Genomic DNA, 115343 nt, shown 5'->3' with positions numbered 1-115343 from the left:
CTTAATCCACACAAGTCTTCAATATCACTAAGAACTTTATAGCCTGACTTTCTTTGTAATTTTTCTTTAAATGAACCTTCATCTTTTAGTCTTGATTCTATTGAAAATATTTCAATGTCAGTGTTTCTCAGTAAGGATGTTATGGTATGTCTTGCCTGTATTAATAGACTTTCATATAAATGCTTGCTATTTTTGTAATCTTCTGTTAAGTCGCTCATGTGGTTAACTCGGCTATTTATTTCCCCATATTTTAACTGAAATTAATTTAATTTAAAGATAATTATTTTTCCAGGTGTTTAAGTTGAATGTTTGTGTTTTTTATAAAATAATAATTTTTAACTACCAAAGTACCACACAAAATACCAACTAGAAGTCTAAACCTCTAAATGTTTAGTACTATTATGAAGCTCCGATAAACTGAGTTATTTAAGGATGTACACTCGATAACGGCAGGAAATTTGAGAAAAATAGTATAGCGCTGCTATTTATGAATCTGGAAAACGGAAAACATAATCTCAGTCAGCACCAGAAAACAGGGCAACAAATTTTTCAGTACTCCACTCCTTAATATCGGATACCTGTCCATCGCCGATTTCTATCAGACGTAATTCTCCGGCTATATTTTCCGTGATATCCACAGAAAAGAAAGGCGTGGTAATGATATCTGCAATTTCCAGGACAACAGGCGGGATATTATCGTCAGCAGAGAAAACCTGACCATTCAGCACAAAATAACGGCGTTCGCTGTCAGTGTTATAATATTCACAGTGCCTGAGGCTGATACCTCCTTCAATTTGTCCCCGGTAACGAAGAATCAGCCGGATAATTTCGCGGATCTCATCAGCATTTGCAGCAAGTGACCCGCGTGATGTGGTCAGCGATTTAACATAGTCTTTGACAAAATACCCCGGCCACTTTAATTGTGCAGTCAGGGCATCGAAATCAGCATCCTCAGAGGTGAAGATTGTTTCTGCTGTATAATAACGGCAAGTATCATACCAGCCGGTAATATGATGATTTCGCAAATATTCTTCCGGAGATGTCAGCATATTACCGCCACGGGTCGTAACGGCATGATGTAATTGCCGGTATTCTTCTCCGGTCTGCATCCAGCCGCGCCAGATTACCGGGCTTTCAACTGACATGTTACCGGAAAAACGGTATTTACCATCAGACAGTGCTTCCTGGTCAAGTAACAGACAGGAAATTCCCTGTTGCTGTGCACAGCGATATTCCTCTGCAAAGGTATCATCCGGCTGATAGTTGCCGGTGTAGTATCCCGGATAAATAATTTGCATATCATTCCTCTGAATATAAAACTCAGTAACAGGACAGAATTTTTCATTACGTCAGCAATTCTTTTCCCCTGAAACAGATAAAAATGCACCGGATAATCGATATCCGGTGCATTTTTCACGACATTATTCACTGCTTATTATTTTGTACTGACAACCGCAATATACCGCAGTCTGTCGCGGTTCTGCCGGAAATGGCGGAACATCTGTAAAAACTGCGGGCGGTTCTCTTTTTTCAGGGCGTTACGGATAATTTTCAGGGTGCCGGAAAGACCCTCATCGTGCAGCATGCCTTTGGGGGTCATCAGTGTCATCGCGCCTTCAGAACGGATCACATCACGGAAACCGGCATTGAGGAACAGCGCCAGCCAGTCATCACTCAGCATCGGTTGTGCTTTGACATGAATGGCAGCCTGCATATCCTGTGTGACACACTCATCCTCCCGGCGTTCTGTCAGCGCAATATCGTGGGTCAGCAGTCGTCCGCCGGGTTTCAGCACCCGCAGATATTCCTGTAACAGACGGGCTTTGGCTTTATCCGCATACATGGTCAGCATGGCTTCATTGATCACCACATCAAAATGATTATCCGGGAACGGCAGCTTTGAGGCATCCGCTTCCTGTACTGTAACGAGATGGGATAAACCGTTAGCGAGGATATTTTTCCGCGCATTGGCAAGTGCCTGTTTATCCATATCAATACCGGTAATATGACACTGAAAACGCTGTGCGATTTCAATCGCGGTGGTACCCATATTACAGGCGATCTCCAGGACACGGCTGTCCGCCTGCAATCCGCTGTGTGTCAGCAGCCATTCGGTGGCAGTACGGCCTCCCGGACGCAGACGTTTTTTACCCAGACGTGCCAGAAATTTGTGTCCGGCTTCATGGCCGGTATGTGTGCTTTCCATCATTCAGTCCTGTTTATTTTCCGGTTCACGTAACATCACCAGCAGCATTTTTGCCCGCTCCGGCGCATCCACGGCATGAGGGATATTGGCCGGCATGCGGACAATATCTCCGGGTTTTGCTGTTACCGGTTTTCCGGCAATGGTCAGGATCAGTGAGCCTTCCGCAATCATCACAATGGCATCAAACGGGGCGCTGTGTTCAGAGAGCGCCTGACCTTTATCAAAGGCAAACAGAGTGATATTGCCGCCGCCGTTTTTGGCGAGAACCCGGCTGGAAATACCCTGTTCGGTGTAGTTCACCAGGTCTGCGATCACTAATGCTTCTGCCGGGGTAATCGTGTTATTGCTCATAATGTGTATCCTTATGGTTAATCAGGTAATAAATAGGTTCAGCGGAACAGGGGGATAACCCCGCAGGTCTGCCGCTGCCGGTGGTTAACCGGCACAACGGAAACCGGAAGCTGATACAGCGTTCCCAGATTCTCTTCAGTCAGCAGTGCGGATGTCCGGCCAAACTGTGCTTGTGTACCGTCAAACAGTAACAATGAATAATCCGCAATATGCAGGGCATGCTGCGGGTAATGACTGGTAAATAAGATAGTTTTACCGCGCTCTGCGGCCAGCATTTTCAGAACGGAGAGAACGGTGTCCTGGTTAGCCAGATCCAGTGCGGAAGTCGGTTCATCCAGAATCAGAATTTCCGGTTCACCGGCCAGGGCGCGAGCAATCATCACCATCTGCTTTTCACCACCGCTGAGCAGGTTAAATGAGGTGTCCGCAAACCGGGTTAATCCGAGGTCGGCCATCGCCTGCTCTGTGATGTCATGGTCACGCCGGGAGGGGGACGCATACCAGGGGAGATGGCGGATGCGGCCGAGGCTGACCATCGTACGGACAGAATAATTAAACAGTGCACCGCTGAGCTGCGGGACATAAGCGGCCGGAGCATTGAGCTGTACATCACCCTTTGCCCCTTTCTGAAGATTGAGCAGCAGACGCAGCAGCGTTGTTTTCCCGCGGCCGTTCGGGCCGAGAACCGCGGCGATGCTTCCCGGTGGCTGACGGAACGTGAGTCCGTCAAATAACGGGCGTTTGCCGGTGTGGTAACTGAGCTGATTAACATGGATCACAGGTCGGCCACCTTTTTATTCATGGAGTGAATGAGCAGGGCGAAAACAGGGGCCCCGATCAGTGCGGTGATAACACTCAGCGGAATTTCCGCACTGGTCATACTGCGCGCCAGGGTATCGACCGCGATCAGATAAATCGCGCCGGTCAGGGCACTGGCGGGCAAAAGGACGCGATGGTCATGTCCGCTGATTAACCGCGCGATATGCGGGATAATCAGCCCGACCCAGCCGATGGTGCCGGAAACAGCAACGGTGGCACTGGTGATAAGCGTCACACAGATAAGTATAGTCCAGCGGGTTGCGGTGACCGGCAGTCCCAGCGCCTGAGCATTTTCTTCGCCGAGCGACAGCACATTGATGCGGAAGCGCAGAGCAAAAATAATCCCGCCTGCAATGATGACCACCGGCAGCAATACACTGACTTTCAGATAGGTCGCGGTGGCAAAACTTCCCATCAGCCAGAAGACGATGGTTTGCAGGGTATTATTCGGATCAGCAAAATAGGTGATCAGCGAGATCAGTGCGGCAAAAAAAGCATTAATAATAACGCCCGCGAGGATCAGCATCAGCAGACTGCTGCCGTGCCGGTTCAGTCCCAGCAGAAAGACCAGCACAATGGCCAGCAGGCCGCCGAGAAAGGCAAAACTGATGGTGATAAACAGGGAGGAAAAAAGCAGCAGAGCCAGCGCGCCGCCCAGTGCCGCACCGGATGAAACGCCGATAATCTGCGGCCCGACCAGCGGGTTGCGGAAGATGCCCTGTAAGGCGGCACCGGCAACGGCGAGCCCGGCACCGGCCAGTCCGGCAATCAGAATGCGCGGTAAACGGACATACAGCACCACGTTTTCAGCCGTGCGGCTGTACTCCGCAGACGGACTGCGTCCGGACAGGGTATCCGCCAGGATCTGCAAAACGGCTGTAACAGAAACCGCATAGCGTCCGGCACACAGAGCAAGCAGTATGGTCAGCAATAACAGGGCAGACAGCAGGCACCACTGCAAACGAACGTTTCGCATCACGGACGTCCCATCAGTGTCAGGTAATCACGGCCATCCCGGTTCAGGTCGAGTTGCAGAATACGGTCTGTTTCTGCGTCAGTGAGGGAGTAACCGTAGAGTTGCAGATAGCGTTTGCGGATCTCTTCCCGCAGCGGAAACGATGCTGTTTCCGGATGGAAAATCTGAGACAGCCACTGCCAGTACAGCGGTGTTTCCTGATTCGGCGCATCCCAGATAAAACCGCCGATCGGCAGTTTATAGACACGTTTGTTTTTTACCGCAGTCACATCACTGAGCATCGGGTTATTATAAATATCAGCGGGAGCCAGTCCGGCCTCAAAATTTCCCAGCAGGATAATGTCCGGGTCCCACACCAGAATCTGTTCGATATTCAGGGTGCGCGGCCCGGTCAGATCACGGTTGAGACTGACACCACCGGCGAGTGCAAAATCGGCATTGTTATGAGAGGTGGCACCGAAAGTCTGAATGCTTTGTTTAAAATGGGACAGATAGAGCACTCGCGGCTGTTTGTCTTCCGGAATGGCAGCAACGCTGTTTTCCAGCTGATTGATCACCTGTTTGCGCCAGGCGATCAGTCCGTCTGTTTTGGTTTCTTTGCCGAGGGTTTTCCCCATCAGGGTTAACCATTCCTGTGTATAGGCTTCTTTGCCGTAATCCAGCGTGGCGACCGTCAGACCGGCGTTGCGCATCGGCGTGATAATGTCATCGCCCCTGTGTCCCCACTGCCAGACCAGATCCGGATTAACGGAGAGCAGCGCTTCAATATTCGGGGCAAAATCATTTCCCACCATATCACTGCGTACGGAGAGTACATCCGGAAACATCACACTGAGCATGCCGTCGCGGGCTGCGACACCGGCAAACGGATGCATACCGGCGAGCCGTTTACTGCTTTCGTCAACACTGACCAGCATGGATGCAGCCGGAATGGGGATCACCACAATCCGTTCTGCCGGGGCGGGCAGTTCAATTTTCTGCTGTGACATATCGGTGAAATGTACGGCACCTTTTGTGGCATAAGCTGCTGTTGTGCAGGTAAAAATCAGCGCCGGGAGTAATGCAAATCTATTACTAATCATAAGGTTATTCGCCTTTTATTTTATGATTAAATTGATAATGCGATTGGTTATCATTTATAATTGCATTTATTCTGGCTGCACTGAGAGGAAAACCCTATGACATTTGTCAAAAAGACCCTTGCCCCCGCACAGCAAATGGCGATCCTCCGGTCATGCCCGTTATTTCAGGCGGCAGAGGAGGATGCTCTGGCGCTGGTTCTGGCAGACAGTACGTATCGTCAGTTTGCGGCGGGGGAGCTGATCAGCCGTGAGGGTGAAACGGTAAAAGCCTGTCCGCTGATCATCAGCGGGCAGATTGATGTTTTCCGCCATACCTGGTCGGGTGAGGAAAAAGTGTTCGGTATGTTTACGACGGGTGAGCTGGTGGCGATTGCCGCGGTCTTTATGCCGCATAACCGCTTCCCGATGAGCCTGCGTGCAAGAGCTGACAGCAGCGCGCTGATGCTGGATAAACAGGCGATTTTACGTCTGTGTCATGCCTGTCCGGCCATTATGGCGCAGTTATTGTCACGGTTCAGCCTGAAGCTGTATGAAAATATCAACCATATCGACTGGCTGACCTCCAGCTCAGCGGAGCAGCGGCTGGCCGCCTATCTGCTGGATCTGAAACGGTGTCAGCAATCGGATTGTGTGGTGCTGCCGTTATCGCGCGGGCAGCTGGCCGCAAAATTAGGCGTCCGCTATGAAACACTCAGCCGTCTGTTTTCCGGCTGGCGGCAGAAAGCGTTTATCGGGATTGATAAAGACGCGGTGCGGATCACCAATGAATCCTATCTGGCGGAACTGGCGATCCCGGCGCAGCGCCCGTTCTGAGAAATAAAAAAATCCCCGTCCGGATTTCCGGGCGGGGATTTTTTATATTATGTGATCAGAAATTATACGTAATACCGCCGTTGACACTGAATCCCATCCCCGGGAACAGCGTACTGTCTTTGGCTGTAACCGAACGGTTCGCCACTGACGTGGTGGCGTAGTGCTCGTTGGTCAGGTTATCCACCGACATATAGAGTGACCAGTTATCCGCAGGCTGGTAAGTGCCCCGCAGACCGAGCACGGCATAGTGTTTGCGTTTCTGAATATCGAGGTGGTTTTCGTGATCGACAGCCATATCGGTTGGTGCCCAGTGAATATTCGGGCCGAAACGCCAGTCGCCGATTCGGTACAGTACTTCCGCCGAGACAATATTACGCGGAATGCCGGCGATATAATTGCCGTTATACTCACCGCCCATAAAGCGGAAATCATTCCAGGTCCAGGCCAGTTTATATTCCACATCACCCGGACCTGCCGGGATCACGCCGTTAATACCGGCTTCCAGCCCCTGATGGCGGGTTTTGGCGGCATAGTTAAAGACCCCGGTAATATTACCTTCTGAATCATAGGTTGTGATGTATTCATCCTTAATGAAACTGCGGTAGAGCGCCACATTCCATTTCAGTTGTTCAGTAAAATCACCATCGCCGCCGATTTCGAAAGTGACGCCTTTCTGCGGGTCCAGTTTTGTCAGGCGACCGTCTGAGGAGTTAATAATTTCATGGAACGTCGCAGGTTCCTGACTGGCGCTGACGTTGGCAAACCAGCGCTGATTATCCGCCGGACGCCAGATAACACCGGCTTTCGGTGTCCAGAATGTCCAGCTCTGATCCAGTGAAACGGAACTGTTCCGTTTTTCCGTATCACGCCGGGCATGTGTGGCTTTGAGATCCAGATTCAGTGTCAGATCCGGTGTCAGATGAATACCGGCACCGGCAGAGGCATAGATATTGTCTGCTTTGCCGTCAAATTTCCCGATTGGCGTTTTGTCCATCGGTGTGCCGCGCCGGTTCTGCATCAGATCAGTTTCCAGACTCATATGATCGGCTGCCAGTGCTGTCCGCCAGGAAACCGGTTCGGTTTCCATCTGCCAGCTCAGTTGCATCCCTTCGCTGTGGCTCTGACTGAAACGGTAATAGGCAGGGGTAGTGAAATTATCATGGGTGCGGATATACCAGACACCGGCACTGATGCGCTGATTATCAATCTGCCAGTCAGAACGGTTGGCCGCACGGAACTGCTCCACATTACGGTGCGGGTCGCGCAGCCAGACCATCGGGTAAACTTCAGTCGGATCACTGTCGAGCACCGCTTCGGAAACCGGGCCTGCGACATCAAAACGCAGATCTGTCCAGTTCAGAGAAGTGCGGTTTTCAAAGTTATCGCCGGTATAACCAAAGTTACCGCGTACCGTTTTGCGTTGTGATGAGGAATGTTTACGATAACCGTCGAAATGGTCGTAAGTGAAATTGATACGCCCGTCAAAACGGCCGTCATCCGATACGCCGCCGAATGCGGTTTGCAGGCCCTCACGGCCATGCGACCCGTATTCATAGCGTAAACGTCCGCCTTCGTCGCGGCCGGTATAGGAGATCAGATCCAGCTCACCGCCCAGGCTGTTACTCTGCGGATTAAGGCTGTTTGCACCACGCCGGACGCTGATCATCCGTGCATCCCGCATTTCCAGAGTGCTGATATGGAAACTGCCGTCAGCATCGGTGACCGGCAATCCGTCCTGCATCAGTAAAATACCGCGTGCCAGCGGCGCGCTTTGTACCCCGGAGCCGCGGATATTCAGACGCGGCTGGTCGATACCACCGAAGAAATTCTGTACCAGTACACCGGGCTGATAATCCAGCGCATCATGCAGTGTGGCCAGGCGGGTATCTTTTTCGACCATAATCAGGTTGGTGCCGCCCGCGACATTTTCCAGTTTCTCTCGTTCCTGAGCGGCATCCGGTGCGAGACGGCTTTGTTTTCCGGCGGTGACAACAATGGTGTCCGGTGCGGGTGCCGCAGCCGCAGCGGTGACACCGGCAGTGAGTGAGAGCGCGAGGCAGTGTGTCAGCCTGCGGCGGGTGAGTCTGTTCTGCATTATCCCTGACCTCTTAAATAGAATGGTTATCATTTTCATTTGAGGGCATAACATAGTGCAGAAAATGCGGCTGACCCTATGACATTTGTCAAAAAGTCCCGTCCGTGGATTATTTCAGCCCCAGACGTTTTGCCAGCCGGTGCAGATTTCCGGCATCAATCCCGAGACTGCGGGCTGCCGCTGCCCAGCTGCCGTCACTGCGGGCAAGGGCTGTGCGGATGAGTCCCGCCTGAAAGGTATCGGTGGCACTGCGCAGATCCTGATCGGCTTCTTCAGCGGGAAGCTGATGGCTGGCAGCCGGTTCTGCGGTTTCCTCCGGTGAAAAATGATGAGGCTGCAACAGCAGCTCATCACTGCTGCCGGTGGCCCGTGCCAGAACAATGGCGCGGTGCACGGCATGTTCCAGCTCCCGCACATTGCCCGGCCAGTGGTAGTGCAGCAGCGCCAGGCGTAACGCGGGGCTTATTACCACCTGCGGCAGACCGAATGTCTGACGGTAGCGTTCGCAGAAATAGCCGGTCAGCAGCAGAATGTCTTCATGACGTTCCCGCAGCGGCGGTACCTGTAACGGGAAGATACTGAGCCGGTGAAAGAGGTCAGCCCGGAAATGACCGGCCGCGACTTCAGCCCGCAAATCCCGGTTAGTCGCCGCCAGCACGCGGACATTCACCCGCAGCGGCCGGTCATCGCCAACCCGCTGGATATCACCGTACTGTAATACCCGCAGCAGTTTGGCTTGTAAGGCTGGTGATAACTCACCGATTTCATCCAGAAACAGCGTACCGTTATCCGCCATTTCAAATTTCCCGCTGCGGTTGCTGATAGCCCCGGTAAATGCGCCTTTGACATGACCGAACAGCTCACTTTCCGCGACGGTTTCCGGCAGGGCCGCACAGTTAAGATAAACCAAAGGGTGATCACGGCGGGCGGATAATTCGTGAATGGACTGCACCACCAGCTCTTTACCGGTGCCGGTTTCACCGCTGACCAGCACATTCATATCAGCACCGGCCACAATAGCTATCTCTTTCTTTAACTGCATCATGCAGGGCGACAGGCCGATAATATCGGTTTGCCCGCCGGTTTTACCGGCCGCCAGCCCGGCGGAGGAACTGAAAGCCAGTTGCTGAGCCTCAAGCTGACCTATCAGCAGGGCATTATTGAGCGCCCCGGCGGTCAGGGCGGCAATCAGCCGCAATTCCTCATCACTGAACGTATCAAACTGATCCGGTGCGAGGCTGTCGAGTGTCAGGGCGCCGATAAGATTTTGTCCGGCAAACAGCGGCAGACCGGCGCAGGCATGAACTTTCAGATGGACATGATCCGGGATCAGCCCGTCATAAGGGTCGGGCAGGTGGCTGTCAGCCGGAAAACGGACAATATCCCCGGCGCGGGCAATTGCTTCCAGCCGGGGATGCGCTTCCAGCCGGAAACGACGGCCGAGAACATCCGGCGACAGCCCGTCAATCGCCAGCGGAATAAACTGATGTGATTCATAGCGCAGCAGTGCGGCCGCATCACAATTCAGCACCCGGCGCAGTGTGGACACCAGGCGCTGAAAGCGATCCTGATGGCCGATATCCCGCTGTAAGGCAATAGCAATGCCGGTGAGTACGTCGACTGAAAATCCCATGCTGTCCTCCGCTGTCGTGATGGCAATGCAATGTCATTAAGACAGTACAATGTCATATTGACAGTCAATTGCATAGTCATTTTGACATGTATTTTTTGCGCTGAAATTTAAAATCCTTATAAAACAACGAAGTAAAAGTTGGCACGCAAATTGATTATCTCTCTGTAACGAAGCATAAAAACAGAAGGTAAATATCAAATGGCTATTCATGTAAAAAATAATGTGCATTGGGTCGGACAACGTGACTGGGAAGTACGCGACTTCCACGGAACAGAATATAAAACCCTGCTCGGCAGCAGTTATAACAGCTATCTGATCCGCGAAGGAAAAAATGTCCTGATTGATACGGTTGACCACAAATTCAGCCGTGAGTTTGTGCAGCATTTACAGACACAAATCGACCTGAACGATATTGATTACATTGTGATTAACCATGCGGAGGAAGATCACGCCGGGGCATTAACCGAGCTGATGGCGGCGATTCCGGATACGCCGATCTACTGTACTGAAAATGCCATTGATTCCATTAACGGTCATCATCATCATCCTGAATGGAATTTTAATGTGGTAAAAACGGGGGATACGCTGGATATCGGCAACGGCAAGCAACTGATCTTTGTTGAAACCCCGATGCTGCACTGGCCGGACAGCATGATGACTTACCTGACCGGTGATGCCATCCTGTTCAGTAATGATGCGTTTGGTCAGCACTATTGTGATGAACGCCTGTTTAATGACGAAGTGGATCAGACCGAGCTGTTTGAACAGTGCCAGCGTTACTATGCCAACATTCTGACGCCGTTCAGCCGTCTGGTGACACCGAAAATTACTGAAATCCTCGGCTTCGGGCTGCCGGTGGATATGATTGCGACGTCACACGGCGTGGTCTGGCGTGATAATCCGACCCAAATCGTGGAGTGGTATCTGAAATGGGCGGCAGATTATCAGGAAGATCGTATTACCATTTTCTACGACACCATGTCCAACAACACCCGCATGATGGCGGATGCGATTGCTCAGGGTATTAATGAAGCGGACCCGGATGTGGCGGTGAAAATCTTTAACGTTGCCCGCAGCGACAAGAATGACATTATCACCAGTGTTTTCCGTTCAAAAGGAGCGCTGGTGGGCTCATCCACGATGAATAATGTCATGATGCCGAAAATTGCAGCCATGCTGGAAGAATTAACCGGTCTGCGGTTCCGCAATAAAAAAGCAGCCGCTTTCGGCAGTTACGGCTGGAATGGCGGTGCGGTTGACCGTGTGCAGACCCGGCTGATGGATGCCGGTTTTGAAACCACCATGTCGATGAAAGCAAAATGGCGCCCTGATCTGAATACACTGGAAGAGTGCCGTCAGTACGGACGCGACCTGGCGCGCCAGTGGGCCACCGGGATATTACCGGCTGTCAGCAGACCGGCGGCACCGGCACCACAAGCGGTCACACCGCCACCGGCAGCAATTGCAGCTGAAACAGAAGAAGTAAAACCATGTGACAGTGTCACTAATGTAACTTCGCAGGATTTGGGACCGTGCATGCAGTGCAGCGTATGCCAGTGGATTTATGATCCGGAAAAAGGTGAGCCGATGCAGGATGTGGCACCGGGTACGCCGTGGTCTTGCGTGCCGGATAATTTCCTGTGTCCGGAATGCTCTCTCGGCAAAGACGTGTTTGATATCCTGGCAACGGAGGCGGTATGAGTGCAGGTATTGTGATTATCGGCGGGGGCTTTGCTGCCCGCCAGCTGGTAAAAAATATCCGTAAAACCGATACAGAGGTACCGCTGACAGTGATTGCGGCAGATAGTATCGATGAGTACAACAAACCGGATTTAAGCCATGTGATCAGTCAGAATCAATGTGCGGCTGATCTGACAAAGCAAACAGCGCAGGCATTCGCACAGCAATATAATGTGGCGCTGTTCCCGCATACCCGGGTCAGCAGTATTGATACACAACAGCATCTTATCGGCAGTGATCAGCAGCAATGGCACTATGACAAGCTGGTGCTGGCAACCGGGGCAACGCCGTGCCGCCCGCCGGTGCCCGGTAATGAACTGATGGTGACACTGAACAGCCGCGAAGATTTTCAGCAGCACGAAACACAACTGCGCAGCGCACAGCGGGTACTGATCCTCGGCAGCGGTCTTATCGGTACTGAACTGGCGATGGATTTCTGCCGGGCCGGTAAAACCGTCATTCTGGCCGATATGGCCGCCAGCATTTTATCATCACTGATGCCGGCAGAGCTCAGCAGTCGTCTGCGCCATACCCTGTCTGCCTCCGGGGTACGGGTACTGACAGGAACACAATTGCAGTCACTGATAAAAACGGAAGACGGCACCGAAGCCCGCTTTGATCATGACTGTATAACCCGTGCGGATGTGGTGATTGCCGCCACCGGCCTGAAACCGGATACCTCACTGGCAGAGATGGCCGGGCTGACTGTCCGGCGCGGTATTGTGACTGACAGTGCATTACAGACATCCGACCCGGACATTTATGCCCTCGGCGACTGTGCGGAAATTGACGGTAAAGTCATGCAGTATCTGCAGCCGATTATGCTCAGTGCTGTTTGCCTGGCGAAAAATCTGACCGGCGGGCAGGGAAAACTGGCACTGCCGCCGATGCTTATCCGGGTGAAAACGCCGGATCTGCCGGTACAGCTTGCCGGGGATTTCCATCATCCGGATCTGCAGTGGAGCATTGATATCAGCCGCAGCGGGATGACCGCCAAAGGCCATGACAGCGCCGGAAATCTGCATGCGTTTGCGGTAACGGAAGAGAAACTCAGTGACGCTTTTTCGCTGTTACGCCAACTGCCGCAGCACTGATCATCACGTTTTCTGACTGAATTCTGAGGTAATAAAAATGACATTACGTGAAAAAACCCTGGGTGAACTGGCTTTGTCTGTGAACGGGGCATCAGCACTGTTCCGCCGTTATGATCTGGATTTCTGTTGCGGGGGCAAGCGCACCCTGGAAAAAGCGGCAGAGAAAAAATCCCTGAATATTGATGAAATTGAACAGGCGTTACTCGCCCTGAAAGATGAAGCACCGGCGCAGGACTGGCGGAAAGCCCCGCTGAACGACATTATCGCCTTTATTATTACCCGTTATCACGATCGCCACCGGGCTCAGTTACCGGAACTGATTTTACAGGCTGAAAAAGTGGAGCGGGTACATGCGGCCAAAGCCAGCGTACCGAAAGGGCTGGCCCGGCAACTGACCGCACTGCATGATGAACTGACTTCCCATATGATGAAAGAGGAGCAGGTCCTGTTTCCGATGATCTGCAACGGTATGGGGCCGCAGGCGGCAGGGCCGGTACAGGTGATGGAAGCAGAACACGATGATGCGGGGGATATTGTGGAGGTGATTAAGTTTATCACCGGCAATGTCACACCGCCGGAAGAGGCCTGTACGACCTGGCGGGTACTGTACAACGGTATCAATACCTTTATTGATGATTTAATGGAACACATCAGCCTGGAAAATAACTTATTGTTCCCGCGCGCTCTGGCCGGGGAATAAATCAGTCGCTGATATCATGACGGAACAACGGGATATATTGTCCGCCTTGTTGTTCCGTCCGTTGTTTTTCCTCTTCACTCCAGCCGTAATTAATCGCATGACTGACGGCACCGGACTCACAGTCAGTAATAATCAGTGAGGCTGCGGGTGCTGCGGTATACGCAGTGAGTACACGGATAAGCATATTCAGTTCATCACGGGTAAAAGTGACTTGCGTCTCAGTGGCGGCGGATTGCCCGGTGGTTTTCAGATGCTGCAATAAAGCGGTCAGATGACTATCCATCAGTGAGGTTATCTCCTTTACCGGTATCATTAAAATTCCTTGATTTAAATGATACGTTATCATGCAACTGAGATTCGCACTACCGGCTGAATCTGATTGTTTTGCGGATGACGGCGGAATGAATAACGAGGGTTGTTATAAATGAAAAAATCAAACACCCGGAGGTGTTTGATTTTAATTTTCATCAATCGTTATTATTTTTTGTTTTACGGGTTGATATAATTATCAGCAATCCCGTTATTTTTATATTTGCTGTGTTGTATATCTTTGCCGAATCAGCGATAGCTTACAGTAACGATATGTTTTCCTGAATCAGACGGAACAGGGGTAACATTAACCTCACCGATATTATCCGGAATTAAGTCATTGCTGAGCGTATTTCCCGCCTGAAGACGGCTGCTGAACTTACTGATTTCACCGGAACGGTAACATTCAGCATTTACGTTATTGTCTGATATCTGATAGGTGCACGGTGCTTCAGTCAGCAGACCGTTGAATGTGATTGTACCGCCTTGCTGGCCTTGTAATGACTCGCTGTGTGCAACAAAAGATAATGCAATACCTGCTACTAAAATTAAACGACTTAATATAGACATAATTTTACTCTCTGTATTCGATACCGGCAGAAAATATCCCGTATTAATAATGTGTGGGATACATCAGCTGATAACATCACGAATGATAGTTAATAGTTAATTAAAGTATATGATCGCTGCGGCTTACTTTATATTTAAAATATTACATCAATATAATTAAACGAAACTGTAACAAATAGCCACTCATCATAAATAAGGTATCTGTTCGTTACGTTCGTTTTATTTAGGATTTGTTTATCAAGTATGTTTTATAATGCAGGCATTAAAATAATAATACATTATTCAATATCTATATCCTGTCCGCCCCGTTCCGGGGCTTTTTTTTATCCCGGCTATATTCCTTCCTGAATCTGACCAGATATGAAAGGTGTGTCAGTTACTGTGATTGTTGAGAAAATCTCATCAAACAACGGAGGAGGATGTTAGCATCAAAAATTGAGAGGATCAAAATTAAGAATAAACTTAATGACTTCATATAAGTTTATGTTTTTTGGTTTTTTTGTAAAAAAATTGCCGGAATTCAGGATAAAATTCCGGCAATTAAATTGTAATATCCTGTGTGTATTGCGCTAATTTTGTAACACGACGTTACAGCATGTTTCACCGTTATAGAGGCTGGTGATATTTTCCAGCGTGGTTTCGCTGATGCTCAGCAGCGCTTCTTCCGTCAGAAATGCCTGATGACCGGTAAAAAGGACATTATGGCAGGAGGAGAGGCGGCGGAAGATATCATCCTGAATGACATCATTCGATTTGTCTTCAAAGAACAAATCCCGTTCATTTTCATAAACATCCATACCCAGCGCACCAATTTTCTGCTGTTTGAGGGCATTAATGGCGGCAGCGGAATCAATTAACGCACCGCGGCTGGTATTGATGATCATCACACCATCTTTCATTTTGGCGAATGCGGTTTCATTCAGCAGATGATGGTTTTCCGGTGTCAGCGGACAATGAAGCGAAATCACATCAGACTGTGCAAACAGCGTGTTCAGATCGACATACTCCGCGCCCAGATCCAGTGCAGCCTGGTTAGGATAAGGATCAGACACCAGCAGGCGCATACCGAACCCTTTTAAAATCCGCAGCACGGCCAGCCCGATTTTTCCTGTGCCGACCACACCGGCGGTACGGTTATGCATATTAAAGCCGGTCAGGCCTTCGAGAGAAAAGTTGGCATCACGGGTACGCTGATACGCACGGTGAATACGGCGGTTCAGACTCAGCATCATCCCGACGGCGTGCTCTGCCACGGCTTCCGGAGAATAGGCGGGTACGCGGACAACCTGTATCCCAAGCTCCTGAGCGGCCGCCAAATCCACGTTATTAAAGCCGGCACAGCGCAGTGCGAGGATTCTGATATTGAGATCTGCCAGTTCCTGTAATACTTCCCGGTTCGCATCATCATTGACAAAAATACAGACCGCATCAGCGCCCACGGCGTTTTTTGCTGTCTGTTGTGTCAGCGGGAAATCGAAATATTCGATATCATACTGAAAGCGCGGATCCTGATTAATCAAATCCATATGTTTGCTGTCGTAATGCTTGGTACTGTAACTGACGATTTTCATCGGAGTTCCTCTGCTAAAATAAATCGCTACACTAAACCGGATAGCCCTGACAAAATAGGGTGAACCTGTGTTCAGAAAGGGTTGAAATTTACTGACTACAGTATAACGCTTAGTTGATGTCACTGTAACCGGAGAACTGCACCTCTGAGGTCTATGAAAAAATTACTGAAAGTGCTGGTGGTACTGCTTGTTCTGCTGATCATTATCCTCTCTGCCGCCTGGCTGACTATTCCGCGCTGGCTGCCCGCCGTGGTGAAGTCCTCGTTACCGGAAGGCGTGACGCTGTCACTTTCTCAGCCAAAAATCCTTGCAGGCGGTCTCTATATAGAAGAAGCAGCTATCGGCAGTAATACGTGCAGGCTGGCGGGCGGAGAAAACCTGTCGCTTCATTATCAGCGCGGCGGCCGCTGGCTGATTGATGCCGGTTCAGTGACCAGTGATGCGGACTGCATTCAGAAATTACCTTCTGTGCCGGAAGAAGCAAACAGCACACCGGTTGATATTGGTGCTCTGCTGTCGCAATTACCGCCGGTGACACTGACCGCCGGTAAAGTCATTCCTGCTCCCTGGCAGGCGTATCAGGGGAAACTGAGCCTGACAACCACACCCGGACGCGGGCAGCATCTGAGTTATCAGGGAGAGAACATTCAGGCAGAACTGACGATTGATCCTGAGCTGAATGTAACCCTGTCGCAATTAAATGCGGTGATCGGTGATGAAAAATTTGCACTCAGCGGCGCGCTGACGCTGCCGCTGAATACCGCCTCTCTGCCGGAGAAAGGGTCGTTACAGGCTGCCGTTGATACGACCGCCCGGCCGCAGCCGCTGGCAGTGACTTTTGACTGGCAGGGGCGGCAGGGTACGCTGACGCTGCGTGAGGCCGGGTCACAGGACGTGCTGCTGAATATTCCCTGGGAAGCGGCCGCAGACAGCCTTCTGATTAAAAACGGAGAGTGGCGCTGGGATGAATGGGAACAACCGCTGCGGGGGACGCTCAGCGCGGAGCTGAAAAACTGGCTGGCGCCACCGGCAGATATGCGGCTGAGTGCCCGGATTGCGGTCACCACGCAGGGGGCACGCGGCAAAGGCACGATGGTACTGCAATTACCGGAAACACCACTGCCGCTGGCTGAGTTTACGGTTCCTTTCGAACTGGCCGGGCGGGTCAATCATAATGATATGTGGGCGGCCGGGCGTGTTCCTGCGGTACTGACCGGTACGATTGCCGATCCGGTGGTCAGGTTACGTTCCGGGGCTCTGGTACGGGCCCGCGGGCAGCTCAGCCCGGATTTTCTGGTGGAAGAGCTGCGCCTGCCGCTGGCGGGAACCTCGTTGTCACAGAAAGGGATCTCCGGGCCGCTGGATGCCATTGTGACGGTAAATAATCCGGAGCTGGGACGCTACCGTTTTCAGATGAAAGGCCAGGCACGGGAATTCTTACCGGATAACGGGCGCTGGTACTGGCAAATCTGGGGAAAAGGCCGGATGAAACCGCTGAATGCAGACTGGACATTCTCCGGTGCGGGTTCCTGGCTGGACGAGGAAATCCGTATCAGAAAGCTGAATACGGGATTCAGCGGTATCCGCTACGGTATGATGTCGATGGATACCCCGGCGCTGACACTGTTATCTCCGCTGGTCTGGATCCGGACAGAGGGGAAACAGAAACTGTCGGGTAAAGTACAGCTGACCACGCGTAAAATCCGTGTGGACAGCAGTTATCTGCCGTCTGCCACTTTCGATATGGCGCTGGATGGCCGTGATCCCCGCGATTTTTCAGTTAAAGGAACACTGTCAGCCGGAAAAAATATCGGGCCGATACACTATTGGAGCCGCTGGGATGGTGTTCGTCTGCGTGGCGAGGCACGCTGGCCGGAGCAGGATATGCGGGCATTTCAGACGCTGATCCCGGCTGATCTGGGGATCACTCTGCGTAACGGCGTTTTCTATGCCCAGGCAGCGTATTCCGCCGCACCGGGCCAGGGTTTTGTGGCCGGCGGGCACTGGGTGGTCAAACAGGCGGGGATGTGGCTGAAAGACGGCGAAGTGGATGGTGTTGATTTTGTACTGCCGTGGCGTCTGGCGGACAGCCGCTGGCAGCTCGGCAGCAAAACCCCGGTGATGCTGCGTATTGCGCGGGTGAATAACCTGTTTGAAGTGACCGGTATTAAAGCGGATCTTCAGGGTTATTATCCGTACGATGATGCCTATCCGCTGGAACTGTCCGGTGTCAGTCTGGATGTGCTGGGCGGGCAGGTCACTATGCCGTCGCTGACTATTCCGCAGAAAACCGCAGCGGTGATAAAGCTGGATAAACTGAATACCGGGCCGCTGATCAATACCCTGAAGGTGACACAGTTTTCCCTTGAGGGCAGTATCAGCGGGGAATTGCCGTTTTATATTGATAATCCGCAGTGGATTGTGCATAACGGTTGGGTGGAAAACGACGAACCGCTGACCCTCAATCTGGATAATCAGTTTGTTGCATCGGTCAGTGAAAACAATATTTCAGCAGGCACCGCCATTAACTGGCTGGATTATCTGGTGATGAAACGGGTGCGGACGGATGTTAATCTGACCAACCTGGGGGTACTGACAATGTCATCGGTGGTTTCCGGGTATAATCCGGTACTGGATGCGCGGCGGGCGGTAAACCTGAATTACCGGCATGAGGAAAATGTGTTTCAGCTATGGCGCAGTCTGCGTTTCGGCAGCAATCTGGAAGCCTGGCTGGAAAAGAGTATTTCACAGAATCAGGAGTCATATCCGACGGAGTCAGAATGAAAAAATGGATAGCAGGTGCGGTATTACCGCTGATGATTATCGCACTTAACGGGTGTCTCCGGGTGGAGGTTGCGACACCGGATAAACCCATCGATATCAATATGAACGTCAAAATTGAACATGAAATTAATGTCAAAATTGACCGTCAGGTTGAAGATTTGCTGAAAAATAACTCAGCGATATTTTGAGGTGAATAATGCGTAAATTCATTAACGGCGGGCTGGCCGCACTGACATTACTGATCAGCACCTCAGCGTTTGCGCTGACACTGGATGAAGCCAAACAGCAGGGGCTGGTGGGGGAAACATTCAGCGGTTATATCGCAGCAGTGGAGCAGGCGTCGTCACGGCAGGATGTCAGTGGTCTGGTGAAAGAGATTAATACGGCACGGACACAAAAATACACAGAGCTGGCACAAACTAACCGGATGAAGGCCGGAGAAGTGGCAAAAATCGCCGGTCAGAAACTGGTGGCCCGTGCGCCGCAGGGAGAATATGTGCTCGGTATCAACGGTAAATGGCTGAAGAAAGAGTAACGGATGCAAAAAAAAGCGCCGGATGACCCGGCGCGGAACAAGGATGATTAATGATGATACAGCTTGTTTTTATGTTGTTATCCGGTTATGCGGAAAGTGCTTCAACACACTGACGGGCATTCTGCTGTGCTTTTTCGGCAAAATCCTCACCCATCGAGACACCCTCGGCATAAATAAACTCAATATCACTGATACCGATAAAACCCAGGAACTGTTTCATAAACGGCACAATCAGATCAGAAGTCAGATCACGGTGGAAGCCGCCGCGGGCAGTCAGGACAATCGCCCGCTTACCTTTCACCAGACCTTCGGCACCGTTTTCGGTATAACGGAACGTTTTACCGGCAGAGGCGATGAAATCCAGATAAGTTTTCATTTGTGTCGGTACGGTGAAGTTATACATTGGTGCGGTGAATACGATAACGTCGTGTGCAAAAAGCTCATCAATCAGTTCAGTCTGTAACGCATTTGCAGACAGCTGACGCTGTGTTAAGGTGCCGCCTGCCGGTGCATGCATGCCGGAAACAATTTCATTATCCAGAACCGGTACCGGCTCAGCACTCAGGTCACGGACAGTGATCGCATCATCTGCATGATTTTTCCGCCATTGTCCGATAAAATAATCCGCCATTTTGTTGGTGTGAGAGTAGTCCGCAAGAATACTGGATTTCAGAACGAGAACTTTTTGCATAGTAAACCTTGTTATTGTGATTCAGCTTATTTATTACGTGATTTATTACGTGAATAGTGTAAGAAAACCGCTGTATAAAGAACAGCGGATAAATTCGGCGCATAGCATCAAAAAATCTGACAATGTCCGGATGCGGCAAGTTTAATAAAGACGGGCGGTGTGTGTTACTCCGAAAACGGGATAACAATGATAAAGGGGAAACCCGCCGCACAAAAAGTCAAACCGTACCGACGGCAATCTATTACCTATCAGAAGGACAGCAAGGTGAATTCCCTTCTTAATGAATTAAAACAATTAATCCCCCATTTATCGCTGCGGGAGCAGCACCAGTTCCGTAAACGGCTGGCGGGTGTGGCGAAGATCCGCAACCCGGAATCTCAGCAGAAGGTACTGGCGGGATTACAGGATGAGATGCTGCGTGGTATCAGCCGGACTGAGCTGCGTATTGCTAACCGGCCGGAGATTACGTATCCGGACAATCTGCCGGTTTCACAGAAGCGTGAGGCCATTTATAACGCGATCCGCGACCATCAGGTAGTGATCATCGCAGGGGAAACCGGTTCCGGGAAAACCACGCAGATCCCGAAAATCTGTCTGGAGCTCGGGCGCGGTATTACCGGATTTATCGGTCACACCCAGCCGCGCCGCCTGGCAGCAAGAACGGTGGCTTCCCGTATCGCGGATGAACTGAAAGTTCCCCTTGGCGGTGCCGTGGGCTATAAAGTCCGTTTCAGTGATCAGGTCGGTGATAATTCACTGATTAAGCTGATGACAGACGGTATTCTGCTGGCTGAATTACAGCAGGATAAGCTGCTGCTGCAATATGACACCATCATCATCGATGAAGCGCATGAACGCAGCCTGAATATCGATTTTATCCTGGGGTATCTGCGTCAGCTGCTGCCGAAACGTCCGGATCTGAAAGTGATCATTACGTCAGCAACCATTGATCCGGAACGATTCTCCCGTCATTTCGGCAATGCGCCGATTATTGAAGTCTCCGGCCGTACCTATCCGGTGGAAGTCCGTTATCGTCCGGTCATGGGGGAAGAGAACGATACTGATCGCGATCTGACACAGGGCATTCTGGATGCGGTACATGAGCTGGGGCGTGAAAGCGCCGGGGATATCCTTATCTTTATGAGCGGGGAGCGGGAGATCCGTGAAACCGCCGATGCTCTGAATAAAGCCGATTTACGCCATACCGAAGTACTGCCGCTGTTCGCCCGTCTATCCAACAGTGAACAGAACCGGATTTTTCAGCCGCACACCGGGCGGCGTATCGTGCTGGCCACCAACGTGGCGGAAACCTCACTGACAGTTCCCGGTATCAAATATGTGATTGATACCGGTTTTGCCCGTATCAGCCGCTACAGCTACCGGACAAAAGTTCAGCGTCTGCCGATAGAGCCGATTTCTCAGGCATCGGCAAATCAGCGGAAAGGGCGCTGCGGACGTGTTTCTGACGGGATCTGCATCCGCCTCTATTCTGAGGATGATTTTCTGTCACGGCCGGAATTTACCGACCCGGAAATTCTGCGTACCAACCTGGCTTCCGTTATTCTGCAAATGACGGCGATCGGGCTGGGCGATATCGCCGCTTTCCCGTTTGTGGAAGCGCCGGATAAACGCAATATCCAGGATGGTGTAAAACTGCTGGAAGAACTGGGTGCTATCGACGGTAAAACCTCCGCCGAAGGGCATTATCATCTGACACAAACCGGGCGTCAGCTGGCAAAACTGCCGATTGACCCGCGTCTGGCACGGATGGTACTGGAAGCCCGTAATCATGGAGCGGTGCGTGAAACCATGGTGATCGCCGCGGCGCTCTCTATCCAGGATCCGCGTGAGCGCCCGATGGAGAAACAACAGGCTTCTGATGAGAAACACCGCCGCTTTGCGGATAAAGAATCCGACTTTATTGCTTTTGTGAATTTGTGGAACTACCTGAAAGAGCAGCAGAAGGTGCTGTCTAACTCTCAGCTGCGTAAACAGTGTCGTCAGGAATTCCTTAACTATCTGCGTATCCGTGAATGGCAGGATGTGTATACCCAGCTGCGTCAGGTGGTAAAAGAGCAGGGAATACCGGTTAACAGCGAACCGGCGGATTACCGCAGCGTGCATCTGTCACTTTTGAGTGGTCTGCTATCTCATATCGGGCAGAAAGACACGGAAAAACAGGAGTTCACAGGGGCGCGTAATGCACGTTTCTCTGTCTTTCCGGGCTCCGGATTATTTAAGAAACCGCCGAAATGGGTGATGGTGGCGGAACTGGTCGAAACCAGCCGGTTATGGGGGCGTATTGCCGCCAAAATTGAACCGGAATGGATAGAGCCGCTGGCGCCGCATCTGGTGAAATACCACTACAGCGAACCGCACTGGGAGAAATCACAGGGCGCGGTGATGGCGACAGAAAAAGTCACGCTGTACGGGCTGCCGGTGGTGGCAGGACGTCCGGTCAATTACGGCAATATCGACCCGGTGTTGTGCCGCGAACTCTTTATCCGTCATGCACTGGTGGAAGGTGACTGGCAGACCCGCCATGCTTTCTTCCGGGAAAACCAGACACTGCGCAACGAAGTGGAGGAGCTGGAACACAAATCCCGGCGCCGCGATATCCTCGTGGATGACGAAACATTGTTCAGTTTCTACGATACCCGTCTGCCGCCGGATATTATCTCGTCACAGCATTTTGATAACTGGTGGAAGCGGGAACGGTTACAGAAACCGGATTTTCTCAATTATGAGAAAAATATGCTGATCCGCTCTGATGCGAACCAGGTGACCGCGCAGGATTATCCGAACTACTGGTATCAGGGGGATCTGAAATTCCGTCTGAGTTATCAGTTTGAGCCGGGAACGGAAGCGGATGGCGTGACTGTACACATCCCGCTGCCGGTACTTAACCAGGTCAGTCCGGAAGGATTTGACTGGCAAATTCCGGGACTGCGTGAAGAATTGGTTATCGCACTCATCAAATCTCTGCCTAAACCGGTACGCCGTAATTTTGTGCCTGCGCCGAACTATGCGGGAGCATTTATGGAGCGGGTACCTGAGCCGCAGGGCGCATTACTGGATGCACTGGAACGGGAGCTGCGCCGTATGACCGGTGTGACCGTTGATCGCGAATCCTGGCAGCCGGAGCAAATTCCGTCACATCTGAAAATGACTTTCCGTATCACAGGAGATAAACAGAAAAAACTGGCGGAAGGTTATGATCTTGAGGCACTGAAACTGAGCCTGAAAGAGCAGGTACAGCAGACGTTATCTGATGTGGTGGATGATGGTATCGAACAAAGCGGTGCACATATCTGGCGTTTCGGTGATATCCCCGGCTGTTACGAACAAAAGCGCGGTGGTTATGCGGTAAAAGCCTACCCGGCGCTGGTGGATGAAAAACAGAGTGTCGGCATTAAGGTCTTTGAAACGGAATTTGAACAGCAACTGGCGATGCAGGCGGGAACACGGCGTTTACTGCTGCTGAACATTCCGTCACCGATCAAATATCTGCATGAAAAATTGCCGAACAAAGCCAAACTGGGGCTGTATTTTAACCCGTACGGTAAAGTGCTGGATCTGATCGATGACTGTATCGCCTGTGGTATCGATAAACTGATAGCGCAATACGGTGGTGTGGTCTGGCAGGAGGATAAATTCGCACAGTTACAGGAATTTGTCCGGGCAGAGCTGAATGAAACGGTTGTCGGTATTGCGAAGCTGGTGGAGCAGATTCTGACTACTACATTTGCTATCAGTAAACGCCTGAAAGGGCGGATAGATATGCAGATGGCATTTGCACTCTCTGATATCAAGGCACAGATGAGCGGGCTGGTCTTTCCGGGATTTGTTACCGCTCATGGCTGGCAGCGGCTGCCGGATATCCTGCGCTACTTACAGGGGATAGAGCGGCGTATCGAAAAACTGGTGTCTGATGTTAACCGCGACAGGGCGAACATGAGTAAGATTGAGCATGTTCAGAATCTGTGGAAACAGTGGCAGGGCAAGCTGTCGCCGGTGGAGAAACGCAGGCCGGAAGCAGAGGCCGTGCGCTGGATGATCGAAGAGCTCCGCATCAGTCTGTTTGCCCAGCAACTGGGTACGCCGTATCCGGTTTCAGATAAGCGGATTATTCAGGCAATGGAACAAATCAGCGGGTAAAGTGCCGTTTTTACGGTATACTGTTTATTTATCCAGTATTGATGATTATAGTAACAAACGGGCATATCATCGCCCGTTTTCTTTTTATTTATCGTATATCCACCCTATTTAGTTACAACATACAATGTGTTTTATTACAGATACCCGCAGGAAGCATCAGCGTTGTCTTTGTTCAGCAGAAAGAATTAGCGGGATACGGGGGAGGAGACAAAAAGCCGGTCAGTGACCGGCTCGTATTTTCGGAGCTTCAGCGCACCAAATACCAGAGCGCAGGAACGGCGGCTATCAGCAGGGCAGCAATAATGCTCCACTCGATAAAATGCAGTGTGGTTTTTATCTCACGGTTTTTCAGTGCATACAGAAAGACCAGAATACCCGGCGCATAGAGCACAACAGACAGCATGAGATTGATAATGCCGGATGCATAAATCAGCCACAATCCATACAGGGCTGCGATCATACCTACGCCGAGCAGTGCCGGTTTCTTCATTTTCAGGGCGGTTTTTACCAGAAATGCACCGACCAGGAAATAAGGCACCAAAATCATTTCAGAAGCAATGGTCAGCAGCGTATTGTAATTACTGCCGCTGAGCCAGATCAGCACCAGTGCAAGCTGTACAGCACCGTTGGTCATCCACAAAGATGAAGAGGGGGCATTATTCGCATTCTGTTTTTTGAACGGTGACGGGAAAGAGCCATGCAGTGCCGCGATAAACGGGACTTCCGCGGCCATAATCGTCCAGCTCAGGTAAGCACCGCAGACAGAAATAATCAGACCTGCTGCAATAATAATCTCACCGCTGCCGCCAATCAGGCTCACCATCAGTGTCGCCATCGATGGATTGCGCATTTCTGCCAGTTCCGGGCGGGCAACAACCCCCATTGACAGCAGGGTAACCAGGATATAAATCGTCAGTGCGGAAATCACCGCCATCATCGTGGCCAGACCGACATCTTTACGGCGGCGGGCACGGGCGGAAACCACAACAGCGCCCTCAATCCCGATAAATACCCACAGCGTGATCAGCATGGTATCTTTCACCTGCTGCCACACCGGAACACCAAGATCCACACCGGTGAAATCAAGATGGAATGTATCCCAGCGGAACGCGATCACTGCCAGCACGATAAACAGTCCGAGCGGAACCAGTTTGGCGAATGTCGCCAGCTTATTGATACCGGCAGCAGTTTGTACACCGCGCAGAACCAGACAATGGACAAACCACAGCAGAATGGATTCCCCAATCAGCGCCTGCCAGGTATTTCCGTCACCGAAAATAATGCTGTCAGGGGTATCGGTAAAAAAGCTGAACGCTGCAAATACAATGACCAGATAAGAGACGTTAGCGATCACCGCACACAGCCAGTAGCCCCAGGCTGAGCAGAAACCGATCAGTTCACCGAAACCATCTTTGGCATAGGTAAAAATACCGCCGTCCAGATCCGGACGCAGCCGGGAAAGCAGCAGCAGAGCAAAAGCAAGAAAGAGGATACCGACACCGGTAATTGACCAGCCGATAATAAGTGCAGCCGGACTGGCCACTTCGGCCATATTCTGCGGAAGACTAAACACACCGGCGCCGACCATAGAACTGAGCACTAAAGCGGTGAGCGCGGTTAAACTGAGTTTTTTATCCAAAAGACCTTCCCGGTAAATCTGATGCGTTAAGCAGGTTATTCATGCAGTCAATCTGACTGAATACGCAAAAATTGGCGCTGATTGTACGGAGAGTCGGCGGGATATGCAATGTTTAATCATGCATTAATTGCATTATATTATGCATATTTGCTGTATATCAGAACGACGGCAGACGAATGTAGTGAAAGTGTTAATACCACAGGCTGAAGCTATAAAAAAAGCGTATCAGAGATACGCTTTTTCCGGTGAACCGTCAGGCCGTGATTATTTGTATAAGTCGGCGCTGATAGTTACGTTACCGCCGCTGGACTGCCACTGGCGGGTGATGTGGTAATATTTTGCCCCTTTGGCGGCTGCACGCTTGGCAACCTGGTAGGAGACTTCCGGTGACGTGGTGTAGTAACCGGTGAAGGTGACACTGTCAAACGGTGCCATTACCGCGGCTGATGCTTTGTTCAGTTCCTGAACCTGAGTGCCGTCCGGCAGAGTGACGGTATAACGGCCGCTGCGGGAAGACTGGGTTTCAAAGAAACGACCGACATTATTACCGGCGGTATCAGTGGAAGAGGCCACGCCCGGGATTTCAACCTGTTTGGCTGCTTCGCCGCCGGCAGCCAGTGCTGCACGACCGGCATCAGAATCCGCAGGGATCAGCGCTTCTTCTGTCTGCAATACACGTTTTGGTGCATCGGCTTTATAGACATATGCTGTGACCAGCTGGTTTCCGCCATCGTTGGTGAAAATATTACGGACGATAAAGAAAGAAGCGGCACCTTTTTTTACTGCTTCTTTGGCGATAGCATCGTTCAGGTCAGGACTGTTGGCAAAAAAGCCGCTGACAGTCACGGTATCAAATGGCTGAAGACCAACCGCGTCTTTTTCAGGTAATTCATTAACACCACGGAACTGACGGTAGCCTTTTTTCTCGGCCGGCGGTGCATCGCGGTGGTAAACATCTGCAACAACACGCATATTACCGTTGTTGTTCAGATCATCGAGGCTCTGGATATAGAAAGCATCGGCACCCATTTTGTCTGCTTTACGCGAAACGGCAGCTGCGGCTTCATAAATAGCATTAAAACGCCCTGTAACTGCAATCCGCTCGAAAGGCTGGTACTGAGCGGCCTGTTCCGGTGTTAATTCCTGTGCCGCCTGAGCGGGGAGCAGACTGGTAAATGAAAAAAACATCGCAGATGCGATGACCGTTGTTTTCAGCTTCATACAAAATCCTTCCGCCTTGCGCAATTAATATTCATAACGTGCTGAACCTGTAAATTTTATATCCTGGCCGCACAATTATGACATGTATTTGTGCTTGTTGTCGCTTTAATTTATCGTGCAATCTAACGACTGTTAATCATACAGCTATTTTTACCATAAATTTATGCAATCATAGTCATTTATCGGCAAAAAATTTTTCCGGTCGGATAAATGCCGTTTTAATTTCATCCGGCAAACAAATTAGATGGATCGATATCACATTTTTCAGTAGCTTATTAGGACATATCGGATAAAAGGGTGCTTTTGATCTGAATTTGTGCAAATGGTTGTTTTTTTACGCACATGTCTGACCAATCATCCGTAAAACACTTGAGCTTATATAAGGGAACATTATGCGTATTGGTGTACCAAAAGAGCGACAGTCTGGTGAAACCCGGGTCGCCGCCACGCCGGCAACAGTAATACAACTGAAAAAACTCGGATTTGATGTGGCTGTTGAAACAGGAGCCGGTCATCTTGCCAGTTTTGATGACAACGCTTACCGCGAAGCCGGTGCTGATATTGTCAGCACACAGGAAGCCTGGCAATCAGACCTTATTTTTAAAGTGAACGCCCCTCAGGATGATGAAATTCCGCTGATGAAGGCGGGCAGTTCTCTGGTCAGCTTTATCTGGCCTGCCCAGAACCCGCAGCTGACGGAAAAACTGGCCGCGCAGGGGATTAACGTCTTTGCGATGGATTCGGTGCCGCGTATCTCCCGCGCACAGTCGCTGGACGCACTCAGCTCTATGGCCAACATCGCCGGTTACCGTGCGATTGTGGAAGCTGCCAATGCTTTCGGCCGTTTCTTTACCGGACAGATCACTGCCGCCGGTAAAGTACCGCCGGCCAAAGTACTGGTCATCGGTGCCGGTGTTGCCGGTCTGGCCGCAATCGGTGCGGCAGGCAGCCTGGGGGCAGTTGTCCGTGCCTTTGATACCCGCCCTGAAGTTAAAGAGCAGGTGAAAAGTATGGGTGCCGAATTCCTCGAACTCGATTTCGAAGAAAATGCCGGCAGCGGTGACGGCTATGCGAAAGTCATGTCTGAGGCCTTTATTAAGGCAGAGATGGCGCTGTTCGCGGATCAGGCCAGAGAGGTGGATATCATTGTCACCACCGCACTGATCCCGGGCAGACCGGCACCAAAACTCATCACCAGAGAAATGGTTGAGTCGATGAAATCAGGCAGCGTGATTGTTGACCTGGCGGCTCAGAACGGCGGTAACTGTGAACTGACCGTACCGGGAGAAATCCACACCACCGAAAACGGCGTCAAAATCATCGGTTATACTGACCTGGCGGCACGTCTTGCCACACAATCATCCCAGCTTTACGGCACCAACCTGGTGAACCTGATGAAGCTGATGTGTAAAGAGAAAGACGGTCAGATTAATATCGATTTTGATGATGTGGTGATCCGTGGTCTGACAGTCGTCAAAGCCGGTGAAATCACCTGGCCTGCACCGCCGATTCAGGTATCGGCACAGCCGCAGGCAAAACCGGCCGCTGTCAAAGCAGAGAAAAAACCGGAAAAACCGATGTCACCATGGCTGAAATACGGCCTGATGGCACTGGCGTTTATCCTGTTCTCCTGGCTGGCGAATGTGGCTCCGCCGGAGTTCCTGTCCCACTTTACCGTGTTTGCACTCTCCTGTGTGGTCGGCTATTACGTGGTCTGGAATGTCAGCCATGCGCTGCATACCCCGCTGATGGCGGTGACCAACGCAATTTCGGGGATCATCGTTGTCGGCGCACTGCTGCAAATCGGCAGCGGCGGCTGGGTGACATTCTTCTCCTTTATTGCGGTACTGATCGCCAGTATCAATATTTTCGGCGGATTCACCGTCACACAGCGTATGCTTAAAATGTTTCGTAAGGGGTAATGAATATGTCAGGCGGAGTCGTTACAGCGGCATATATTGTTGCCGCAATCTTATTTATTTTCAGTCTGGCCGGGTTATCCCGCCATGAAACCTCACAACGGGGTAACCTGCTGGGTATTACCGGTATGGCTATCGCGCTGGTTGCCACTATCTTCGGGCCGTATTCTGCCAATATCGGCTGGATTATTGTTGCCATGGTGATTGGTGCGGTGATTGGTATTCGTCTGGCACGTAAAGTCGAAATGACCGAAATGCCGGAACTGGTTGCTATCCTGCACAGCTTTGTGGGCCTGGCGGCGGTACTGGTCGGTTTCAACAGCTATATGGATCACAACCAGGCGCTGACCTCTGCGGTGATGAATAACATTCACCTGACAGAAGTGTTCCTCGGCATCTTTATCGGTGCGGTGACCTTCACCGGTTCTATTGTTGCTTACGGCAAATTATGCGGAAAATTATCCTCAAAACCGCTGATGCTGCCTAACCGCCACAAACTGAACCTGGCGGCACTGGTTGTTTCTTTCCTGCTGTTATGGACCTTTGTCAAAACGGACAGTACCGGTTTACAGGTCTTCACGCTGATCCTGATGACGGTGATTGCACTGGCCTTCGGCTGGCACCTTGTGGCGTCTATCGGCGGTGCGGATATGCCGGTTGTGGTTTCTATGCTGAACTCGTATTCCGGCTGGGCAGCAGCGGCGGCGGGCTTTATGCTCAGCAACGACCTGCTGATTGTTACCGGTGCGCTGGTCGGTTCTTCCGGTGCGATCCTGTCTTACATTATGTGTAAGGCGATGAACCGCTCCTTTGTCAGCGTCATTGCCGGTGGTTTCGGTACTGACGGTACTGTTTCATCCGGTGATGAAGAGCAGGGCGAGCACCGTGAAATCAGCGCGGAAGATGTGGCGGAAATGCTGAAAGGCGCAAGTTCTGTCATCATCACCCCGGGGTATGGTATGGCGGTAGCCCAGGCTCAGTATCCGGTTCACGACATCACCCAGAAACTGCGTGATAAAGGTATTGAAGTGCGTTTTGGTATCCATCCGGTTGCCGGCCGTCTGCCGGGGCACATGAACGTCCTGCTGGCTGAAGCAAAAGTCCCTTACGATATAGTGCTGGAAATGGACGAAATCAACGATGATTTCAAAGACACTGACGTGGTACTGGTGATTGGCGCGAACGACACCGTTAACCCGGCAGCGCTGGAAGATCCGAACAGCCCGATTGCCGGGATGCCGGTTCTGGAAGTGTGGAAAGCGCAGAACGTGATTGTCTTCAAACGTTCAATGAATACCGGTTATGCCGGGGTTCAGAACCCGCTGTTCTTCAAAGAAAACACCCAGATGCTGTTTGGCGATGCCAAAGCCAGCTGTGACGCTATTCTGCGCGCACTGTAATCCGGGATAAAATGAAAAAGGCGGGAATTATTTCCCGCCTTTTTTATGCATAATTTAATCTGTTATTAATCATCATCACTGGTATCGATCGGACAAACAAAACCGTCTGGTTTTATGGCCAGCAAATCACACTTCAGATGGTCAATCACATGTTCAGCCGTATTACCGAGGAATGCAGCCGAAATACCGGTCCGGCCGATAATTCCCAATACCACCACCCCGGCATTCAGCTCACCGCACACTTCCGGGATCACTTTTTCCGGTAATCCCTCATAAACATGAGTGTATTCTTCGCCGACGGAGAATTGCTGGCGCAGCTCTTTCATCGCGATAAGATGCTGACCGCGCAGCGCGTTGTTGTAAGTATTCGGGTCAAAATCCGGTAATTCGATAGCGATATTAATCGGTGCCACCGGATAAGCACTGACCAGATGAATTGCTGGGTCTTTTACAATCCGTTTCGCGAGATCCTGTGTCAGCGAGACCAGTTTGAGATTCAGTGCATCATGGTACGATTCTTCATTGGACAGATTGACACCGACCACAACAGAACCCTGTTCCGGCCAGACTTTATCTTTAACCATCCAGACAGGACACGGACACTTACGCAGAAGCTGCCAGTCCAGCGGGGTGAAAATCAGCGATTCAAACTTATCGTTCTGGTGTGCCATTTTCAGCAGCAAATCATGACCACCGCTGACAACTTCCCTGATAATCGCCTCATAAGGCCGGTTATGCCATACCACTTTCACTTCGATATCGATACCGGCTTCCAGATAGTAACGCGCCTGCTGTTTGATCCACGCGCAACGCTGGGCAATTACCCCTTTACGCATTGCATCCCGCTCTTCGGGGGACAACAGGGTAGTCATATCGTATGACAGATCATAGATAGGTAAGAAAGCTTTGATGCGTCCGCCATTGCGTTGCACGATATATACCGCACGCCGTAATGCCGGCTGATCATCCTGATTGGGGTCTATTGCAACTAAGAGGTTCTGATATTCAGACATTCATCTCTCCTCGCGGGGCTGGATACGTATCTATAAAGATAAACCAAACAGGAGCAGGAATGTAGGAAATATTCGCACCAGACCGAAATAAACCGGTCTGATGCGTTTTACGGCAGCCAAAAATGTTGCCGGGAGAGAGATTACTAATCCTGCGGCAGTGCAGGCACTTTACCGGCCAGTGCAGCCAGCTGTTCCATATCTTCGATGGTGATATATTTACCTTTTACTGCCAGCATTCCGCTCTTCTGGAAACGACCCAGCAGACGGCTGATGGTTTCAACGGTCAGACCCAGATAGTTACCGATATCACCACGGGTCATCGTCAGGCGGAATTCACGCGGGGAGAAACCGCGCTGAGCAAAACGGCGTGACAGGTTATAAATAAAGGCCGCCAGACGCTCTTCCGCATTCTTTTTGGACAGCAGCAGGATCATTTCCTGGTCGCCTTTGATCTCGCCGCTCATCAGACGCATCATCTGCTGACGCAGGTTCGGCATTTTACCGGACAGGTCATCCAGAGTTTCATACGGAATCTCGCAGACCATGGATGTTTCCAGTGCCTGAGCAAAACTCGGATGCTCGGTATTGATAATGGCATCAAAACCGACCAGGTCGCCGGCAAGATGGAAGCCGGTGATCTGCTCATCACCTTCTTCGGTGATAGTATAGCTTTTGATGGTCCCGGAGCGGATTGCATACAGTGATTTCAGCTCATCTCCGGCTTTAAACAGTGCCTGACCTTTCTGGATCGGCTTTTTGCGCTCGATAATATTGTCGAGCTGATCCAGCTCATGCTCATTCAGCGTGAACGGGATGCAAAGCTGGCTGATGCTGCAATCCTGGCAGTGGATCGCGCAGCCACCTGATTGAATTCTACGTACTACACGTTTTTCCGGGATCATAGGCTTGCTCTTGAAATAATATTGATTTGAATCAATTTTATCACAGACTACCAAAAGTGGTAAGTGGTCTGAGTTTAAATATCGTCATACCGGGCTAAAAACAGGGGCATAATATTGACATATTATGCTTTTTTCGTGATGTCATAATGTGAATTATTTGATTAAACTCTCAATAATCCGGCTTAAAATAACAGAGAGCCTGAACGCAGGTCAATTTTCTGCCATCTGCATGTTAACAGGCAGGTGAAATATGAATAAAGCGTTCTTCCTGCGTTATAAAATAGTGTGATACATTAAAAACAATCACAAATAAATAACGAAAAAACCATTATTCCGCACGGATAAAAAATATAAAAAAGAGAGTGCCGGACATAATACACCGTCATAATCGTGCAGTGCTATCTTTGATATGCTGCATTATGCTGAAACTGTAATGAACCTGATTCGTCATAAAACGACAGGTATTACAAAACCGGGACTGTTTAAGGAAAAGTAATGATGTCATATGCATTACCTGAATCGATGATGGCAATTGATATTACCCGGCCCGGCGGCCCGGAAGTATTACAGGCAATTGAGATGCCGTTGCCGAAGGTACAGGGAGAATACCTGCTGGTTAAAGTGGCCGCCGCCGGTGTCAACCGGCCTGATGTATTCCAGCGTCAGGGCAGTTATCCGCCGCCGCCGGATGCATCCCCGGTTCCGGGACTGGAAATCGCAGGTGAGGTCGTGGCGGTCGGGGACGAATGCAAACGCCGCCAGGTCGGCGATAAAGTCTGTGCGCTGGTTGCGGGCGGAGGATATGCGGAATATTGTCTGGTCCATGACAGCATCGCACTGCCGCTGGAAAACCTGAGTTACACCGAAGCCGCGGCCATTCCGGAAAACTTCTTCACTGTATGGGCGAATGTCTTCCAGACCGGCAAACTGCAAAGTGAAGAAAGTGTGCTTATCCATGGCGGTACCTCCGGTATCGGCAGTGTGGCGATTATGCTGGCGAAAGCCTTTGGCGCTACGGTATACACTACTGTCGGCACAGCTGAAAAAGCGGAGCTTGCCCGGCAACTGGGGGCGGATCACGTTATTAATTACCGCGAAGACGATTTTGCGCAGTTGATTCCGGAACTGACCGGCGGGCAGGGCGTGAACATGGTTGTTGACCTTATCGGTGGTGATTATGTCAGCAAAAACTATGAGGTTGCGGCCAAAGGCGGGCGGATTATCCAGATCGGCCTGATGCGCGGTAACCCGCAAAACCTGAATCTGATGCCGCTGATGGTAAAACGCCTGCTGCATACCGGCTCAACACTGCGGGCGCGGACACCGGAAGAGAAAGCCGTCATTGCCCGTGATCTTGCCCATAAAGTCTGGCCGCTGCTGCGGTCGGGAAAAGTCAAACCACTGGTAAACTATACGTTTAACCTTGCAGATGCGGCAAAAGCCCACCAGCTGATGGAATCCGGTGATTTAACCGGAAAAATTGTTCTGATTAATCCGGACTTCTGATTTTTTTCTTTTATATCTGCACTGTCAGTCTGTTTCGCACCATTTGCTGATAGTGCAGGTCACTTCCTGTTATACTCTGATAGTGATAATCATTCCCGTTAAAATACAAATCGTGCTATTTTAGATATATCTAATTTGATCTTTCCATAGCGGAGGACTATAGTAGTTCCTGAAGGCAAAACAGATATATCTAAAAACTGATTTTGCTGATTATCACTCTATATCACAAAAGGAATTTACTATGTTTCTTCATGCATTACGCCATCGTGCCTGTGACTCACAGGAAGGGCGTCAGCGTCACGGAGGCCATGGCGGCCGCCACGGGGAACACCACGGGCAGGACGGACACCGTTGCTGCGGCGAGCATCATGGTCACGACGAACGTCGTGCTCACGGTGAACATCGCGGTCATTGCTGTCATGGTGACCACCATGGACACGGCGAACATCACGAACACGGCTGTCACGGTGATCATCATGAGCATCACGGACACGGTTGCCACGAAGAGCGCGAACACGGTCGTCACCGCGGCCGCGGGAAGGGCCTGCGTCGTCTGCTTGATCACGGTGATCTGCGCATCATGATGCTGGCGAATCTTAACCAGAAACCAAGCCACGGTTATGAATTAATCAAATCCATCGGCCAGTTGACTTCCGGCCTCTATACACCCAGTCCGGGTGTGATTTATCCGACACTGACACTGCTCGAAGACCAGCAGCTGATTGTGGCGGAAAACACCGGGAACGGCCGTAAAAGCTACAGCCTGACACCGGAAGGTAAAATGCATCTGGAAGAGAACACTGATGTTCTGGAACAGATTGCACAACGCTTACAGGAAACCAAATCCTTCCGCCGTGGTTCGCTGTTATCCGATGAAATCGAGCAGGCGCTGGGGAATTTACGGGCACTGCTGCGCCATAAACTGGTCACCAGTGAACTGGATGAAACCAAGCTTGGTCAGATCGCCGATATTCTTAATGATGCAGTACGGAAAATAGAAGCGGTCAACGACGCACTCAGCAAAGAAGGGGAATAACATGGCGGAAAACACCACCTCCGGAAAGATCCCGCCGGAAAAACCGGTTCAGGATGAAAAACAGGAAGCGGTGAACACCGGCAGACCCGCAGATAAACCGTGTCCCAGCTTACCGTTTTCCTATTTACGCCGCGCCTTGCGCAATAAGGTCGGCAAACACGAATAACCGGGGCGCAGAGAATGCGCCCGGGTCGTGCAAAAAATCAGCGTGATTTCAGCGCGCGAATTAATTTATCCATGCCTGCGGTGAGTTTATCACGCGGGCATCCGGCATTCAGACGCAAAAATCCGCGTCCTTCTTCCCCGTAGGTATATCCCGGCATGATCGCTACCTTTTCCCGCGTAATCAGGGTATGTTGCAGAGTATCATCATCAATATTCAGCGGGTTCAGATCTATCCACGCCAGATAGGTCGATTCCGGCACCTGCCAGTTCAGTTCCGGCAGTTCCGCATCCAGCCGCTGCTTTATATAGTCCAGATTAGCAAAGAGATAATCACGCAGCTCATCAAGCCACGGTGCGCCGTCACGGTATGCCGCTATATGAGCGATAACCGCCAGAACCGCAGGGGAAGATAGCCCGTCACAGGCTTTCAGCTGATGAAAATAGGCTTCACGGGAGGCGGTATCTGAAATCAGTCCGTAAGCACCGGTCAGTGCCGGAATATTAAAGCATTTGGATGCGGAGGTGAATAATGCCCATTCCCCGCGCCCGGTTTCAGACCACGGCGTGTGCTGATGCGGCGCACGGCACAGATCCATATGAATTTCATCACTGATCACCCGCACATTATGCCGTTCACATAATTCAGCCATGGTGGTCAGCTCATCGCGCGTCCAGACTTTTCCGGTCGGGTTATGCGGGCTGCATAACAGCAGAATCCGCGTTTCCGGCTTCGCAAGCAGGGATTCCAGCACATTCATATCACACCACCAGCCCTCCGCCGTTTTTTGCAGCGGGCAGGGAACCACAGTACGCTGATTACCGGTAATCGTCTTATAAAACGCATCATAGGCGGGCGTATGCACTACCACACCGTCACCGGGTTGTGACCACAGGCGGATCATCTGACTGACCATGTAGATGACTGACGGTCCGTACACCAGTGTTTGCGTATCAATCTGCGCCTGAAAACGGGATGAAAACCAGTGTGCAACGGCGCTGAGAAAATCCCGGTGCTGCCAGCGGCTGTAGCCGAACACGCCATGTGCGGTGCGTTCTGAAATTGCTTTCAGGATCACCGGCGCGGTGATGAAATCCATATCTGAGATGGTAAAAGGCAGTAAATCCGCCTGACCGAAACGATCCTGCACAAAATCCCATTGTGTGCAGTAAGTACCGTGACGATCAACCGGAACAGAAAAGTGAGAGGACATAGTTTCTCCGGAAAGAAAAACCGCACTGTCAGACAGTGCGGTGTAAGTTATCAGGCGTTTTGCGGTTCCGGCTGAGCGGAATCAGGCGCGGATTTCATCAGCTTTTCCAGTTCATCTTTGACAGACTGAACCTGTGGGCCGATAACAACCTGCAAATTATGCTCATTAAGATGGACAACGCCGATTGCCCGCAATGCTTTGAGCTGCGCGTCATCCACTTTGCTCATATCCTGCACGGACATCCGCAGACGGGTGATACAGTTATCCAGTGAAATAATATTCTCTTTCCCGCCCAGCGCTGCCAGAATCGCAGGCACATCGTAGCCGGATTTCCCTGCTGAACTGCCGGTTGCCGGTACACTTTCTTTGGTATCCGTATCGCGGCCCGGTGTTTTGATGTTAAAGCGGGTAATGGCGAAACGGAAAATCGCATAATAAGAAGCAAACCAGATAAAGGCCACCACCGGCACCATATACCATTTGGTCTGGATGCCGTGGAGGATACCGAAGACCACAAAGTCAATCAGGTTACCATCGGTATTACCAATGGTGACGCCGGTAACAGCCATCACGGTAAAACCCAGACCGGTCAGAATCGCGTGGATCAGATACAGGAACGGTGCAACAAACAGGAACAGGAATTCCAGCGGTTCCGTTGTGCCGCCGATAACACAGGCAACCACACCGGAAATCAGTAATCCCTTAATTTTATGACGATTTTCAGGATGAGCACAGTGATACATGGCTAATGCAGCGCCCGGCAGACCACCGAGGAAGGCAGGCATTTTACCCTGAGACAGGAACTGAGTGGCGCTGGCCGCAAAGCCCTGCGTATCCGGACAGGAAAGCTGCGCCTGGAAGATCGTCAGCGCGCCGTTAACGGTATTACCGCACACTTCCATGGTGCCGCCCGCTTCAGTAAAGCGGATCAGAGCCACCAGAATATGGTGCAGACCAAAAGGCAGTAACAACCGTTCACCGGAGCCGAAAATCATCGGCCCGAAAGCGCCGGCACTCTGAATCAGTTTACCTAATCCGTTGATACCCATCGCAAACCACGGCCAGATCAGCGGAACCAGCAGGCCGCACAGACCAAGCACCAGGGTGGTGATAATCGGCACAAAACGTGTCCCGCCGAAGAACGCCAGTGCATCCGGCAGGCGGATGGTATTAAAACGCTCATGCAGCATATAAACAATAATACCGACGATAACCGCACCGAGAATACCGCTGTCGATAGACTGAATACCCAGCACATCACGGATGTTATGAGCCTTCAGAATCGCCGGGTCCGTGGTCGGTAAAATATCGGCGGCAGTGAGATAGAAGTTAGTCGCGAGGTTAAAAACGGCAAAACCGACAAATCCGGCGAAAGCGGCCACACCTTTGTTTTCACGCGCCAGTCCCAGCGGAATGGCGATGGCAAACATCACCGGCAGAAAACTGAAGGCAAATGAACCGATTTTGCTCATCCAGGTGAATAATAACTGGAATACGGTGTGATCGAGAAACGGCAGCAGTGTCAGCACATCGCGGCTGCTGAGTGAACTGCCGATGCCGAGGATGATCCCGCAGAACGAGAGCAGCGCGACAGGCAGCATAAAGGTTTTGCCCAGTCCCTGGAAAAACTCCCAGAGCGTGACTTTTTGTTTTGGTTGGCTACTCATACGGTATCCTGTAAATGTCAGTGTGGTGTTGTGAAGGTAAAATAAGATAAAACGTTTTACCAAATTATAATAGTTGCCCGATCACAAAAAATAAACATGACACAGCAACCATATTTCAGAAATAGATAAAACGTTTTATCGGATTTTGTGTAAAATTCGGTGCAGTATCCTGAGCGTAAGGAAGTATCCGGCGTTATGAATCTCAGAAAAGTCACGATAGTTGATGTGGCGCAGCAGGCAGGTGTCTCCGTCACCACGGTGTCACTGGTACTCAGCGGAAAAGGGCGGATCTCGCGGAAAACCGCGGATAAAGTCAATGCGGCAATTGAAGAGCTGGGGTATGTCCGCAACCAGCAGGCCGCCACATTGCGGGATAACATCTCCAATGTGATTGGTTTGATTGTCAAAGATATTACGGAGCCGTTTTATGCGGAGGTCGCCGCCGGGGTCAGCGAATATGCGGAAACGCAGGGCAAACAGGTTTTTCTGACCCAGAGCGGCAATTCCGCTGCCGGATTTGCCCGTTCGCTGGACAGTCTGATCCGCTACGGCGTGGATGGTGTTGTTGCCGGCGGCGGTAAATTTCTCACCAATGAGGTGGTTGATCGGGTAAATCATTATCAGATCCCGATGGTATGCGCCGCCCGGGCCAGTGAATTCTCCGGTATCGATGTTGTCCGCCCGGATAACGCCTCTGCCGCCAGGATGGCGACCGAGTATCTGATCAAAAACGGTCACCGGCAGATTGCCTATTTTGGCGGTGAAAGCGATTCACTCACCCGCGCCGAGCGGGTCGGCGGCTACTGCTCAACACTCGTGCAGTACGGGTTGCCGTTTCGCCCGGAATGGATTGTGGAAACAGACAACAAACAGCAGAATATCATCCGCAGTGTTTCCGGATTTATGTATCAGTACCCCAAAGTCAGTGCGATAGTCTGTCACAACACCGGTACGGCGCTCGGTGCATATTTTGCTGCACTGAGTACCGGTAACACCGTCAGACAGGGAGATAACGAAAGTTATTTTACGCAGGAAATCGCCCTGGTAGGGTTTGATGATATCGGCAGTGAAGCCCTGTATGACATCCCCGTTGCCTTTATCACCCAGCCGTCACGGGATGTCGGACGCAGTGCCGCAGCCCGTCTTCTGCGGCGGATCGGCGGGGATAACTCACCGCCTGCAAACATGACACTGTCACCCGGATTTACTCAGCTTAACGGATAATGACCATGCACAAGACGCTTTCCGGACTGCTGTTCCTGACGCTGCCTGCATTTTCTGCACCGGCGGACGATTTACAGTTGCTGCCGGTTCAGGATCGCAGCCAATTATTTGCGGATGCGGGTGAGCGTACCGGCATTGCCCGTAAAACCCGCGAAGTGCTTGCCCGGCCTGCGGTCCCCGGTGAAATTGTCGTGACCATTATCCGCGGTGAAGGTGAAGAAACCCGTTCAAAACCGGCTGAAGCCGGGGATTGGGTGGTGCAGAATATCTGCGAAGCCACCGGTAATGAAGAAATTCTGGTGAAAAAAACGGCATTTTCCCGCCGTTACGGCAGTGCGCTGACATCACCTGACAGTGCGAACCGGCAGCGCTTCCGTCCGCAGGGTGAGCCGATGGATTATCTGGTCATAACACAGGAAAAACCGTTTGTGATTATTGCGCCGTGGGGCGAAAAACAGCGGGTGATGAAAGGTGATGTGCTGCTCCGCTCCCGGCACGATCCGCAGGACAGTTACCGCATCCAGAAAGCTGCATTCAGCTGCACCTATCAGGTGATCACCCCCGCCGGGGATTAACATATAACCCCGGTAAAACGTAGTGCGTTTTATGCGCTGCGGCAGGTAAAATGTAAAAACGCGATCAGCAATACAAATCCGGCACTGTTGCTCGCGTAACCCGTTGTTCCTGTTATGATGCAAAAATCACTTTCCTGCCGGATCTCTGCTGATGTTCGCAATTCTGATGACATTATGGCCGTTGTTTGCGCTGATTCTGCTCGGCTGTATTCTGAAGCGGAGGCCGGTTTTTGATGCCGGGTTCTGGAACGGCGCGGAAAAGCTGAATTACTATATTTTATTTCCGGCGCTGCTGATCAACAGCCTCGCGGTTGCGCCGCTGGATAACCCGCAACTTCCGAAACTGGCTGCCGCACTGGTCATTATGCTCGGTCTGGCCACTGCCGCCTTTGCTGTCGTCAGGCGTTTTCGCGGAATACCAACGGCAGAATTCGGTGTACTGCTTCAGGGCGCGATCCGCTTTAATACCTATCTCGGGTTATCCATCGTTAACGATTTCTATGGTCCGTCAGGAATGGCTGTGGCGGCGGTGATCCTCGCGGTGCTGGTTCCGCTGTGTAATATCATCTCAGTGGTTGCGTTATCTGAATTTAAGCAGTTATCACTGCGCCGGCTGTTGTTGCCGGTTCTGACAAACCCGCTGATTATTTCCTGCATTATCGGGATGCTGCTGAACGTCAGCGGTATTGGTCTGCCGTATAACACAGGGCAGTTTGCCAGACTGCTGGCCGGTGCCAGCCTGCCGCTGGGACTGTTGTGCGTCGGGGCGGCATTGCAGGTTGCCACTATCCGCTATTCCGCGCTGAAAATCAGTCTGAACAGCGTAGTCCGCCTGTGCATTATGCCGTTACTGGCAATTGCTGTGGCCGCAGTGACCGGATTAACCCAACTTGAATATCAGCTGTTTGTGATCTTTTTTGCCATTCCGACAGCACCGACCGCTTATATTTTATCGCGCCAGCTCGGCGGTGACAGTCAGCTGATGGCGGGAATTATCACGTTTCAGACCATGGTTGCCGTACTGACGCTTCCGGTGGTTCTGACTATGATCACCTGAATAACCTGAGAAACATTATGCCTTCTGTTATCAAACATTTTACCGCCTCCGGCCTGGTGAGTGACAGCCGCGGACGTTTTTTACTCCATTTTCACCCGAAACTGGGGATCTGGCTGCCGCCCGGCGGGCATATTGAAGAAAATGAAGAACCGCAGGACGCCGTATTGCGTGAAATTCGTGAAGAAACCGGGCTGGAATGCCGGATTATCAGCCGGGATACTCAGGCGCAGCAATTTATCACACCACTGCAGGAAACCGGTGTGCTGCCACTGCCGATGGCGATCCTAAAAGAATTTATCCCGGATAAAAAAACCGGGGAGCACTGGCATATTGATATGGTGTACTGGTGCCGCCCGCTGGATGAAGCTGCAACGCCGCATCCTGAATTTCAGTGGATGACACCGGACGAGATCCTGAAAACGGACAATGTCCCTCAGGATATCTGCGGCCTGATTGCGATGGTACAGGCACGCCGCTGATCACGGTATTTATACGGAGATTTTTTTTGCGGATTCAGGGCAAATGCCCTGGAGACACCCGGAACCTCCGGTTACTGTGGCTTATCCCGTTATAAAAGACGTATGCAGGAGTTGCCATGGTCACCAGTATTTATAAAGATCTCTCATCCGCACCGCAGGGTGAGCAAAAAATTGCCTGGGTTCGCGCTCATATGCCGCTGTTACGCGCACTGGAACAGCGTTTTACCAAAGAACAGCCGTTTGCCGGAAAACGCATCGCGCTCTCTATCCACCTGGAAGCGAAAACCGCCTATCTGGCACGCGTTCTCGCCGCAGGCGGCGCTGAGGTATCTGTCACCGGCAGCAACCCGATGTCGACCAAAGATGATATTGTCGCGGCACTGGTTGTCAGCGGAATCCATACATTTGCCATCCACGGCGCGGATGCGGAAGCGTACCGCAACTTTGTGAAGCAGACTCTGGCCTGCGAACCGCACATTGTTATTGATGACGGTGGTGATCTGGTACATGAACTGCACAGCCTGTATCCGGAATATGCAAAACATACTATTGGTGCCTGTGAAGAGACCACCTCCGGTGTTCTGCGTGCGGTTGCCCGCGAAAAAAGCGGTGCACTGAACTTCCCGGTTTTATCGATTAACGGCGCACAATCCAAACACCTGTTTGATAACCGCTACGGTACCGGACAATCCACGTTTGACGGTATTATGCGCACCACCAACCTGGTTATTGCCGGGAAAACCGTGGTCGTCGCCGGCTACGGCTGGTGCGGCAAAGGCTGTGCTATGCGGGCGAAAGGGCTGGGCGCGGAAGTGATTGTCACAGAAGTGGATCCGATAAAAGCTCTCGAAGCAAAAATGGATGGTTTCGCGGTCATGACCATGACCACGGCAGCGCCACTGGGTGATATCTTTATCACCGCAACCGGCTGCTGTGACGTGCTGACATCAGAACATTTCAGCCTGATGAAAGAGGGTGCCATCATCAGTAATACCGGGCACTTTGAGGACGAAATCAAGCTGACCGATCTTCAGCAGTTAAGTGACAATGTCACAATTGCCCGCGAGAATATCGAAGGTTATACCCTGAAAAATGGCCGCACACTCTATCTGTTAGGCCGTGGTGCGCTGGTCAATATCGCTTGTGCAGACGGGCATCCGGCAGAAATTATGGATATGAGTTTTGCCCTCCAGGCACTCAGCGCCGAGTATCTGCTCAGCCATGACCTGGAAGCGAAAGTCTACGATGTCAGTGATGAAATTGACCGTGAGGTTGCCGCACTGAAATTACAGGACATGGGCGTTTCACTCGATAATCTGACCACAAAACAGCAGCAATATCTGAACGGTTACGAACTGAAGTAACCCGGCTTACGGGCTGCCGGTCACCCGCAGCCCGTAAAATCAGTGCTTAAACTATCTGTTCAAACCTGTTGTTAACCATGCTAACGTTTACCCACTGATTATTCCGTTCTGACAAATATCCGTACATGCAAAATACTACCCCGTTTCGTGAATTATGGCTGAAATTCAGCGAAGAAGAGCTTCTGCCGGAGGCAGACGGCCTGTTCCGTGATGCTCCGGAGGTTGTCAGAAACAGTGTAACCACACTGCATATTTATAACGGACAAAATCTGATTTGCCAGGGTGATCCGGCTCAGGCGGTCTATATCATTCTTGACGGCGAGTTTATTGTTAATAAGCAGGCGGAAAATGGTAAACAGGTCGGGCTGACATTCTGTTACCGTGGCGAATTTCTCGGGGAAATGGAAGCGATTTGTCAGCAGGCATACCGTTATGACGTGATAGCGTTATCAGACTGCCGTGTATTACGGATGCCGGCAACCGTATTTCTGACCTGGCTGTCGCAGGATCACCGGTTATCCCTGCTGCTTAACCGCCAGCTGGCAAAACGCTGTCTTATCAATGGTGAGCAACGGCTGATGAATGCCGTTGATTCCATCGAAAACAATCTGCTCTACATGCTGACACAAATCAGCGGTCATCAGATCCATCTTCCCCGCGACATGCTGGCCAGCATTCTCGGCACCTCCCGGCGTCATACGGATAAAGTTTTGCTGCGTCTGAAAACACAGGGGAAAATTACTATCAGTGAAGGTGTGATCGGGCTGGTAAATCCGGATTGATCTGCGGTTCGTGCCATTGTGCGCCGGTAAGTATCAGCATAGTATTACTGCACACTATCGGAGGAGCATATGTACCGTTTTCAGAATGATTATAATGAAGTTGCACATCCGGCTGTTTTAAAAGCCATTACTGACACAGCAGGCCACCGCCATAATGGTTACGGCACAGATGACTTATGTACTGCCGCCGCCACGCTGATTAAGCAGCGGATTGGTCAGCCACAGGCAGATATCCATTTCTTTAACGGCGGGACTATTACCAACCTGACGGCCATTTCTCACTTTCTGCGTCCGCATCAGGCAGTGATTTCAGTCAGTACCGGTCATATTGCCACGCATGAAACCGGTGCAATCGAAGCTACCGGCCATAAAGTCATCACCGTATTTTCTCCGGACGGAAAACTGACACCCGATCATCTTAAACCGGTCATTGCCGAACATAATGATGAACACTGGGTTCAGCCGAAGCTGGTTTATATCACCAATTCCACCGAAATCGGTACGGTATACCGTAAAGCAGAGATACAGGCATTGCGTCGTTTCTGTGATAAACATGGCTTATGGCTCTATCTCGATGGTGCACGTCTGGCATCAGGACTGATGTCCGCACAAAGTGACCTGACGATTGAAGATATCGCGGCACTGACAGACGCGTTCTATATCGGCGGTACCAAAATCGGCGCAATTGCGGCAGAAGCTCTGGTGATCAGTAATCCGGCACTGAAAGCGGATTTCCGTTTCAGTATAAAACAAAAGGGCGGTTTACAGGCAAAAGGCTGGCTGCTGGGTGCACAGTTTCAGGCGCTGTTTACGGATGACCTCTATTTCGCACTGGGTAAACATCTTAACAGTATGGCGGGCCAACTGACCGAATTCTTTACGGAGCAGGGCTTTACGTTCCTCGCCCCGCCGGAATCTAACCAGGTCTTTGTTATTCTGCCGTCAGTGCTGGCAGAAAAGCTGAAAAAACAGTTTGTTTTCCATGAAACGTTATTGCAGGAGCCGGGAAAATCCTGTCTGCGCCTGTGTACCTCATGGGCAACCACACAGCACGATATTGATGATTTCAAACAGACATTTTTAACATTGATCTGAATAACCGGATAATTTCGGTACTGATAAAACCACGCGGTGAAAACACAGCGTGGTTTTTTTATATCTCATATAATGGATATTATTTATTTCATAATTATTTTCGCTTTTTTTCGTGATATTGATTCAGAAAAATAACACGAATTAAAAAAAGTGTTTTTTAATCACTATTTTTATTCTAGGGTTTAAAGGCAATCTGAGTGCACAGTACATTTTTATATAACCCGTTATTTATAAGGAAAGAAAATAATGAAAAAATTAGATAAAAACAAATTATTGAAAATAAAATCACCATTATCAGGATGGTCATTCAGTAAATAAAAACAAAATTAACCAATTGATAAACCATGCCTGTCAGTCCGAGTGTGGTTTATCCATCTGACGGAAGCTGTTATATGATCAACCTGACTTTTCCTGACTATTCTCATCAGGATGCCTATCAATATTTTTCTGATGAAATATATAAGTCACTTAATTATTTATTATCGTATTATAATTTGCCTGAGATAAATAAAGATGTCCCGTTGTCGTGGCAAAACTGTGCTATTCATTATATTGCCGGTAAATATGCCGTGAATGATGAACATGCGAATGCTGTCAATTATCTTAACCAGTTGCTGAGAACGAAAACACCATTGCCGCTGATTATTTCGCCACTGACATCTGCCGGTAATTCACCGGCAAAACAGATGATACTGAAAATTATCCGTGACGATAAACAGCTTGGCTTCGGGTACTGCGATGACCCGGTACTGGCAACAGCGGAAACAGCAAAAATAACACAGGCATTGTCCGTTATTCGGCGTTGTGCACCGGAAACCGCAAATGAAATTAACCGGTTTATTCACCAGATATACCTGACACAGGAAAGTACGGACAACACCCGCTTTATGCGCTCCGGTACTAATTTTTATATGTGGGGGATGATGTTTGCCTATGTCCACCCGTCACATTCGGTTGCCTATTATATTGATATTCTGGCTCATGAGTGCGGCCATACTGCACTGAATATCCTCAATGCGGATGATCCTCTGGTACTTAACCGGGTTGATGAGGTATTTGCGGCGCCACTGCGTGATGACGACCGTCCGATGATCGGTATTTTTCATGCACTATTCGTTTTATCCCGTATCTGCTATGTATTTTCTGAAATTATCCGCAACAGCGACGATACCCCGGAACCGGAATATTATGACAGACTGAGCAGTAACCTGGAAAAACTCCGGGATACAGCAGACATTGTCAGACAACATGCCATACTGACTGAAACCGGAAAACAGATTTTTACTGCCATCTGTCAGCGCTGGAATCTCCGCTGATGCTTATTTACCGGGCGATTTTTGAACGAAAAAGCAGGGCAATTAATATCTGCTTTTTCTTTAATGCGTTGGGTTCCGGGCTGCTGATGCCGCTGGCGTTACTCTATTTTGCAGGGAAAACGCTCAGTGAAAAAGAGATTCTGTATCTCGGCACGATAAAATTCTGGTCATTCTCATTAGCGTATTTTTTTATTATTCCGCTGATAAGCCGGTTTGACAGCAAAAAAACTATTATCTTTTCACTGTTTTTTAAACTGCTTTCGCTGTTATTTCTCTTTACCGGACAAACATTTTACATCTGTGGTTTGGTGATGCTGGTAAATGGTATCGCCACCTCCGTATTTTCTGTGGCGGCAAAGTACTATATTAAAGCCACCTCTCAAAATATCAGTGAGAGTTTTTCGGTGCGAATGACACTGAATAATACCGGTGCTGCCATTGCCCCGGTTCTGATTACGCTGTTTGTCTTTTTCTCACTGCCTTTTGCTTATGCATTACTCATCCTGACGGGGATTTTTACGTGCGGCATTGTATTTTCTGCCGGGTTGCGCTCTTGTCCCGGTAAACCGGAAAGCCATTTTTATTTTTTTCATTTTACTGATCTCACCGGCAGAGATACCGTTCTGATTTCTGTGACCAGCATTATTTTTGCTATGTTGTATTACAGTTTTGAGGTGATTGTGCCACTGGAATTGATCCAATCCGGGAATGAGCATCTGATAGGGCCGGCTTTTCTGTTTAACACACTGGTTATTATCGCCGGACAGCTTCCGGTATACCGTTACTTCACTGAAAACCGGGGCATTATTACCTCCCTGATGATTGCGACAGGGCTATGTATTATTCTGTTTATTCCGTGGTTTTCCGGTATCGCAGAACTTCCCGGTCTGTTATTGATTGTGCTTGGCGTAACACTGCTGGAAATGTTTTACGGGGCGGGCACCGACACACTGATCACATCGGCGGATTCACCCCGTAAAATTGCCGTACTCGACGGTATTTCAGGTATTTCTCTGGCAATTGGAGCAGCAATCACAGCGGCAGTTTACAGTGATTCAGTGCTGTTTTTACCGCTGGTTATTACTCAGTATCTGCTTGTTGCCGGTATACTTGGATCACAAAAAAGAAAAGGTTACCTGTAAGTTCTTAGCGGAATACCTATTTCTGCCCGAAAAATGTTTTCAGAGATGGCTTCTGATGTAAAAGCACCGATACCAATAGTCCTGGCTTCTTCTGCTTCTTTGTAAGAAGGAAGAATACTTTCAGAAGAATTAGCAGAAATATCGCGTATACATTCGCCCCGCAAACAGTGGAGAACGTGTACTAATTCATGATACAAAACAGTAGCATGGAATTGTTTTTCACTACAGCCGTCGCCCTTTCTATGCTCTGCCTGATTAAAATTACAATGCAAATCAGCGCCTGTGCCCCTGCCATTCTCTGCTTCATTAACCTGGTGAGGTACAGTGCCGAGTTCCGGTGATGTCAGATGTACCACCAATTTTTCTGATTTTGACTGCAACAGTGTTTCAATCTCATTGAGAAGTGTGCGTCCGGATTCGGTACTGTTAACTAAACCTATCGCACCATCAAAACGTAAAAAATGAGTGAAGTTACAGTCCTTAAATACGAGATTTTCACAGTATCGAATCAGGCTGACATCTGAAGTTTTTCTGCATTCCGCTAAATTCTCCGGTGAAAACGAAACATCCGGTGCAGGGGATGCTGTAACAGAACCAAGTTTCATAAAACCTCCGTGTAATATGAATAGTCAGCGGGATATCGTTATACTCTGTCAGCTCTCAGGATAACGCAGACAAAATACATAACTTTCAATAAATACACTGTTCTGCTGTTAATTTTCAGAAAATAGTCCGTTCGTTGCGATTACCGGGAAAACCGTTTTGAACCGGCAACACAGGCGATCACACCACACGTGGATGCAATCATCACTGAACTGACCGTTTCATCCAGTAACCACGCGGAAAGTACCAGACCAAAAAACGGTTGTAACAGCTGTAACTGACTGACACCGGTAATTCCGCCTTCTGCCAGACCCCGGTACCAGAAGAAAAAACCAATCAGCATACTGAACAGGGAAACGTAGATTAATCCGCCCCAGGCTTGTGCCGGTATACCGCTGAATGTCACCGGCAGAAAAACAATACTCAGGATCAGCATCAGCGGCAGAGAAAGCACCAGTGCCCAGCAGATCACCTGCCAGCTGCCGAGTGGCCGGGAAAGGCGGGCACCTTCCGCGTAACCCAATCCACACAGCAACACAGCCGCAACCATATACAAGTCCCCGGTCAGGGTGCTTTCACCGCCCTGAAATAAAGCAAATCCCATGACAAACAAACTGCCAAGGACAGAAAAAAACCAGAACGCCGGGCGCGGACGCTCATTGCTGCGCAGTACACCAAACAGTGCCGTTGCCAGCGGTAGTAATCCCAGATACACAATAGAGTGAGCCGAACTGACATACTGAAGAGCAAGAGCCGTCAGTAACGGAAAACCGATAACAACCCCCGCGGCCACAACGATCAGCGACATCAGGTATTTCGTAGCAGGTAAACGCTGGCGCAGTACAGCTAAAATGATCACAGCGGCGATACCGGCAAGCGCTGCGCGGGCGGTAGTCAGAAAATCCGGTGTGAAACCGCTTATACCCGCTTTGGTGGCGGGCAGGGAGCCGCTGAAAATCAGCACACCGATAAATCCGTTAAGCCAGCCGCGAGCTGAACGGGAAACGGTTGTCATTGTATTATCCATCCTGTACTCCGTTAATTACGTCTTGTTATCACGGAGAGTAATGCGGATAATCATGACAATCAAAAAATTGTCATGGATACATTCGGTATGGCAACACTGCGTTATAAACAATACGTCGATACCTTTGCAGCCCGCATCCGCAGCGGTGAACTGGCAGCCGGAACACAACTGCCGACTCATCGTGCTTTTGCTGCTCAGGAAGGGATATCATTAGTGACAGCGTCACGTGTATATCAGGAGCTGATCAATCAGGGATTGGTCAGCGGCGAAACCGGGCGCGGAACATTTGTCAGAGATATCAGTTTATTACCGGTTACCGGTATCGAGTGTGATGTCACACCGGCAATGTATGACCTTAACTTTATCTATCCGGAGATCACGGAACAAACTGCATTACTGCGCCGCACCTTGCGCCAGCTATCCATGAGCGGTGACCTCGAAAGTCTGTTGCATTATCTTCCGCATGCCGGGCGGCGGCAGGAGAGAAAAGTTGTTGCGGATCATCTGAAATTACGCGGTTTTTCTGCCGTTGACCCGGATGCTGTTGTTATGGTCAGCGGTGCCCAGCACGGTCTGGCCTCTGTTGTACTGAGTATGTTCAGTCCCGGTGATGTGATTGCAACAGATGCACTGACTTATCCGGGCTTTAAAGCACTGGCACAAACCTGTCATATCGAATTGGTTCCGGTGCCGGTTACCCCGGAGGGCCCCGATCTGGCTGCACTGGCGCACTTGTGCCGTCAGCGGAAAATCCGTGGCTATTTCACCATGCCGACACTGCATAACCCGCTTGGCTGGGTAATGGATCTGATATCCCGCAAAAAGCTGATAAGCCTTGCCCGGGAAAACCGGTTCTTTCTGATCGAAGACGGCTCTTATGCTTTTCTGCAAAAACCGGCACCGGCGCCGCTGGCAGAACTGGCTCCGGATATCACATTTTATGTCACCGGTTTTTCCAAAAATATCGCCACCGGTCTGCGGGTCGGCTTGGTTATTGCGCCTCCGGCTCATGTCGCTGCACTGGAAAAAATCATCCGCATCACCACCTGGAACACACCGGCACTGATGACCGGTATTGTCCGTGAGTGGCTGGAGCAGGGAGAGGTTGAAAAACTGGAGCAGAAAAAGCGTCGCGATGCCAAAGCCCGGCAAAAAATTGTCAGCCGGATTTTTGCGGATTTACCGCATCTTGCACATCCGGCCGGTTATTTTTTGTGGCTCCCGTTACCGGAAAATGTGCGCTGTGATGCGGTTATCGGCCGCCTGAGAGCCGCTGATATTGCCGTCAGTCCGGCTGAATCCTATGCCATAACCCGCGATATCCCGCAGGCCATCCGTGTGGCCGTCAGCACACTCCCGTATGATGATCTGGAATATGCTCTGATAACAATCAGAGACACCATTACTTATCTGATGGATTTATAATGTTATGAAAAGCATTCACGAGTGGCATGACCGGCACTATACCGTAACAACGGATATCACCAGACTGGATATCGACAAAATCCATCTTTATCTGACGCATTCCCCCTGGGCGGAAGGGATCAGCCGGGAATTGGTCAGTGCAAGCATATTGAACAGCCTGTGTTTCGGAGTATTTGCCGGCAGAGAACAAATTGGTTTTGCACGGGTTGTTACCGATGGGGTCACATTCGGGTATCTGTGTGATGTTTATATTATCGATGAATACCAGAAACAAGGACTCGGCTTTTGGCTGATGGAGTGCTGTCAGTCACATCCGGTGATGAACCGGCTGAGACGCATTATGCTGGTCACATCATCAGCCCCGTGGTTATATGAAAAATCAGGTTACAGCCCGGTCAACAAAGAAAATTATATCTGGCAGATTGTCAGACCGGATATTTATAAAAAATGAAATGGAATGCTATTTCATAACAGATAATCTGTTAAATCAGTACGTTGTTTAATTAAATAATACTATTCTGTATATTGTTTTCTCCTCAGAGAAAACGATTTACTTTGTGATTTCACCGGAATATACTTTGGATGATTATTTCTTGCGGAGAGCACATCATTGGACAGTCATAGATTATTTATCAAAATATATTGATCCTGCCGGTACATCTGTTTTCCTCTGACTGCCGGCAGTAATACTGCGGCAGTACCTCTCTCTGTAAATGGTACTTCCTGATTTAATTTAGCTTATCTTTTAATAAGATAAGCCCGAAAGGACGGATTTATCATGAATCTCTATATGCTGGCGTTATTCCCTCCTGACTGATTGTTATATCGGTTAATTCAATTTAAATTGCCGTGCTTGTGCACCGTGTTTTGCTATTCCGTTTATTCAGAACGGAAGGAACATGGTTTTTTATTAAAAAATCCACGGTACGTATTCATTTATGAATAAGCGTACAGACTATCTTTTGCTGATAAGGAATATATGGACACACCACCCGGGCCCGGAATACATCATTTTCCGGACTGTCAGTTATCATGACAGTTTATTTAAATTAACTGTTAAGTCAGACAGTCCGGCGAGAATAAATTACTCAGTTTGTCTGAGGTAATAAAGGAATCGTACCATGACTGTCAAAGTTAACCGTACTGTCACACCAGCTGTGCGCGATAAGAATATTTTCCCGGCGGCAATATTCGCCGCAAAAACACCCGATGAAACGTTAACAGAACTACATTCTGATATGTTGGGGCTGGATGAATTTGATGCCCTTGACCGCCTGATAGAACATCAGGAAAATGTGGTGGCTCATGACAAAGCACCTCCCGCGTTTATTCAGTTCATTTCCGCGTTTCATAATCCGTTTATTTATGTGTTATTGGCATTGGCCGCGATCAGTTTTATGACCGATTATCTGGTCCCCCTGCAACAGGGTGAAGAAACCGACCTTACGGGCGTTGTGATTATCGGAACGATGGTTTTCCTGAGCGTGATACTGCGTTTCTGGCAGGAATACCGGACTAATAAAGCCGCAGAAGCCCTTAAATCTCTGGTGAAAACCACCGCAACGGTACTCCGGCGTAAAAAAGGGCGATCTGTCCGGATTGAGCTGCCGGTGAAATGTCTGGTTCCGGGGGATATTGTGGTATTGAGTGCCGGAGACATGATCCCGGCGGATTTACGGCTGCTCCGTTCCCGTGATCTTTTTATCAGCCAGGCTATTCTGACCGGAGAATCAGTTCCGGTGGAAAAATATGATACTCAGGGTGATATCCATGAAAAAAATGCAGCAACGATAGCGGAAAATGACCAGCTGCTGACGGAATCAGGCAATATCTGCCTGATGGGCACCAATGTGGCCAGCGGCACGGCGCTGGGTATTGTGGTCGCCACCGGTGACAAAACCTATTTTGGCTCACTGGCGAAATCCATTGCCGGCACACGCTCACAAACGTCATTCGACCGTGGTGTGAACAGTGTCAGTATCCTGCTGATCCGCTTTATGTTAGTGATGGTGCCGGTTGTCCTGCTGATTAACGGATTTACCAAAGGTGACTGGTTTGATGCCACACTCTTTGCGCTTGCTGTTGCTGTCGGATTAACGCCGGAAATGCTGCCGATGATTGTCAGTTCCAACCTGGCAAAAGGTGCAATTGCGATGTCACGACGGAAAGTTATCGTCAAACGACTGAATGCAATACAAAATTTTGGAGCGATGGATATCCTGTGCACGGATAAAACGGGGACATTGACACAGGATAATATTATCCTCGAACATCACCTCGATACGGAGGGGCGTTCCGATGAAGCCATACTGGGACTGGCATGGCTGAACAGTTTTCATCAGAGCGGCACACGTAACCTGATGGATCAGGCGATCATTCGTTTCGGACGCGGTAAAGCCGAAACAGAATCTCTGCACAGTTATCAGAAAATTGATGAACTGCCGTTTGATTTTGTCCGCAGACGTCTGTCTGTTTCGGTGAGAAAACCGGATGGTACGGCGTTGCTTATCTGTAAAGGCGCGGCGGAAGAGATGCTGGCATGCTGCTCTCTGATCCGGACAGGTAATCATATTTCACCGGCAGATGATGAGAAAAAACAGGCCATTATGGCGCTGGTCAATCATTATAATGAGACCGGATTCAGAGTTCTGCTGCTTGCCGAGCGGGTTTTGGACAGTAAAGAGCAGGAGTTGCCGCTCTCTGCAGACAATGAACAGAATATGATTTTATGCGGAATTCTGACCTTCCTTGACCCGCCAAAAGACAGCGCGGCAAAAGCCCTGAAAGCACTGAAACATAACGGAGTAACAGTAAAAGTGCTGACCGGGGATAATGCGGTTGTCACAGCGAAAATCTGCCGCGAAGTCGGATTAGATGCATCGATGAGTATCAGTGGTGATCAGCTGGCACATCTCAGTGATGAAGAGCTGAAACAGGTGGCACAAACACACACTATTTTCTGTAAACTGACACCGCTGCAAAAATCAGCACTGGTCCGTGTTTTACAATCTGCCGGTCATACTGTTGGTTTTCTCGGGGACGGAATCAATGATGCACCGGCACTGCGGGACGCGGATGTCGGTATTTCCGTAGACAGCGGAACGGATATTGCCAAAGAATCCGCGGATATTATTTTGCTGGAAAAAGATCTGATGGTTCTGGAGGAGGGCGTCATTAAAGGACGCGAGACATTCGGTAATATTATTAAATATCTGAATATGACCGCCAGCTCAAACTTCGGTAATGTATTTTCTGTTCTTATAGCCAGTGCTTTTATTCCGTTCCTGCCGATGCTGGCCATTCAGCTGCTGATTCAGAATCTGCTTTATGATATGTCCCAGCTGGCATTACCGTGGGATAAAATGGATAAAGAATTCCTGCGCAAACCCCGCAAATGGGATGCAGGTAATATCCGGCGCTTTATGATTTGGATTGGCCCGACATCATCCGTATTTGATATCACCACCTTTGCATTATTATGGTTTGTTTTCGGGGCAAACAGTCCTGACAGCCAGGTCTTATTCCATTCAGGCTGGTTTGTTGAGGGATTATTATCACAAACGCTGGTCGTTCATATGCTGAGAACACAACGGATTCCGTTTATTCAGAGCACGGCAACACTGCCGGTATTATTAGTTACCGGGCTTGTCATGGCCATCGGGATCTGGCTGCCGTTTTCACCCATCGGAAGTTATATCGGACTCGAGCCGTTACCGTGGGAATATTTCCCGTGGCTCGCCGCTACACTGGTCAGTTACTGCGGTCTGGCACAAATCATGAAGGGCATTTATATCCGCCGTTTCGGGATGTGGCTGTAAGTTAAGATACTTTATACCTGTTATTCAGCTGATTTTTGCTGAATAACAGGTACAATCAGAGCATCAAAATAAAAGGAATACTATGCACTTAGAATTTAAACGGCTCGCTCAGATTAAACCAGCCGATATTACCGCACTGAATAATCACCCGAAAGTTTTACAGCAAATGCCGCTGGGTACCCCGGATTTTGATGATGAAAAAAGTCTCAGCTGGGCAAAAGAAAAAGATGCTCAGTGGGACATAAACGGATACGGCCCCCGGGCATTTGTGATCGACGGTGTATTCGCAGGCTGGGGAGGGCTTCAGAAAGAAGGTGATGACGCTGACCTGGCGCTGGTTCTTCATCCTGATTTCTGGGGAACGGGAAAGGTCATCTGTGATGAAATTATCCGCCATGTGTTTACTGAAATGCACTTAAACAGCATCACCATCTTATTACCGTTATCCCGGAAAATTTCCCGGTTTATAACTCGTTACGGATTTCAGCCGGATGGCTCTGTGATCTATGATGGTGTGGATTTCCGGCGATTCCGGTTATTTTCAAATCATTCAGGCTGACATGATTCAATGGCGATAAAGTTTATTTGTATTTTATAATCTGATATACAAAATATCCTGCTGCCAGCAGAATGATAAACGGAATAATAAGCATCAGATACAATGCGCCAATCCCCCGGGGGCTGCTGCCATTAATAACATCCTCAAATGTTGATTCTGAAAAATAATGGCGAAGGACATCATCACTGCATTTTTTAGCAAACGGAAATAAAGGTAAGCAAATGCAGGCATAGATTATCCATAAAAAATGAATGGTTACATTATCATTTAATGAATAAATAAACATGCCAAAAACCAAAAGGCCAAGGAAGGATTTACCCCAAAAATCCCAACTTCTGATAAAAAGACGAATAGGGTGTTGTCTTTTTTTATTTGCTATATGGCGCTGTCTTATCTTTTCTTTTGTATAGTATCTGCCACTCTTACTCATTGAACTATCTCATAAAAAAGGAAATATTTGGGGATGGGCAATCCGGCTAATCTATCATGGCTGAGCGTAGTGAACGAGAGGTTTTTGGCGTGTTAAGATAAAACACCCGTCAGCGGATGTTTTATCTTGTCAGGCAGATGTGATTTATTCTTCGAAATACCAATATCCCTGATTGATAAATTCGGTTAATTCCGCAACAAAACCCGGGTTCGTCAGTGCTTCACCGAGTTCATCCACGCCGACTTCTGTTAACCGGCACAATGTATCTGCACCTTTAATTTCTGTGGTCATCCAGCCTTCGGTATTAACAAAGAAACGCTCACCGATGCGCATAACACGCAGCCCGCTCAGTCGTATCAGTTTTTCACCGGCATTCAGAGCGTTCAACACGTCTTCCGGCTGATACGGCGGTTCCGGAGGTGCAATATCCAGCTCATGGCGCGGAGTAGTTGCAAAACGGCCTAACCACTGTTCAAAATCACCGGGCTTGTTGATCATTTCAATCATCATGGCACGCAGGCGCTCAACCTCATAAGATTCCATTGAGCCTGAGTTTTCACGTACTGTCAGGTCAGGATCGCCATAATTGACGCCACCCAGATCCTGTTCCAGAGCGTAGTCTGCAAAGCTGCTCAGCAGATCACGACCGGTCGGTCCGCGAAAGCCGACAGAATAGTTCATGGTATCTTCGAAAGTGAAACCATCGTGAGGGAATCCAGGCGGAATATACAGAATATCGCCCGGTGCCATTTCCACATCAATAATCGGCTCAAACGGGTCGACATGCAGTAATGCCGGGTGAGCACAGAACTGACGCATGGGAAGGGCGTCACCCACACGCCAGCGGCGGCGGCCCATACCCTGGATAATGAAAACATCATAGTTATCAATATGCGGCCCGACACCACCGCCGGGCACTGAATAGGAAATCATCAGATCATCAAGACGCCACTCAGGCAGTACCCGGAACGGTTTCACCAGTTCAGCGGCAGGCATATGCCAATGGTTGACAGCCTGTACCAGCAGTGACCATCCTTTTTCGCCTAATTCGCTGTAGTCCTCAAACGGGCCGTGACTCGCTTCCCATTTGTTATCAATAAAGCTGACCAGACGGCTGTCAACTTCCGGCTCCATGGCCAGACCGGCCAGTTCATCCGGCGTGATAGGGTCGGCAAAATCAGGAAATGCATTTTTCAATACAACGGGTTTTTTCTGCCAGTATTTTTCTAAAAATTCAGGCCAGTTAAGATTCAGTTTGTTAACCATGTGACCACATCTATATGAGTGAATAAGCGGATAATTATAGAAGTAATGCGCTGTCATATTTTTGTTTGGGGTCAATAAAAAAGGAACGTGGGCGGATAAAGAAAGCCCGCGGTGATCAGTTGTTGGATGAGCCGAGACAAAAAGCCGTTATCAGGGATAAAGGAACCGACGATTAGCCAGCCGGAGAGCCGGATTTCGTTAATTCATACCTTGGTTCGTATAATGTGTGACGCTATGTTGCAAGTGTTCTGAGCGATTGCGGTAGAGTGGAATTGAGGTTTACTGCAATCGGGAAGGTCCTTCTTTACACATAGAGTGCATTGTGCGAATCAGTAAATTAAACCAGTTTTAGGTTATCTATCATTTTACCTTTTATTACACCATGCTCAGTTATATATTCTTCAGATATCAACCATTTTTGAAGTTCCGTTAGATCAGATATTAGATTTAATATATTTTCTTTATTCTGGAAAAAATGTATTTCTCTTTCTGTATACATGCAAACAAAAGCATCCCAATCATCAGTGGGCATTTCTGTTATCCCATGATATTCATATGATCCATCATCAGATTTAGTTATACGGGAATTACTATTAAAATGATTTCTTATGAAGATATTAATTGCATCAATGACATCAAAATCAGTGGGGTAGGGCATTTTATCAATGTAAAATGATTGAATCATAGAATATACTTGATTAATATTAAATTCATTATTTTTCATAAAACCACCATTGTTATTTGCTGTTGTTTCCACCAATTAAAGCGATATCAAACATATACATTCTTTATTTGGTTTGGTTGTAGGAGCGTCCCGAGGCAAAGGGGGATTCGCTTATCAGGATTCTATGTTAAAAAGGGTTCTGAGCGATTGCGGTAGAATGGTCTTGGGGTTTACCGCAATCGAGAAGGTTCGTCTTTAGACATAGAGCGCATTATGCGAGCCTATTAAAAACGTTCATACGCTCCGTCACAATACTCACATGTTTCTAAATGGTCGAAATATACTAAACAATTTTTGCATATAAAACCGTCATGATATTCCGTAATGCTCTCAAAGCTATTACATTCAGCACAGCTTGCGGGTGTTTGTCTGTCTATATTTGGGGGTCGGTAAGGAAAGGCAAAATCAAAACCCCCGTGCTGTACTACGGGGGTACTACGGGGGTAGTCTCAGGATAACTACGGGCTTCCAGTCAAAATGACTAAAAGGTGGAAGCATTATCAGCTTTTGTCTCCCACAGATCCCTAAATTTTCAAATAACTATATATTGTTACTCGCATGCGTGATTAGCATAAAAAACAGTCACAATACATAAGTTATCATAATATAATATTAAATGCATTACGATATTTTGAAGGTCTCTATGCTTGTTATTTTCTCGACTGAAAACCAGGATTGCTTCTTTATTTGGTTTGGTTGTAGGAGCGCCCTGGGGCAAAGGGGGATTTGCTTATCAGGATTCTACAATTTTATACAGTGACGAAGGAAGCTCTGATCGTATGGGAATGTTGTATTGGGGAGGTAATAAAGAGACTTTTTATGTCCAGATTTCAGGGGGCGGTAATAAAGAGACTTTTTATGTCCAGATTTTAGGAATAGGATGTGCGCATGTCTTCAGTGTAACGATGAAGGATGAATCCTTGCATGAATGGGAGCTTGTTGATTTTTTTAAGACAAAAGAAGAAATTTGTTTTATCTGACGACGGCGTTTGAAACGGATGACTTGGCTTATGAACTCAAAGCCGTGGAACATGCAAAACGTGTATTGATAGAGCTTTACGATGAAGCCGGAACAACGGTTGTTATTGCACCGGATAGTTAATTTAAGCCAATGACAGCCATCACAGGCGCACTTTCCGCCCAATTACACTTAGGTTCGCATAATGTATATTATGTTAAATGATATAGGGCTTTGATAAATCTGAGCTTATCAGACTAAACCCTGTATCACCTGTTATCTTTGGCTTGGGATCACCCCATCCGGCGATAACCTGCAACTACTGAGTTGCTGCATAAATCCTTTATCAAAAGGATCACCTTCAGATACTGATGCCGTACCATATTTCTTTGTGAAGTCCTCCTGTATAGTTCCATCTTTATAACGAAGTTCCACTTCTGAATGCAGTACGCGGCCGTCATCGGTAACCGGTGGCTCAGTGACCGACATTTTGTGAGAAACGTAATCACCTGATTTCATGCCATGAATTGTCATAATTCCGTCTTTAACGGTAATCGTAGTTTTCACCATGACAGATGGAAAAACGTGTTTATTTTTCTGCTCAATTGCGATTTGATTAAATGACTTGCTTATACTGCATACATAAACCCCATCAAACAGGCGGATTTTTTGAGACTGCTCTGACAACGTATCCGGTTTGCATCCTGCGATAAACAGACATGAAAGTACAAAAATAAAACCATTTTTCATTACAATATTCCCTGTTCTGTTCCTATCCATCTGCCCCGCTCTCTTTTCTGCCTCACAGATGATCACTGTCTGTAAACGTCTGCCGGGAAGTAAAATTGTCATACCCCGGAGTTTACGGTATTCTTCCCGGATCAGGCAAATAACAGGATATTTATTTATGACAGCCCACACTTCCAAAGACCCGCTGCATGGCGTTACCCTCGAAATGCAGGTTAATGCATTGGTGGAAAAATATGGCTGGGTAAAGCTGAGTCAGTTAATCCGGATTAACTGTTTTAAAAATGATCCCAGTGTGAAATCAAGCCTGAAATTTCTCCGCCGTACTCCCTGGGCCCGGACTGAGGTTGAGAATTTATATCTCGATTCTCTGGATGATGCTGATAACAAAACAGACAGTATCTGGCCGGATAGTCCATGGTAAATAACTGATAATACCGGCTTCCGTTATTTCTCCGGAAACCGGTTTTCCGGTTAAATCAGCTTTTACAGGATTGTCCCGGTTTTTTGATGATTTCACCATAATCATTCAGTGCCGCCGGTTTTTGGCTCTGAATATCATTCAGTACCGGTAATGCCGGGTCCATCTGCCAGGCATTCCAGCCGCCGTCATAAATCCGGCTGTTTTCCCAGCCCGCCAGTTGTGTCATGAACCAGGAAACACTTGCCCGCCAGCCGGTGCCGCAGTAAAACGCAACCTGATCGGTCGGTTCAATACCCTGTGTTTTCCATAAGGCAAAAATTTCTTCAGGGTTACGTAATGTGCCGTCCGGGTCATAATAGTCGGACATATCATTCGCGTTTTTACCGCCAAACCCCCATATTGCACCCGCCGGTTCACCTTTGCGCGGAATATAGTCATAACCGGAGATTTTGCCGGTATATTCATCCCATGTCCGGTTGCTGATAAGTTTAAGACCGGATTTCTGAGCCTGTATGGCTTCCGACGGCATGGCAATAGTGACCTGCGGATTAACCGGAATTTCCGCACCAAAATCCGCAACCGGTACCGGAATATTCAGCGTGGTTTCGGTTGGTAATTCCGCATCCATCCAGACATTTAAACCACCGTTAAGGAAACGGACATCCTCAACACCTGCCCACTTCAGCGCCCATAATACCCGCAATGCTGCCATCTGATTTTCAGAATATACAACCACCGGGGTATCTTTGCGGATACCGTTTTTCAGCAGATTATTTTTGATAACGTCCGGTTCGGATAAATTCCAGACCGGTCCGTTTTCTATCCAGTCGGTATTAAAATGGAATGCCCCTTTAATATGGGTCGAATACGATTTTGACTGTTCCGCGTCACCCCATGACACTTCAAATATTACCGGCTTCTGATCATGAGTATAACTTTCCGGTTTTTCGCCGTTAAGAGCGGCCTGAAGCCAGGCGGGCGAAACACTCAGAAAATAGTTCGGGTATTTATCCATCGGCAGATCAGAATTGCTGTATTGGATAAACGATTTAAATGCCCTGACCTGAAAACCTTTGGCGGCAAATTCAGCGGTAATTCTTTCCAGTGAATCCGGATCACTGTCGTAAAATACCAGGGTTTTTTCTTTCGAAATCCCCTTTTCTGCCAGAAAATTATCGAATTTATCTTCGTCAATAAAATCCAGCCAGCCGGTGGTAAACTGCATCGCACCTTTAATATGACCGCCGCGGGCAGCACCTTTATCTTTGAAGCCAAAATATAAACTGTCAGGCCGGGTATCAATAATAAGGTATTTCGGGTTGTTCAGGTTCTCTGACAATTCCTCAATGCCGATCTCTTTTACTACGGTCTGATCACAACCGGACAGTAGTAACGGTAACAGAAAAAAGAGTGATTTTATTTTCATATATGATCCTACAAACGACATTGCCCTGAACGGAAGAAATAACTGGTGATCCAGACACCGGCCATAATGGTGAAGGTGGAAATCCATCCCTGCCAGGAAAAATAAGCAGTCGCCACAAGAGAGTTCGTGACAGTACACCCGCCGGCCAGTGTGGCGCCCGCCCCCATAATAATACCGCCGAGAAGCCGTTTGACGACGGTAATACCGTCCGGCGGAAGTGTTAATCTGAATTCTTTGCGGATAATCGCGCTTATCATCGATCCGGTGAAAATACCGATTACAAACAGTGTTCCCCAGTTAAAATAACGCTGTTGTCCGGTCACCAGATATTGAACAACATTGCCGGAGGGAACAGCGACACCATAGCCGAAATTACGGCCGGCTTCGGCACTGAAAACCCAGGCAATAACCCCGAGAATACCGATTAAAATACCGGTAATGTTCAGCGGCAGATAATTAAACCGGTTCTGTGACGGTGGTGTATAACGGGGATGATAATGCTGATAAATCAGTAATTCGGCGGTGAGAATAATTAAAAAAGCCACCAGGAACCACGGGGAAATATTCAGGGTTTTATAAATTGTATCCGGTTGCGCGGGATGTTGTAATAACGGTTCAAACCAATGTTTCAGGCTGCCTTTCTGAGCGGCGGCCATGGTGACAACAAACGAAAATAAGGCAATCCAGGTCCCTGTTAATCCTTCACCGGAACGGAACCATGCACCGCTGCCGCAACAACCGGCCAGAACCATCCCTGCACCAAATATAAAACCACCGGCAAGTGTGGCGGTGATTGGCAAATTTCCTTCCGGTATGTGTAATAACCCGGCGGATTCCAGGGCAAAGAAACCAACGGACTGAATAGTGACGGCAATCAGCAATGCAGTGAGGAACCGGGTATTTCGCTGGTAAAGAATGTTCCGGAACCCGGAAACAAAACAGAACTGACCTGACTGAAGCAACCCGCCGAACAGGATGCCTATAAATAAACCACTGACCATGAAGAAACCCCGGGGAATAAACAACTGCGTGTATCTGTAATTTTATCCGCCCCATTATTCTCCGTTATGGCGCAAAATCAAGTTAAGGTGTGTTATCACAAAATTTTGGTATTCCCGGAGCCGGAACAGAACCTTATCAGATATATCTGCTGTCCCGGCGGTGAACACTCTCTTACTCTGTTCTGACTTTAAACAGCAGGGAACATCATGAAAAAGCTGACATTGTTATTGATATTATTTTCTGCGGTTGTGTCTGCCCGCAGCGGAGGACACGGCGGTTATCGTTATGAACCTGAGACTATTTTTATCTGCCGGTTATCTCCCTTTTCTGATATGCATATTGAGGCCGGCGTAACAGAAGCACTGGCACGGAAAAGTGTGTCACACCGCTGTCAGCTGGTACAGGGTGACGACAGTATTTTCTGCCGGGAGACAGATGCAAAATGCTCGGCAAGTAAATTAATTACCACAGAGAAAGAGTTACGCAAAACCGTAATTATCTATGCGGAAAACTGGCAGCGGGGAAACTATCTTGAGATCAGCGAAGATATTCCTGATTTATATCACTCCGATTTTGACGGCACCCTCTCTTCGGTGATTATTCCGTCCGGCTGGCAGGTACGTTTCTATGAAGGTAAAAATTTCACCGGTGAATATCACACGGAAACGAGCGGGAAAAAGAATGTGCTCAATTACGGTAAAAAAATCAACTCCGTTAAGATTATAACCCGGCGCTGATTAACTTCCCTGACGGCAATATTCTGCCACCAGCCCATCAAAGAACGGTGATAACGCACCGTTCATTTCATTCATATACGATTTATGGTTGATGGTGAATATCACATTTTGCTCAAAATATTCCGGTACATGCTGACTGAACCCGGTTGTTATTTCACGGAATAATGCCTCATTGTGCGTGAACGGGCCGGAGAAAATAATGACATCCGGAAACAGAATAAAATAGATATTTGCCAGTACCCGGCTCCAGATATCCGCTGCATTTTTCAGACACGGTACTGCCATAATATCGGCATGCTGTAATGTTTTTGCGGCTGCCCGTTCATTACTTAAGTCGCCGGTCAGCGTCTGACTCAGCACACCACGCAGTGCCGACAGGGAAAACATCTGTTCAATGGTATGTGAATCCCCGAATGTCAGTTGTCCGAGCTCACCGAACAGCCCCTGCGGATTAGCATTAATCTGCTGTTTTGAATAACTCGCAGCACCAATCCCTTCCCCCCAGTGCACATACAGCACACGTTTGGCCGACAGTTCGTCATTTTCGAGGATAAAGGCATTCAGTTCCGCCTGTAAGTTTTTCACCAGACTGACCGGAATAGAAAATTCTGTTGTCAGTTGTGATAAATCCATATGACGTGCTTTCGGCCAGCGGTTGGTGTAGAGCCAGTGGCCATGCTCCGCGTCCATGACGCCGGGCAGTGAAATAATAATCCCCTGCACACGGGTATCCGCCCGGCAGTTTTGCAGCAGACGGTTTATCAGTGTCCGGAAACAGTTCAGGAGTGTTTCGCTGTCAGCATTGTCATCATGAACCGGCTGATGCGCACCCGCGAGTACCACGCCCCGGATATCCACCAGCGATGCCGTGATATTCCTGGCGTCGATACAGATAAAAATAGCGGTCAGCAACCGGAAATCCGGAATAATGCCGACCTCCGGGCGTCCGGGACCGGATTGGTGATTTACAGTATCTTCAGAAATAATACCGGATTGAATCATTTCGCCGACCAGCTGTGTCACGGTAGCCGGACGCAATGCATTGGTGATCGCGAGCCCTTTACGGGTGATCAGCGTCTGCGCTTTATATGCGTCCAGGATTTGCCGGAACAGATGCTGTTTGCGTTCTGACGAAAGAGACGGTTTCACCATAATAAGCTGTTTTCCGGTTCAGTGAGTGAGGAACAGACTGATTTTCAGCTGTTTACCTGATAAGTCAAGAGCAGGTGATGTGATTATCCTATATGTATCACACATTATCTGCCGGATAAATTGCCGTTGATGCGCCCTGCGTGAATTGTTGAATTGTGAGTCAGATCGTATTAATAACATACAGTGAAATTAAATATATTTACAGTGCGCGTTATTAATGTACAGTCAGGATAAGCAGTACCCTGCTGCCGATGATTTATTTATACCTGTACCCGCAATCCCCGTTTTTACTGTAGATGTTGATGACAAAATAATTATAAGGAATCAATAAGATGCAAACGCCGGACTGGATAACACTCTCACTTTTCTTCATTATCATGATTGGTATCGGCTTAAATGCCTACCGTCGTGTCAAAGGCACCAAAGATTTTTATGTCGCGGGCGGTGGTCTGCCCTGGTGGCTGGCCGGGATTTCTCATCATGTGTCGGGGTATTCCGGCGTGGTGTTTACCGGTTATGCCGCCCTTGCCTATGCGACCGGGTTTAACCTGTATGTCTGGTGGGCGCTGAACGTGACTATCGCCTGTCTGCTGGGTGCGTGGCTGATTGTTCCCCGCTGGGCCCGGTTACGTGATGCGTTACAGATTCAGTCACCGACGGAATATCTCAAAGTCCGCTACGATATCAAAACCCAGCAGTTGATCGCCTGGCTTGGCGTACTGCTGAAACTGCTGGATACCGCAGGGAAATATGCGGCGATCGGCGTGCTGTTCTATGGTTTTACCGGTATTTCGATCATTTATGGTGTGCTGATTTCCGGTGTGGTGGCGATGATCTACGTCACCGTCGGCGGGTTATGGGCTGATACCATGAATGACTTTTTCCAGTTTCTGGTCGGAGTTGCCGCCGGGATCGTCATGTTTTTCGTTGTGCAGTCACAGCTGGGTGATATCGGCACCAACTATCTGGATATGTGGGACAGACTCCCGGCCGGTCACAGTGACTGGTTTAATGGTCAGTACAGCCCGCTGTTTTTTGCCAGTTTCGCGTTTGTCTGTTTCCTCAGTTATAACGGCGGCACCTGGAACCTCGCGTCCCGCTTTATTGCCTCGCCGGACGGTAAACAGGCACGCCGCGCAATGATCCTGTCCGCGTCGCTTTATCTTGTCTGGCCGCTGATCCTGTTTGCACCGATGTGGGCCGCCCCGCTGCTGATCCCGGATGTTCCGCACGGTGAGCAGACACAAATCTATTCCATGCTGACACTGAAATATCTGCCTGCCGGGTTTGTCGGAGTGATCCTTGCCTCTATGTTTGCCGCGACATTGTCGATGGTAGCTTCTGATGCCAATGCGATCAGTTCTGTCTTATCGCGGGATATCCTGCCGCTGATCTCGAAAAAAGTGAAAAAAGCCAACGGTGAAACGCCGCTGTGGATGGCGCGTACCGTCACATTCACCTTTACCCTCTGCACGATTATCCTGGCGCTGAATCAGGAGCACTTCGGCGGCATTATCGGGCTGATCGTGGTGTGGTTCGGCGGGTTAATCGGTCCGGCCTCCATTCCGATGGTTCTGGGTCTGCTGCCGTTCTATAAGCATTGCGGGCCGAAAATCGCCATCACATCCATGCTGATTGGTCTGGCCGTCTTTGCCGGTACCAAACTGTTTGTGACTGATCCGTCTATGGCATTGTCTGTCGGTGGTCCGGTCTTCTGTTCACTGGTGTTCTTTACTCTTGCAGCCATTGTGGCGCGCAAAAATCCGGTAAAACCGGAAGTGGATGCCCTGATGCATAAACTGAGCCGCGACGGAGGTCACTGATATGGGATTAACCACGCAACAGAAAGCACAATGCCGCGCTTTATGGCAGCAGGAGCTGGAACAGAACATTTTACCGTTCTGGCTGCGGGCGGTTGATACGGATTCCGGCGGCGTGTTTACCTGCTTCAGTAATGACGGCGGCACACTGCTGAGTGAGAACAAGTTTACCTGGTCACAGGGACGTTTTCTGTGGAATGAAAGCCGTCAGGCGTCGCTGATCCGCAGTGGGTTATGTCAGGGGGATGCCGCCCCCCTGCTGGCGCATGCAAAACAAACAGCAGATTTTCTGCTGAACCACGCTTTTCTCGATAACGGCCATTGCGCCTTTTTGCTGGATCGCCGTGGTAACAAGCTGGAAATGAAACCTGGCGAGGGATATGACACGTCGTTTTATGCCGATTGTTTTGTCGTGATCGGGCTGTGTGAATATGCCTTTGTTTCCGGTGAAAACCGGTATTTTGAGCATGCGCTGGTGCTGTATGACAATGTCAGCCGGCGGCTGGCATCAGACCGGGTGCGGAGTGAGCCGTATCCCGCGCCGCCGGGTTTTGAACCGTATGCCTATGAAATGATTATGCTGGGAACGGTGACGGAGTTGCTGCGTTATGCTCTCCGTTATCAGCACCCGGCGCTTTCGCGGCTGACAACCCTGACACGGCGCAGCCTTGATCGGATTTTTACGGAGTTTCACGACCCGGAAACACTGATCCCACTGGAAATGAAGGTTGTTCCTGAGCACCGCGATACCCTGCTCGCCCGTCATAAAACACCGGGCCACACACTGGAAAATATGTGGTTCTGCTTCCATGCCGCGCAACTGCTTGGTGAGACAGAGACGTATTTGCCCGCCATTGCGAAAATTACCCCGCTGATGTGGCATATGGGCTGGGATGAGAAATACGGCGGGCTGTTCCGCTACACCCTGGCGGACGGCTCTCCGCCTGCCGGGCGTCTGCTTGGCGGCGATCCGTATGAAACCCTGATAGCAGAAACCTGGAGCAGTAAAATCTGGTGGGTACATTCGGAGGCGCTGTACACCCTGCTGCTGATGGCTGATCAGAGTAACGATCCGCAATTTTTCAGTCTCTATCAGCAGACGGCAGACTATGTGCTGAATACCTTCCCGAACCGGGAACAGGGAGAATGGACACAAATCCGCGATCGCAAAGGTGCACCGCTGAACAAGGTGGTAGCGTTGCCGGTAAAAGATCCGTTCCATATCATGCGCAATCTGCAACTGATTGTGTCACTGTGCGGGTCATCATCATGATACTCGGCGTCAGTAAAACGGATATCACACCGTCACTGCCGGTGAAATTAGGCGGATTTGCGTTCCGGCATCAGCCCTGTATGCAGATTGGCATGCCGCTGTATGCCCGCTGTTTTATCCTGAACCGGCAACATGCTGTTGTCAGTCTCGAACTGCTGTTTGCCGGTGATAATCTCAACCGGCAGATCCGTACGGCACTGGCAGACATACCGGAACTGGCCGGACTGGATCTGATCCTGACAGCCACTCACAGCCACAGTGCACCGCAGACTGCTGATACTCATTCCCCGCAGCTGGGCGAATGTGACCCGCAATACAATGCCTTTATCACACAGCAGGTTATTACCGGTCTGCGGACAGCACTTGCGGCCGGACAGCCGGTGACAGCACACATTACCGAATCCCCCTGTCCTCTGGCCGTGCACCGGCGGCTGATGGTCAGTGGTGAGATCACCATGGCACCAAATCCGGATGAACCCGCCGATACCTCCGCCACGCTGGTGAGATTTACTAATGCGGATCAAAAGGTCTGTGCAGTGCTGGTGCATAACCAGTGTCACCCGACCATCACCGGCGACAATATACTTTCCGGTGAATATCCGGGCGTGGTCTGTGATGAGATTGAAACCGCCTTCCCGGGCGCTGTATGTATGTTGCTGCAAGGGTTCTGCGGGGATCTGCGTCCGGCCCTGGTCCGTGACGGGCAGTTTTACCGCGGGGATTACGCGCAGATGGAAACCTGCGGAAAACAGCTGGCGGCGCTCTTCCTGGATGCACTGCAACAGCCGGATTTACCGCACTTTCCGCTGACATCACCGCCATCTTTCCGCCACCGCCGGGTGTCGCTGCCATTACAGCCTGTCATGAACACAGAACAACTGATTCAGTTCCGTGATACTCATGTGCCGGACAGTATTGAACATGAATGGGCGGTGACCAAACTGAAACAAACAGAACGCGGAATCCCCCTGCGTGCGGAACAAACCATCACCCTGTCCTGCCTGCATATTTCACCACAGCTGAAATTGCTGACGGTCAGTGCGGAAGTCGTTAATCACTACCAGCAATTATTACGCACCAAAGGGAAATATTTCCTGGGGATCGGCTACAGCAACGGTATGGCCGGTTACCTGCCGTCAGCCCGCCAGATTGCCGAAGGCGGCTACGAGCCACACAGTTCAGCATACTACTTTTATCTTGATGCCCCGTTTGCACCGCAGGCGGAGCACCTTTTCACAGAGGCGTTATTCCGCCTGTCGGAGGAAAATAATGATGACTGATTCTCTTGTTACTGCCGGTCAGAAAGACCTGCTGCACTATGCTGTTTATGCAAACCGTGATGCCATGGGACGTGCGGCGGCAGAAAAAGCCCGCGATATTATTGTTCAGTGTCAGGCATCACAGCCGGAAGTCCGTATTATTTTTGCCTCTGCGCCCTCTCAGAACGAATTTTTGCAGCACCTGCAATCATTCCCGGAAATTGACTGGTCAAAAGTGACGGCATTTCATATGGATGAGTATATCGGTCTGCCACCGGGAGCACCGCAGGCATTCAGTCACTATATTCAGGATCACCTGTTTGATGCGGTAAAACCAGCTGCAACACACTTTATCCGGGCGCATGCCACGGACAGTGACGCGGAATGCCGCCGCTATGCGGAACTGCTTTCTGCCGCACCGGTGGATCTGGTGTGTCTGGGTGTCGGCGAAAACGGTCATATTGCCTTTAATGATCCGTGGGTGGCGGATTTCAGTGACAGCGCGGTTGTCAAACGTGTGCAACTGGATGAGCAATGCCGTCAGCAGCAGGTTAACGACGGCTGCTTTGCGCGGACAGATGATGTCCCGATGTATGCCCTGACCCTGACAATTCCTGCACTGGTCAGTGCCCGCCATATGGTATGTGTGGTACCGGCCGCAACCAAGCGGCAGGCCGTTACGCGGATGATCCATGATCCTGTCAGCGAAGAGCTGCCGGCAACCATTCTGCGCCGTCATAACAGTGCTTTCCTTTATCTGGATAAAGATTCAGGAGCAGACTTATGCTGATCCGCGCTAAAACCCTGAACGGCAAGCCGGTTACGGTCACGGCAGATAACGGTGTTATCACCGGTATTGAACCACTGCATACTGACGCCCCTGAAAATCTGCCGTATGTCGCTGCCGGACTGACGGATTTGCAGGTCAACGGTTACGCGGGAACGGATTACAACACCCTGCCGCTGCACCGGGATGATGTCCGCCACAGTTACGAAAAATTGTATCAGAAAGGGGTGACCAGCCTGTGCCCGACCATTATCACCAACAGTGATAGTGCGATTTCACAGCTGATGTCTGATTTTGCTGCCTTTTGTGCCGCTGATCCCCGGATTCGTGCCTCCACAGCAGGTATTCATCTGGAAGGCCCGTTCATCTCACCGGTCAGCGGTCCGCGTGGTGCGCACGATAAAGCCTGTGTGCAGCACTGCGATACTGAAAAAGTCCGGCAGTGGCATGATTTATCACAGGGATTGTTGCGGATACTGACACTCTCTCCTGAACAGGACGACGGGCTGGCAGACACCATCCGTTTTTGTACGAAGAACAATATTCGTGTCTCCATCGGCCATACCGCAGCAACACCGGAGCAAATCCGCCGCGCCGCAGAACTGGGCGCAACCATGTCCACTCACCTCGGCAATGGCTGTGAATTGCAGATGCACCGTCACCATAACCCCATCTGGGCACAGCTGGCGGAAGACAACCTGTGGAGCGGCATTATTACCGATGGTTTTCATCTGCCGCCGTCACTGATCAAAGTGATCCTGCGCGCCAAACAGGGAAAAATTCTGCTGACCAGCGATACCACCGCATTCGGCGGTATGGCACCGGGCCGTTATCACACCCATATCGGCGGTGATGTGGTGCTGACAGAACAAGGCCGTTTACATCTTGCTGCTAATGAAGAACTGCTGGCAGGCTCGGCGCAATCCGCTCTGGATTGTGTCAGTTTTCTGCTCCGCAGCGGATTGAGTGACGCAGAACACGCCTGGCGTTATGCCGCTGAAAACCCGGCCGCGTTCCTCGGACTGGCAGACAGAGGCACACTCACGGCCGGAAAACGGGCGGATTTAGTGGTACTTGATATCCGGGGCAGCACATTGCAGGTGCTGGAAACGTATCTTCAGGGGGAGGCGGTTTACCGCGCATAACGATGATAAATATAACAACTGATCCGCTGGCATTATCCGCGGAATATCTCAGCAAAATTACCGCACATCTGCATACCGTGCTGGACAGTAACCGTGATACGTTGCCGTGGGCTGCCGCCCTGCTGGCAGAGCAGATAACACGGGATAATCTGATCCACGTTGCGGCATCCGGCGGACATTCCAACCTCGGCCCCCAGGAAGTTTTTTTCCGCGCAGGGGGGTTGATGCATATTAATCCGATCCTTGATGAAGGTACGCTGCTGACAAACGGCGCACTGCGCTCAATGGCGGTCGAACGGCTGCCGGGCTTCGGCAGGATTGTGATGAATAACAACCCGGTGCAGCCCAGTGAAGTAATGGTGCTTATCAATGCGTATGGTATTAATGCCTCTGTCATTGATATTGCCCTTGAAGCGAAAAAGCGCGGGGTGACGGTGATAGCAGTAACGTCGGTTGCCCACGCCGGGGAAACACCGGCAGATCACCCCGCGCGCCACCCTTCGGGACAGAACCTGTGTGATATCGCTGACCTGGTGCTGGATTCACAGGTTCAGGTCGGTGATGCGGTTATGCAGATCCCGGGGATAACTCAGCAGGTAGCGGCGATGTCCACCTTTGCCAATGCTTTTCTTCTGAATGCCCTGATAACCGAAACGGTAAATCTGCTGGCACAGCAAGGCATCGAACCGCCAATCTGGAAAAGCGGCAATGCCACCGGCGGCGATGACTGGAATCAGCAGTTTATTGATCGCTTCCGGCACCGCATCCGCTTATTGTAGCCCTATCCGGCGGTATCGTTCCGGTGCCGCCGGGTTTTTAACAATGCAGCATATTTTCAACATCTGCTCACCTTTCTTATTATCTCCACGCGTGATTGTAACGGTTTGTTTTCAATTATCTTGACCACTTTCCCGTTTCAGACGATTAGTCATATTTTTTAGTGACTTAGCCTGCCCTGTTTTCTTAAGATGAAAACGGATCTCATTAACACTTGATGTTATTTGTGTCAGAAAAATTATTTCAGGGAATACACCGGATATAACCGGTGTCTTGGTCAGGCATTATATAAAAATGAGTTTTAAAAAATGAAAATAAACAGCAGGAAACTGGCGCTGGTTTCACTGATCCTGTCATATTCACAATTATCCGCCGGAGCGGAAAATACCGTAAAACAGGATACAGAAAGCGGTGATACGTTAATTGTCACCGCGTCAGGCCGTGAAGAACAACAGCGAAAATCCACCGTCACCACGCAGGTTATTGACAGTGATCAGATTGAACGCTCACGGGCGGAAAGTTTGACCGAATTACTGGCACAAAACAGTGTCGGTTTCTTCAGTGAGTGGAGTCCCGGGCAGACATCCATTAATATCCGCGGCGCCGCAACGGATGGTCAGGGAAAAGATTTTGCCGGTCAGGTGCTGGTCCTGGTTAACGGCCGTCGTGCGGGAACCGCGAACTTATCCAAATTATCACCGAAAGATGTCAGCCGGATTGAAGTTATCCGGGGCCCTTCTTCGGTTATTTACGGCTCTCAGGCAATGGGCGGCGTGATTAATATTTTCCTGAAAAACGGATTAACCGACGAAGGCGGAAAAATTTCAGCGGAAACCGGCTCATGGGGACTGGCACAGACTTACGGCGGCTATGGTTTTCAGAATGATGACGGCGATATTTACGGCTATGTCGGGTTTGAAGCCGGTCGCCGTGATGACTACCATTCCGGGAAAGGCGGCAGCAAACAGGAAAATACCAACTGGGAACGTTTTGGTTTAAGCGGTAATTTAGGCTGGCAGATTAACGAAAGTAACCTGCTCGATGTTTCTTTGCGGACAGACGGTATTTATGACGGCGGTTTCCGTGGTTCAACCGGGAATATTTACGCCAAAGATACCCGTTATAACCGCTCGGCGGATGTGGTCTGGAAAAACGGCACCGACGACAGTATTTTCAGAATGAACAGCCATGCCTATTTTGTGCAGGATGTGGATAATTTCCGCTGGGCATCACCGCTGACAGCGAAAACCCGCAGTGATCATAACCGTCGTCAGCTGGATATTTACGGCGTAAAATTCCAGCCGGTAATAAAACTCCATGAACAGAATGATCTGTTATTAGGCGTTGATTATGAATACAGCCGTTTGCGTTCAGAACGTAATCAGGTCAGTGTCAGCGGTAACCCGCTGAAACAATCGGCGCCATATGATAATAACCAGACTGAAAATCAGTATGCCGTTTATTTCGATGACCGGCAGAGTTTATTTGATGACAGCTGGATAATCCGCGGCGGGATGCGTTATACCTACGGTAAAACCAATTTTGATAAAACCCCTAACCTGGATAATCAGTTCACCGGCAGTGCCTCCTATAATCAGTTAACCTGGAGTCTCGGCACCAACTATCAGGTCAATGACTGGCTGAACCTGAAATCCTCTGTCGCCACCGGTTACCGTGCACCGACCGCCACACAGCTGGGCGCGGATTATATTACGCTATCCGGCACGCAATATCTGGGAAACAGTTCCCTGAAAGCGGAAAGTAACCGTCAGTTTGAAGTGGGCGCGACACTCGGTGATTCTCTGAATTCCGTGGATATTGCCCTGTTTCAGAATACCATTCAGAACAGAATACAGACCAACGTTCTGGCGCCGAATGTTTATCAGTATGCCAACAGCGACGATGATATTGTGGTACGCGGACTGGAAATTAACAGCCGTGCCACGGTTAACCGTGTATTTGACTGGCAGACAGACTGGGATTGGGTCATGCGTTTAAACGGCAGCTGGAATTTCGATATGGAAGATAAAGGCGCCAAAATAACCGCAACCAATAACAGTAATAAAGTTCAGCGCATGTATCAGTACCAGGCTGCATTTATTAACGAGCTCTATTTTACCAATGCCCGTTATCCGTGGAGCCTTCAGTTGCAGGGTATTTTGCGCGGGCCGATGTGGTATAAAACCGAAGAAGGCATTATTCCGGAGGTTCGCCCTTATTCCTCATATGTCATGCGCAAAGCGCCGTTTATGGTCTGGAATCTTCAGGCGGATGTGGATATCAGCCAGTCGCTGACGCTGTACGGACGGATAGACAATATTCTGGATAAAAACGAGCATCCGGTCTTTTTTGCCCTGGATGAGGATCCGTATATTATGCTGCCGTCAAAATCCAACGGCAGTCTGGGAACCTCTATGCCCGGCCGGTCATTTATTGCCGGTATGACATACCGTTTTTAACCGGCAACAATGAAAGTCCTGATTATTATTATCACTCTGAGCATGGCCCTGTGCCATGCTCTGCCTGCTTTCAGTATGATGGCGCAATTATCTGCGCCGGTCACACTGAACGAAAAACCGCAGCGTATTGTGACTATCTTTTCATCAAATACCGAAATTGTGGCCATCCTCGGATTAGCTGACAATATCGCCGGTATTGATGCCTATACTTATTTCCCGGATGAAATCAAAAATAAACCATTAATCGGCGGCCGTCTCGGTTTTTCCCTTGAACGGATCATTGAACAGAAACCGGATCTGGTCATTATGACCCCTGCCCGCCAGGCGACACATCAATTATTAATACCGCTGCGTAAATTCGGTATTCCTGTACTGGTGCTGGAGGGAAACAGTATTGAGGAGATTATCCGTAATATCCGTTTGGTGGCGCAGGTCACCAAAACAACGGAAAAAGGTGAACAGGTGGCGGCAGAAATGGAGCAGCGGCTGCACACTGTTCAGCAAAAACCGCCCGGTTACCGGGCACCAAGGGTTATTATGATCACCGGTCAGGTCAGTAACGGGTTATTACTGGTTGCCCGGCCGCAGGCATATAAGAAAACCCCCGGATATACCGCAGATTCTGTTTTAAAAGCGGGCGGAACGCTGGCGCTGGAGGAATATAAACAGGCCGGACCGGCGCTGAAACAGGTATCACCGGAAGCCATCATCGCAGCCGACCCGGATATTATTCTGTACACCATCACCGGAGATAAAATCCGTAATTTACTGGCACTTCCCGGCTGGTCACAAATGAAAGCGGTAAAAAACAACGATATTTATCCGGTAAAAAGTGCCTATGTGCTTATTCCCGGCCCCCGGATTATTGACGGTATTGAATATATGTCTGACATATTTGAAAAATGGAGTCTGAAACAGTGAAAATTGTCAGCCTGTTATTCATCCTCTTCGCTGCATTTATTTTTTCAGCCTGTGCGGGGCACACCTGGGAAAGTCCGCTGAAAGTGCTCAGCGCCTTGTTTTACAGTGATGACCTGACATCCCGCTTATTAACGGAATGGCGTTTACCGCGTGTGATTACCGCCGGATTTACCGGCGCATTACTGGGATTAAGCGGCGCCATTTTTCAGGGGATATTCCGTAATCCGCTGGCAGAACCCTGGTTATTAGGATCTTCCGGCGGTGCGGCGATCGGCGGAACCATTGCATTACTGGTCCCGCTCGGATTACCGCTGGCGGTATCACTGCCGTTATTTGCGTTCAGCGGCGCACTGGCGGCGATATTTATTGTGTTATCCGTCTCGCGGATTGCCGGGTCACTGGATACCGCCACGCTGTTATTAACCGGGGTGGCTGTCAGTGCGGTGTTAAATGCCGCCCGTTCCTTTATGATGATGGCATTATCCGATGAAAGTACCAGCCTCCAGGTGGTATTAAGCTGGATTTTGGGCGGAATACAAACGCCGTCCGGTGACGGTTTGATTATCAGCCTGATATTAACCCTCGCGTCAGTTTTGTTATCCGTTTATCTGCTATCTGACGGGCTGGATTTAATGGGACTGGACAGAACAATGGCAATGAGTTTCGGCTTATCGGTTGAACGGTTTACCGTGCTGGCCTTAATTGCCGGATCAGCCATTGTGGCGATTGCCGTGTCACTCGGCGGTGTTGTCGGCTTTATCGGACTGATTGCCCCGCATATTGCCCGCTGGCAGACCGGTGCCCGCCATAAATATGTTCTGCCCGCCTCTGCGGTAATTGGTGCGGCACTGGTGATGTTTTCCGATGCATTATCGCGCAGCCTGTTACCGCCGGGGGAAATACCGCTCGGGTTGATCACCGCCTTTATCGGCGGCCCTTTCTTTATTTATCTGCTGGCGAAACGGGTAAGAAAATCATGATCACAGTGAATAACCTCAATGTCCGTAAACAGGATAAAACAATACTGACGGTTGATTCCCTGCATTTACCCGCCAGAGGCAGCATTGCGCTTATCGGCCCGAACGGCTCCGGTAAATCCACGCTGATAAAAGCATTATCCGGGCTGACCCCGGAGGTATTCAGTGCCGTGACACTGGACGGGAAAAATATCAGCCGTTATAAAGGCGCTGCGCGGATGCGGAAAATCGGTCTTATCCCGCAGAGTTTTAATCCCTGCTGGGATCAGCGGACAGATGAATTAATTTCGCTGGCCGCAGAGCGGGCATCTGATCCGAAAACAGCAAAAGCATCCGCCTGCCGGAAATATGAATTACAGCCGTTACTGGATAAACACTGGCATATATTATCGGGCGGGGAAAAAAGCCGTGTTCTTACCGCAATGGCGCTGATGTGTGACCCGCCGGTGATATTTGCCGATGAACCGGGGGCGGCGCTGGATATAAAACACCGCATGCAGCTGATTGAGGATTTAACGGCTCAGGGAAAAGAGAAACTGGTGGTAGTGTGTCTGCACGAACTGGATATGGTATTCCGCTATTTTGAATCGGTTATTGTGTTATCACAGGGACAATTACGCTATTTCGGTTCATCCGCCGCACTGCTGGAATCCTCATTATTAAATGAAGTCTTCGATGTGGAATTCCGCAAAATAGAGATGGACGGCTACAGTACAGTGTATGCACATACAATTATCCGGCCGTAAAAAATAACCCGGCGCGGTTTGCTGCCGGGTTATTGTCTGTTATGCCATAAACGGATAATCGGTATAGCCTTCGGCACCACCGCCGTAGAAGGATTCCGGACGCTGCGGGTTCAGCGGTACTTTTTTCGCCAGACGTGCCGCCAGATCCGGATTGGCGATATAATCACGGCCAAATGCCACTGCATCAATCAGCCCTTTTTCAATCAGATCTTCGGCTTTTTCCGGAGTATAGGCACCGGCACCGATGATCACGCCACGGAACAGAGAACGCACCTTGCGGCGGAAATCTTCGCTGTACGGCTGGCCGCCTGCCCAGTCCGGCTCAGACATATGCAGATACGCGATATTACGTTTATTCAGTTCTTCAATCAGATACAGAGCATCGGCTTCTTCATCCGGGCCGTTGCTCATATTCTGGAATGAGCCGATCGGTGACACACGGATACCGATATGCTCCGGCCCCCATTCCGCACACACCGCATCCACGACTTCCAGCACCAGACGGGCGCGGTTTTCACGGCTGCCGCCGTACTGATCGGTACGATGGTTGGCATCCGGCGATAAGAACTGATGCAGCAGATAACCGTGAGCGGAATGCAGCTCTGCCATGTCAAAACCGGCCTCGCGCGCATTGGCAACCGCCTGACGGAAATCATTCACAATCCCCGGGATCTCACTGGTTTCCAGTGCGCGCGGCATGGAAGTATCGACACGGATAGCGTGGCCATTCTCATCACGCAGTGACGTCCGGGTTCCGGCGCTGATAGCAGATGGTGCTACCGGTGCCTGTTGTCCCGGCTGGATACTGTTATGGGAAATCCGCCCGGTATGCCATAACTGGACAGCAATGTGGCCGCCTGCGTCATGCACACCGGCTGTGATTTTTTTCCAGGCCGCAATCTGTTCCGGGCTGTGCAGCCCCGGTGCACCGGCATAGCCTTTGGCTTGTGCGGAAATCTGGGTGGCTTCCGAGATAATCAGCCCGGCACCGGCACGCTGGCGGTAATACTCGCCCATCAGCGGAGTCGGAATATCACCGGGTTCGATACTGCGCAGCCGGGTCAGCGGTGCCATAAATACACGGTTAGGTGCGGTAAACGCCCCCACTTTCAGCGGGGTAAACAGCTTTTTCTGTGACGATGGATGTTGTGACATAATATCTCCGGATTAGACCAGTCGACTAGTGTTCAGATAAATAAAAACGCCTGTCGTGACGTATATAAAATAGTTACTCAGGCGCGGTAATCAGTGTTTCAACATGGGCCAGCGCACTTTCCAGCGGCGCGGTACTGCGGGAAATTTTTGCCTGCAGATTTGCCCCCAGCCACAGTGAATAAAGTACCTGTGCGGTGTGCTGTACATCCCGCTCAAATGTTAGTGATTTCTCTTTCTTTCCGTTTTCCAGGCTCTGCGCCAGCAGCGCGATCACTTTACTGACGCCCTTATCCATTGCAGCATTCATATCTTCCGATAAATCACACACTTCAGCAGATAATTTAACCGTCAGACAGCCCTGAATATGGCTGTGCTGACAGGCATTTTTCAGAATATCACCATAATACGCGAGAAACCGATCACGGTAATTCCCTGCCCCGTGCTCAAAATGCCCGGTCAGGCGCTCCAGGTAATCTTCATAATAGCGTTCCAGCATGACAACGCCGAATAACTCCTTGGAGCGGAAATAATGATAAAACGATCCCTTTGGCACCCCGGCTGTTTTCAGCAGTTCGCTGAGTCCCATGCCGGTAAAGCCGTGCTGAAGACACAGGCGTTCGCCGGTGGCCAGAAGATGTTCGCGGGTATCGTGTTCAGTATGTTTGTTCATGGCGATACTCTAATAGACCGACCGGTCTGTTGCAAGTTTATTTAAAACAAATTTCGCCCCAGCGTGCCAGACCGGCGGTTACCGAGCCGAAGTCATTCCCTCTGACGACCGGAATTCCCGGCAGCTGAGCTTCAATGGCACGGCATAATACCGGTGAACGCCCTGAGCCGCCGGTGATAAAAATAGCATCCGGTGTTGCGCCGCCCTGCTGCACTGCATCATTCACCAGGGAAATCATTTTATCTTTCGGGGACGCGATGGATTCTTCCATCTCCGCCGCGCTGATCTCCGTTTCCAGTGTTTCACTGAGCAGGCGGATAGCCGCACGGTATTGCGGTGAGGCGGAAAGCGCGATTTTTGCCTCTTCTGCCCGGCGGACAATACTGTAACCCAGGCTCTGGTTATATACGTCCAGCAAACGCTGCAGTTTTTCCGGTTCTGCCGCATCCCGTTTCAGCTGCTGTAACAGCGTGAGATTCTGACGCGAATAGAACTCTTTTTGTGCTTCGACGTTATTAATGGCGATCGGGTTCCAGAATTGCATCAGCGGCATTTCGATACCGGAGGCCGCGCGGCTCTTCATACCGAACAGCGGCATCAGTTGTTTAAAGGCCAGATAAATATCCAGATCGTTTCCGCCGACCCGCTGTCCGCTGTGTGCCAGCAGGCTGCCGGTGCGATCTGCCTGTCCCCGGTAACCCGGCCCCATGCGGATAAGCGAGCAGTCCGTGGTACCGCCGCCGATATCGACCACCAGCACCGTCTGATCATGATTCAGCACGGATTCATATTCCAGCCCGGCAGCCACCGGTTCAAACTGAAAGGTCACGTCCTGAAAACCGGCCCGTTTTGCGGCCCGCAGAAGAATGGCTTCCGCCTGCTTATTCGCGTTTTCACCCCCCAGTCCGTGGAAGTTAACCGGTCTGCCGATCACGGTTTCTGTGATCATTTGCTGTGTGGACAGCTCAGCCTGAGACTTAATATTTGCCATCATGGCGCAGACCAGATCCTCAAAGAAACTGATTTGCACATCATGTAATCCGGAGGCACCGAGAAAGGATTTCGGGGATTTGACGTAATAGACATCACGCGGATCACTGAGATAGAGTTCCAGCGCCGACTGGCCGAACAGAATATCTTCCGGCACCAGTTCAATCCCTTCCTCACGGTTAAAGGCAACAGAACGGCGTAATAGTTGTTCGCCGGTATTATCTGACGGCGCAATATTACGGTGACGGAACAGGTGTTCGGATACGGATTCGCGTGTCGGTGCACACAGGGTGGACGGAATATAGACATTATTCCCCTCCAGCGGTAATAACACCGGAGTGCCCTCTTTCATTACTGCCACTGAGCAGTTGGATGTTCCGTAATCAAAACCAATAAACATAATGCCTCCGCTGTTTGCCATGCCGGAAAAAAGCCGGAAACTTTACCGCAGACAACGGGGAAATACCAATAAAAAACGCGGGAATATCAGGCGAGAAAACAGATCCGGGAGTGATCCCCCGGATCAGGTCAGTTATTCAACATCATCCAGCATGGCCGGAGACGGAATAAAGAACAGTGTGCCGGTCACGGCAGTACTGAATTTCAGTAATTCATCGGTCGCACCGGTTTCTTTCCCGGCGAACATATTTTCCAGCATCCGCCGGGTGGTGGCGAAATAGCGGGCATAGCCGATAAAATAAGTACCGTGCTCATTTTTGGCCGGATTGGAGAACGGCATATTGGCGCGGACAATTTTCAGGTCATTACCCTCTTCGTCCTGAATATTGGTCACCACATTATGAGACCCCGGAATTTTCTGCTCATCCGTCAGTTCGACATCGTTGAATTTATGACGGCCGATGACTTTTTCCTGGTCTTCGGTGCTCAGGTTCTGCCATGCATCCATATCGTGAATATATTTCTGAACAAAAGCATAACTGCCGCCGGCAAATCCCGGATCTTCGTCGCCGATAACCGCATATTCTTTGCGTTCATCCTCAAATTCCGGGTTTTCTGTCCCGTCGACAAAGCCGATAATCGCGCGTCCGTCCATATAACGGAAGCCGTGAACTTCATCCTCACAGGTCACTGCACCGCTCAGAGCACGGCTGATAATTGATCCCAGCTCGTAACAGGCGGATACATTCAGGGCGCGGATATGAAAGAAGATATCACCGGGGGTGGATACGGCGGTAAAACGCGGTCCTTTAATCGCTTCAAAGGTATTCAGTTCGCGGGGTTTGCCCGCATCCGGAAACAGTTTTTGCCAGGCATCCGCCCCGAAGCCCATCACACAACTGACTTCCAGTTTCGGAAAGCGGTTACGGATGCTGCGCAGAATACCGGACAGGTTATTACACAGAGTAACCACCTTTTCCCGGGTTTGCGGGGTATCTGTCAGATTAAAAACGAGGAAATAGGAATTTTCACCGGGCGTGTCGGTCACATTTTGGTATTTCATACTTTCTCCGTACATTTCTTATTCTGATTTCATATTCTGAATAATATCTGATGTTATGGTACACCAATTAACAGGTTCCGGACGGTAACCGGGTAAAAATATTCTCCGCATATTGATTCCGTCTGTATAATTGCATTTGCAATCATGTCTTTTAACAGGAAACCCCTTATGACCCCGAATCTGCCCGATCCCTGGTTTGCGTTTGTCCGTGCTCACCGGCTGCTGATCCGCAACATTGAAACTGCATTGTCACAGGCCGGGCTGCCGGTTTATGCCTGGTATGATGTGCTGTGGGGGCTGGAAAGCGGTGAAAACGGCACGCGGCGGATGAATGAACTGGCAGATGTACTGGCTATTGAGCGCTATAACCTGACCCGGCTGATTGACCGGCTGGAGAAAGAAGACCTGGTCACCCGCTCCCGCTCTGACAGTGACCGGCGTGCCGCTTTTGCCACTATTACAGAAAAAGGCAGAGCGCTGAGAAAAGAAATGTGGGTGGTGTATCAGGCGGTGATCAAAGCGGATTTCCTCAGTCAGTTCAGTGAAGATGATATTACCCGTATGACGGCGTTGTTTACTGCGGTGGCCGGAAAAGCACAGTCAGCGGAATGACAGTGGCTTGTGTTATCGGATAAACAGGATTATAGTTGCAAATACAACGATTGCATTTGCAACTATATATTTATCTGAAACGGAGTCACCATGACTGTACCAAAAAAACCGGATATCACGTTTTACACCGCTGATACCCCGAACGGCTTGAAAGTCGCCCTGTTCCTGCACGAAGCAGGTATTCCGTTTGAGCGGCGTTTTGTTGATTTATCTGCCGGTGAACAGCACCAGCCGGCATTTCTGGCGATTAATCCGAACGGAAAAATCCCCGCCATTGTTGATCACGCGGCGGGTATCACGCTGTTTGAATCAGGTGCTATTCTTACCCGGCTCTCTGATAAATATCCGCTGTTTAAGCCTGATTCCCTGAAAGGACAATGTCAGGTTCAGCAGTGGCTGCATTTCCAGATTGGCGGTATCGGCCCGATGATGGGTCAGCTGTGGTGGTTCCTGCACGGGTCAAAAACCCGTAATGAAGAAGCGCTGGCTCGTTACCGTAAAGAAACACTGCGTCTGCTCGGTGTTGTGGAGAAACAATTGCAGATATCGCCTTATCTGGCGGGAGAGACTTACACAATTGCCGATATGGCGGCATTCTCCTGGTTACGCACCTGGCATGAGCTGGATTTGGATCTCTCTGCTTTCCCTGCCGTGATGGCGTGGCTGACGGTATTATCTGCCCGTCCGGCGGTAAAAGAAGCGATTAGTGTGAATACAATTCGTGACAGTGTCACACTTGTTGCACCGGCAGGAAATCAGTAATGGCGTGGGTGTATCTGCTTGCCGCATCACTGTTTGAGATTGTGATGGGCATTTCGCTGAAGCTGAACGATGGCTGGACAAAACTGACGGCCAGTGTGCTGGCGGTTGCCTCTGCCCTGATCAGTATTTTCCTGCTGGCACAGGCACTGAAAACGCTGCCGCTTGGTACGACCTATATTCTCTGGACAGCCATCGGGGCTATTGGTTTGTGTGTGACCGGTGTGCTCTGGTTTAAAGAGCCGTTTTCTCTGCAGCGGCTGTTTTTTATCACTCTGACAGTGACCGGGGTTATCGGCCTGAAACTGGTTAAATAAGCTGACTGCCTGCGGCGCCGGATTTACCGGGCCGCAGACTTTGTACTCAGCGCTTACGCCGGAACAGCTGTAACAGCCCTTTTACGGTCACATCCAGCTGGCTGCCTTCCTCGTAGTTTGCGGGTACCACATAGTTTGCCCGCTCTTCCGCAATCAGCTTGCCGACTTTCTGTTGTGTCTCCGGATTGCCCCATTTTTTCTGGTCAAACACCGCCAGCGAGAAACCGCCCTGGTAACGCACCATCTTCATGGCCGGAATATCCGTATCACCATCACCGAAATAGATCATATGACGGAACTGCACTTCCCGCTCTTCCTGCTCGATAAACTGATTCACCGCAACGTTATCCCAGGAGTTATGTATTCCTTTGTTTATCCGGAATAAAAACTGGGTTTTGGTGGTGTAATTGATGGCCTGTGCAGGCCATAACGCTGTTTTTCCGTCAGCGGAATAGTGATATTTACATGCAAAAATATCCCGGAATTCATGGCCGATTGCGGTGCCGCGGATCATACCGTCCAGCCCGCTGGATAAAATGTAGTGTTCCGGGTCAAGTCCCTGCTCATGCGCCCAGGCATTGATACGGTTAAACCATTCGGTGACGCCGGGAAACAGCGGAATGGTTTTTCCGTGCTTCTTCAGATTCTCAGCACTCAATTCAGATGACTGCCGGATATTGGCTTTCGCAGCCAGTAACCCCATATAGGACAGAATTTCGTCACCGTCATCGGCGCGGGCAAACCGCTTCACTTCCCGCCAGAATGCCTGAGTATCACTGATACCCAGTGCAGGCATCAGACCGTGCTCCGGACAATCACCTTCTGCCAGAGTGCCGTCAAAGTCATAAATCAGCGCACATTTAAGTTTTTTTGTCATTTCACCTCTTCCCCTGAAGCGCGCACAGTTTCACGGACTTTCTCCGCAAAACGCTGTGCATCCTGAATAATTTCATTTTCATCGATGGTCAGTAACTGCCAGTCTTCCATCAGGATCACGCCGTCCACAATGGTATGGCGGACATTGGCACCGTTTGCGCCGTAGACCAGGGCGGCATACGGGCTGTATACCGGTACCATATTCGGGGCTTTGGTATCGACCACGATGATATCCGCCAGTTTGCCGGTTTCCAGTGATCCGATTTTATCATCCATATGGAGAGCCCTTGCTGATCCCACGGTCGCCATTTCAACCACAGTCAGCGGCGGCATGGCTGCCCGGTTTTGCGTTTCCAGTTTATGAATTTTACCGACCAGGTTGAGTTCATTCATGGTCGTCAGTGTATTAGAGGACATCGGTCCGTCAGTGCCGAGACCGGTACGGATACCTTTTTCCAGCATCTGCGTGACCGGTGCCACGCCTTTGGCCGATTTGGTATTTGCACTGATATTGTGAGCCACCCCGACATCATATTTTTTCAGCAGATTCAGGTCATTATCATCGGCCATAATCACATGTGCCGCCAGCAGGCGCTTATTCAGCACGCCGATATCTGCCATATACTGCACCGGGCTTTTTCCGCCGGTGCGTTTGGCGATCTCTTCTTTTTCGCGATCGGTTTCCGCCAGATGGATCATCACCGGCACATTCAGCTCTTCAGACAGCGCTGCGATTTTCTGTAAGTTTTCAGTGGTGTTGGTATACGGGGCATGCGGGGCAAACGCCGGTGTGATACGCGGATGATCTTTATATTCTTTGATAAAGCGCACTGCATAGGCAATCCCTTCTTCCGGTGTCTGTGCGTCCGCGACAGGGAAATTAATAATTGTTTCACCCAGTACGGCGCGTAAACCCGCTTTATCCACGGTTTTGGCCACTTCATCCTCGAAATAATACATATCGGCGTAGGTAGTCACACCGCCTTTAATCATTTCGATATTGGCCAGATTGGCACCGGTGCGCACCATCTCACGGGACACCAGCTTGTTTTCCAGCGGGAAAATATAGCGGTGCAGGCGATCCGGTACATCATCCCCGAGGGAACGGAAAACCGTCATGGAACCGTGAGTATGGGTATTTATCAGCCCCGGCATGACGATATCGCCGTTCACATCCAGCACTTTTTTTGCCTGATACTTCGTTGTCAGTTCCGGTCCGCCGACAGCCACAATTTTGCCGTCACTGACCACCACGGTGCCGTGCTCATAAACCGTATTGTCCGGATTCATGGTCAGCACAGTGCCGTCCGTTATCATCAGATCGGCCGGGCCGGCGGCATAAGCAGAACAGGCAGCAGCAAGCAGTGTGGCGGTAAACGTGCGGGACAGTGACATAGTAACCTCATAGCTGAACGGAAAGATCTACTATATCACCGGCATTAATCCACTACCAACCAGCGGATTTCATTGAAATGCGGGCGGATAATCACTAGTATTGCAGGGTTTATAATTCCCTCCATGGATACCCCCTGTTTATGCTGAATAACTATGTTCTGCGCAGTGTCCGCTATATGCTGGATCTGAGTGATGCAAAAATGGCCGAAATCACCGGACTTGCCGGATTAACTGTCACCAAAGAGCAGATGAGCGACTGGCTGAAAAAAGAAGACGATGCGGATTATCAGATTTGTGATGATAACGTGACCGGCCATTTTCTTAACGGACTGATTATTTTCCGCCGCGGCAAAGATGAAAGCCGCCCGGCACCGGCGGTGGATGCCCGCCTGACCAATAATATTATCCTGAAAAAAATGCGCGTCGCATTTGAACTGAAGGATACGGATATGGAAGATATTTTCCGGCGTGCCGACTTCCGGGTCTCAAAACCGGAAATCAGCGCCCTGTTCCGTAATCCGGATCATAAAAATTACCGTGACTGTGGTGATCAGCTGCTGCGTTATTTCCTGAAAGGATTAACATCCCGCCTGCGCGGCTGATGACCCGTGAATAAATGCGGAGTTTCTCCGCATTTATGTCCGTGCGGCTGTCTGTTTCCGTTTACGGTATTGCAGCCAGCCGAATAAAACACCTGCCACCGCGCCACTCAGATGGGATTCAACAGAGACAAACTGCTGTCCCGGAAACAGTCCGCTGATCATGCCGCCGTAATAAATCAGCACCACAATGCCGATAATAATATCCAGCGGTTTACGGCGGAAAATTCCCTGATAAATCAGAAGCGCCCACAGCCCGAAGATCCAGCCGCTCGCCCCGACATGCACCGCCGTCCGGCCGAATAACCAGACCAGCAACCCGCCGACGATAATAATAAACAGAGATGCCTTAATATAATGTTTCACCGACGGGATCATCAGTAACACACTGAGGATAACCAGCGGCGGCAGATTGCTGAACAAATGCCCCCAGCTGCTGTGAATAAAGGGTGCGAAGAAAATACCGAACAGCCCGTTGACGGTACGCGGTTCAATGCCCAGCGCGGTTAAGCCGCCACCGGTCAGGGTAGTCAGCAACTGTACGGCGATTAAAAACAGCACGAAATACAGCCCGTTTCTCAGATAGATTTTGATACCGCGTTGTGCCGGCTGGCCGGTGTTATTCAATGTATTGTTTGTCATTTCCCGATCCGTTGGGTGATGGAATCCGCCCCACTATAGCGAAATTTCCCGCCGCTTCCATCCTGAATTTTTAAATGCAAATGAAAATAATTACCATCATTATTGACTGGGGGTCGGTCGATGTATATGCTTCAGCTGTTCCGATCAACTGAGAAAATCTCTATGCGCCGATTACTGAGTTCTTACCCTGTTGTTATTCAATCTGTTATTACGTCTGTTTTCTCTGTCTCATTTCTGTCTGTTCCGGTTGTTTATGCTGAAGCGGAAGACGTTGTCTATGTCACGGCAGCGGATGATGAACATTATGAACCGCGCGGTTATGGTGCTCTCCGTCAGTCTGCGGCCACAAAAGGCTCTGCCTCACTGGCTGAAACACCGCAGTTTGTATCAGTGATCCGCCGTGATCAGCTTGATACCCTGCCGGGCGAGTCCCTCAGTAAAGCGCTGCGCTACAGCGCCGGGGTGGCCAGTGAAAAATTCGGGGGGTTCGGTAACAGTATTGATTTTTCCAAAATGCGCGGCTTTGACGCGGATTATTATCTCGACGGCCTGCGGGTTGCGGGTAACAGCGGGATTTGGGGCGCTCAGGTGGATTCCTGGCTGCTTGAAAGTGTTGAAGCCGTTCACGGCCCCTCATCTGCGTTGTATGGTCAGGGCGGTGCCGGTGGCGTGATCAACATGCAGTCCCGGCTGCCGCAGGCGGAGGAATCTCATCAGATTCAGTTTCAGAGCGGCAATTATGATAACAATGCACTGCGGTTTGACAGCACCGGCGTACTGAATGAGGAAGAAACCTAGCTTTACCGGATGACCGGTTCAGCGGCCTCTTCCGGTTCACAGATTGAAAATACAAAACAGTCCCGCTATCTGATAGCCCCCTCAGTCACCTGGCGTCCTCTGAATAACCTGAACTGGACAGTGGCCGCTGTCTATCAGCATGATCCTTATACCGGTTACTACAACACCCTGCCCGCCGCAGCCCTCGGTCTGCAGCCTAATTCGTATGGCTCCTTGGACAGACATCGCAACTACAGTAATCCGGATCATGAAAAATCGGGGCGCACACAGCAATCTGTCACGTCACTGGTTAACTGGCAGGTTTCAGATTCGCTGACGCTGAAACAGAATCTCCGTTATGCCGATGTGAAATCCCGTGTCCGCCGTGATTTTACCCGCGGATTTGTGCAGGATAACCGCCTGCTGACGGCGGTGTATCAGGATTCCCCGTCCCGCGCCCGGACCCTGGCGGCGGATAACCAGCTGATTTACAAAGCAGTCACCGGCCCTGTATCTCATGAAATTCTGACCGGTTTTGATCTTCAGACCGGAAAACTCGACAAAGACTGGTCAGGCTCTCAAACGGTGACATTTGATCCTTACGGTGATCACTACCGCCCGCAGTTTACGCCGCAGATGACATCATCCACGTCCACCGGACAAACTTACCGGCGCTACGGCGTTTATGTGCAGGATCATTTACGCTGGCAGCAATGGAGCCTGATTTTAAGCGGCCGTTATGATGATTCCTCACTGAAAACCACGAATCGTCTCAGCGGGACAACAGAAAAAAGTGATACCTCTGCTTACAGTCACCGCGCGGGTCTGACTTACACTTTCGACAGTGGTTTCTCTCCCTGGATAAGCATCTCCGACAGCTTTGACCCGGTATTGGGAACCGATGCGGACGGCAATGCATTTGTGCCGACAAAATCTGACCAGACAGAAGCCGGGATAAAATACCTCAGTGATAACGGCGATATCATGGCAAGTCTCGCGGTGTATGAGCTGACCCAAAAAAATGTCACTACTCATAACCCGAAAAACCCGGATTACTATAATCAGACCGGCAAAGTCCGCTCACGCGGTCTTGAATTCGAAAGCCGTATGGCCGTGACACCGTCACTTAATGTCATGCTCGGTTATGCCTTTACCGATAATGTGATTACTGAATCGGATGACAGCTCTGTGCTGAACAAACACCCTGTACAGGTACCGCGTCACAGCGGTTCACTCTGGGCGGATTACCGTTTTCACGGACGTTATCTTGACGGCGCGCTGATCGGCGCCGGTGTCCGCTATCTCGGTGCGACTCAGGGGGATAACACCAACAGCTTTACCGTACCGGCCGTCTGGCTGGGCGATCTCAGCCTGCGCTACCAGATGGATGCGCTGACACCGCAACTGAGCGGAATGGAGCTGGGTGTGACCATCAGCAATATCACCAATACGTCTTATGTGGCGGGCTGCACCAGTTCAACCTATTGCAGCATCGGTAATGACCGCACGGTTGTTGCCACTCTCAACTATTTCTTCTGAGGCCGGTGACACTATGGATCAGCTGAAACGATGTCTGCTGAAACACGGCCTGGTATTTTCTGCCCTGGCGGCACTGCCGGGCGGATTATCCGCCGCGCCGGGAAAAACAGAACAACAGGTTATTACCGATATCCGCGGCCGCCGGATCGACTGCTCCGTTGTACCACAGCGGATCTATGTGGCGGATGCCTCTCTGATGTTTCTCTGTGCCTCACTGGCCGGAAAACAACTGACGGAAAAATTGGCGGCCATTCCTGCTGCATTCCGCCATGCGGACGAACTGAGTTACCAGCAATACTGCCGGGCATTTCCGGCGCTTGCTGCCCTGCCGCATCTTTCTCCCCTGGCCGGGGCACAGGCAAACAGCGAAGCCATTGTTGATCTGCATCCTGACATTATTTTTGTCACAACCGGCACATTTTCCGCAATGGAAACAGGCGGGATCACGGCACTCCTGGAACGTGCCGGTATACAGATTGCTGTGCTGGATATGAGCATCAGCCCGCTGAAAAACACACCACGCAGTATCGCCATTATGGGCGGAATCCTTGGTGTGCCGGACAGAGCTGCTGAGATGATCGCCTTTATTCACTCACACCTTTCCGTCGTAACCTCCCGTCTGGCCGCAGCACCTTACCGGCCGGTACCGGTTTTACTGGAGCGCGCGGCCGGATTCAGTGCGGAATGCTGTTATGCCTACGGCAACGGCAATCTGGCTGAATTTCTGACCTGCGCGGGCGGGAAAAATATTGGTGCTGAATATATTAACGGTACCTACGGGACGATCAACCAGGAAACCATCATTCATACCCGCCCGGAAAAGGTGATTGTCACCGGCGGACAATGGCAGAGCTATAACCCCGGCGGTGACTGGGTGGGGCTCGGCCCGGGGGCTGATCTTGCAGTGGCGGAAAAACAGCTTGCGATCCTGATGCAGCGCCCTGCTTTCAAAACCCTCGCGGCCGTACAGCAGCGGGAATGTTATGCCATCTGGCACGCTTTCTACGACAGTCCTTTCGGCTTTATTGCGGTACTGAAATTCGCAACCTGGCTGCATCCGGTATTGTTTGCGGATATTGATGCTGATGCGGTATTCCGCGCCTTTTACCGGCAGTTTCTGCCGGTGCCGTGGCAGCCGGGTTACTGGGTATCACTGCACCCTGAATCATAACGATAAGGATAATATTGATGACAATGATTTTTTCACCCGATGCACTGCGGGCCAAAACAGAGAAAGAAAGTCTGGGGCGGCGGACAGTCATTTATTCCGCCAAAGGCCAGCCGAATTTTATGTATCAGATTTGCCGTGATGACCTTTCGGCTCCGCATCCGGCATTTTGTGTGAACGGACAGATAATTGATGCCTTTTTCTACGCCTGCTACCCGGGCAGCCTGTATGACGGCGAGCTTATCAGTCAGCCCGGAAAAGCACCGGCCTGCCATCTGAATTTGCCGGAATTCCGCCTGCTGGCACAGCAAACCGGACCGGGATTTCATCTCAGCAGTAATGCGGAATGGGCAGCACTGATGCATTGTATTGATCAGCAGAATGTTATTCCGGACGGTAATACCGATTATGGCCGCAGTCTGCGTCACCCGGAACAACATGCGGTACGGATTGACGGTAAACCCGCCGGTGATCTCAGCGGAGAAGCTAATACACTGACCGGTTCTTCCCATCCGGACTGGTATCATAATCAGCAACTGACCGGGATCAGCGACCTTTGCGGAAACCTGTGGGAATGGCAAACCGGCGTCCGCCTGATGGCAGGCGAAATTCAGCTTGTGCGGGATAATGATATCAGCGTATTACCGGCAGATGCGCCGCTGTTATGGCAGTCAGTGAATATGCAGAGCGGACAATACTGTGAGCCGGGGATTCACGCAACAGCAAAATATGATTCGCCGTCCGCCTGTCTGACCGGTAACGGCGGCACACCACTGCTGTCCGGCAATATTACCTGTTATAACGGCGATCCCGGAGATAACAGCTACCCGCCGGGATTGCTCGACGGTCCGTTTTTCAGCATGGAAACTACGGATAATCTGCCCGCGCCGCATCTGCTGCAACTGAACGGGCTCGCCCCATACGAAGAAAGGCCGCGAAGTGATCAAATCTATCTGCGTAATTACGGAGAGCGTGCACTGATGCGCGGCGGTGCCTGGTATTCGCAGGAATTTTCCGGTATCAGTGCATTTTGTCTCAGCCACACCGCACTGCACCGCAGTGCCACGGTCGGCGGGCGCACCGCATGGATAGCACCAAACTTAATTCAGCTTAACGAAAAATAACGGCTTAACGCGGGTTTAAGGAAAGTTAGACTATTTAGTTTATTTTATCGGGCAACTCTCCGGGACGGAAATTGTACCACGATGAAAAACTGTATTCTGATAGTCACCACACTCTTGCTCTCTTCTGTATCGCTTGCCTGCCGGGCTGATGAAATACGGATCAGTGTGACTCATCCGCAGCTGATACGCTCTGCTCCGGTGATCACACTGCCGGGGCGGTTTGTGGCTAAAAATGAAATCGCCATCGGCTCACCGCTGCAACAACAGGCGGTGACGGCTGTATTTGCGGAGGAAGGCCAGCGGGTGGAGAAAAATCAACTGCTGGCAACGCTGGAATCACCATTACAAAGTGCATCTGTCCGCCAGCTACAGGCGGAAACAGAAAAAGCAGCAGCTTACATCCGGCAGCAAAGCGTGCTGGCGGAGCAATCTCAGCGCGATCTGAGCCGGATGACCAAACTGGCACACAGTGGTGTGATTTCTGCCAGCGAATTTGAGAAAGCCAAATCAGATACCAAAGCACTGCGGGCACAGATTGATGCCGGACAGGCTGAGCTGCGTCAGTTGCAGGCGCAACTGGCACGGGAAAAAAGTCAGGAAGATAAATCAAAAATCTATGCGCCGGCGGCCGGTATCATCAGTGAACGCCATGCCGTACAGGGCATGCTGTCTGATAACAGCCTGCTGTTTAAGATGATCGAAAACGGAGAAATAGAATTTGAAGCCACGGCAGGTGCAGATGAACTGACGCAAATGCAGGAAACTGTACCTGTCACACTGAAAACGGCGAATAACCGGCAACTGAGCGGCACTGTCCGGTTTATTTCACCGGTACTTTCCTCATTAACACAATCCGGCCGTGTGCGCGTTACGGTTGCGGACGGTGAATCACTCACTGCTCTGCGTCAGGGACAAACCGGTGTGCTGACATACACCGCCGCATCCCGTGAATACCAAAGTCTTCCTTACAGTGCGGTGCGCACCGGCACAACCGGTGAGCGCTCGGTGTTTATCGTGAAAAAAAATAAAGTGATGCAGCTGCCGGTGCAGACCGGCGCCATTAATAACGGACAGATTGCTATTCTCAGCCCGCTTCCGCCGGATGCGGATGTGGTGGTTAATGCTCAGGCATTTCTGACAGATAATGATACCGTTACACCGGTGAAGGCTGCAAAATGAAATTACAACTCTCCTCTTGGGCAATCACCCGCCCGATCCCGGTTATTGTTATTTTTCTGGCACTGACCGTGGCCGGGCTGTTTTCCTTTGCACAGTTGCCGGTAACAGCCAATCCGGTGATTAACTTCCCGGTTGTGACAGTGACAGTCACTCAGGATGGATCTTCACCATCTGAACTGGAAAATGCCGTGACCAAACAGGTCGAACGGGCCGTTTCCGGGATACCCGGTATCCGTCATATTTCTTCTTCCGTGACTGAGGGAATTTCATCCACCACGGTGGAATTTAATCTGGATGTTGATCCGTATATTGCCACCAATGATGTCCGTGAGCAGATCTCGCAAATCCGCGGAGAATTACCGCAAAGTATTGATGAACCGCTGATTAACCGGATAGATGTCGAGGGCGGAGCCATACTGCGTTATGCCGTGTCATCCGATACCGTTCCGGCGGCGGATCTCTCCTGGTTTATTGATGACACCATCAGTAAACAGCTGATTATGTTACCCGGGGTTCAGAAAGTCAGCCGCCAGGGCGGCGCGGACCGGGTGATCCGCATCGAACCGGATGCAGACAAACTCTCTGCCCTGAATCTGTCAGTGACCACCGTGAATGAATGGCTGCGCGGTGTGCATCAGAACGCGGCCGGCGGCTCATCACAATACAACGCTCTTGCCCATACCATCCGCGTTCTGGGTGAAAAAGCATCTGTTGATGATATTAAAAACATTCAGTTACCTGCAGATAATGAACAATGGATAAAGCTGGGTGATATTGCAGAGATTTATAACGGACAAAAAACCACCCGCAGCATTTCGCAGCTTAATGGCCGGGATGTGGCCGGATTTGCTGTATTCCGGGCCAAAGGTGCCAGTGATGTTGCCGTTGCGGAACAGGTGGATGCGGCTCTGACGGAGATCGCCGCAAAACATCCTGAACTGACCATTGAACTGATCTCATCCACCGTGACCTATACCGAAACCAGTTATCAGCTGACGATTAAGACGTTGCTGGAGGGCGCGTTCCTGACCATCGTGATTGTCTTTTTCTTCCTGAAAAGCTGGCGGGCAACACTGGTTGCGGCTGTCGCGCTGCCGTTATCCATATTACCGGCATTTTTTGTGCTGGCATTGTTTGATTACAGCCTCAACAGCATCACCCTGCTTGCACTGACACTGGTAATCGGCATTCTGGTGGATGATGCGATTGTGGAAATCGAAAATATCCAGAAATACATCGAGCGCGGCGAACGCCCGTATCTTGCGGCGCTTAAAGCATCAGATGCTATCGGCTTCGCGATTGTTGCGATTACGCTGACCATTGTGGCCGTTTTCCTGCCGGTCAGTTTTATCGGCGGGTTTGTCGGTAAATATTTTGTACCGTTCGGCGTGACTGTGTCTGCGGCGGTACTGTCTTCTCTGCTGGTAGCTCGTCTTATCACCCCGCTGATGGCCGCATATGTCCTGCTGCCGGCCAAAAAGTCACATGCAGAGCCGGTCGTGCCCCACTGGATAGAAAAATACACCGGATTATTATCAGCGACCCTGAAACACCGGAAAACCGCGCTGGCACTGGCAGTCATCTTCCTGACAGGCTCAGTGGTATCCGTCACCTTGCTGCCTGTCGGTTTTATGCCGGAGGGCGATATCAGTGTGACACAGATTGAGGTGGAATTACCGCCCGGCACACCGGCTGAACAGACACAGCAACGCCTGCAGGCACTGACCACCTCCCTGAAAGACCGGCCGGAGATCAAATCTGTCTACACCATTGCCGGTGTGGCGGACGATGCGGACGGTATCGCACAACATAAGGGCGAAATTATTCTGACACTGGTTGATCCCGGTGATCGTGAGCTGTCACAGAAAGAATTTGAGCGTGTAATTGCCCCGTTGTTCCGTGAAATGCCGGATGCCCGCTATAACTTCAGTAACAGTAACGGCGGTAAAGAGTTTTCGCTGGTCTTTACCGGCACCGATCCGGCAGCGCTGGAGAGTACCATGCAGCAGCTGCGTAACGGTATTGCCCGCCTGCCCGGGTTCAGTAATGTGCAGGTGATAAAACCCTTGCTGCGCAAAGAGCTGATTGTCACTCCTCGGCCTGACGGCCCGGGGCGAACCGGGGTGAGTGTCAGTGAAATCGCCGATACGCTGCGGATAGCCACAATGGGGGAATCAGGTTCCCGCAGTGCGAAATTCAATCTTCCGGACAGACAACTCGCGTTGCAGGTGGTTTTACCGGAATACCAGCGTAATGATGTCCGTGTACTGAATGATTTACCGGTCAGAAGTACGGCTCAGGGAAATGTGCCGCTGAAGTCTGTGGCAACCATTGATTTCAGTGATGGCCCTGCACAAATCGACCGGATAAACCGGGCCCGGAAAATGTCGGTTGAGGCTAATCTGACCGGCTTATCATTGGGTGAAGCACTGGATGCTGTAATGGCTCTGCCGGAATATCAGAACCTGCCAGTGACAGTGTCACAATTAGAATATGGTGATATGGAATATATGAATGATATGTTCATGCGTTTCAGTACCACCATGCTGTTCAGTGTTCTGCTGGTACTGGCGATTCTGATTGTTCTGTTTAAAGATTTTCTCCAGCCGGTCACCATCCTTGCGGCCCTGCCGTTTTCTGCCGGCGGTGCGATCATCGCCCTTGTGCTGTATGGTGCAATGATCGATCTGCCGGTCATTATCGGCATTCTGATGCTGATGGGGATTGTGACCAAAAACTCCATTCTGCTGGTGGAGTTTATTCTGGAAAAAGAGCGTGCCGGGCTCAGCCGTGAACAGGCAATAAAAGACGCGGGACGTGAGCGCGTCCGTCCGATTATTATGACCACTCTGGCCATGATAGCCGGTATGATCCCGCTGGTGCTGACCTCCGGTGCCGATGCCGGGTTCCGCGCACCGATGGCAATTGCCGTTATCGGCGGGCTGATAAGCTCCACCATTCTCAGCCTGCTGTTTGTGCCGGTGATTTATACCTTTATCGATGATCTGAAAAAAGCATTATTACCACGCCTGGCAACACTGACCTCAGTCACCAAAGCCGACCGGGATGTGAAGGAGTGGTAAAGCTGTGTTACGATCAGCCGGTTATTCAGGGAGAGAAATATCATGATAAAACACCGGCTGTTCTCTGTTTTTGCACTGTTTTTATTGTTGCCCGCCTTCGCCGGTTATGCGGAGAAGACACAAGATAATCTGTATGCGTCATGCCGCCAGCTTAATGAAGGCGAAGTCTATGACGGACTGAACACATACCGCTGTTTCTTTATTAAACAAAATATCCGCGGAGTCTATTCCCGTTACCGGAACGATTTTTATCAGCCGGATGATCTGAAAAAATCTCTGCCTGCAAAAGACATGACCTATCAGACGGCGGATGCAGAGATCCGCTATCACTGGTTGTCACCGGGTAAACTGGAAATCACGGTTACTCACCGTGTGGCCATTGAAGAGTACCGGTATCTTTTTATCGAAAAACCAGACGATACGGTGCTGGATATTGAGGCGGAGACGGGGTATTGACACAGTTACCTGTTCCGGTCTTTTTTTCTTGTCCGGTGTGTCGTAAATTACGGGCTGTCAGTTAAATACACCGGAATATTGAATCATATAATGAAAACATTACAGGAAGTGATAGCCGCTCAACCACCGGAAAGCCGTGAGCGGATAACACGACTGACTAAGGCCTTCATCCGAAGGCCTTTTCTGTATCACTTATCCGACAATAAAAAACGCAAACCGGCTGAGAACTTCACCGCTGAAAACCAGTAATGAACCCAGCAGGATCAGCGGCATGCCATTACTCAGAACGGCACTGCGCATCCGCAGCAGGCTCAGTCCGGTGAATAAAATACCGCTGACAGACAGTGCACCGGCGATAATCCGCAGGCTGTATGTACTGCTGTATGCCACCAGCGGTGAGTGAGGAAAAGTGACGCTGTCACTGTTTTGTGCCGCTGCGAATAACCATTCTGTAAAGAATGGCTGTGCCGCCATTTTTACCGCCACCGCAATAAAAATCAGCGCCAGTGCCGTACCGGTGATCCTGACCGCGGTTGTTCCGTCAATCAGGGATTTTACCCGTACAGCCGTCATCCCCAGCGCCAGTGACCCGCCGGCAGCAAAAACAGAACAGAAAAACAGGATATAAGTATTGATATGCATCCATGTCATCATCGCGGTGTTGTAATACAGCGATGCCATACAGTAAATATCAATTAATCCAAGTAAACCAATCAGCGCCGTGATTGTTCTGTTCATCCGCCCGGTGAGCAGCACATATAACGTGTACAGGCACAGTGCGCCCAGATAGAGCGCGGCAAACACCACTTCACGGCTCAGCCACGAGGTGCTGATATGACGCAGTGCGTGAAACGCATTCCACGGATACCCCATATGCAGCGTTGATGCCAGTAACCCCAGACATCCGAGAATGGCTGCGATCAGCAGAACCGGCTTCATTGCCCGGACGGCACGCGGATTACCAAGTGCTTTTTCGAGGTAACAGAAAAATACAGCAATAAAAATCATCATCCCCGCAGAGCTTTGTACCAGCAGGGTAAACGCCACTAACGGCCATTCACTCATGATGTTGCCTCCCCTTTGTTCTGCGCGCCTTTATGTGGCCTGATAACCAGATTCGGGTTGGTGACAGTGAAATCCGGTAGTCCCTGAACCTGACTGAGATGACCGTATTTTTCGCGGAGTTCGCGGATTTTACCGAATTTTATGGCATTCAGCGGACAGGTATCGACACAGATCGGATTTTTTCCTTCTGCCAGCAGATCGACGCAAAAATCACATTTTGATATCCGACCCGCCTCTTTATTCATCTGTGGTGCGCCGTAAGGACAGGACCAGGCACAATAGCCGCAGCCGACACACTTACCGGTATCGACCCGTACAATGCCGTCTCCGGGACGCTTATGCATGGCGGTGGTCGGGCAGTTTTTCACACAAACCGGGTCCGTACAGTGGTTACAGGAAATAGTCAGCGTGTAAGAAAACACATTGTTTTCATAGCCGCCCTGACCATTCGGCGCAAATCCGCCGCCCTGAATTTCATACACCCGGCGGAATTTACGGCCGGCTTCCAGATTATTTTTATCTTTACACGCCACCTGACAGGCTTTACAACCGGAACAGCGGGAAGAATCAATAAAAAACCCGAGCTGCTCATCACTGACCGGCGGATAATCGTTAAAATCACTCATGCTTTGCTTACCTCCACCAGAACAGTCAGATGCGAGTTCCCGTGCGCCAGTGGTGTCATCCGCGCGGATGTCAGCACATTCGGGCATCCGCCGTGGTCAACACCGTTTTCATCCGGGTCCCACCAGGCTCCGGCCTGCATACCAACCACGCCGGGAATAATCCGCTGAGTGATCAGTGCCGGTATCTGAGAAATACCGCGATCGTTATAGATCCTGACCATATCTCCCGCGTTAATACCGCGTTTTTCCGCATCAACCGGGTTAATCCACAGCGCCTGTCCCTGCACTTCCTGTAACCACGGATTGGCAAACTGGGTAGAGTTGGCGCGGTTGCGCCCTTTCCAGGTCAGCATCTGGAGCGGATATTTTTCCGTTAGTGTATCCTGCGGCCCCTCAATCGCCGGGACACAATGCGAGAGCGCCGGAATATCCGGATTTTGCATGTCATACAACCGTTTGGAGAAAATTTCGATTTTACCGGATGGGGTCGGGAACGGGTTATTGTCCGGATCGCGGATATTCTCCTCAAAGGCAATAAACGGCTTATCTTTAAACAGATACCGCCGGGTTTTCTGTAATTCCTCAAAATCCGGGAAATCAGGCCGCTCAGGGAAACGGTCTTTGTTCATTCCGACCAGATACGCAATCCACTCTTTCTCGCTGCGTCCTTCCGTCAGTGCCTCTTTAACCCCCATTTTCTCAGCAACTTCGCTGATCCATTCATAATCTGAACGGCGTTCAAAGGCTGGTTCAATCAGTTTTTCAGATAAAATAAAGTAACTGCCGGTGCCCCAGGTATCACCGATATTCCAGCGCTCCATAAAGCTGGTTTCCGGCAGCAGTAAATCGGCATATTTCGCGGACGGCGACATATACAAATCACTGACCACAATAAATTCGGCTTTGGATTCATCGGCCAGTAATTTTGCCGCTGCATTTACATCCGGGTTCTGGTTTACCAGATAGTTACCCGCCAGCGAGAAAATCATTTTGATGTTGGTATCGAGCTTATCCGTACCGAGAAGCCCGTCTTCCGGCCGCACTTTGCCTGCATCCTCAACGGCCTGCATCCAGTTCATAATGGAAATCTGTGCTTTGACCGGGTTTTCCCCGGTATCCGGCCCGTGCATGGAAACACGGTTACCGATACCACCGTAACCCGCCGCCCACGCGCCCTCTTTTCCGACATTACCGGTGATTGCCGCCAGCAATGTGGAGCCGCGCGCACTGCGCTCGCCGCAGATATGACGCTGCGGTCCCCAGCCCTGGATCAGCGCCGCCGGTTTGGTCATGGCATATTCGCGTGCCAGCTGACGGATGGTATTGGCCGGAACACGGGTGATTTTTTCCGCCCATTCCGGTGTTTTCTCAATACCGTCTTTCCTGCCGGTCAGATAGAACACCAGCGATTCCCCCGGCGGCACACCTTCCGGCATATGGTGTTCATCGAAACCGATAACATATTTATCGATAAACGCCTGATCCTGAAGATTTTCCGTGATAATCACATACATCATGGCATCCATCAGCGCGTTATCGGTAGTCGGTAACAACGGAATCCACTGATCAGCCAGTGACTGCGCGGTATCAGAATAGCGCGGGTCGACAACAATAAATTTGGTACCGTTCTGTTTCATCTTCTGATAATAGTGATTGGAGTGTCCGAAAATAGTTTCATTCGGGTTATGTCCCCACAGGATCACCAGCGGCGTATGTGCCAGCGTGTCCATCGAACTGCCGGTTTTGGCAACGCCGTATGTATAGGGGGTGACTTTAACGGTATTGCCGAGACTGACGGAATGATAGTACGGCAGATAACCGCCGGTCAGATTAAACAGTTTTTTCAGCATGGTATCACCGGAGAAAATTCCCCCGGTAACGGCAGTGTTGACGGTGAGAAAACGGCTGGCTGCGCCGTGTTTTTGTGTCAGACGGGTGATATTGTCCGCAATCAGAGTGGTGGCTTCATCCCAGCTGATCCGCTCAAACTTTCCCTCACCCCGCTTACCGACCCGCTTCATCGGGTATTTCAGCCGATCGGCATGATAAACAAATTTCCGGTAACCACGGCCACGGACACACGCCCGCATCACCGGCATCTCTTCATCCAAATCAGTATCAGGCCGTGTGGTGATCCGCGTGACGATCCCTTCTTTCACATGGGCACGGATATCGCATTTTCCGCCGCAGTCAAACGTGCTGCAGGTCGCGATAACATCAGCCCCCGTATCACCTGATGACACCTGCGGCAGGCTGTCATCCGCCGCTGCACCGGCCCCCGCTGTCATAAACGGCAGAGTAACCAGTGCCGCTCCCGCCTGCATAAACCCGCGCCGGCTGACAGGCAGCCCGCCGCAGTCACCCGCTGTTGTTTTAGTTGTCATAATGATCTCGCATCGCTCTTTAATTACAGATCATCATAAAAGCGGATGCTCTGACCTTATTGATTCACATCAAGACCCTATGATAGGTGTGGGTTTATATCGAATCGCAGACATGTGAAACCACCTGGTGCGATTTTATAGTGAAAAGCGGAGCCGGGGCAGAGTTTCGTTGTCTCAAAAAGACAATTCATGCGCAAAGGAGAAAGAGCGGGATAACAACGTTAAATCAATATGTTATAACATTTATGATAGTACAGGTTCATCAGAAATTACCGGGGGTAACTTCGTGGTGCATCAAACGGTGTGAATAAAAAACGGGTTTGCCCCTTCCGGATGCAAACCCGCTGTTAACCTGCTGATACTATTACGGACGAACAGCTGTTACTTCGATCTCAACACGCCATGCCGGGTTTGCTAATTTAGAAACCTGAACAGTGGTACGTGCCGGTAATTTATTACCGGAATCTTTGTCGTTATAGTATTTGGAATAACCGGCCATAAAGCCCGCGAAATCCATAGTACCGTTAGTCTCTTCACCGCCGACCAGGAATACCTGCATTTTCACCACGTCTTTCATTTCCAGACCTAACTCAGCCAGGTGAGCCTTAATCTGTTCCATGATATTGATGGTCTGTGCTTCAGTATTACCGTATGACGCCAGAACACCTTCCGGTGCGTCTTTGGAAATTTTGGTCGGTACTTTGCCGCTGAGGAAAATAATATCTTTGCTGCTGCTGATTTCCACAGATTCAGAAATAGGCATACCGTTCAGTTTATGATGAACAACACCTTCTGACGCGTGTGCCGCGCCCCAAACCAGCGGAAGAGCTAACAGTAAACTTTTATAACGCATATTAAGCCTCTTAATAGTATCAACGTAAGTAATCAAAAAATTAACTAAAACGTGAAAGACTAAACGGAGCCGGGTCAATAACCGGTTTTTTACCGGTGACGATGTCCGCGGTAATTTCACCGGATGCAGGACCTTCCGTCATACCCCAGACGGTCGCGGTATTGATTACCAGACCCGGATACTCTTTCACTTCGGAAATAATCGGCAGTTCATCGTAGGTTGGTGCGACGACCGCGCCCCAGCGTTCAACGACTTTCGATTGTTCAAATACAGGGAATTCCGCTTTCATGCGGGCAAATACCGCATCCAGATGTTCGGTATTCTGTGTGGCTGTCGCGATACGGTAAGTCTCGAACGGCGTGGCTTCATCCAGATTCCAGGATGTGGCCATTTTGAAGGAGTTGAACAGATCTTCACCGACAGAGAATTCCAGCGGTAATTCACCGCCGCCCAGCAGATGCATAAACTTAGGTCCCAGCAGGAAGCTGTCTTTTACCACTGAACTGGTGAAAATACGCGGTGCCACGGCATAAGTACCATCAGCCTGCTCGCGGAAGTGAATGCCGCTCGGCAGATGCACGTTACCGCGTGGTGCACCCGGAACGCCGGAAACACGCTGTTGTGACAGATAAACGTTGAGTGTCGGGATATCAATTCCCAGATTACCCATAAACAGGCGTGACCAGATACCGCCGGTCAGCACCACATGAGAGGTTTTGATTGCACCCTTCTCTGTAACCACATCAGAGACTTTACCACCGGCAGTTTCGATACCACGGACCGCGCAGTTAGTGTAGATTTTAACACCCAGGGATTTGGCATACTGTGCCAGAACCGGTACACCGGTTTCCGGATCAACGCTGCCTGAATCTTCTTCAAAACCGGCAACCGGCCAGTCTGTTTTGGCATCAACCAGACGTTTTTTCAGCTCGTCACCCTGAATAAAGCGGGTGTTGAGCGGCGCTTCAAAATCAGCGGCCCACTCTTTGGCGTTCTCAACCCAGGCCTGTGATTTTTCGAGATCTTCCGCACTTGACGGCACCTCAACACGGCCCTGGGTACGATAGCTGGTATCCGCCCCGATTTTTTCGTTCATACCGCGCCATAAGATTTTGCCGTAATGGTGCAGCGGGAAAATTTCTTTGGATGTTTTGTAACTGATGAGCTGACTGTAAGCACGTCCGGATTGCTCACCGGCGATTTCACCTTTTTCCAGGACGGTGACGCTCATGCCTCTTTCCGCCAGGTTAATCGCTGTCATGATCCCCATCATGCCGCCGCCGATAATGACGGCATCGGACTCTTTCGGTAATGCACCTTCGGTGCCGTCGACATGTTTTGCGCGTGAAGCCGATTCCACAAATTTACCGTCACGGCGAACCATAGGAACTAATACTGAAGCACCACCTGCCAGAACGCCGGCAGCACCAACCCCTAAAATTAACTTTCTGCGTGAGATTTTCATCTAAAGCCTCATCATTATCTGTAATATTTGTGTGGCATTTTTTTAATTAAGTAGCACACTAATTATAACAACTATCATTATAATGTTAATGAATATAGTGTGATGTTAATAATAACGATACTTAAGATAAGCTTTATCAGGAATACACGATATAAAGTGTCGGATTTTACGAGGTGACAGACAGGATTCAGGCCGGATCTTCTGAGATAAAATCAGCGGTAAATATTATAAACCCTTGTTATTATGGTGGATAAGGCTAAGTAGTACGCTTTTTTAAGATGTTGTTACATTGCGGACAAAAATAAAACGGCAGATGTCACTGTGACATCTGCCGTTTTATAACGATATTAATAATCAAAGGGTAATCAGGCAGAGGGTGCCCGTTTTTTGTGCTGTAAAAACCACTTATCCAGTTCATTAGCAAATAGCTGGCGATCCCGCTGATTCAGCGCTGCCGGACCACCGGTCTGAATACCGGAAGCCCGCATGGTGTCCATAAAATCGCGCATAGTCAGACGTTCACGGATAGTCGCCGGGGAGTAACGTTCACCGCGCGGATTAAGAGCCACCGCGCCCTTCTCCAGCACTTCAGCCGCAAGCGGAATATCAGCGGTGACAACAAGGTCATCTTTCTGCACACGGCGGACAATTTCATTATCGGCCACATCAAACCCGGCAGAGACCTGCAATGTCTTTAAAAACGGTGACGGCGGAACCACCAGCCGCTGATTGGCCACAAAGGTCACATCCGTTTTTTCGCGATCCGCCGCCCGATAAAGGATCTCTTTGATAACTTTCGGACAGGCGTCCGCATCCACCCAAATCGCCACGGTTTATTTTCCTCAGTACTGCAACAAAATGTAATCCGCGATCATAACACACGACATCATGCATTAACGTTTTCTGATCACCAAAAAAAGTGCCGCCAGGACAACAAAACCGGCAAAAAACGATACCGAAAGTGATAATTCATAAAACACAAAACGATTCATATGCAAACCGGCGGTTGTCTGTGCCAGATGGTACGCCAGAGGTATCGTACAAAGTGCCGCCAGAACCGCGATGCCAATCAGACGGATCAGCCTGATAAGGTTTCCGCGTTTCTCCGTATCCGGCAGTGCCCGCTGATACTGAGTGAATTTCAGGCAGAGATAACCCGCACCAATCAGTGATCCCAGATGCTGCAACACTTTATAAACCGCAATCTCCTGCCCGTCTGTCATACCATGCAGCAGCGGCACCTGCAAAACAGACAACGCACGCACCATCGTGCCGGTTTCATGGGTAAAGCCATCCCAGATAATGTGTGTGGCAGCGCCAATAAATAAAGACAGCAGGATAATCATATTTTCCCGCAGAGAACGGGTCAGCGGATCCGTCACCGGAAACGGTAACAGTATTTTCAGCGGTGCGGACAACAAATGAAAAATCAGCAAAACAGCCAGACATACCGGCAGCCCGGTATAAAACCAGCCGGCAAAATGATGAGCCTCATCCGCTGCACGATACATCCCGGCGGAATACAGCAAATCCGGTGATACACTGCCCGTAATCAATGCGGGCAGATTCAGCCACCGGCCGAAACGGGACTGTTTCAGCGGAAAGACGACTGCCGGATGTGAGAAAGTCCATGGCATATACTTATCCTGCTCCGGAAAACCGGAAATTAATTTATTTTTATGTTAATAAATAGGCCGTCAGAAAAATGAATAATACGCCGGACTCCGGACAATAACCTGTAAAGGCAGAAAAATGAAAAAATATCTTACCGGGATGGTTGTAACAGGGTTGCTATCCGCCCCTGCGCTGGCTCAGGAGTTTACCTGCCAGCTGGAAAATAATAAATATGTCAGTGTGGTTGTTGAGAAAGGAAAAACACCGGCATACCGCTACGGAACTCTGGCAAAACCGGAGATCACGTTGCCGGTGAAAGGCAATGCGAAAAATGGCGTTTATGTCGGACAAACTGCCTTTATCGGCGGCGGCTCAGCCTACATCCGCTTTGAAAACGGTCCGTTTAACTATGTGGTATACAGCGGTATGGGACGCGGCTGGGAATTTACCGGCCTGGCGGTCTATAAAGGCGATAAAGTCATCAATAAAAAGGTCTGCAAAACCGATTTGGGTATCTATGATGTCCTGAATTACGGCCTGCCGGAAGATGAATCCGGTGAAATCTATGCTATGGACCCGAATTCACAATAATACCTGCTGCGGTGGCATTCTGTGTCACCGCCCTTTTTTTATACATCTGTGCCTCGCCGCCCATCTGTGGCATAATGCCCGCCGTTTATTTTTCTCTTTCAACTTATGAGTATTCGTCTTGTTAATCAGCAACAATATTACGATGCAGTTCGGCGCCAAGCCACTGTTTGAAAATATCTCCGTCAAATTCGGCGGCGGTAACCGCTATGGCCTGATCGGCGCAAACGGCAGCGGTAAATCCACCTTTATGAAAATTCTCGGCGGTGATCTCGCGCCGAGCAGCGGCAACGTGTTTCTCGACCCGAACGAACGTCTGGGTAAGCTGAAACAGGATCAGTTCGCCTATGAAGAGTTTTCTGTGCTCGACACGGTTATTATGGGTCACACTGAACTGTGGGAAGTCAAACAGGAACGTGACCGCATCTACAGCCTGCCTGAGATGAGCGAAGAAGACGGTATGCGTGTGGCGGATCTCGAAGTGCAGTTTGCTGAAATGGACGGCTACACGGTGGAATCCCGTGCCGGTGAATTACTGCTGGGTGTGGGTATCCCGCTGGAACAGCATAACGGCCCGATGAGTGAAGTGGCCCCCGGCTGGAAACTGCGTGTGCTGCTGGCACAGGCTCTGTTTGCAGACCCGGATATTCTGCTGCTCGACGAACCGACGAACAACCTGGATATCGATACCATCCGCTGGCTGGAACAGACACTGAATGCGCGTAACAGCACCATGATCATCATTTCCCATGACCGTCACTTCCTGAATATGGTGTGCACGCACATGGCCGATCTGGATTACGGCAGCCTGAATGTGCATCCGGGTAACTATGATGAATATATGTTTGCCGCCACCCAGGCCCGTGAGCGCCTGTTAGCGGATAACGCGAAGAAGAAAGCCCAGATTAATGAATTACAGTCATTTGTCAGCCGGTTCAGTGCAAATGCCTCCAAGTCCCGTCAGGCAACATCCCGCGCCAAACAGATTGAAAAAATTCAGCTGACCGAGATTAAAGCCTCCAGCCGTCAGAACCCGTTTATCCGTTTCGAGCAGGATAAAAAATTGTTCCGTAATGCGCTGGAAGTGGAAAACCTGTCCAAAGGCTATGACGGCAACGCCCCGCTGTTCAAAAACATCAATATGATGATGGAAGTGGGTGAAAAAGTTGCGGTTCTGGGTATGAACGGTGTGGGTAAATCCACTTTCCTGAAAACCCTGGTCGGCGAACTGACCCCGGATACCGGCCGTTATAAGTGGTCTGAAAACGCGAACATCGGTTATTACGCGCAGGATCACGCGACAGATTTTGAAGTCGATATGACCGTTTTTGACTGGATGAGCCTGTGGATGCAGCCGGGTGATGATGAACAGTCTGTCCGCAGTGTGCTGGGCCGCCTGTTGTTCTCCCAGGATGACATCAAAAAATCGGTACAGGTTTTATCCGGTGGTGAAAAAGGCCGGATGCTGTTCGGTAAGCTGATGATGAGCAAGCCCAATATCCTGATCATGGATGAACCGACTAACCACCTCGACATGGAATCCATTGAATCCCTGAATATGGCTCTGGAGTTATATCAGGGTACATTAGTGTTTGTTTCCCATGACCGTGAGTTTGTCAGCTCGCTGGCGACCCGTATTATCGAAATCATACCGGAAAAAGTTACCGACTTTACCGGCAGTTACGATGAATACCTGCGCAGCCGCGGCATCGAATCAGAAAATAACTGATCCCCGTTCAGCCATAAGAAAAGCCCCGTTTCAGAGCCATGAAACGGGGCTTTTTGTTTTCGTCAGATCCGGCGGGGGCGGTTGCCGGCATATCTGACATTTTTCAGAAACCAGTCTCCGTATACCTCTGTCCTGTACCGGAAACTAATAGGAAGAATATCTGTATTCGGGTAGAATGTGCTTGCTAATCAGACCCTGATTTACCTTATTTGAGGGAGAAAATTACCAATGGACAGCTTTGACAGGAAGATTCTTTCTGAATTACAACTCGACGGGCGATTAACTGTCACTGAGCTGGCAGATCGCGTGGGTCTGAGTTTGTCCCCCTGCCACCGGCGGCTGAAGGCGCTGGAACAATCCGGCGCTATCTGCGATTACCGGGCACAGCTTGATCCGCGCGTACTGGGGCTGAATTTCTCCGCACTGGTGTTTGTCACGATGAAAGACGGCAACCAGGAGAGTATGAGTAAATTTGAGACAGCGGTGGCGGATATCCCGCAAATTATTGAAGCCAAACGGCTGTTTGGTGATCCGGACTATATGCTGACGGTCGTGGTCAAAGATATCGATGCATTTCAGAAATTATATGACAGCCGGCTGGCCGCGATGCCCGGCGTGCAGCGCCTGACATCCACCCTGGTCATGAAAGATGTGATCCCGGCACGTGAACTGCCCCTGCTGTAATAAAAAAGCCGGCAATATCTGCCGGCAATCAACACAGTACTGAATATTGTTATGCCGGGCTGGCTAATTTCATCATCACCAGACCGGAAATGATTAATACCCCCGCCACAATCCTCATCAGGTTTGCCGGTTCGCCCAGCACCACTATCCCGACAATAAACGCACCGATTGCGCCGATCCCGGTCCAGATGGTGTAAGCCGTACCCAGAGGCAGTGCCCGCATGGCCATCGCCAGCAGTCCGAAGCTTATCAGCATTGCAATAATGGTGATTACTGACGGCCCTAATTTGGTAAAGCCCTCTGATTGCTTCATGGTAAACGCCCAGACAATTTCAAATAATCCGGCTGTAATTAATAAAATCCACGGCATGGTACATCCTCACTGATTTTTAGTTGCAGGTGAAACCGTTATAAGTTACCTTTGGTATAGTTATATGTTACCTTTAGTAACTTGTAAATACTTTTCTGATCTTTTTTCGATCGTTTTTGTCCGCTCACCGGAACCCTGAACTCTGTGGTACACTTTCCGGCAGGCAAAACGACATGATTATCAATGAGGAGGCAGATTTGTCCGGACGTTTACAGCGCGATGAGCGCCAGATACAACTGCTTAATGTCGCCAATGCCATTATCCTGGCTGAAGGCACCGATGCACTGACACTGATTACCCTTGCGGAAAAAGCAGGTGTAACCAAGCCGGTGACCTACAAACATTTCGGTAACCGCAAGTCCCTGCTGCATGCGTTGTTCAAATACAGTGATGATGTGCTGGCTGAACGGATGAATGCCGGAATGGAGCAGCCGATAGCGGATCTCGATCAGGCCATTTCCGTTTTTATCACAACTTATTTTGATGTGATGGCAGAGGACGGTGAAGCATTCAATGCCACCGTGGCGGCACTGAAAGCGTATCCGGAATATGCGGGGATCAGCCGTGAAGTGCAGGACTTTTTCTGTCAGATCCTGCAACGCGCATTGCAGCGCTGGCTGCCGGAAAATTTCCGGATTCCGGAATGGACATCGGTAATGATTTTCGGCGCAACCGAATCATTGTGTCTGATGATGTTTAATGACCCGGCATTAAAAACAAAAATCAGCGAAGAAGCTATCTGGCTGGTCAAAACGCTGCTGGCCGATCAGCTTAAGAGATTCAGCGGCGGCTGATGACTAACCCCTCTTCTTCTGACGGATAGCTGAAGTGCGCTGTAATCAGATCAAACTGCTCCGCTGAGGTGGTAAACGGGTTTTCCCCGCTCAGATTCCGTGCGGCCAGCCGCCGTTTGCACTCTTCATCACTGACATCCAGAACATAACAGCAATAGCGGCACCCGGCCTGCTCTGCCAGCTCTTTCAGCCACCGGCGCTGCACGGGGGTATTCGCCGGAAAATCCAGCACCAGAGTCATTCCTTTCTGTAATAATGCCACCAGATGCGGCTCCAGAGCGGACTTCAGAAGACGGCTTTTTTCAATGTAATCCGTCAGCTGTAAAATTTCCCCCGGGTAAAGTGTTGCCAGCCAGGTATCCTCAGACAACAGGATTGCCTGTGTTTCGCGGACTAACTGTTGCGCCAGTGTCGATTTTCCTGAGGCGATTTTGCCGCAGAGGAAATGGAGTTCGGTGCCGGATTGTATTTCTGACATAATTGCTCCTTTGTCTGTTATACCGCTGAGAGAGCAATAAAAAACCCGCTCAGGCGGCGGGTTCTGAATACAGCACATCCCCCGCTATGGCGCGGAGATAATCATCATGCCGGATGTACTGTATGGATTCATGCTGTTTACCTGTTTGAAATATTCATCATTACAGTAAGACTGTTTTAGCAGAGTCTGATACAGATGTCAGGTAGTTTTTTTCGTCCGTTTGATACTTATCACCGCCAGCGCCAGCACAATCATCACAATCCCTGCGGTTTCTGTGCTGCCCGGCTCCTCACCCAGCAGCCACCATGAGAACAGCACACCACAAACCGGCACCGCCAGTGTGCTCAGGCTGGCAATACCCGCCGGTAATTTTCTCAGCACAAACAGCCATAAACTCCAGGCAACGGCGGTCGCCAGGATAGCACTGTAACTCAGCGCCCAGAAAACATACGGCTGCCAGTCAATTGCCCGCTGCGGCACCAGCAATGCCACGACTGTCATAATAACCGCGGCATACACCATCTGCCAGGTGGTAAGAGAAAGTAAATCCACCTGCGGATAACGGCTGTAGAGCTTTTTCGCCACAATCGCGCTGGCTCCCCAGCTGATCCCGGATGACACGGCCAGAAAAGCACTTTTCATGGAGGCAAAATCGAGAGTCCACGGCTGGATCACACACAGCAGCCCGGCGGCAGCAACTGAAATAGCGGCATACTGGAGGCGGCGCATCCGTTCACCCAGCAGCATGGCGGCCATAATCACCACCCAGAACGGCATGGTATAACTGAGGATCGCCACCTTTCCCGCACCGCCGCTGACCAGCGCCCACTGTGCCAGCCCGACCATACCGCAGGTCTGGAGAACGGCAATGCCCAGTGTATAACGGAATGGGGTTAAGCCGATTTTCCGCCCCGTCGCACGGGCCCGGATATACAACACCAGTAATAACATAATGGCGCTGAACACACAGCGCATCGCCGTAAAGTCAAACGCACCGATATAGTGCGTAACCTGCTTCATCGCGATCCAGCTATAACTCCAGATCAGTGTTAAAATGACCAGGCCGGTGATGGCGATGGCATTGTCTTTTTCCCGTAAAGCCATAATATCCTGTGACCACTTCACGGCAGTACTCGTCTGTACCCCGCGTGCGGCTCCTGTTTTTATATTATCATAACCGGAATAATATGCCGGACGCCCGCTGGCGGCCAGCTCTCATGCAATCCGTACTTTTATGCCAGTTTACACCCGGTTTGAAAGAAGGGAAAAGATCAATACACAAACCCGCATTTATTATTCTGCGGCAACCAGCACACATCCGCCGGAGCAACCGCAGTCCACCCGGTGACCTTCCAGCGCGACAGGAACACCTTCTATTTTCATCATGTCATCCCCTTCTGCAATAACGCCGGTGGAGTCACATGCAGGGCAATAAACTGAATCACCCCGGCAGGCAATTTCATTCTGTTGTTTTGCCACAGACCGGCCGGTTAATACGGTTCCGTTTGTATTAGTGGTATCATTTTTCAGAATAATTTTCCGGTTTTTTATTTTGCCTCTCATCGCTTCCTATAACCTGTTTTCTGTAAAATACATGAGTGTTATTAATTTATATATCCGCTATTTTCGCCAACAACACCCGGAACATAAAATCCATGCATCGGTGTATATCCGGCTGATACCTGACTAGCGCTGAACATGATTCTTACGCTCTTCGCGGATTTTTAGTAATTTTTTATAGTCGGGGAAAATCCCTGAATCATATTCAATGCCTCCATCAGGATATTTGAGATATGTTTTCTTATCTATTTTTTCTTTAACAAGGTCACTCCAATAACTAAACATATTTTTTTCGTATTTTATAGTAAGGTGAATATTTCCGTTATTAAATAATCGGTATGTCAATGTGTCACTTTCACCAATAATAAAGAAAAGTTTTTCATGTTTATCGAAAGCACGCTCACGTATAAAAGGGAATAGCAGCAACGATTCATTAAAATCACCATTACGAGAGTTATATCCACCGTTAAACACCTGTGGGGCATTATTATCGGTAATAAACACCGTTTCAAAACCATAATTTTTTGTAATTTCCGGATCAATTTTTTGCGGATTCTTTAGTTTAACTTCAAACTTAATATTGCTAAGCTGCCAGTCACAATATCCGCCGCCATTTACCGGAATATCCGCAGTCACATCACCGCTCGCGGTGACGGACAGCGGGTATTTGGTACTATTAAACCCCGGAACGTCATAGGATTTACCGCTGCCGCTTGTCCGGGTTTGGGTACACTTTTTTGAGCGGTACATCGCGGATAATGGCAGAGACTCCAAATCAGCCGGTACCGTTGCAGAAAAATGAATATTCCGGCTGTCGGCGGGTGGGGATAAGGTCGTACTGTAGGTGCAACCGGTGAGTATTACGGGTAACAATAACACCGTAACAGTGAGTTTATTTCCGGCTGACACCTGATTAGCGCTGAACATGATTCTTACGCTCTTCGCGGATTTTTAGTAATTTTTTATAATTCGGATAACGCATAGCTTTACTTTCTTTCTCACCATTAGGGTAAGTAATTACACTTTTATTTCCCTCTTTTTTTTCTTTCACTCCGGTCCAATGGCTCAGCATCTCCTTTTCATAATTCACGGTAAAATGAACATTTTCGGTACCAGACAACTGATAAGTCAACATGTCATTTTTACCCACCAATGCGAATATTTTTTCATGTTTTCCAAGAAAACTTTCTCGAATTAGAGGAAACAGCAGCAGGGATTCACTGAAGTCTCCCCGATGTGAAATGTAGCCACCGTTAAACGCCTGCGGGGCATTATTATCGACAACGAATACTGTTTCAAAACCAAAATTATCTATAATTTCAGGGTCAATAGCCTGAGGATTTTTCAACTGAACTTTAAATTTAATATTACTAAGCTGCCAGTCACAATATCCGCCACCACTGACCGGAATATCTGCGGTGACATCTCCGTTTGCTGTGATGGTCAGAGGGTATTTGGCACTGTTAAACCCCGGAACGTCATACGATTTACCACTGCCGCTTGTCCGGGTTCGGGTACACTTTTTTGAGCGGTACATCGCGGATAATGGCAGAGACTCCAAATCAGCCGGTACCGTTGCAGAAAAATGAATATTCCGGCTATCGGCGGGTGGGGATAAGGTCGTACTGTAGGCGCAACCGGTAAGTATTACGGGTAACAATAACACCGTCACAGTGAGTTTATTTCCGGCTGACACCTGATTAGCGCTGAACATGATTCTTACGCTCTTCATAGATTTTCAGCAATTTTTTATAGTCGGGGTAGCTTTTTGATTTTCGTTCTTCTTCACCATTCGGATAAGTAATGACTGTTCTGTTTCCTTCTTTTTTTTCTTTGACGCCTGTCCACCGGCTCACCATGCTTTTTTCATAGTTCACCATAATATTAATATTATCTGTACCAGATAAACGATAGGTCAGAGTGTCACTTTCACCTACTAACCAAAATATTTTCTTATATCCGCCCAGAAATTTTTCACTAATAAAAGGAAATAATAGTAACGATTTATTGAAATCACCCTGGTGAGGGATATATCCACCGTTAAACGTTTGGGGAGCATTATTATCGGTAATAAATATTGTTTCAAATCCGAAATTATCTGTAATACCAGATTCAATTATTTGTGGATTTTTTAGTTTAACTTCAAACTTAATATTACTAAGCTGCCAGTCACAATATCCACCGCCATTTACCGGAATATCCGCGGTAACATCTCCAGTTGCGGTGATGGTTAGTGGGTATTTGGTACTGTTAAACCCCGGGACTTCATACGATTTACCGCTGCCGCTTATCCGGGTTCGGGTACACTTTTTTGAGCGGTACATCGCGGATAATGGCAGAGACTCCAAATCAGCCGGTACGGTGGCGGAAAAATGAATATTCCGGCTGTCGGCGGGCGGCGATAAGGTAGTGCTGTAAGAACAACCAGTAAGGATCACAGCAGGCAATAATGCAGTAATACGTAAATTAGTTTGTAAATTCATGCAGTTAATAGCTATAAGCACCCGCTTAGTTATTTTTATTTTCATTTAAAATACTATTTTCCAAGATCTCATTGAACTCCGGAGATGTCAACTTTCCAGAGCCTTTATAATTTTTCCTAACACCATTTGGAAAAACAACAACCCCCTCATTAACGAGAGAATGTGTTAACAACTCATTTTTTAACTTGAAATTAATTTCAACATTTCCATCTTTATGGTTTGAAATGTAACTTTCATTATTACTTGAAATCAAATAATAATTATTAACTTTCCCATCATTGTACTTTAAGATAATAGGAGCAAGAAAAACACCATAGAAGACACGATCAGAATCCGTATCGGAAACATTAACAAGAAGAAATGAAGTTATATTTGATGAGATGTTTTTTGGTATTGGTGCTATATGTATTTTAGACAAACTCCAGTTACACCACCCACCACCATTAATAGGTAAGATGAAAATAGCCATGTCATTATTACTTTCAAACTTATCAAATCTCACACTAACTTTATCAGAAGAGTAAGATATTTTTGTATATGCTGCATTTAGATGTGCAGTAGTGCATTTTTTGGATATGTATGTTGCCTCAACCTTTACATCAATGTTATTTATGTCATTTACATGTACTTTTATACTATTACCATCATTATTAACATTAAGAGGAAATTGTCCCCCCAGAATATCATCAACCACACCACTACACTTTACTAAAAGTAGTATAGGAATCGCTATTAGCACTATCTTAATCACTTTTCGTTTCATTTTTTTTATCAACGAGAATATTATCTTTTAAGATGCTATTTTCTAAAATGGTATCAAATTTAGGGAAAAATAACCTTTTATTCCCAGTGTAATCTATTTTTTTACCATTAGGGAAAATGACAAAACCTTCATCAATCAATGATTCAGTTAATAATTCTTTTTTTAATTCAGCATATATATATATGTTTCCATTTTTATGATTAGATATTTCCTTTAACTCTCGATTTGATAATATATAATAAAATTCGTCTCTTGCGTTATTTCTTTTTTGTACAATCGGAGCTAGTGATACATCATATGAAATAGAGTTAGCGTCTGTTTTTGTAACGTTAATCACGATTGATGTTGATGTGTCAGCAATATTTTCAAGTGGAGTTGGCGTTATATACATTTTAGTTAGGCGCCAGTTACACCAACCACCCCCATTAATAGGTACAGTAAAGGTAGTAATACCATTATTATTTTCAATGTTATTAACATCAACACTTATTTCATCAGAGGAGTAAGATATTTTTGTATATGCTGCATTCAAATGTGCGGTAGTGCACTTTTTTGACAGGTATGTTGCTTCAACACTCACCACCGAGTCTTTTATATCATTTATATGTACTTTTATATTATTGCCGTCATTACGCATGTTGAGCGGAAATTGACTCCCTAGAATGTCATCAACGACACCACTGCACTTTATCAAAAGAAGTACGGGGATAGCGATAATTATTCTCTTAATTATTTTTCGTTTCATCTTTATACCTTTTTAAGGATGTAATCCCCTCCGGAGTTAACAATGTCGGCAATAATGTATCAGACAACATTAAATCCAGATCAAATAAATATTGGTTTTCAGAATAGGTATTCCTAAAATTAGCCTTTTGACGTTCAAATTCTAATCTTATTTCGTAAGCAGAATCACTCATTTTATTGTCGCTTAACAAAGCGGCTAATCGCTTAATAATAAAATCAGTATATTTTACGGATGAATGGTCAGCCGTTCCAAATGGATTAGTGGCTGAGTTCCGTGGTATCCGGTAAAGTTCGAAGTATTTTGATTTATACGCATTATCAGGTAATAACTCGGATACCAGATAGAGTTTTTCTTTCACACTGATCGGTATGCCATCCCCATAGAAGTTAAACTTATAGCTGGAAACCGTTTTTTCATAAAAATGCGTAGGGCATCCGTGATGAATATAGATATCATCTTTATTTTTTAAACTACGTATTAATTTATTTGGAATAATCATTTGTGGATTAACATTCATTAATACCAGCATTACTTCATATGAATACCCTGCAAAATCATGATCGTTCACAAAAAGATCGTTATTCATATTTTGTTCAAATGGTAATCCGGGTACTAAATCATCCTGATTAACATGGCGGTGATGAACGATATCATCCAACTGTTTTCCGACAGATAGGGTTAATATTCTTGGCATTCCTATGGTATACAGTACAGGATTATATTCTCTCATTTTGATAGCGGTAAGTAATGCCAGACACCCGCCAAGGCTATGTCCTGCTATAAACAGTTTTCTGTCTTTACTTAGTGAAACCATGTAGTCTAATATGTTTTTCACTCCCGTGTCCTCAGCATCATTTCTGAGTTTATATTTCTTATCTATTACCTTAAACGCCTGATAAAAACCGGCGTGAACATATCCGGATACACCCATATTGCTGTCTAATTGCACGGGTTTGAACGTCATGTCAGTTTTAAGATCCGTTATTCCGGCTGTCCCGCGCCAGGCAATAATCATTTCATTCTTATTGGCAATAAAAAACAGTTGTGTATCTAAGTCTTTTTTTGAGTCAAAAAATTCAATTTCTGTATATCTATCACTAAACGGTACGTCATACACGACAGGCGTAAAATTACGGCTTTCAAACTGAGTTGGTATCTTCGATAAATCAAAAAACTGATTCAAAAATACGTCTTCTATCGATCCCCGATAGTTGCTTTCACTTGGGTCTTCAGCATCATTCGCTTTCAGACTGGCATAAGCCAGAACAGAAAGAATACTTAAATTACAGGCATTAACAATTGAATACTCTTTCTGGTGATGCAAAAGAAATGACCACGCTCTGAAAGGACAGATTTCAAATACTAACCGGCGATTATCAAAATTAACAAAAATTCCTTTGGGGTTTTTAGATTGAAAATGATATGCCGGTGGTTCCGGCTCTTGCCAGTTTTCAATTTTGGGTATTGAATCACACAGTCTGCCAATTGTGACATAACGATAAAAATCATGCCGCTTTTCGGCATCATACATTGCTTTTGATGCCCGCCTGCTACGGTTAACCCTTAACGGTCTTTGCTCCATTTCATCAGCGAGAGACTGTGCATCTACAGAAAAACCACCTCCTGTCGGCGGCAGATTCTCCTCACGGATAAAACCGTTAGCATCTGTTATTCCGGTTCTTTTTTCACCATTATATATTTTTAATGTATATGGCATTCCCGCAACCGGCTGATTCAGTTCATCGACAAGGACAATTTCAATCCATGCTTTATGTTTGTTACAATCCGCGCAATAGCCATCATTATATTGCATATTCAGCATCCTGCCCGTTTCCGATAAGGTTATTCTGTTTCAGGTAACGAATAAACAGGTCATTTGTCAGATATTCGATATCAACAAGGTCAGCCTGATAATAATCCATACATTGGTTAATCAGTCTGACCAGCTTACCTTCCGGGTCTTCTAATGTCACAGCCAGATCTGTATGTGTTTCCCAGAATTGAATATAAAAATTATCCACCGTATTTACACGAAACTGTACAGAGTTTTTCCAGGCGACTGCAAGATGCTCTCCCAGTTTATGGGGATAGAGATTAATCTTCTTCTCCGCTTCCGGAGGACGACATACGTAGTTATTTTCAGCCAGAGATGGAATTAAGCAATCACTCACCGGCATCAGTAAATATGACCAATCAGTAAATGTGAACGCCGGTATTAATGCACCTGCAATTCGGTTATCGAATAAACGGAAAATCCGCTCTTCTCCCTGAAATATCACAAGATGCTGTCTTTGCCAATGCATTATCTGATCGTCGTATGCTCCTGCGCTGTGATATGCCCATCCCCACCCCGGTCCGGAGAACGGGCCGGTATCCAGCGTTTTTGCCAGACTACCCAGATTCTGCCATTTCACTTTTATTAACCATGGTCCCTGCTCTCTCAGATGAGATAATGGTGTTCCTGCATAGAGCGGATACGCATCCTCAACCCAGTCAGCGGCATAAAACTGTGCAACCGGGTCCGGCTGAGCCAGTTTATTCAACAAAAACCAGACAGTACCTCCGCTTGTCTGGGTTACCCACTCGCGCCAGGTCATCGCCATCACTCTTCCTCCGCGGGCTTAATCAGCATGCTGCCGGAATGCTGTGCGGCTGCCGCACAGTATTTTTTCACCGGATACGGTTCCGGGGCCGGAGGAACCCCGTCCGGCGGCATCAGTCTGACCGGCACACCGTTGCCGGGAGCGCTGTCACCGACGTTCAGATTACCGGAAGTGAAAATTGCCCCCGGCGTGATGCGGATAAAACTGTCGCCGACTTTGAGGGTGATTTCTGTTCCGGCTTCTATAATAATTTTTCCGTCGCTGAGATGATGTGTCTGCTGTCCGCTTTCAGTCACCAGATTTTTATCCGCACGGATGTGCTGTTCCCCTTTGATATGCAGCGAGACATCCCCGCTGGTCTGGTGTTTTTGTGAGCCGTTGATAATGACATGCTCATCACCGGTCAGTTCGGTGTGACTGTTGTTATCAATCCG

107 protein-coding genes and 1 pseudogene (1 of these 108 running past the window's edge) are annotated in these 115343 nt (G+C 49.5%); 54 read left to right on the top strand and 54 right to left on the bottom strand.

What is annotated here, in order from left to right:
- The 7 genes from R5268_RS04825 to R5268_RS04795 all read right to left on the bottom strand — a co-directional run.
- Nucleotides 1–218, bottom strand: partial view of a hypothetical protein gene (locus tag R5268_RS04825; RefSeq protein ID WP_317418851.1) — the 5' end (the start) only. Its footprint begins 775 nt before the window's first position; only the first 218 of its 993 coding nucleotides appear in the window; the start codon lies at nucleotides 216–218; the stop codon falls past the left edge of the window.
- Between the two features lie 297 nt (nucleotides 219–515).
- On the bottom strand, nucleotides 516–1298 hold the full coding sequence (locus R5268_RS04820) for an ATP-grasp domain-containing protein (protein ID WP_317418850.1): 783 nt from the start codon (nucleotides 1296–1298) through the stop codon (nucleotides 516–518).
- A gap of 137 nt (nucleotides 1299–1435) precedes the next feature.
- The gene (locus R5268_RS04815) at nucleotides 1436–2206 is read right to left on the bottom strand and encodes a class I SAM-dependent methyltransferase (protein ID WP_317418934.1); all 771 of its coding nucleotides are present in this window, start codon (nucleotides 2204–2206) and stop codon (nucleotides 1436–1438) included.
- A gap of 3 nt (nucleotides 2207–2209) precedes the next feature.
- A complete protein-coding gene (locus tag R5268_RS04810) occupies nucleotides 2210–2557 on the bottom strand; it encodes a cupin domain-containing protein (protein WP_004237520.1) in 348 nt (115 codons plus the stop codon).
- A 38-nt stretch (nucleotides 2558–2595) separates the two neighbouring features.
- Nucleotides 2596–3336: an ABC transporter ATP-binding protein gene (locus tag R5268_RS04805; RefSeq protein WP_317418849.1), complete on the bottom strand. Its 741-nt coding sequence runs from the start codon at nucleotides 3334–3336 to the stop codon at nucleotides 2596–2598.
- The gene (locus R5268_RS04800) at nucleotides 3333–4352 is read right to left on the bottom strand and encodes a FecCD family ABC transporter permease (RefSeq protein ID WP_046892653.1); all 1020 of its coding nucleotides are present in this window, start codon (nucleotides 4350–4352) and stop codon (nucleotides 3333–3335) included. Before R5268_RS04800 ends, R5268_RS04805 begins: the two co-directional genes overlap by 4 nt.
- Entirely contained in the window at nucleotides 4352–5434 is a 1083-nt protein-coding gene (locus R5268_RS04795; protein ID WP_317418848.1) for an ABC transporter substrate-binding protein, read from the bottom strand. Before R5268_RS04795 ends, R5268_RS04800 begins: the two co-directional genes overlap by 1 nt.
- Before the next feature lie 96 nt (nucleotides 5435–5530).
- Between R5268_RS04795 and R5268_RS04790 the strand changes: the two genes are divergently transcribed.
- The gene (locus R5268_RS04790) at nucleotides 5531–6247 is read left to right on the top strand and encodes a Crp/Fnr family transcriptional regulator (RefSeq protein ID WP_317418847.1); all 717 of its coding nucleotides are present in this window, start codon (nucleotides 5531–5533) and stop codon (nucleotides 6245–6247) included.
- 55 nt (nucleotides 6248–6302) lie between these two features.
- Here the strand turns inward: R5268_RS04790 and R5268_RS04785 are convergent, their stop codons facing one another.
- Together R5268_RS04785 and norR are read right to left on the bottom strand one after the other, a co-directional pair.
- On the bottom strand, nucleotides 6303–8342 hold the full coding sequence (locus tag R5268_RS04785; protein WP_218455549.1) for a TonB-dependent receptor family protein: 2040 nt from the start codon (nucleotides 8340–8342) through the stop codon (nucleotides 6303–6305).
- Between the two features lie 109 nt (nucleotides 8343–8451).
- Nucleotides 8452–9975 carry a nitric oxide reductase transcriptional regulator NorR gene (norR, locus tag R5268_RS04780; RefSeq protein ID WP_317418846.1) on the bottom strand — a complete coding sequence of 508 codons (1524 nt, stop codon included), beginning with the start codon at nucleotides 9973–9975 and terminating at the stop codon, nucleotides 8452–8454.
- Between the two features lie 198 nt (nucleotides 9976–10173).
- On the opposite strand from norR, the gene norV reads away from it, so the two are divergent.
- From norV to ytfE, 3 genes are read left to right on the top strand one after another with little or no spacing between them, the layout of a single operon-like run.
- Nucleotides 10174–11676, top strand: a complete 1503-nt coding sequence (gene norV, locus R5268_RS04775; RefSeq protein ID WP_317418845.1) for an anaerobic nitric oxide reductase flavorubredoxin — start codon at nucleotides 10174–10176, stop codon at nucleotides 11674–11676.
- Nucleotides 11673–12809, top strand: a complete 1137-nt coding sequence (norW, locus tag R5268_RS04770) for an NADH:flavorubredoxin reductase NorW (RefSeq protein ID WP_317418844.1) — start codon at nucleotides 11673–11675, stop codon at nucleotides 12807–12809. Before norV ends, norW begins: the two co-directional genes overlap by 4 nt.
- Nucleotides 12810–12846: 37 nt before the next feature.
- Nucleotides 12847–13509 carry an iron-sulfur cluster repair protein YtfE gene (ytfE, locus tag R5268_RS04765; protein WP_046892160.1) on the top strand — a complete coding sequence of 221 codons (663 nt, stop codon included), beginning with the start codon at nucleotides 12847–12849 and terminating at the stop codon, nucleotides 13507–13509.
- Between the two features lies 1 nt (nucleotide 13510).
- On the opposite strand, the gene R5268_RS04760 is transcribed toward ytfE, so the two are convergent.
- The 3 genes from R5268_RS04760 to R5268_RS04750 form a co-directional block, all read right to left on the bottom strand.
- The gene (locus tag R5268_RS04760) at nucleotides 13511–13792 is read right to left on the bottom strand and encodes a hypothetical protein (protein ID WP_107679172.1); all 282 of its coding nucleotides are present in this window, start codon (nucleotides 13790–13792) and stop codon (nucleotides 13511–13513) included.
- A gap of 275 nt (nucleotides 13793–14067) precedes the next feature.
- Entirely contained in the window at nucleotides 14068–14388 is a 321-nt protein-coding gene (locus R5268_RS04755; RefSeq protein WP_317418843.1) for a hypothetical protein, read from the bottom strand.
- 569 nt (nucleotides 14389–14957) lie between these two features.
- On the bottom strand, nucleotides 14958–15959 hold the full coding sequence (locus R5268_RS04750; protein ID WP_052927802.1) for a 2-hydroxyacid dehydrogenase: 1002 nt from the start codon (nucleotides 15957–15959) through the stop codon (nucleotides 14958–14960).
- A gap of 153 nt (nucleotides 15960–16112) precedes the next feature.
- Between R5268_RS04750 and R5268_RS04745 the strand changes: the two genes are divergently transcribed.
- From R5268_RS04745 to R5268_RS04735, 3 genes are read left to right on the top strand one after another with little or no spacing between them, the layout of a single operon-like run.
- Complete coding sequence (locus R5268_RS04745) at nucleotides 16113–18743, top strand: YdbH family protein (RefSeq protein ID WP_317418842.1); 2631 nt, start codon at nucleotides 16113–16115, stop codon at nucleotides 18741–18743.
- Nucleotides 18740–18931: a YnbE family lipoprotein gene (locus R5268_RS04740; RefSeq protein ID WP_004237534.1), complete on the top strand. Its 192-nt coding sequence runs from the start codon at nucleotides 18740–18742 to the stop codon at nucleotides 18929–18931. Before R5268_RS04745 ends, R5268_RS04740 begins: the two co-directional genes overlap by 4 nt.
- Nucleotides 18932–18939: 8 nt before the next feature.
- The gene (locus R5268_RS04735) at nucleotides 18940–19278 is read left to right on the top strand and encodes a YdbL family protein (protein ID WP_182107073.1); all 339 of its coding nucleotides are present in this window, start codon (nucleotides 18940–18942) and stop codon (nucleotides 19276–19278) included.
- An 85-nt stretch (nucleotides 19279–19363) separates the two neighbouring features.
- Here the strand turns inward: R5268_RS04735 and R5268_RS04730 are convergent, their stop codons facing one another.
- Nucleotides 19364–19969 (bottom strand): FMN-dependent NADH-azoreductase, encoded by a 606-nt coding sequence (locus R5268_RS04730; protein WP_046892156.1) that lies wholly within the window; start codon nucleotides 19967–19969, stop codon nucleotides 19364–19366.
- Between the two features lie 186 nt (nucleotides 19970–20155).
- Between R5268_RS04730 and hrpA the strand changes: the two genes are divergently transcribed.
- The gene (gene hrpA, locus R5268_RS04725; protein ID WP_410795821.1) at nucleotides 20156–24127 is read left to right on the top strand and encodes an ATP-dependent RNA helicase HrpA; all 3972 of its coding nucleotides are present in this window, start codon (nucleotides 20156–20158) and stop codon (nucleotides 24125–24127) included.
- A gap of 247 nt (nucleotides 24128–24374) precedes the next feature.
- Here the strand turns inward: hrpA and R5268_RS04720 are convergent, their stop codons facing one another.
- Both R5268_RS04720 and ydgH read right to left on the bottom strand, forming a co-directional pair.
- Nucleotides 24375–25766 (bottom strand): amino acid permease, encoded by a 1392-nt coding sequence (locus tag R5268_RS04720; protein WP_046892154.1) that lies wholly within the window; start codon nucleotides 25764–25766, stop codon nucleotides 24375–24377.
- A gap of 264 nt (nucleotides 25767–26030) precedes the next feature.
- On the bottom strand, nucleotides 26031–26987 hold the full coding sequence (gene ydgH / locus R5268_RS04715) for a DUF1471 family protein YdgH (protein ID WP_052927805.1): 957 nt from the start codon (nucleotides 26985–26987) through the stop codon (nucleotides 26031–26033).
- A gap of 392 nt (nucleotides 26988–27379) precedes the next feature.
- On the opposite strand from ydgH, the gene pntA reads away from it, so the two are divergent.
- Both pntA and pntB read left to right on the top strand, forming a co-directional pair.
- The gene (pntA, locus tag R5268_RS04710; RefSeq protein ID WP_218455556.1) at nucleotides 27380–28909 is read left to right on the top strand and encodes a Re/Si-specific NAD(P)(+) transhydrogenase subunit alpha; all 1530 of its coding nucleotides are present in this window, start codon (nucleotides 27380–27382) and stop codon (nucleotides 28907–28909) included.
- Between the two features lie 5 nt (nucleotides 28910–28914).
- A complete protein-coding gene (pntB, locus tag R5268_RS04705; protein ID WP_046892650.1) occupies nucleotides 28915–30306 on the top strand; it encodes a Re/Si-specific NAD(P)(+) transhydrogenase subunit beta in 1392 nt (463 codons plus the stop codon).
- A 65-nt stretch (nucleotides 30307–30371) separates the two neighbouring features.
- Here pntB and uspE read toward each other — a convergent pair whose 3' ends face one another.
- The gene (uspE, locus tag R5268_RS04700; protein WP_107679104.1) at nucleotides 30372–31319 is read right to left on the bottom strand and encodes a universal stress protein UspE; all 948 of its coding nucleotides are present in this window, start codon (nucleotides 31317–31319) and stop codon (nucleotides 30372–30374) included.
- 143 nt (nucleotides 31320–31462) lie between these two features.
- Complete coding sequence (locus R5268_RS04695; RefSeq protein ID WP_004237544.1) at nucleotides 31463–32221, bottom strand: FNR family transcription factor; 759 nt, start codon at nucleotides 32219–32221, stop codon at nucleotides 31463–31465.
- Between the two features lie 495 nt (nucleotides 32222–32716).
- Between R5268_RS04695 and R5268_RS04690 the strand changes: the two genes are divergently transcribed.
- From R5268_RS04690 to R5268_RS04680, 3 genes are all read left to right on the top strand, one after another.
- Complete coding sequence (locus tag R5268_RS04690; protein ID WP_182107065.1) at nucleotides 32717–33727, top strand: NAD(P)H-quinone oxidoreductase; 1011 nt, start codon at nucleotides 32717–32719, stop codon at nucleotides 33725–33727.
- A gap of 241 nt (nucleotides 33728–33968) precedes the next feature.
- A complete protein-coding gene (locus tag R5268_RS04685) occupies nucleotides 33969–34763 on the top strand; it encodes a PadR family transcriptional regulator (protein WP_107679105.1) in 795 nt (264 codons plus the stop codon).
- A 1-nt stretch (nucleotide 34764) separates the two neighbouring features.
- Nucleotides 34765–34929, top strand: coding sequence for a hypothetical protein (locus R5268_RS04680; RefSeq protein WP_166707754.1), 165 nt, complete (start codon nucleotides 34765–34767; stop codon nucleotides 34927–34929).
- A gap of 37 nt (nucleotides 34930–34966) precedes the next feature.
- Here the strand turns inward: R5268_RS04680 and R5268_RS04675 are convergent, their stop codons facing one another.
- Together R5268_RS04675 and malX are read right to left on the bottom strand one after the other, a co-directional pair.
- Complete coding sequence (locus tag R5268_RS04675; protein ID WP_218455557.1) at nucleotides 34967–36139, bottom strand: MalY/PatB family protein; 1173 nt, start codon at nucleotides 36137–36139, stop codon at nucleotides 34967–34969.
- Nucleotides 36140–36189: 50 nt separating this feature from the next.
- Complete coding sequence (malX, locus tag R5268_RS04670; RefSeq protein ID WP_218455558.1) at nucleotides 36190–37806, bottom strand: maltose/glucose-specific PTS transporter subunit IIBC; 1617 nt, start codon at nucleotides 37804–37806, stop codon at nucleotides 36190–36192.
- A 195-nt stretch (nucleotides 37807–38001) separates the two neighbouring features.
- Between malX and malI the strand changes: the two genes are divergently transcribed.
- The 9 genes from malI (at nucleotide 38002) to R5268_RS04625 (ending at nucleotide 46840) form a co-directional block, all read left to right on the top strand.
- Complete coding sequence (gene malI, locus R5268_RS04665) at nucleotides 38002–39030, top strand: Mal regulon transcriptional regulator MalI (RefSeq protein ID WP_317418839.1); 1029 nt, start codon at nucleotides 38002–38004, stop codon at nucleotides 39028–39030.
- Between the two features lie 5 nt (nucleotides 39031–39035).
- Nucleotides 39036–39605, top strand: coding sequence for a hypothetical protein (locus R5268_RS04660; protein ID WP_317418838.1), 570 nt, complete (start codon nucleotides 39036–39038; stop codon nucleotides 39603–39605).
- A gap of 151 nt (nucleotides 39606–39756) precedes the next feature.
- Nucleotides 39757–40662 carry an AEC family transporter gene (locus R5268_RS04655; protein ID WP_107679109.1) on the top strand — a complete coding sequence of 302 codons (906 nt, stop codon included), beginning with the start codon at nucleotides 39757–39759 and terminating at the stop codon, nucleotides 40660–40662.
- A 17-nt stretch (nucleotides 40663–40679) separates the two neighbouring features.
- Nucleotides 40680–41141, top strand: coding sequence for an NUDIX hydrolase (locus tag R5268_RS04650; protein ID WP_317418837.1), 462 nt, complete (start codon nucleotides 40680–40682; stop codon nucleotides 41139–41141).
- 116 nt (nucleotides 41142–41257) lie between these two features.
- Nucleotides 41258–42505: an adenosylhomocysteinase gene (locus tag R5268_RS04645; protein WP_317418836.1), complete on the top strand. Its 1248-nt coding sequence runs from the start codon at nucleotides 41258–41260 to the stop codon at nucleotides 42503–42505.
- Between the two features lie 125 nt (nucleotides 42506–42630).
- Nucleotides 42631–43287 (top strand): Crp/Fnr family transcriptional regulator, encoded by a 657-nt coding sequence (locus R5268_RS04640; RefSeq protein ID WP_317418835.1) that lies wholly within the window; start codon nucleotides 42631–42633, stop codon nucleotides 43285–43287.
- A gap of 69 nt (nucleotides 43288–43356) precedes the next feature.
- On the top strand, nucleotides 43357–44382 hold the full coding sequence (locus tag R5268_RS04635; protein ID WP_317418834.1) for a threonine aldolase family protein: 1026 nt from the start codon (nucleotides 43357–43359) through the stop codon (nucleotides 44380–44382).
- Between the two features lie 521 nt (nucleotides 44383–44903).
- Nucleotides 44904–45698, top strand: coding sequence for an aKG-HExxH-type peptide beta-hydroxylase (locus tag R5268_RS04630; RefSeq protein WP_247715767.1), 795 nt, complete (start codon nucleotides 44904–44906; stop codon nucleotides 45696–45698).
- The gene (locus R5268_RS04625; RefSeq protein WP_317418833.1) at nucleotides 45698–46840 is read left to right on the top strand and encodes an MFS transporter; all 1143 of its coding nucleotides are present in this window, start codon (nucleotides 45698–45700) and stop codon (nucleotides 46838–46840) included. Before R5268_RS04630 ends, R5268_RS04625 begins: the two co-directional genes overlap by 1 nt.
- Here the strand turns inward: R5268_RS04625 and R5268_RS04620 are convergent.
- Both R5268_RS04620 and R5268_RS04615 read right to left on the bottom strand, forming a co-directional pair.
- Complete coding sequence (locus tag R5268_RS04620; RefSeq protein ID WP_317418832.1) at nucleotides 46831–47445, bottom strand: M91 family zinc metallopeptidase; 615 nt, start codon at nucleotides 47443–47445, stop codon at nucleotides 46831–46833. The two genes, R5268_RS04625 and R5268_RS04620, sit on opposite strands and share 10 nt — an antisense overlap.
- Before the next feature lie 140 nt (nucleotides 47446–47585).
- Nucleotides 47586–48470, bottom strand: coding sequence for a DMT family transporter (locus tag R5268_RS04615; protein WP_317418831.1), 885 nt, complete (start codon nucleotides 48468–48470; stop codon nucleotides 47586–47588).
- 87 nt (nucleotides 48471–48557) lie between these two features.
- Here R5268_RS04615 and R5268_RS04610 point away from each other — a divergent pair, with 87 nt between their 5' ends.
- The 4 genes from R5268_RS04610 to R5268_RS04595 all read left to right on the top strand — a co-directional run bounded on the left by R5268_RS04610 (nucleotide 48558) and on the right by R5268_RS04595 (nucleotide 54272).
- Complete coding sequence (locus tag R5268_RS04610) at nucleotides 48558–49895, top strand: PLP-dependent aminotransferase family protein (RefSeq protein WP_317418932.1); 1338 nt, start codon at nucleotides 48558–48560, stop codon at nucleotides 49893–49895.
- A 4-nt stretch (nucleotides 49896–49899) separates the two neighbouring features.
- A complete protein-coding gene (locus R5268_RS04605; protein WP_182107046.1) occupies nucleotides 49900–50346 on the top strand; it encodes a GNAT family N-acetyltransferase in 447 nt (148 codons plus the stop codon).
- 670 nt (nucleotides 50347–51016) lie between these two features.
- Complete coding sequence (mgtA, locus tag R5268_RS04600; protein ID WP_317418830.1) at nucleotides 51017–53713, top strand: magnesium-translocating P-type ATPase; 2697 nt, start codon at nucleotides 51017–51019, stop codon at nucleotides 53711–53713.
- A gap of 82 nt (nucleotides 53714–53795) precedes the next feature.
- A complete protein-coding gene (locus R5268_RS04595; protein WP_317418829.1) occupies nucleotides 53796–54272 on the top strand; it encodes a GNAT family N-acetyltransferase in 477 nt (158 codons plus the stop codon).
- Between the two features lie 22 nt (nucleotides 54273–54294).
- Here R5268_RS04595 and R5268_RS04590 read toward each other — a convergent pair whose 3' ends face one another.
- The 3 genes from R5268_RS04590 to R5268_RS04580 form a co-directional block, all read right to left on the bottom strand.
- Complete coding sequence (locus tag R5268_RS04590; RefSeq protein ID WP_317418828.1) at nucleotides 54295–54702, bottom strand: hypothetical protein; 408 nt, start codon at nucleotides 54700–54702, stop codon at nucleotides 54295–54297.
- A gap of 144 nt (nucleotides 54703–54846) precedes the next feature.
- Entirely contained in the window at nucleotides 54847–55968 is a 1122-nt protein-coding gene (locus tag R5268_RS04585; RefSeq protein ID WP_317418827.1) for a cupin domain-containing protein, read from the bottom strand.
- A 337-nt stretch (nucleotides 55969–56305) separates the two neighbouring features.
- The gene (locus R5268_RS04580; RefSeq protein ID WP_317418826.1) at nucleotides 56306–56692 is read right to left on the bottom strand and encodes a hypothetical protein; all 387 of its coding nucleotides are present in this window, start codon (nucleotides 56690–56692) and stop codon (nucleotides 56306–56308) included.
- A 647-nt stretch (nucleotides 56693–57339) separates the two neighbouring features.
- Between R5268_RS04580 and R5268_RS04575 the strand changes: the two genes are divergently transcribed.
- A complete protein-coding gene (locus tag R5268_RS04575) occupies nucleotides 57340–57672 on the top strand; it encodes a hypothetical protein (protein WP_317418825.1) in 333 nt (110 codons plus the stop codon).
- A 254-nt stretch (nucleotides 57673–57926) separates the two neighbouring features.
- Here the strand turns inward: R5268_RS04575 and R5268_RS04570 are convergent, their stop codons facing one another.
- Entirely contained in the window at nucleotides 57927–58502 is a 576-nt protein-coding gene (locus tag R5268_RS04570; protein WP_317418824.1) for a hypothetical protein, read from the bottom strand.
- 55 nt (nucleotides 58503–58557) lie between these two features.
- On the opposite strand from R5268_RS04570, the gene R5268_RS04565 reads away from it, so the two are divergent.
- Complete coding sequence (locus tag R5268_RS04565) at nucleotides 58558–58821, top strand: VF530 family DNA-binding protein (protein WP_107679124.1); 264 nt, start codon at nucleotides 58558–58560, stop codon at nucleotides 58819–58821.
- 55 nt (nucleotides 58822–58876) lie between these two features.
- Here the strand turns inward: R5268_RS04565 and R5268_RS04560 are convergent, their stop codons facing one another.
- Together R5268_RS04560 and R5268_RS04555 are read right to left on the bottom strand one after the other, a co-directional pair.
- Nucleotides 58877–60247 carry a rhodanese-like domain-containing protein gene (locus R5268_RS04560; RefSeq protein ID WP_317418823.1) on the bottom strand — a complete coding sequence of 457 codons (1371 nt, stop codon included), beginning with the start codon at nucleotides 60245–60247 and terminating at the stop codon, nucleotides 58877–58879.
- 8 nt (nucleotides 60248–60255) lie between these two features.
- Nucleotides 60256–61248, bottom strand: a complete 993-nt coding sequence (locus R5268_RS04555; protein WP_317418822.1) for a YeeE/YedE family protein — start codon at nucleotides 61246–61248, stop codon at nucleotides 60256–60258.
- Nucleotides 61249–61455: 207 nt separating this feature from the next.
- Here R5268_RS04555 and R5268_RS04550 point away from each other — a divergent pair, with 207 nt between their 5' ends.
- Nucleotides 61456–61986, top strand: a complete 531-nt coding sequence (locus tag R5268_RS04550) for a hypothetical protein (RefSeq protein WP_317418821.1) — start codon at nucleotides 61456–61458, stop codon at nucleotides 61984–61986.
- On the opposite strand, the gene R5268_RS04545 is transcribed toward R5268_RS04550, so the two are convergent.
- Nucleotides 61987–63138: an ROK family protein gene (locus R5268_RS04545; protein ID WP_052927822.1), complete on the bottom strand. Its 1152-nt coding sequence runs from the start codon at nucleotides 63136–63138 to the stop codon at nucleotides 61987–61989. It abuts the gene before it with no gap.
- A 332-nt stretch (nucleotides 63139–63470) separates the two neighbouring features.
- On the opposite strand from R5268_RS04545, the gene R5268_RS04540 reads away from it, so the two are divergent.
- The 10 genes from R5268_RS04540 (at nucleotide 63471) to R5268_RS04495 (ending at nucleotide 75302) form a co-directional block, all read left to right on the top strand.
- Nucleotides 63471–64961 carry a sodium:solute symporter family protein gene (locus R5268_RS04540; RefSeq protein ID WP_317418820.1) on the top strand — a complete coding sequence of 497 codons (1491 nt, stop codon included), beginning with the start codon at nucleotides 63471–63473 and terminating at the stop codon, nucleotides 64959–64961.
- 1 nt (nucleotide 64962) lies between these two features.
- Nucleotides 64963–66231, top strand: a complete 1269-nt coding sequence (locus R5268_RS04535) for an AGE family epimerase/isomerase (RefSeq protein ID WP_317418819.1) — start codon at nucleotides 64963–64965, stop codon at nucleotides 66229–66231.
- Nucleotides 66228–67511, top strand: coding sequence for a hypothetical protein (locus R5268_RS04530; RefSeq protein ID WP_317418818.1), 1284 nt, complete (start codon nucleotides 66228–66230; stop codon nucleotides 67509–67511). Before R5268_RS04535 ends, R5268_RS04530 begins: the two co-directional genes overlap by 4 nt.
- The gene (locus tag R5268_RS04525; RefSeq protein ID WP_317418817.1) at nucleotides 67501–68280 is read left to right on the top strand and encodes a glucosamine-6-phosphate deaminase; all 780 of its coding nucleotides are present in this window, start codon (nucleotides 67501–67503) and stop codon (nucleotides 68278–68280) included. Before R5268_RS04530 ends, R5268_RS04525 begins: the two co-directional genes overlap by 11 nt.
- Nucleotides 68274–69422, top strand: a complete 1149-nt coding sequence (locus tag R5268_RS04520; protein WP_317418816.1) for an N-acetylglucosamine-6-phosphate deacetylase — start codon at nucleotides 68274–68276, stop codon at nucleotides 69420–69422. The genes R5268_RS04525 and R5268_RS04520 overlap by 7 nt, the downstream gene beginning before the upstream one ends.
- A 2-nt stretch (nucleotides 69423–69424) precedes the next feature.
- A complete protein-coding gene (locus R5268_RS04515) occupies nucleotides 69425–70201 on the top strand; it encodes an SIS domain-containing protein (protein ID WP_317418815.1) in 777 nt (258 codons plus the stop codon).
- A 306-nt stretch (nucleotides 70202–70507) separates the two neighbouring features.
- Nucleotides 70508–72658, top strand: coding sequence for a TonB-dependent receptor (locus tag R5268_RS04510; RefSeq protein WP_317418814.1), 2151 nt, complete (start codon nucleotides 70508–70510; stop codon nucleotides 72656–72658).
- 9 nt (nucleotides 72659–72667) lie between these two features.
- The gene (locus tag R5268_RS04505; RefSeq protein ID WP_112550214.1) at nucleotides 72668–73579 is read left to right on the top strand and encodes an ABC transporter substrate-binding protein; all 912 of its coding nucleotides are present in this window, start codon (nucleotides 72668–72670) and stop codon (nucleotides 73577–73579) included.
- Entirely contained in the window at nucleotides 73576–74559 is a 984-nt protein-coding gene (locus R5268_RS04500) for an iron ABC transporter permease (RefSeq protein WP_317418813.1), read from the top strand. The genes R5268_RS04505 and R5268_RS04500 overlap by 4 nt, the downstream gene beginning before the upstream one ends.
- Nucleotides 74556–75302 carry an ABC transporter ATP-binding protein gene (locus R5268_RS04495; protein ID WP_046892119.1) on the top strand — a complete coding sequence of 249 codons (747 nt, stop codon included), beginning with the start codon at nucleotides 74556–74558 and terminating at the stop codon, nucleotides 75300–75302. Before R5268_RS04500 ends, R5268_RS04495 begins: the two co-directional genes overlap by 4 nt.
- Before the next feature lie 39 nt (nucleotides 75303–75341).
- Here R5268_RS04495 and R5268_RS04490 read toward each other — a convergent pair whose 3' ends face one another.
- The 4 genes from R5268_RS04490 to R5268_RS04475 all read right to left on the bottom strand — a co-directional run bounded on the left by R5268_RS04490 (nucleotide 75342) and on the right by R5268_RS04475 (nucleotide 79579).
- Nucleotides 75342–76457, bottom strand: coding sequence for an alkene reductase (locus R5268_RS04490; protein WP_046892118.1), 1116 nt, complete (start codon nucleotides 76455–76457; stop codon nucleotides 75342–75344).
- A gap of 73 nt (nucleotides 76458–76530) precedes the next feature.
- Nucleotides 76531–77127, bottom strand: a complete 597-nt coding sequence (locus tag R5268_RS04485; RefSeq protein WP_317418812.1) for a TetR/AcrR family transcriptional regulator — start codon at nucleotides 77125–77127, stop codon at nucleotides 76531–76533.
- 37 nt (nucleotides 77128–77164) lie between these two features.
- A complete protein-coding gene (yegD, locus tag R5268_RS04480; RefSeq protein WP_317418811.1) occupies nucleotides 77165–78517 on the bottom strand; it encodes a molecular chaperone in 1353 nt (450 codons plus the stop codon).
- Nucleotides 78518–78649: 132 nt separating this feature from the next.
- Nucleotides 78650–79579 (bottom strand): Dyp-type peroxidase, encoded by a 930-nt coding sequence (locus tag R5268_RS04475; RefSeq protein ID WP_052927833.1) that lies wholly within the window; start codon nucleotides 79577–79579, stop codon nucleotides 78650–78652.
- A gap of 168 nt (nucleotides 79580–79747) precedes the next feature.
- Here R5268_RS04475 and R5268_RS04470 point away from each other — a divergent pair, with 168 nt between their 5' ends.
- The 3 genes from R5268_RS04470 to R5268_RS04460 all read left to right on the top strand — a co-directional run bounded on the left by R5268_RS04470 (nucleotide 79748) and on the right by R5268_RS04460 (nucleotide 81267).
- Nucleotides 79748–80191 (top strand): MarR family winged helix-turn-helix transcriptional regulator, encoded by a 444-nt coding sequence (locus R5268_RS04470; protein ID WP_218454024.1) that lies wholly within the window; start codon nucleotides 79748–79750, stop codon nucleotides 80189–80191.
- A 90-nt stretch (nucleotides 80192–80281) separates the two neighbouring features.
- Complete coding sequence (locus R5268_RS04465) at nucleotides 80282–80953, top strand: glutathione S-transferase family protein (protein ID WP_107679139.1); 672 nt, start codon at nucleotides 80282–80284, stop codon at nucleotides 80951–80953.
- Nucleotides 80953–81267, top strand: coding sequence for a DMT family transporter (locus tag R5268_RS04460; RefSeq protein WP_107679140.1), 315 nt, complete (start codon nucleotides 80953–80955; stop codon nucleotides 81265–81267). The genes R5268_RS04465 and R5268_RS04460 overlap by 1 nt, the downstream gene beginning before the upstream one ends.
- A 46-nt stretch (nucleotides 81268–81313) precedes the next feature.
- Here R5268_RS04460 and R5268_RS04455 read toward each other — a convergent pair whose 3' ends face one another.
- Nucleotides 81314–82144 (bottom strand): HAD family hydrolase, encoded by an 831-nt coding sequence (locus R5268_RS04455; RefSeq protein ID WP_107679141.1) that lies wholly within the window; start codon nucleotides 82142–82144, stop codon nucleotides 81314–81316.
- Nucleotides 82141–83538 carry an amidohydrolase gene (locus tag R5268_RS04450; RefSeq protein WP_317418810.1) on the bottom strand — a complete coding sequence of 466 codons (1398 nt, stop codon included), beginning with the start codon at nucleotides 83536–83538 and terminating at the stop codon, nucleotides 82141–82143. The genes R5268_RS04455 and R5268_RS04450 overlap by 4 nt, the downstream gene beginning before the upstream one ends.
- A gap of 140 nt (nucleotides 83539–83678) precedes the next feature.
- Between R5268_RS04450 and R5268_RS04445 the strand changes: the two genes are divergently transcribed.
- Nucleotides 83679–84140 (top strand): DUF1456 family protein, encoded by a 462-nt coding sequence (locus R5268_RS04445; protein ID WP_107679143.1) that lies wholly within the window; start codon nucleotides 83679–83681, stop codon nucleotides 84138–84140.
- Between the two features lie 33 nt (nucleotides 84141–84173).
- Here the strand turns inward: R5268_RS04445 and R5268_RS04440 are convergent, their stop codons facing one another.
- A complete protein-coding gene (locus tag R5268_RS04440; RefSeq protein WP_218454028.1) occupies nucleotides 84174–84779 on the bottom strand; it encodes a rhomboid family intramembrane serine protease in 606 nt (201 codons plus the stop codon).
- A 162-nt stretch (nucleotides 84780–84941) separates the two neighbouring features.
- Here R5268_RS04440 and R5268_RS04435 point away from each other — a divergent pair, with 162 nt between their 5' ends.
- The 7 genes from R5268_RS04435 (at nucleotide 84942) to R5268_RS04405 (ending at nucleotide 94105) form a co-directional block, all read left to right on the top strand.
- Nucleotides 84942–85577: a TonB-dependent receptor plug domain-containing protein gene (locus R5268_RS04435; protein ID WP_317418809.1), complete on the top strand. Its 636-nt coding sequence runs from the start codon at nucleotides 84942–84944 to the stop codon at nucleotides 85575–85577.
- A gap of 9 nt (nucleotides 85578–85586) precedes the next feature.
- Complete coding sequence (locus R5268_RS04430) at nucleotides 85587–87095, top strand: TonB-dependent siderophore receptor (RefSeq protein ID WP_317418808.1); 1509 nt, start codon at nucleotides 85587–85589, stop codon at nucleotides 87093–87095.
- A gap of 13 nt (nucleotides 87096–87108) precedes the next feature.
- A complete protein-coding gene (locus tag R5268_RS04425; RefSeq protein WP_218454030.1) occupies nucleotides 87109–88266 on the top strand; it encodes an ABC transporter substrate-binding protein in 1158 nt (385 codons plus the stop codon).
- Between the two features lie 17 nt (nucleotides 88267–88283).
- Nucleotides 88284–89387: a hypothetical protein gene (locus R5268_RS04420; protein WP_218454031.1), complete on the top strand. Its 1104-nt coding sequence runs from the start codon at nucleotides 88284–88286 to the stop codon at nucleotides 89385–89387.
- 81 nt (nucleotides 89388–89468) lie between these two features.
- Nucleotides 89469–90566: an efflux RND transporter periplasmic adaptor subunit gene (locus R5268_RS04415; RefSeq protein ID WP_317418807.1), complete on the top strand. Its 1098-nt coding sequence runs from the start codon at nucleotides 89469–89471 to the stop codon at nucleotides 90564–90566.
- Nucleotides 90563–93649 carry an efflux RND transporter permease subunit gene (locus R5268_RS04410; RefSeq protein WP_317418806.1) on the top strand — a complete coding sequence of 1029 codons (3087 nt, stop codon included), beginning with the start codon at nucleotides 90563–90565 and terminating at the stop codon, nucleotides 93647–93649. The genes R5268_RS04415 and R5268_RS04410 overlap by 4 nt, the downstream gene beginning before the upstream one ends.
- Before the next feature lie 42 nt (nucleotides 93650–93691).
- On the top strand, nucleotides 93692–94105 hold the full coding sequence (locus R5268_RS04405; RefSeq protein ID WP_317418805.1) for a hypothetical protein: 414 nt from the start codon (nucleotides 93692–93694) through the stop codon (nucleotides 94103–94105).
- A gap of 192 nt (nucleotides 94106–94297) precedes the next feature.
- On the opposite strand, the gene R5268_RS04400 is transcribed toward R5268_RS04405, so the two are convergent.
- The 7 genes from R5268_RS04400 to R5268_RS04370 all read right to left on the bottom strand — a co-directional run bounded on the left by R5268_RS04400 (nucleotide 94298) and on the right by R5268_RS04370 (nucleotide 102135).
- A complete protein-coding gene (locus tag R5268_RS04400) occupies nucleotides 94298–95170 on the bottom strand; it encodes a dimethyl sulfoxide reductase anchor subunit family protein (RefSeq protein ID WP_317418804.1) in 873 nt (290 codons plus the stop codon).
- Complete coding sequence (locus R5268_RS04395) at nucleotides 95167–95796, bottom strand: DMSO/selenate family reductase complex B subunit (RefSeq protein ID WP_317418803.1); 630 nt, start codon at nucleotides 95794–95796, stop codon at nucleotides 95167–95169. Before R5268_RS04395 ends, R5268_RS04400 begins: the two co-directional genes overlap by 4 nt.
- Nucleotides 95793–98180 (bottom strand): DMSO/selenate family reductase complex A subunit, encoded by a 2388-nt coding sequence (locus tag R5268_RS04390; protein ID WP_317418802.1) that lies wholly within the window; start codon nucleotides 98178–98180, stop codon nucleotides 95793–95795. Before R5268_RS04390 ends, R5268_RS04395 begins: the two co-directional genes overlap by 4 nt.
- Nucleotides 98181–98544: 364 nt before the next feature.
- Nucleotides 98545–99033: a RidA family protein gene (locus R5268_RS04385; protein WP_046892099.1), complete on the bottom strand. Its 489-nt coding sequence runs from the start codon at nucleotides 99031–99033 to the stop codon at nucleotides 98545–98547.
- Nucleotides 99034–99073: 40 nt separating this feature from the next.
- Nucleotides 99074–100498 (bottom strand): FAD-binding oxidoreductase, encoded by a 1425-nt coding sequence (locus R5268_RS04380; protein ID WP_317418801.1) that lies wholly within the window; start codon nucleotides 100496–100498, stop codon nucleotides 99074–99076.
- A 365-nt stretch (nucleotides 100499–100863) separates the two neighbouring features.
- Nucleotides 100864–101328: a YaiI/YqxD family protein gene (locus tag R5268_RS04375; protein WP_317418799.1), complete on the bottom strand. Its 465-nt coding sequence runs from the start codon at nucleotides 101326–101328 to the stop codon at nucleotides 100864–100866.
- A gap of 63 nt (nucleotides 101329–101391) precedes the next feature.
- Nucleotides 101392–102135 (bottom strand): DUF4184 family protein, encoded by a 744-nt coding sequence (locus R5268_RS04370; protein WP_317418798.1) that lies wholly within the window; start codon nucleotides 102133–102135, stop codon nucleotides 101392–101394.
- Between the two features lie 115 nt (nucleotides 102136–102250).
- On the opposite strand from R5268_RS04370, the gene R5268_RS04365 reads away from it, so the two are divergent.
- The 3 genes from R5268_RS04365 (at nucleotide 102251) to R5268_RS04355 (ending at nucleotide 105113) form a co-directional block, all read left to right on the top strand.
- Nucleotides 102251–102703, top strand: a complete 453-nt coding sequence (locus tag R5268_RS04365) for a hypothetical protein (protein ID WP_046892095.1) — start codon at nucleotides 102251–102253, stop codon at nucleotides 102701–102703.
- A 118-nt stretch (nucleotides 102704–102821) separates the two neighbouring features.
- The gene (locus R5268_RS04360; protein ID WP_317418797.1) at nucleotides 102822–104429 is read left to right on the top strand and encodes an ABC-F family ATPase; all 1608 of its coding nucleotides are present in this window, start codon (nucleotides 102822–102824) and stop codon (nucleotides 104427–104429) included.
- Between the two features lie 228 nt (nucleotides 104430–104657).
- Nucleotides 104658–105113 carry an Lrp/AsnC family transcriptional regulator gene (locus R5268_RS04355; protein WP_004237600.1) on the top strand — a complete coding sequence of 152 codons (456 nt, stop codon included), beginning with the start codon at nucleotides 104658–104660 and terminating at the stop codon, nucleotides 105111–105113.
- 49 nt (nucleotides 105114–105162) lie between these two features.
- On the opposite strand, the gene sugE is transcribed toward R5268_RS04355, so the two are convergent.
- On the bottom strand, nucleotides 105163–105483 hold the full coding sequence (gene sugE / locus R5268_RS04350; protein ID WP_107679160.1) for a quaternary ammonium compound efflux SMR transporter SugE: 321 nt from the start codon (nucleotides 105481–105483) through the stop codon (nucleotides 105163–105165).
- A 173-nt stretch (nucleotides 105484–105656) separates the two neighbouring features.
- On the opposite strand from sugE, the gene R5268_RS04345 reads away from it, so the two are divergent.
- On the top strand, nucleotides 105657–106277 hold the full coding sequence (locus R5268_RS04345; RefSeq protein ID WP_317418796.1) for a TetR/AcrR family transcriptional regulator: 621 nt from the start codon (nucleotides 105657–105659) through the stop codon (nucleotides 106275–106277).
- Here R5268_RS04345 and R5268_RS04340 read toward each other — a convergent pair.
- The 11 genes and pseudogenes from R5268_RS04340 to R5268_RS04290 form a co-directional block, all read right to left on the bottom strand.
- Nucleotides 106264–106755, bottom strand: a complete 492-nt coding sequence (locus tag R5268_RS04340) for an ATP-binding protein (RefSeq protein ID WP_317418795.1) — start codon at nucleotides 106753–106755, stop codon at nucleotides 106264–106266. The genes R5268_RS04345 and R5268_RS04340 overlap by 14 nt on opposite strands.
- A gap of 198 nt (nucleotides 106756–106953) precedes the next feature.
- Nucleotides 106954–107859 carry a DMT family transporter gene (locus tag R5268_RS04335; RefSeq protein ID WP_317418794.1) on the bottom strand — a complete coding sequence of 302 codons (906 nt, stop codon included), beginning with the start codon at nucleotides 107857–107859 and terminating at the stop codon, nucleotides 106954–106956.
- A 189-nt stretch (nucleotides 107860–108048) separates the two neighbouring features.
- Nucleotides 108049–108318 carry a PAAR domain-containing protein gene (locus R5268_RS04330; RefSeq protein ID WP_218454041.1) on the bottom strand — a complete coding sequence of 90 codons (270 nt, stop codon included), beginning with the start codon at nucleotides 108316–108318 and terminating at the stop codon, nucleotides 108049–108051.
- Between the two features lie 123 nt (nucleotides 108319–108441).
- Entirely contained in the window at nucleotides 108442–109242 is an 801-nt protein-coding gene (locus R5268_RS04325) for a hypothetical protein (protein ID WP_317418793.1), read from the bottom strand.
- Complete coding sequence (locus tag R5268_RS04320; protein ID WP_317418792.1) at nucleotides 109229–110029, bottom strand: hypothetical protein; 801 nt, start codon at nucleotides 110027–110029, stop codon at nucleotides 109229–109231. Before R5268_RS04320 ends, R5268_RS04325 begins: the two co-directional genes overlap by 14 nt.
- Nucleotides 110016–110843 carry a hypothetical protein gene (locus tag R5268_RS04315; RefSeq protein WP_317418791.1) on the bottom strand — a complete coding sequence of 276 codons (828 nt, stop codon included), beginning with the start codon at nucleotides 110841–110843 and terminating at the stop codon, nucleotides 110016–110018. The genes R5268_RS04320 and R5268_RS04315 overlap by 14 nt, the downstream gene beginning before the upstream one ends.
- Complete coding sequence (locus tag R5268_RS04310; RefSeq protein ID WP_317418790.1) at nucleotides 110824–111492, bottom strand: hypothetical protein; 669 nt, start codon at nucleotides 111490–111492, stop codon at nucleotides 110824–110826. The genes R5268_RS04315 and R5268_RS04310 overlap by 20 nt, the downstream gene beginning before the upstream one ends.
- 49 nt (nucleotides 111493–111541) lie before the next feature.
- Nucleotides 111542–112306, bottom strand: a complete 765-nt coding sequence (locus tag R5268_RS04305; protein ID WP_317418789.1) for a hypothetical protein — start codon at nucleotides 112304–112306, stop codon at nucleotides 111542–111544.
- Nucleotides 112287–114119, bottom strand: coding sequence for a lipase family protein (locus tag R5268_RS04300; protein ID WP_317418787.1), 1833 nt, complete (start codon nucleotides 114117–114119; stop codon nucleotides 112287–112289). The genes R5268_RS04305 and R5268_RS04300 overlap by 20 nt, the downstream gene beginning before the upstream one ends.
- The gene (locus tag R5268_RS04295) at nucleotides 114109–114909 is read right to left on the bottom strand and encodes a DUF4123 domain-containing protein (RefSeq protein ID WP_317418786.1); all 801 of its coding nucleotides are present in this window, start codon (nucleotides 114907–114909) and stop codon (nucleotides 114109–114111) included. The genes R5268_RS04300 and R5268_RS04295 overlap by 11 nt, the downstream gene beginning before the upstream one ends.
- Nucleotides 114909–115343: pseudogene (locus R5268_RS04290) on the bottom strand (type VI secretion system tip protein VgrG); the annotation flags it as partial. The gene R5268_RS04295 and the pseudogene R5268_RS04290, both read right to left, overlap by 1 nt.

It is taken from the genome of Morganella sp. BCCO 40_0007 (assembly GCF_032989665.1).
GTDB classification, from domain to species: domain Bacteria; phylum Pseudomonadota; class Gammaproteobacteria; order Enterobacterales; family Enterobacteriaceae; genus Morganella; species Morganella sibonii.
Note: the sequence above shows the minus strand (reverse complement) of the source record. Positions and strands in the feature narration are given on the sequence as shown.

Coding starts and splice junctions, on each gene's coding strand:
- R5268_RS04820 (WP_317418850.1), bottom strand. CDS start 1,298: ATGCAAATTATTTATCCGGGATACTACACCGGCAACTATCAGCCGGAT.
- R5268_RS04815 (WP_317418934.1), bottom strand. CDS start 2,206: ATGGAAAGCACACATACCGGCCATGAAGCCGGACACAAATTTCTGGCA.
- R5268_RS04810 (WP_004237520.1), bottom strand. CDS start 2,557: ATGAGCAATAACACGATTACCCCGGCAGAAGCATTAGTGATCGCAGAC.
- R5268_RS04800 (WP_046892653.1), bottom strand. CDS start 4,352: ATGCGAAACGTTCGTTTGCAGTGGTGCCTGCTGTCTGCCCTGTTATTG.
- R5268_RS04795 (WP_317418848.1), bottom strand. CDS start 5,434: ATGATTAGTAATAGATTTGCATTACTCCCGGCGCTGATTTTTACCTGC.
- R5268_RS04790 (WP_317418847.1), top strand. CDS start 5,531: ATGACATTTGTCAAAAAGACCCTTGCCCCCGCACAGCAAATGGCGATC.
- R5268_RS04785 (WP_218455549.1), bottom strand. CDS start 8,342: ATGCAGAACAGACTCACCCGCCGCAGGCTGACACACTGCCTCGCGCTC.
- norR (WP_317418846.1), bottom strand. CDS start 9,975: ATGGGATTTTCAGTCGACGTACTCACCGGCATTGCTATTGCCTTACAG.
- norV (WP_317418845.1), top strand. CDS start 10,174: ATGGCTATTCATGTAAAAAATAATGTGCATTGGGTCGGACAACGTGAC.
- norW (WP_317418844.1), top strand. CDS start 11,673: ATGAGTGCAGGTATTGTGATTATCGGCGGGGGCTTTGCTGCCCGCCAG.
- ytfE (WP_046892160.1), top strand. CDS start 12,847: ATGACATTACGTGAAAAAACCCTGGGTGAACTGGCTTTGTCTGTGAAC.
- R5268_RS04760 (WP_107679172.1), bottom strand. CDS start 13,792: ATGGATAGTCATCTGACCGCTTTATTGCAGCATCTGAAAACCACCGGG.
- R5268_RS04755 (WP_317418843.1), bottom strand. CDS start 14,388: ATGTCTATATTAAGTCGTTTAATTTTAGTAGCAGGTATTGCATTATCT.
- R5268_RS04750 (WP_052927802.1), bottom strand. CDS start 15,959: ATGAAAATCGTCAGTTACAGTACCAAGCATTACGACAGCAAACATATG.
- R5268_RS04745 (WP_317418842.1), top strand. CDS start 16,113: ATGAAAAAATTACTGAAAGTGCTGGTGGTACTGCTTGTTCTGCTGATC.
- R5268_RS04740 (WP_004237534.1), top strand. CDS start 18,740: ATGAAAAAATGGATAGCAGGTGCGGTATTACCGCTGATGATTATCGCA.
- R5268_RS04735 (WP_182107073.1), top strand. CDS start 18,940: ATGCGTAAATTCATTAACGGCGGGCTGGCCGCACTGACATTACTGATC.
- R5268_RS04730 (WP_046892156.1), bottom strand. CDS start 19,969: ATGCAAAAAGTTCTCGTTCTGAAATCCAGTATTCTTGCGGACTACTCT.
- hrpA (WP_410795821.1), top strand. CDS start 20,156: ATGATAAAGGGGAAACCCGCCGCACAAAAAGTCAAACCGTACCGACGG.
- ydgH (WP_052927805.1), bottom strand. CDS start 26,987: ATGAAGCTGAAAACAACGGTCATCGCATCTGCGATGTTTTTTTCATTT.
- pntA (WP_218455556.1), top strand. CDS start 27,380: ATGCGTATTGGTGTACCAAAAGAGCGACAGTCTGGTGAAACCCGGGTC.
- pntB (WP_046892650.1), top strand. CDS start 28,915: ATGTCAGGCGGAGTCGTTACAGCGGCATATATTGTTGCCGCAATCTTA.
- uspE (WP_107679104.1), bottom strand. CDS start 31,319: ATGTCTGAATATCAGAACCTCTTAGTTGCAATAGACCCCAATCAGGAT.
- R5268_RS04695 (WP_004237544.1), bottom strand. CDS start 32,221: ATGATCCCGGAAAAACGTGTAGTACGTAGAATTCAATCAGGTGGCTGC.
- R5268_RS04690 (WP_182107065.1), top strand. CDS start 32,717: ATGATGTCATATGCATTACCTGAATCGATGATGGCAATTGATATTACC.
- R5268_RS04685 (WP_107679105.1), top strand. CDS start 33,969: ATGTTTCTTCATGCATTACGCCATCGTGCCTGTGACTCACAGGAAGGG.
- R5268_RS04680 (WP_166707754.1), top strand. CDS start 34,765: ATGGCGGAAAACACCACCTCCGGAAAGATCCCGCCGGAAAAACCGGTT.
- R5268_RS04675 (WP_218455557.1), bottom strand. CDS start 36,139: ATGTCCTCTCACTTTTCTGTTCCGGTTGATCGTCACGGTACTTACTGC.
- malX (WP_218455558.1), bottom strand. CDS start 37,806: ATGAGTAGCCAACCAAAACAAAAAGTCACGCTCTGGGAGTTTTTCCAG.
- malI (WP_317418839.1), top strand. CDS start 38,002: ATGAATCTCAGAAAAGTCACGATAGTTGATGTGGCGCAGCAGGCAGGT.
- R5268_RS04660 (WP_317418838.1), top strand. CDS start 39,036: ATGCACAAGACGCTTTCCGGACTGCTGTTCCTGACGCTGCCTGCATTT.
- R5268_RS04655 (WP_107679109.1), top strand. CDS start 39,757: ATGTTCGCAATTCTGATGACATTATGGCCGTTGTTTGCGCTGATTCTG.
- R5268_RS04650 (WP_317418837.1), top strand. CDS start 40,680: ATGCCTTCTGTTATCAAACATTTTACCGCCTCCGGCCTGGTGAGTGAC.
- R5268_RS04645 (WP_317418836.1), top strand. CDS start 41,258: ATGGTCACCAGTATTTATAAAGATCTCTCATCCGCACCGCAGGGTGAG.
- R5268_RS04640 (WP_317418835.1), top strand. CDS start 42,631: ATGCAAAATACTACCCCGTTTCGTGAATTATGGCTGAAATTCAGCGAA.
- R5268_RS04635 (WP_317418834.1), top strand. CDS start 43,357: ATGTACCGTTTTCAGAATGATTATAATGAAGTTGCACATCCGGCTGTT.
- R5268_RS04625 (WP_317418833.1), top strand. CDS start 45,698: ATGCTTATTTACCGGGCGATTTTTGAACGAAAAAGCAGGGCAATTAAT.
- R5268_RS04620 (WP_317418832.1), bottom strand. CDS start 47,445: ATGAAACTTGGTTCTGTTACAGCATCCCCTGCACCGGATGTTTCGTTT.
- R5268_RS04615 (WP_317418831.1), bottom strand. CDS start 48,470: ATGGATAATACAATGACAACCGTTTCCCGTTCAGCTCGCGGCTGGCTT.
- R5268_RS04610 (WP_317418932.1), top strand. CDS start 48,558: ATGGCAACACTGCGTTATAAACAATACGTCGATACCTTTGCAGCCCGC.
- R5268_RS04605 (WP_182107046.1), top strand. CDS start 49,900: ATGAAAAGCATTCACGAGTGGCATGACCGGCACTATACCGTAACAACG.
- mgtA (WP_317418830.1), top strand. CDS start 51,017: ATGACTGTCAAAGTTAACCGTACTGTCACACCAGCTGTGCGCGATAAG.
- R5268_RS04595 (WP_317418829.1), top strand. CDS start 53,796: ATGCACTTAGAATTTAAACGGCTCGCTCAGATTAAACCAGCCGATATT.
- R5268_RS04590 (WP_317418828.1), bottom strand. CDS start 54,702: ATGAGTAAGAGTGGCAGATACTATACAAAAGAAAAGATAAGACAGCGC.
- R5268_RS04585 (WP_317418827.1), bottom strand. CDS start 55,968: ATGGTTAACAAACTGAATCTTAACTGGCCTGAATTTTTAGAAAAATAC.
- R5268_RS04580 (WP_317418826.1), bottom strand. CDS start 56,692: ATGAAAAATAATGAATTTAATATTAATCAAGTATATTCTATGATTCAA.
- R5268_RS04570 (WP_317418824.1), bottom strand. CDS start 58,502: ATGACAATTTTACTTCCCGGCAGACGTTTACAGACAGTGATCATCTGT.
- R5268_RS04565 (WP_107679124.1), top strand. CDS start 58,558: ATGACAGCCCACACTTCCAAAGACCCGCTGCATGGCGTTACCCTCGAA.
- R5268_RS04560 (WP_317418823.1), bottom strand. CDS start 60,247: ATGAAAATAAAATCACTCTTTTTTCTGTTACCGTTACTACTGTCCGGT.
- R5268_RS04555 (WP_317418822.1), bottom strand. CDS start 61,248: ATGGTCAGTGGTTTATTTATAGGCATCCTGTTCGGCGGGTTGCTTCAG.
- R5268_RS04550 (WP_317418821.1), top strand. CDS start 61,456: ATGAAAAAGCTGACATTGTTATTGATATTATTTTCTGCGGTTGTGTCT.
- R5268_RS04545 (WP_052927822.1), bottom strand. CDS start 63,138: ATGGTGAAACCGTCTCTTTCGTCAGAACGCAAACAGCATCTGTTCCGG.
- R5268_RS04540 (WP_317418820.1), top strand. CDS start 63,471: ATGCAAACGCCGGACTGGATAACACTCTCACTTTTCTTCATTATCATG.
- R5268_RS04535 (WP_317418819.1), top strand. CDS start 64,963: ATGGGATTAACCACGCAACAGAAAGCACAATGCCGCGCTTTATGGCAG.
- R5268_RS04530 (WP_317418818.1), top strand. CDS start 66,228: ATGATACTCGGCGTCAGTAAAACGGATATCACACCGTCACTGCCGGTG.
- R5268_RS04525 (WP_317418817.1), top strand. CDS start 67,501: ATGATGACTGATTCTCTTGTTACTGCCGGTCAGAAAGACCTGCTGCAC.
- R5268_RS04520 (WP_317418816.1), top strand. CDS start 68,274: ATGCTGATCCGCGCTAAAACCCTGAACGGCAAGCCGGTTACGGTCACG.
- R5268_RS04515 (WP_317418815.1), top strand. CDS start 69,425: ATGATAAATATAACAACTGATCCGCTGGCATTATCCGCGGAATATCTC.
- R5268_RS04510 (WP_317418814.1), top strand. CDS start 70,508: ATGAAAATAAACAGCAGGAAACTGGCGCTGGTTTCACTGATCCTGTCA.
- R5268_RS04505 (WP_112550214.1), top strand. CDS start 72,668: ATGAAAGTCCTGATTATTATTATCACTCTGAGCATGGCCCTGTGCCAT.
- R5268_RS04495 (WP_046892119.1), top strand. CDS start 74,556: ATGATCACAGTGAATAACCTCAATGTCCGTAAACAGGATAAAACAATA.
- R5268_RS04490 (WP_046892118.1), bottom strand. CDS start 76,457: ATGTCACAACATCCATCGTCACAGAAAAAGCTGTTTACCCCGCTGAAA.
- R5268_RS04485 (WP_317418812.1), bottom strand. CDS start 77,127: ATGAACAAACATACTGAACACGATACCCGCGAACATCTTCTGGCCACC.
- yegD (WP_317418811.1), bottom strand. CDS start 78,517: ATGTTTATTGGTTTTGATTACGGAACATCCAACTGCTCAGTGGCAGTA.
- R5268_RS04475 (WP_052927833.1), bottom strand. CDS start 79,579: ATGAAATACCAAAATGTGACCGACACGCCCGGTGAAAATTCCTATTTC.
- R5268_RS04470 (WP_218454024.1), top strand. CDS start 79,748: ATGACCCCGAATCTGCCCGATCCCTGGTTTGCGTTTGTCCGTGCTCAC.
- R5268_RS04465 (WP_107679139.1), top strand. CDS start 80,282: ATGACTGTACCAAAAAAACCGGATATCACGTTTTACACCGCTGATACC.
- R5268_RS04460 (WP_107679140.1), top strand. CDS start 80,953: ATGGCGTGGGTGTATCTGCTTGCCGCATCACTGTTTGAGATTGTGATG.
- R5268_RS04455 (WP_107679141.1), bottom strand. CDS start 82,144: ATGACAAAAAAACTTAAATGTGCGCTGATTTATGACTTTGACGGCACT.
- R5268_RS04450 (WP_317418810.1), bottom strand. CDS start 83,538: ATGTCACTGTCCCGCACGTTTACCGCCACACTGCTTGCTGCTGCCTGT.
- R5268_RS04445 (WP_107679143.1), top strand. CDS start 83,679: ATGCTGAATAACTATGTTCTGCGCAGTGTCCGCTATATGCTGGATCTG.
- R5268_RS04440 (WP_218454028.1), bottom strand. CDS start 84,779: ATGACAAACAATACATTGAATAACACCGGCCAGCCGGCACAACGCGGT.
- R5268_RS04435 (WP_317418809.1), top strand. CDS start 84,942: ATGCGCCGATTACTGAGTTCTTACCCTGTTGTTATTCAATCTGTTATT.
- R5268_RS04430 (WP_317418808.1), top strand. CDS start 85,587: ATGACCGGTTCAGCGGCCTCTTCCGGTTCACAGATTGAAAATACAAAA.
- R5268_RS04425 (WP_218454030.1), top strand. CDS start 87,109: ATGGATCAGCTGAAACGATGTCTGCTGAAACACGGCCTGGTATTTTCT.
- R5268_RS04420 (WP_218454031.1), top strand. CDS start 88,284: ATGACAATGATTTTTTCACCCGATGCACTGCGGGCCAAAACAGAGAAA.
- R5268_RS04415 (WP_317418807.1), top strand. CDS start 89,469: ATGAAAAACTGTATTCTGATAGTCACCACACTCTTGCTCTCTTCTGTA.
- R5268_RS04410 (WP_317418806.1), top strand. CDS start 90,563: ATGAAATTACAACTCTCCTCTTGGGCAATCACCCGCCCGATCCCGGTT.
- R5268_RS04405 (WP_317418805.1), top strand. CDS start 93,692: ATGATAAAACACCGGCTGTTCTCTGTTTTTGCACTGTTTTTATTGTTG.
- R5268_RS04400 (WP_317418804.1), bottom strand. CDS start 95,170: ATGAGTGAATGGCCGTTAGTGGCGTTTACCCTGCTGGTACAAAGCTCT.
- R5268_RS04395 (WP_317418803.1), bottom strand. CDS start 95,796: ATGAGTGATTTTAACGATTATCCGCCGGTCAGTGATGAGCAGCTCGGG.
- R5268_RS04390 (WP_317418802.1), bottom strand. CDS start 98,180: ATGACAACTAAAACAACAGCGGGTGACTGCGGCGGGCTGCCTGTCAGC.
- R5268_RS04385 (WP_046892099.1), bottom strand. CDS start 99,033: ATGCGTTATAAAAGTTTACTGTTAGCTCTTCCGCTGGTTTGGGGCGCG.
- R5268_RS04380 (WP_317418801.1), bottom strand. CDS start 100,498: ATGAAAATCTCACGCAGAAAGTTAATTTTAGGGGTTGGTGCTGCCGGC.
- R5268_RS04370 (WP_317418798.1), bottom strand. CDS start 102,135: ATGCCATGGACTTTCTCACATCCGGCAGTCGTCTTTCCGCTGAAACAG.
- R5268_RS04365 (WP_046892095.1), top strand. CDS start 102,251: ATGAAAAAATATCTTACCGGGATGGTTGTAACAGGGTTGCTATCCGCC.
- R5268_RS04355 (WP_004237600.1), top strand. CDS start 104,658: ATGGACAGCTTTGACAGGAAGATTCTTTCTGAATTACAACTCGACGGG.
- sugE (WP_107679160.1), bottom strand. CDS start 105,483: ATGCCGTGGATTTTATTAATTACAGCCGGATTATTTGAAATTGTCTGG.
- R5268_RS04345 (WP_317418796.1), top strand. CDS start 105,657: ATGATTATCAATGAGGAGGCAGATTTGTCCGGACGTTTACAGCGCGAT.
- R5268_RS04340 (WP_317418795.1), bottom strand. CDS start 106,755: ATGTCAGAAATACAATCCGGCACCGAACTCCATTTCCTCTGCGGCAAA.
- R5268_RS04335 (WP_317418794.1), bottom strand. CDS start 107,859: ATGGCTTTACGGGAAAAAGACAATGCCATCGCCATCACCGGCCTGGTC.
- R5268_RS04330 (WP_218454041.1), bottom strand. CDS start 108,318: ATGAGAGGCAAAATAAAAAACCGGAAAATTATTCTGAAAAATGATACC.
- R5268_RS04325 (WP_317418793.1), bottom strand. CDS start 109,242: ATGTTCAGCGCTAATCAGGTGTCAGCCGGAAATAAACTCACTGTTACG.
- R5268_RS04320 (WP_317418792.1), bottom strand. CDS start 110,029: ATGTTCAGCGCTAATCAGGTGTCAGCCGGAAATAAACTCACTGTGACG.
- R5268_RS04315 (WP_317418791.1), bottom strand. CDS start 110,843: ATGAAAATAAAAATAACTAAGCGGGTGCTTATAGCTATTAACTGCATG.
- R5268_RS04305 (WP_317418789.1), bottom strand. CDS start 112,306: ATGAAACGAAAAATAATTAAGAGAATAATTATCGCTATCCCCGTACTT.
- R5268_RS04300 (WP_317418787.1), bottom strand. CDS start 114,119: ATGCAATATAATGATGGCTATTGCGCGGATTGTAACAAACATAAAGCA.
- R5268_RS04295 (WP_317418786.1), bottom strand. CDS start 114,909: ATGGCGATGACCTGGCGCGAGTGGGTAACCCAGACAAGCGGAGGTACT.